A 107,511-nucleotide genomic window follows, 5' to 3' on the forward strand; every position below is an offset into this window, starting at 1 on the left:
CCGCGGCCGGTCCCAGGCCGAACGATCCAGCGGAGCCCGTGATCGGGAATCGCTCGACCCTGTTCTCCCCCGCGCCGGTGACGTAGGCGTAGAGATGGCCATCGTGCACTGCGATGCCGAGAAGGCCCCCTTCGCCGGCCGCGACGACACCGGGAACCGTAGCGACGTCACGAACAGACCCGTCCGGGCCGAACTCCCGGATCAGAGCGGTACCGCGCTCGCTCATGAACGCCGTCTCGCCGAGGAAGGCGATCGACCACGGCGCGTCGAGGCCCTGGATCAGCTGCCCGGTACGCGGGGCGGCGGACGCTTCGGACGGCACCGGCTGTGACGTCTCGGCGCGCGGCGTCGGGGACGCCGCCGTGGCCTTTGCTGTCGGCGTCACCTCCGCCGGGACCCCGCACCCGGCGAGGACGAGCATGCCGACGGCGGCCACGACAGCGCCGCTCCGGCGCCGCGGGACGATCGGTGGCGGCGGCATGGGTTCCTCCCGGCGGGTGGTCGAGCGCGATGTTCGTCGAGCGTACTCCGGCCGGGCCGCATGTCACACCACCGCTGTCGGGCCCTCCTCCGCGTCGTCGTCGTCGGGAGTCTGCCCCAGGCCGTAGTCCGGCCGCGCCGGCTGGCCGGGGTCGTCGGCCAGCTCGCCGCCCTCGCGTCCGCCGGCCGGTCGGCCGTGGTCGGCGTACTCCGCGCGCATGAACACGAGCGTCCACGGCCCAGCGGTGAACCGCGCACCGGTGCGCAGTGTCTGCGACCGCTCGCCGGGATGGGTTCCCGATGCCGCGGGGTTCGCTGTCATCTCTCCGTCGCCGAGCAGCGTGAGCACGTACTCGTCCCGCGGATCGTGCACGATGCGGGCGTGCACCGGGTCGGTCTGCTCCAGCGGCAGCTCGCAATCGGCGGCTGAGCCGACTCTGGTCACGTCATCGGTGAGGAAGAACTCGAAACGGTCCCCAGGCGCGGCGCCGACCCCCTCGGAGGCCGATACGAGCAGCCGCGGGTCTCCGGCGCCCCATTCGGCGTGGGTGGTGGGCACCTGGTCGGTACGAGCGTCGATGTCAGGCATGCTGTGGTCCTTTCCTCCGGGTGATCGGCGTGATGCGCGGATCGGCGGGACCGCGGTCGCACGCCGTGCCACGACACTCCTGTTCTCTTCCGGAGCCGACGCTAAGCCTCGGCGGCGAGTTGGGCACGGGGGTTCACGTCGAGCACGGAAAGGCGTATAGTCACGCCTCTCGGCCGGCCGCCCGCCGCTCGTGCAGGGCGGCGAGCGCGATACCCCCGGAGCTGTTCGCCGCGTGCGCGAGATCTCTGATCAATGCGGCGTCGAGCTCTGGGGGCTCTGTGCCCTCGAAGTCGAAACGGAGCGGGATGGCCGGGTGCAGCCAGATCGTCGACCGCCCGGCATCCGCATCCGTCCCGCGACGCCACGAGAGCGTGCAGCTCTCGTTGCGCCGCAGCTTGGTGACGATGACCGCCTTGAGGTGGGCCAGGAGGCGGTCCTCGATGTGGATGGCGCTGCCGGGTGATCCGTAGTGGATGGTACCCACTGCTGCTCCCTCCGATCGGGGCTGAGAAGACGGGGGAACCCTAACCCATTCATCTGAATGATTTGCGCGCCTGTCCCCGCCCGCGGGCGGCAGACTGAAAGCCGTGCGCACGCGGTGCGCCTGGCGGGCAGATCAGCGGGCAGAACAGAGCGCGAGGCGATACCCATGGGCAGACTCACCTACGACGGCGGGGTGCATGCCGACCTGGACGACCGCACGCTGGCGCACCTGCAGATGGTGATCGCCAACAAGCTGCGCCGCGGTGAGCCGTTCGCGTTCACCTGGCCCGACGACCCGGCCGTGGGTCATGGCCGCACGACGGTGTGGCTCCATCCCGGCAGCTCCCTGGTGTTCAAGTTCCACGGCAGCCGGCGACCGAAGCTCAATCGTGCCTGGCTCGAGGTCCTCAGCGGCCTCGCGAACAGCCCGCACGGCCTCCGCATCGCCCCAGAGCCGCACCACCTGATCGAAATGGAGACCGACGCAGACGGGATAGCGATCCCCTGACGGTCACGGCTCCGCACGCCTCCCGGGGTGCAGGGTCTCAGGACACGTCCTCCGCAGCGGAAGGCACCTCTGTCCAGGTCGGGTACTTGGCTGCGCGTCCGTCGCCCGATGACGTCCCCGTGACACGGCGCTTGATCCAGGGGCCGACGAACTGCCGGTAGTACGCGAACCCGGTCGCACCGGCGACGGCGGGGCCCGTGGGCGTCCACCACGTCGGGTCGGGATCGAGCCCGAGCGCCTCCAGAACACGCGCCGCGACCCGGTGGTGACCGGCTGCGTTCATGTGCAGACGATCCTCGGACCAGTACGACGGCTGGCTCAGTTCATGATCCGGCCAGTTCAGTGCACGAACCACATCGGGGCGGTCCTCGATCCGGCGCAGAACCGCCGCAGACAGCAGGTCGCCCCGCTTCTGGAACACGCTTCCCATCGGCAGCTGCGCACTGGGATTGGCGCCGGAGAGGAGGATCACCGTGACCCCCTGCTCATCGCATCGCCGCAGCACGCGACTGAACGCGTCTGCGATGTGCTCGACGTCGGCGCGCGGTCGCAGAATGTCGTTGCCGCCGCCGTTGAAGCTCAGGTGGGTCGGCTCCAGGGCGAGTGCGGCGTCGAGCTGCTGTTCGACGATCGGCCAGATGAGCCGCCCCCGGATGGCGAGGTTGGCGTACTCGACGCTGCCGCCGAGGGCGTTCGCCCATCCCTGCGCGGTCAGATCCGCCCAGCCGCGCACCCGCCCGTCAGGAAGCTCATCACCCACCCCCTCGGTGAATGAGTCCCCGATCGCCACGAAACGCACGCCTGCCATCGCTCCAGACTATGCCGGGCGGCCGGCCGGCGGCGCACACCGTCCTCAGCGGTAGATCATGCAGGTCTCGGTCCCGTGCGCGATGAGCCGGCCCGCATCGTCGACGATACGCCCCTCGGCCAGCGCCGTCGTCCTGCCGATGTGCAGCACCCGGCCGCTCGCTGTCAGGCGCACAGCAGCATCGGCGGACACGGCACGGACGTAGTTGAGCTTCATCTCCAGCGTCCCGTATCCGACACCGGCCTCCAGCAGAGAGTGCACGGCGCATCCCATCGCCGAGTCGAGCAGTGTCGCGTGGACTCCGCCGTGGACCGTGCCCAGCGGATTCGCGTGATCGGGACGCACCGAGATGCTGAAGACCACGTGTCCTTCCTCCACCGTCTCGAGTTCTGCGCCGAGGAGCACGCCGATGTTCGGGCGGATCTCGGGTCGCGCCTGGAAGAGACGAAGGAGCTCGAGGCCGTTCAGCGCGGCCAGGGCGTCGGCGGCGGGGGCGCTCATCGGAGTCCCTCGGGCAGCTGGGCAGCAGAAAGGGGCGTCCCCAGCAGCCGCAGCGCCTCGCCATAGAGACCGCTCTTGATCGCCCCGAGGGTGCCGGGGTCCTTGCCGCCGATGCCTGCGGCGAGCGCCCGGGCTGCGTCGGCCACGTCGTCGCCGGGGGCAGCCTCGTCGACGAGCTCATATCCGACCGCCTCCGCCGCGGTGAACCGCCGGCCAGACGTCATCGCAGCCGTGCGCGCGCGGGGTGTGAGCTTCGCGGCGAGCAGGGCATGCATGCCCTGCGTGAACGGCATCCCGAGATCGACCTCCGGGAGGCAGATGAACCCGCGATCCGCGCGCATCAGGCGGTAGTCGTGCGCGAGGGCGAGCATGGCCCCCGCCCCGAACGCATGGCCGGAGACCACCGCGATGGTCGGCACCGGCAGACGGAGGATTCTCGCCAGGAGCCGCTCCACCCGGGCGACGTACCCGGAGAATCCGCCCTCTCCGGCGGCGCCACCCGCGACGTCGAGACCGTTCGAGAAGAACTTCCCTGTTCCGACGGTGATCATCACGCCCTCTGGTCTGGACGCGACCTCGTCGAGGAGGGCCTCGACCGTGTCGAGCCAGTGGCCCGTGAAGCGGTTCTCATCGTCGTCCAGCTGCAGTGTCCAGATACCGTGTTCGCGCGTGAGCTGGGGCATCGGGGTCCCTTCCGAAGTAGACCAATCGTTCTACCGCGACCATAATGGTCCTGTCCCCCCGCCACAAGCGCCGCATGCTGAGGAGCAATCGATGGCCATCAAGAACAGGGTCGTGGAGTCGGCGATCGCGCTGCTCCGACGGCGCGGCGTCGCCGGAACCGGACTCGCCGCCGTCCTCGACACGAGCGGCGTCGCCCGGCGCTCGATCTACCTGAACTTCCCCGGGGGCAAGAACCAGCTGGTGGCGGAGGCCACCCGTGTCGCGGGTGATCACGTGAACGCACGAATGCAGCGCCACGAGGGAAACCCGGAGCATCTCATCGCCGCGCTCGCCCAGGAGTGGTCGGAAGAGCTCACGCGGACCGGATTCGAAGCCGGCTGCCCCGTCGTCGCCGCCACCCTGGGACGCGCCGTCGCGCCAGCCGCGAGCAGCGTCGCAGGCGACGTGTTCTGCTCGTGGATCGACACGCTGACGACCGCCTACATCCGCTCAGGAGATTCGGAGCCGGCGGCGCGGGCGCGGGCGACGACGGCGATCTGCGCGATCGAAGGGGCGATTATCGTTGCGCAGGCGACCGGGAGCACCGAGCCTCTGACGCGCGTCTCCGACAGCCTGACGGCGGACACGCGGGGTCCGAGCGCATAGCCGGGAGAGCCGGATCATTCTCCGCGGGAGAGGGAGCGCACCGCGTCGAGAACGTCTCCCCCGTGCCCGTCGGCATCATCGCCGGGGTCGACGACGCCGACGACCTCACCACCCCGGACCAGGAGCGTGATCCGTCGGTAGAGCACGTCGTCCTCGAAGCGGAAGGTCGGGAGACCCAGCGCGCGCCCGAGCACCCGGTCGACATCGCTCAGCAGCGGATACGGCAGGTGCAGCCGCTCCGCGACCTCGCGCTGATACGCGGCGTCCTGCGTGGAGCAGCCGATGACAGCCCAGCCCAGCGCCAGGAACTCCGCCCGCAGATCGCGGAAGGAGCACGCCTCAGCCGTGCAGCCCTTCGCCCCGGGGATGGCAGCCCACGCCGCGGAGTCCGCCCTGTTCGGGTCGCCGGTCTTCGGGTAGACGAAGATCACGGTGGGTTCGGCACCAACGTCGCCCAGCGCCATCGTGCCACCGCGGGTGGCGGGGAGCACCACGCGCGGCAATCGTCTCCCGAGCGGGCCGGCGGTGCTCACCGGGCGACGAACGACGCGGCGAGGAACGCCGACAGCTCATCGGTCGCGCTCAGCGGGAGCACCGCGGCGACGTACTGGTCCGGACGGACGACGACTACCACGCCGTCGCGGGACAGCTCGCGCTCGGCGAAGACGTCGACGTCGGTCCACGCGCTCGGCCCTGCGGCGTAGACCTTCTCCCAGTCGACGAGCCCGAACGGCCCTGTCTGCGGCCGGAAGACCGGCGGGACCCCGGGGAAGTCGACCTGCTCGAAGGGCTGCTGGAACACCGCCTTCACGTCGAAGATCGCGTCCACGTCCGCCCCCTCCGGGGTGTACCGCGCGATCTCATCGGCGCACCACCGGCCCCAGGCGTGCAGAGCGGATCCGTCTCGATCACCGAAGGCGTAGATCCGCCAGCGCCCGTCAGCGCGCGCATGGTGCCCCAGGTGGACCACGTTCCCGTCGCAGACCCGCACCACCTCGGCCGATGTGAAGCGCTTGCCCACCGGGAAGCCGCCCGCGAGGTGCTGGTGTGCCGTGCCGGCGACGATCATCGACGGGCCGTACTGGGTCATGAACCCCGAGGGGAACTCCGCGGTGCCCAGGTAATAGTTGGCCAGCTCGGCCGGATCGGAGATCTCCTCCGGCTTTCTGGCCATGAGACTCGACCACTCGCGATCGAAGTCGATGAGCTGCTGGGCCACCGGCTGACGCTCGGCGGAGTAGGTCGACAGCAGGGCGGCCGGGCTGCGCCCGGTGAGCACCGACCCGAGCTTCCAGCCGAGGTTGAAGCCGTCCTGCATCGACACGTTCATGCCCTGCCCGGCCTTCGCGCTGTGCGTGTGGCAGGCGTCACCCATGAGGAAAACCCGCGGGTCGTGGCTCTGGTCGACGTCGACGTCGTCGAACTTGTCCGTCACGCGATGACCCACCTCGTACACGCTGTGCCAGGCCACCTGCTTCACATCGAGTGTGTACGGGTGCAGGATCTCATTCGCGCGACGGATGATCTCCTCGACCGGCGTCTGGCGCACCCGGTGGTCGTCGTCCTCCGGAACCTCTCCCAGGTCCACGTACACCCGGCTGAGATATCCCCCTTCGCGAGGGATGTGCAGGATGTTCCCGGCCGCCGCGTTGATGGCGCACTTGATGCGCCAGTCGGGGAAGTCGGTGTTGACCAGCACGTCCATCACGCCCCACGCGTGCGCGGAGATGCCGCCGATGTGCTTGCGCCCGATCGCATCGCGCACCGCGGAGCGCGCGCCGTCGCCGCCGGCGACATACTTCGCACGGATGGTGCGCTCCTCCCCCGCGCGCTCCCCTGTCGTGTGACGAACACGCACCTCGACGGGATACGCGCCCTCCTCCTGCACGGTGAGCCCGAGGAACTCGACGCCGTAGTCCGGCGCGATCCGTCCGGGACCGTGTGCCGCCGCCTCGGCGAAGTAGTCCAGCACCCGCGCCTGGTTCACGATGAGGTGCGGGAACTCGCTGATCTTGTAGCCGTAGTCCTCGGTGCGGGCGGTGCGCACGATGCTGCCGAGGTTCTCCGGGTCGGGGCTCCAGAAGTTCATCCACCCGATGTTGTAGGCCTCGGCGATGATCCGCTCGGCGAACCCGAAGGCCTGGAACGTCTCGACGCTGCGCGGCTGGATCCCATCGGCCTGCCCCAGCACGAGCCGGCCGTCCCGGCGCTCGATGATCCGGGTCGTGACCGAGGGGAACTGCGAGAGCTGGGCGGCCAGGAGCATCCCCGCCGGGCCGGAGCCGACGATGAGCACGTCCATCTCGTCCGGCAGCTCGTCCGGCCGATCCAGCCCGGTGCCGGAAGCGGAGACGGAGCGCGGGTCGCCGGAGACGTAACCGTGGTGGTGGAACTGCATCGTCGTCGATCCTTTCCTCGGACTACTGTGTCGAGGCGTTGCGCTTCGGCGGATCATGTTCTATTTTAGAACACGCCGTTCTACTATTGAACAGATCGTATACGACGCGTTCATCGCGGCGCAAGAGTCGTCGAAGGGACCCCATGCCTGCCCCCGATCCCGCAGAGAAGCGTGCACCGGCATCGCAGACGCTCAGCCGCGGTATCCGCATCCTGGAGATTCTCGCCGACTCCCCCGACCCGCTCACGATCGACGACCTCGCCGGCCTCCTGGGCGTGCATCGGTCGATCGCATACCGCCTGCTGCGCACCCTGGAAGAGCACGGGCTCGTGGCCCGGGATGCCGCAGGGCGCGTGGAGCTCGGCGCTCGCATGGCGGCGCTGGCCGCCGGCGTCGCGCGCGATCTGCAGTCCGCCGCGCTGCCAGAGCTCACCGTGATCGCGAACGAGCTCGGCATGACGGCCTTCCTCGCCGTGCTCGACGGCGAGGAGTGCATCACCATCGCGAGCGTCGAGCCGCGCAACGCGATCGCCTCGGTCGCGCAGCGGCCCGGCGCGCGACACTCGATCCTGGTCGGCGCGCCGAGCAAGGCCATGCTGTCGACGCTCCCGCCCGCGGAGTGGCCGTCGGACGCCTCCGACGGCCTTCGCTCCGAGGTCGACGTCGCCCACGCACGCGGGTGGGCAGCGAGCCACGACGAGGTGATCCCCACCGTGCAGGCGGTGGCCGTGCCGCTCTCCCTGCGCGGCCGCCGCCCGGCGGCGATCGCTGTGGTCCATGTCTCTGGCGCCGACGAGGACGCCCCCATCGCCCACCGCCTGATGCGGTCTGCCGAGGCCATCCGCGAGGCGCTCGGCGGTTAGCGCTCCCCCCTGCGCCCCCGCTCAGTCCTCCGGCCGGGTGAGAACCGCCGCGGGGTCCTCCGAGCCGCGCCCGATGCGCCGGTAGTCGGCCGGGCGGGCCTTGCGCAGCCAGAATCCCCAGGCCACGCCGATGATCCCCGGTGCGACGAGGATCGCCGGCAACAGGAATGTCGCGGGCCCCGGCTCCGGCTGATCGAGCAGCACGTTGAAGTTGATCAGGATCAGCACCAGCACCGTGCCCAGCGCGGCACAGGCCACGACCGGGGCCACCACGCGAGCGAGGATCCCCACGCCGCGCGCGGCGCGGGCGAAGAAGCCGATGACGGCGACCGACACGATCGTCATGATGAGCACCAGCCCCAGCGCACCCGTGTTGGTCAGCCAGGAGAAGAGGGTCACGACGGGGAACAGCACGCCCAGCTCGGATCCCGCGCCCGCGACAGCGAAGGCCGCGACCACGACGACCGCCAGCGCCGTCTGCGTGAGCGAGCCCACCCACGGGGCTTCGTGCCCTGGCCGGACCGCGGACAGCGCACGCGGCAGCACGCGTTCCCGTCCGAGGGAGAACAGATAGCGCGCGACCGCATTGTGGAACGAGACGAGCGCCGCGAACAGGCTCGTGATGAACAGCAGCGACATGATGTCGACGAAGACGACCCCGAGCCGTTCCGCGACGAAGCCGAAGAACAGCGGCGGGCCGGCCTCATCGAGGGTGATCCCCCCGCCGGTGATCTTGTCCTGGCCGATCGCGAGGGCCAGCGCCCACGACGAGAGCGCGTAGAAGACGCCGATGATCACCACGGCGCTGAAGGTCGCCCGTGCCACCGTGCGGCGCGGGTCCTTGGCCTCCTCGCTGTAGATCGCCGCGGACTCGAACCCCATGAACGCGGCGATGCCGAACACGAGGACCGCGCCGATGCCCGGCGTGAGCAGGGCCGAGGGCAGGATGGGCTCCGCCGTGAACCCCTCCGCGGGGTTCGCGAACGCGACGACGTCGAACAGCAGCACCGCGGCGAACTCGAGCAGCACGATGATTCCGAGCACCTTCGCCGACAGGTCGACCCGGTTGACGCCCAACACCGCGACGATCGCGATGCACACCAGGACGGGCACCCACCAGGGCACGTCCCAGCCCGCCTTCTCGGCGAGGAACACCGACACCTGGAATCCGAACATCCCGTAGATGCCGATCTGCATGCAGTTGTACGCGACCAGGGCGACCAGAGAGACCCCGACCCCCGCCGGCCGCCCCAGGCCTCGGGCGGCATAGGAGTAGAACGCACCGGCGTTGGTGACGAACCGGCTCATCGCCGCATAGCCGATCGCGAACACCGCCAGCGCGAGCGCGAGCACGATGTACCCGATCGGCACGGCGGTGGAGCCGGTGACGGAGTAGGCGGTCGTCGCACCGCCGGCGATGACCGTGAGCGGCGCCGACGCCGCGATGATCATGACGGTGATGGCCGGGACGCCCAGCCGGCCGCCCGTGACGACGGGCAGGGAGCCGGTCGGTGACACTTCAGCGCTCATGGGAACTCCTGTGTTCGGTGAGTCCCCCGATCCTCCCTCAGCCAATGGCCGGTGCGTTGACCGATCCCGCACAGCACTCGTCCGATCCCGCACACCGCGCGACCGAGACGGCAGCCGGACGCCACAGCACGGCCCTTGTCGGATCCCGCACACCCCTTGTCCGGCAGGGCACGACCCGCGGAGCACCTAGGGTGCTGATATGACCACCCCGTCCGGACGCGACGCGCTCCTCCTCGCCACGATCAGAGTCGTCGCCGATCGCGGACTGCGTGATCTCACCTACCGAGCCGTCGCCGCCGAGGCCGGGGTCTCGCACGGGCTGGTGCGGCATCACTTCGGCTCACGGGATCAGCTGATCGCCGCCGCCCTGGAGTTCGCCGTCGAGGAGAGCCTGCGCGAGACGAACATGCGCGCCGTTCCCGCCGATGCGGTCGACGCGGCCAGCTTCGCCGCGGGCATCGAGTCGATCGCCCAGCGCAGCACGGAGATGCAGGCGTTCCAGTACGAGCTGCTGCTGGAGTCACGCCGGCGACCGGAGCTGCGCGCGCACGTCGAGCGCTATTACGAGGCCTACCGTCGGGCGACGCAAGAACGCCTTCGCGACCTCGGGGTCGACGATGACGAGCTGGTCGAGGCGATCTGGTTCACCCTCGACGGCATCGTTCTCAAGCAGCTCACCCTGGGCGACGGCGCCGACGTCGAGCGCGTCCTCGCGCGCATCCGGCGCCTGATCTCCGACGCCTCCGCATCCTGATCCACCGGATCCGGCGCGCCGGATCCGGTCCGTGTTCTGCCATTGACTATCCATCTGGATAGTCGTACGCTCGGGCCTCAGCGCAGCAGCGCAACAGAAGTCGAGGACCAAAGGCGGTTACCCATGGACGACAGGACAACTCCCCGCGTGACGATCGTCGGAGCGGGGTTCGCCGGGCTGGTCGCGGCGCGCGAGCTCGAGGCGAACGGCGTCGACGTCACCCTCTACGAGGCGCGCGACCGCATCGGCGGCCGCGCCTGGACGGAGGAACGCCTCGGCCACGCCCTGGAGATGGGGGCCACCTGGGTGCACTGGATGCAGCCGTTCATCTGGACCGAGATCACCCGATACGGGCAGGAGATCTATCCGAGCCCGGTCGCCGACGATGCCTACTGGCTCAGCGCCGGTGCGGTCCACCACGGCACCGAGGCCGAGCTGGACGCACGGCTCGAACGACCCCAGGCGCGCATCTTCGAGGGCTCGCGCGAGTTCTTCCCCTATCCGCACGATCCGCTGCACATCCTCGCGTCCGGCGACCAGGAGCTGATCGACCGCTTCCGCGCCGCCGACGGCGGGAGCGTCCTGGACGCCCTGCGGGACGGCGACTTCTCCCAGGAGGAGATCGACCTCGCAGACGCCTACTGGTCGGCCGGCTACAACGGCCGCACGGCGACCGCATCGCCGCTCATGGCGAAGCACTGGGCTTCGCTCAGCGACCACCGGCTGTCGCTGCTCGACGAGCAGACGCTGCGGTTCAAGCTCGCCAACGGCATGCGCGGAATCTACGAGGGCATCGCCGGCGACCTGCGCGCCCCGATCCACCTCAACACCGTGGTGACGGCGGTCGAGCACGACGACACCGGCGCCAGGGTCACCCTGGGCGACGGCACGGTGGTCAGCTCGGATGCGGTCATCGTCACCGCGCCCCTTGGGGCGCTGGGCAACATCACCTTCTCGCCGGAGCTCGATCCAGCGGCCCGCGGGGTGATCGACGCCGGCTTCAACTGCACGGGCTTCAAGATCTGGGTCAAGGTGCGCGGACACCACTCGCTCATCGCCTACGCGCCGTCGGGCAACCCCCTCGCCCTCGTCCGCAGCGAGTACTTCCTCGACGACGACACCACGATCCTCGTCGGGTTCGGCCCAGACCACACCCAGATCGACCTCCACGACCGTGCATCGGTCGAGGAGCTCCTGCACCGCTGGCGACCCGACCTCGAGGTCATCGAGACCACCGGTCACGACTGGGTGGCAGACCCCTGGTCCGGCCAGACCTGGGCGACCCCGCGCTCCGGGCAGTTCTTGGAGGGCTGGAGCCTGTTCGGCGACACCGGCACCCGGCTCCGTTTCGCGGGCGCCGACTGGGCACGGGGCTGGAACGGCGTCGTCGTCGACGGCGCGATCGAGACGGGCATCACCACGGCCCGCTCCCTCATCGACGAGTTCCGCCAGGGGTGACGTCGTGCCGGCGACCGCGACTCTCGCACGACCGAGCGATCTGGACTTCTCCGGCTTCTGCGCGGCCGTCAGCGACTCTTTCGTGCCGCTGCAGGTGCGTTCCGAGCGGCCTGGTCCGTTTCGCGGAAGCATCCGGCACGTCGCGGCGGACGACATCCAGGTGTCGGTCGTCGACGCGACAGAGCACGTCGTCGAGAGAACGCCGGCGCTGATCGCCCGCCGGCCTCGCCGGCACTTCAAGGTCGGCGTGCAGCTGGCCGGGCACGGGATCCTCATCCAGGGAGCCAACGAGACGCTGCTGAGCCCCGGCTCGGTGGCGATCTACGACACCGACCGTCCGTACTCGCTCGCCTTTGACGGACCATCCCGGTGCCTGGTGGTGATGTTCCCCGCTCACGCGGTGGATCTGCCCGTGGACGCGGTCGCGGAGCTGACGGCGACCGCGCTGGAGGGTTCCGCAGGCGTCGGGCACGTCGTGGTGCCTCACCTGCAGAACCTCTCCGGGAACCTGGAAGCGCTTGAGGGCGCACCCGGCCGGCGCCTCGCCCGTGCGACGGTCGAGATGATCGTGGCGCTGCTCTCCCAGGAGCTTGCGATCGGCCGCGTCCCGCTCAGTCCACGCCAACGTCTGTTCGGTGAGGTGGTGCGCTACATCGACGACCACCTCACCGACCCGGATCTGGACCCCGCACGCATCGCCGCGGCGCACTTCATCTCGCAGCGCCTGCTGCACGCCCTGTTCCACGACAACGACGCCACCGTGACGACCTGGGTGCGGCGTCGCCGACTCGAGGAATGCCGTGCCCGGTTGCGCGACCCGGCCTTCGCCGACCGGTCTGTCACGAGCATCGCACGCGCCTGGTGTTTCACCGATGCGGCCTACTTCAGCCGCGCGTACCGCGCGGAGTTCGGCTGCTCACCGAGCCAATCGCGCTCGCAGGAATGACCGGCATGCGAGCACCACGCCCCCGCACCGTGAACCGACACCCCACCAGGAGGACAGCCATGGAAACGTATCAGAGCCTGATCGCCGCGATCGCCCCGCAGGACGGACCCGTGCGGGAGGTGTTCGACCCTGCGACCGGCGAGCTGATCGCCACCGTCCCCGTGCACGACGAGCAGCGACTGCGGAACGCGGTCGACCGGGCCGCTGCTGCACAGCGCAGCTGGGCCGCCCTCCCCGACGAGGAGCGCTGCCGCGTCCTGAACCGCGTGGCCGATGCGATCGAGCGATCCGCGGAGGCCCTCGCGCAGGTTCTGTCGCGTGAGCAGGGCAAGCCGCTGAACGGCCCGAACGCCCGCTTCGAGGTGGGCGCGTGCGCCGCCTGGCTGCGCGCCACGGCCGCCACCGCGCTGCCCGCCGAGGTCGTCGTCGATGACGGCACGGACTACGCAGAGCTGCACTACCGTCCGGTCGGCCTGGTCGCCGCCATCACACCGTGGAACTGGCCCATGATGATCGCGGTGTGGCAGATCGCGCCCGCGCTGCGGATGGGCAACGCGGTGGTCTCCAAGCCCTCCGAGTACACCACGCTGTCCGGGCTGGCACTGGCCGCCGTGATGCAGCAGGAGCTGCCGGAGGGCGTGCTGGAGGTCGTCACGGGGAGCGGAGAGATGGGCGCCGCGATCGTCGCGGAGCCGGCCTTCGGAAAGATCATGTTCACCGGATCGACCGCGACCGGCAGCAAGATCATCGAAGGCTCCGCGGGGAACATCACCCGCCTGACCCTCGAGCTCGGCGGCAACGACCCCGGCATCGTGCTGCCCGACGTCGACCCCGCCGCGATCGCCCAGGATCTGTTCTGGGGCGCGTTCATCAACACCGGCCAGACGTGCGCCGCCCTCAAGCGTCTCTACGTGCACGATGACGTCTACGACGCCGTCGTCGAGGCCCTCGCCGAGGTCGCTGCCGCGATGCCGATGGGCGTCGGACTCGACGAGGACAACGTGCTGGGGCCGCTGCAGAACCGTATGCAGTTCGACGTGGTCGACCGGCTGGTCGAGGCCGCGAAGGCATCGGGGGCACGCATCGTGCTCGGCGGCGAGCCCGACCGCGACGCGCCGGGATTCTTCTACCCGACGACGCTCGTCGCCGACATCGACCCGGAGGCCGCCCTGGTCGTGGAGGAGCAGTTCGGTCCGGCGCTGCCCATCATCCGCTACAGCGACGTTGAGCAGGCGATCGAGATGGCCAATGCGCTGGACGTCGGCCTCGGCGCCTCCGTGTGGTCGGCGGACCGCGATCGCGCCCGCGAGATCGCGGCGCGGGTGCAGTCCGGCACCGTGTGGATCAACTCGCACGGTGGCGTGCACCCGTTCGTGCCGTTCGGCGGGGTGAAGAGGTCCGGCTACGGGCTGGAGTTCGGCGTGGAGGGCCTCAAGGCGGTCTCGGTGCCGCAGGTGATCAACGGCTGAGCATGCGCCAGCAGACGACGCAGGGGCCGGTCCGTCTGGACCGGCCCCTGCGGGAACAGCGACTATGCCTTGGCGAGGCCGTAGATCGGGCTCTTGGCCTGCTCTTCCTCGTGGTCGGGTCCGAGCGGGATGCCGCTGCGGTCGCGCAGCAGCAGGGTCGCGATCAGTCCGAGCATGGTCATGCCGGCGAGGTACCAGGTGACGCCGCTCGTGGACCCGGTGGCCTGGACGATCGCCTGCGCGATCGTCGGAGCGAAAGCGCCACCCAGGATGGCGCCGATCGCGTAGGAGATCGACACCCCGGAGAACCGGATGGATGCCGGGAACAGCTCCGAGTAGAGCGCCGCCTGGGGCCCGTAGGTGAAGCCGAGGCCCACGGTGAGCACGACGAGGCCGAGCGTGAGCAGGGCCAGGCTGCCGGTGTTGACGAGCGGGAACAGCAGGAAGACACCGCCGAGCTGGAAGATCCACCCCAGCAGATAGGTGTTCCGGCGGCCGATCTTGTCGGACAGCCATCCGGCGATCCAGGTGAAGATCAGCCAGGTCGCTCCGGAGATCGTCACGGCGCCGAGCACGTCGGCCGTCGCGAGTCCCACCGCGCCGTTGGGGTCGGTCGCGTAGCGCTGGACATAGCCGCCGGTGGTCATGTACCCGACCGCGTTGTTGCCGGCGAACACCAGGGCGGCGATCACCACCAGGAGAGCGTGCTTGCGGAACAGCTGCACGATCGGCATGCGGGTCTGCTCCTTGCGCTCGGCGAGCTCGGTGAACACCGGGCTCTCCTCGACGCGGCGGCGGACGTAGTAGCCGATCAGGATCAGCACCACGGAGAGCAGGAACGGGATGCGCCAGCCCCACGTCATGAACCACTCCTGACCGGGCAGTGCGACGAGCGCCATGACCGCCGACGCGAGGAGAAGACCCAGCGGCACGCCGATCTGCGGCGAAGCGCCGAACAGGCCGCGCTTGCTCTTGGGGGCGTGTTCGACGGCCATCAGCACGGCACCGCCCCATTCGCCTCCCGCGGAGATCCCCTGGAGCACCCGCAGCAGGATCAGCAGCACCGGAGCCGCCATGCCGATCGCGGCATAGGTGGGGAGCAGCCCGACCAGCGTGGTCGAGATACCCATCAGCATCAGCGTGAGCATCAGCACCAGGCGCCGGCCGTACTTGTCGCCCAGGTGACCGGCGAGGAAAGCACCGAGCGGACGGAACAGGAAGCTGATGCCGACGGTGATGAACGACAGGATCTGCGCGAAGCCCTCCCCCGCCGGAGCGAAGAACAGCGTGGCGAAGACCAGGCCAGCGGCCTGCGCGTAGATGAAGAAGTCGTACCACTCCACGGTGGTGCCGACGACGGTGGCGAAGACCACGCGGCGCCGATCCGTCCGTGCTGCGATCGTGCCGGTCGGCGTGAAGGCCTCCGGCGCTGGGGTTGTGTTCATCGTCGTTGACTCCCGGTCTGTGACGTCCTTGTCAGTGAGCACGAGGCGCTTGCCTCGCTGCGACAGATCATATACGATTTCAGATACGACGCAAGAGCGAGGGAGCTCATGAAGATTCAGCCGGAAGACACCGACGCCCGTTTCGCCGCCCTCCCCTGCCGGCCGGGCAAGATCATCGCCGTGCACCTCAGCTATGCATCCCGGGCGGAACAGCGCGGGCGCCGCCCCGCCGCACCGTCCTACTTCTTCAAGGCCTCCAGCTCGGTGGCCGCCTCCGGCGAGGCCATCGCCCGCCCGGACGGCACCGAACTGCTCGCCTTCGAGGGTGAGATCGCCCTCGTCATCGGCACACCGGCCCACCGCGTGCCTCTCGACCGCGCGTGGGAGCACGTCGGCTGGATCACAGCGTCCAACGACCTCGGGCTCTACGACCTGCGCGCCAACGACAAGGGCTCCAACGTCCGGTCCAAGAGCGGCGACGGCTTCACTCCCCTCGGTCCGGCCCTGATCGATGCCAGGACGGTCGATCCCGCCGCCCTGCGCGTGCGGTCCTGGGTCAACGGCGACCTCGTCCAGGACGACACCACCGCCGGACTGATCTTCCCGCTCGCGCAGTTCGTCGCCGACCTCTCACAGCACTTCACGCTGGAGCGCGGCGACATCATCCTCACCGGCACGCCAGCGGGCTCCTCGGTGATCGTGCCGGGCGACGTGGTCGAGATCGAAGTGGACTCCCCCGCGACCGGCGCGAGCAGCGGCCGGCTGGTGACCCCCGTGGTGGCGGCCGACGCCGGCGGATACGATCCGGCCATCGGCTCTCTGCCCGCCGTGGACGACACGCAGCGCACCGAGGCCTGGGGATCCAGAGATGCGGCGGGCCTGCCCGCCGAGACCGGCACCGGTGCGGGCGTGGACGACGCCCCTGCCCTCAGCCCCGAGCTGCGGGCCAAGCTCGAGCAGACCCCGGTCGCCGGGCTCTCGCAGCAGCTGCGCAAGCGGGGACTGAACAACGTCACCGTCGACGGCGTCCGGCCGCTCCACCCCGAGGCGAAGCTCGTCGGCGTCGCCACGACGCTGCGCTTCGTGCCGGGCCGGGAGGATCTGTTCGCCAGCCACGGCGGCGGATACAACGCACAGAAACGGGCGTTCGACGCGGTGCGCGCCGGAGAGGTCATCGTGATCGAGGCCCGCGGGGAGTCCGGCTCCGGCACGCTCGGTGACATCCTGGCCATCCGCGCCCACGCGCAGGGAGCCGCCGGCATCGTCACCGACGGCGGCGTGCGGGATGCCGACGCCGTGACGGCCGTCGGCATCCCGGTCTACACCGCCGGAGCGCACCCGGCCGTGCTCGGACGCAAGCACGTCCCGTGGGACGTCGACGTCGCCGTGGCCTGCGGCGGCACGACCGTGCTGCCGGGAGACGTGATCGTCGGCGACGCGGACGGTGTCATCGTGATCCCCCCGGCCCTGGCCGAGGAGGTCGCGGACGCGGCCCTGCGCCAGGAAGAGGAAGACGCGTGGATCGCCGCGCGCGTCGCAGAGGGCCACCCGGTCGACGGCCTGTTCCCCATGAACGCACAGTGGCGTGCCCGCTACGACGAATGGCAGGCGACACGGTGACCGAGACACGGACAGCGCAGACCTCCGCCGTGCCCGCGCGCACCACGAGCAAGTCGCAGCGCGCCTATCGCTGGATCAAGGAGCACATCGCCGCCGGGCAGTACACCCCCGGGTACCGGCTGGTGCTGAGCACGATCGCCGCAGACCTCGATATGAGCGTCGTGCCGGTACGCGAGGCGATCCGGCAGCTCGAGGCCGAAGGGCTGGTGACGTTCGAGCGCAACGTCGGCGCCCACGTCTCCATGGTCGATGACTCGCAGTACCGCTTCAGCATGCAGGCGCTGTCCCTGCTGGAAGGCGCCGCAACGGCGCTCGCTGCCCGCGCGCTGACGGTCGACGATCTGCGCCGCGCGCGCGACATCAACGCGCTCATGATCGAGACCCTCGACCACTTCGACCCGCGCGCCTTCACGTCGCTGAACCAGGAGTTCCACGGCATTCTGTTCGGCCGGTGCGCCAACCCGCGCATGCTCGAACTCGTCGAGGCGGAGTGGGCCAGGCTCGGCAATCTGCGCGAGTCCACCTTCAGCTTCGTGCCGGGGCGCGCGCAGGAGTCGGTGCAGGAGCACGAGAACATCGTGCTCCTCATCGAACGCGGCGCCCCGCTCGCCGAGATCGAGAAGGCCGCACGTCGTCACCGCGCCGCCACCCTCGACGCCTACATGATCCACGAGCACCCCGACGAGGTGCTCGGACTGCCCGCGTTCTGACCTACCGCTAAGGAGTCCGCATGCCCGACACCACCCCCGCCCTGGACAGCCGGCACGTCCCGGCTGATCTGCCGGACCGTATCCGCCACTACATCGACGGCGCGTTCGTCGACTCCGTCGACGGAGACACCTTCGACGTGATCGAACCCGTCTCCAACGAGGTGTACGTGCAGGCCGCCGCGGGCAAGAAGGCCGATATCGATCGCGCCGTCGCCGCAGCGCGGCGCGCCTTCACCGAGGGCCCCTGGCCCCGGATGCTGCCCCGCGAACGCTCTCGTGTCCTGCACCGCATCGCCGACATCGTCGAGTCGCGCGACCAGCGTCTGGCGGAGCTGGAGTCCTTCGACTCGGGCCTGCCGATCACGCAGGCCCTCGGTCAGGCTCGCCGGGCCGCCGAGAACTTCCGCTTCTTCGCCGACCTGATCGTGGCCCAGGCCGACGACACCTTCAAGGTTCCCGGCCGCCAGATCAACTACGTCAACCGCAAGCCGATCGGCGTCGCTGGCCTGATCACGCCGTGGAACACGCCCTTCATGCTCGAGTCGTGGAAGCTCGGCCCGGCCCTGGCCACCGGCAACACCGTCGTGCTCAAGCCCGCAGAGTTCACCCCGCTCTCGGCCTCACTGTGGGCCGGTATCTTCGAGGAGGCCGGGCTCCCCCGCGGCGTCTTCAACCTCGTCAACGGATTGGGCGAGGACGCCGGCGACGCCCTCGTGAAGCACCCCGACGTGCCGCTGATCTCCTTCACCGGCGAGAGCCGCACCGGGCAGATCATCTTCGGCAACGCCGCGCCGTACCTCAAGGGGCTCTCGATGGAGCTCGGGGGCAAGAGCCCGGCGATCGTGTTCGCCGACGCCGATCTGGAGCAGGCCGTCGACGCGACGATCTTCGGCGTGTTCTCGCTCAACGGCGAGCGCTGCACGGCGGGCAGCCGCATCCTGGTGCAGCGGGAGATCTACGACGAGTTCGTGGAGCGCTACGCGGCGCAGGCGCAGCGCGTCCGGGTGGGTTACCCGCACGACCCCGCGACCGAGGTGGGCGCGCTGGTTCACCCGGAGCACTTCGACAAGGTGATGAGCTACATCGAGATCGGCAAGAGCGAGGGCCGTCTCCTGGCCGGCGGCGGCCAGCCGGAGGGATTCGCGTTCGGCAACTTCGTCGCCCCGACCGTGTTCGCCGACGTCGCACCGGACGCGCGCATCTTCCAGGAGGAGATCTTCGGACCCGTGGTCGCGATCACGCCCTTCGACACCGACGAGGAGGCGCTCGCCCTGGCCAACAACACGCGCTACGGCCTGGCGGCCTATGTGTGGACGAACGACCTCAAGCGCGCGCACAACTTCGCCCAGTCGGTCGAGGCGGGGATGGTGTGGCTGAACTCCAACAACGTGCGCGACCTGCGCACGCCGTTCGGCGGTGTCAAGGCGTCCGGTCTCGGTCACGAGGGCGGCTACCGCTCGATCGACTTCTACACCGACCAGCAGGCCGTGCACATCACCCTCGGAGAGGTGCACAACCCGACCTTCGGCAAGGCCTAGCCGGGGTCCCGGCACGCCCCGGATCCCCGACAAGCACACACAAGCAAGGACGCTGACATGACCAATCTGCACGACCGCACCCTCACCTCCTCGGGCTTCTACGTCTCCCGCGAAGCCCCGATCCACACCGACAACCCGGTGCAGACGCCCGCGGCGCCCGCACCGGACATCCTGCGCTGCGCATACATGGAGCTGGTGGTGACCGACCTGAAGCGCTCACGCGACTTCTACGTCGACGTGCTCGGGCTCACCGTGACCGCCGAGGAGGACGGAGTGGTCTACCTCCGTTCGCTGGAGGAGTTCATCCACCACAACCTCGTCCTGCGCGAGGGCCCCGTCGCGGCCGTCGCGGCGTTCTCCTACCGGGTGCGCACGCCGGAGGACCTCGACCGCGCGGTGGCGTTCTACGAAGAGCTCGGCTGCGAGGTGCGCCGCAACCCGGAGGGCTTCACCGCGGGCATCGGCGACTCCGTCCGCGTGGTCGACCCGCTGGGTTTCCCGTACGAGTTCTTCCACGAGGTCGAGCACGTCGAGCGGCTCGCCTGGCGCTACGACCTGTACACCCCTGGTGCGCTGGTGCGCCTGGACCACTTCAACCAGGTGACGCCGGACGTGCCCCGCGCGACCAAGTTCATGCAGGACCTCGGCTTCCGGGTGACCGAGGACATCCAGGACGACGAGGGCACCGTCTACGCGGCCTGGATGCGCCGCAAGCCGACCGTGCACGACACGGCCATGACCGGCGGCGACGGACCGCGGATGCACCACGTGGCCTTCTCGACCCACGAGAAGCACAACATCCTGGCGATCTGCGACAAGCTCGGCGCCCTGCGCATGTCCGATCGCATCGAGCGCGGTCCCGGCCGCCACGGCGTGTCCAACGCGTTCTACCTCTACCTGCGCGACCCCGACGGACACCGCGTCGAGATCTACACGCAGGACTACTACACCGGCGATCCGGACAACCCGGTCGTCACGTGGGACGTGCACGACAACCAGCGCCGCGACTGGTGGGGCACGCCCGTCGTGCCCAGCTGGTACACCGAGGCCTCGCTCGTGCTCGACCTCGACGGCAACCCGCAGCCTGTCGTGGCGCGCACCGATGACTCCGAGATGGCCGTCACCATCGGCGCAGACGGGTTCAGCTACACCCGCACCGACGACGAGGAGATGCCGGAGTGGAAGCAGGGCGAGTACAAGCTCGGCCACCAGCTGTGACCGGTGTCCGGTCCGGGGCAGCCACGCGCCCTGGGCCGGACCCGCAGCCACCCGCACGGGTGGCAGGCTGACGACGTGGCAGACCCGCCGAAGCACCCAGGAGAGGAAGAGGATGCTGGATTCCGAGACGATCACCGCGATCGCCGATGAGCTCGCGCAGGCCGAGCGCACCCGCGGGGTGATCCCGCGCATCACGGCCCGCTACCCGGATGCCACCGTGGAGGACTCCTACGCGATCCAGGGCCGATGGCGCGACGCCCAGGTGCGGGCCGGACGCCGCCTGGTCGGACGCAAGATCGGCCTCACGTCGAAGGCGATGCAGCAGGCAACGGGCATCAGCGAACCGGACTACGGCGTGATGTTCGATGACACCGTCTGGGAGAACGGCGCCGTCATCCCCCATGACTCCTTCTCGAACGTGCGCATCGAGGTGGAGCTCGCGTTCGTGCTGAACCGGGCGCTCGAAGGCCCGGCGTGCTCGCTCTTCGACGTGCTGCGCGCGACCGAGTACGTCACACCGGCGCTGGAGATCCTGAACTCCCACATCGAGATGGAGGGTCGCACGATCGTCGACACGATCAGCGACAACGCCGCATACGGCGGCATGGTGCTGGGTGGCGTCCCGATGCGCCCCGACCAGATCGACCTGCGCTGGGTTTCCGCGCTGCTCTACCGCAATGAGACGATCGAGGAGACCGGTGTCGCGGCCGGGGTGCTCAATCACCCGGCGACCGGGGTCGCCTGGCTCGCGAACAAGATGCACCAGCACGGCGACCGGCTGGAAGCCGGTGAGATAATCCTCGCCGGGTCGTTCACGCGCCCGATGTGGGTCTCGCGCGGCGACGCCGTGCTGTGCGACTACGGACCGATGGGAACCATCACATGTCGATTCGTCTGATGCCGACGTTCCGGGCAGACCTGTCCGATGCCGAGCGTCCGCTGGCGGGCATGTGGGTGTGCTCCGGGTCTCCGCTGGTCGCCGAGATCTGCGCCGGTGCCGGCCTGGACTGGCTGCTCATCGACATGGAGCACTCGCCGAACGGCCTGGCTGCTGTGCTCATGCAGCTGCAGGCGGTCGCCGCCTATCCGGTGACACCGGTGGTGCGCGTGCCCGGCCATGACGCCGTCGCCATCAAGCAGGTGCTCGACCTCGGCGCCCAGAACCTCCTGGTGCCGATGGTGTCCACGGCCGACGAGGCGCGTGCCGCCGTCGCAGCGGTCCGGTATCCGCCGGGCGGGGTGCGCGGGGTGGGGTCGGCGCTGGCGCGCTCTGCGCGCTGGAATCGCGTGGACGACTACCTGACCGCGGCGGACGAGCATGTGAGCCTGTTCGTGCAGATCGAGACGGCCGCGGGAGTGGCTGCGGCCGCTGAGATCGCTGCGGTCGACGGTGTCGACGGCGTGTTCGTCGGCCCCAGCGACCTCGCCGCCTCGATGGGGCTCATCGGCCAGCAGACCCACCCGGATGTCGTCTCGGCCGTGCTGCGCGCCTTCTCCGCGGTGGGCGACGCCGGCAAGCCCGTGGGGGTCAACGCATTCGATCCAGGGGCGGCGCAGTCCTATCTCGACGCCGGGGCGTCCTTCGTCCTCGTCGGCGCGGACGTGGCACTGCTGGCCCGCGGGTCAGAGGCACTCGCGGATCGATGGGTGGGCGCCGAGGCCGCCGAGCGCACGTCGTACTGAACGGCAGCACGACACGAAACCCGCCGCGTCCCGTGATCGTATACGATCACTGGACGCGGCGGGTTTCGGTGCCCTAGACTCGTGCCGTCCGGCGGTGGAGACAACCCGCCGGTGCTCGAAAAATGGGCACGCAGCCGTCCCGGCACCGCACCAGCATGCGGAGCGGGGGTCCGGGCGCGCGAGACACATACGGCATCCGCTCCCCTGTCTCGAAAGGCTCACCCATGCCGACCGTCTCCGCGCACGTCGCTGCCACCCTCGCCCGCCACGTCGACCACGTCTTCGGCGTGATGGGCAACGGCAACGCCTACTTCCTCGACGCCCTCGAACGCGACACCCCGGCACGCTTCACCGCGGTGCGGCACGAGGCCGGCGGCGTCGTCGCCGCCGATGCGCACTACCGCGCATCCGGCCGGCTCGCCGCGGCTACAGCGACCTATGGCGCCGGCTTCACCAACACCCTCACCGCGCTGGCCGAGGCCGTCCAGGCACGCGTGCCGCTGGTGCTCGTCGTCGGAGACGAGCCGACGTCCGGACCGCGCCCCTGGGACGTCGACCAGATCGCGATGGCCGCCGCCGTGGGAGCCCGCACCTATACGGTCGGGCGCACCGACGCCGCGGCGACCACCGTGATCGCTGTGGAGCATGCGCTGACCTACCGGGTGCCGGCTGTGCTGGCCATCCCCTACGACGTCGCCACCCGGGAGGCGGGTCCCGTCCCCGCCGCGCCGGATCCGGTGCTGCCGGGCCCGGTCGACCCCTCCCCGTTCGCACGGGCGGCGATCGCGGACCTCGCACGACTGCTCGCCCACGCAGACCGCCCCGTCCTGATCGCCGGTCGCGGGGCCTGGATCGCGGATGCCGGGGCTGCGCTGGGCCGGCTCGCCGACGCAACAGGAGCCCTGACGGCGAGCACGGCGCTCGGACGCGGTATCTTCCCCCGCCCGGAGTACGACCTCGGCGTCACCGGCGGTTTCGGGGCAGACGGGGCGATGGCGGCGATCCGCGACGCCGACGTCGCGGTGGTCTTCGGCGCTTCGCTCAACCAGTTCACGATGCGCTTCGGAGAGCTGTTCGCTCCGGAGACGCGGGTGGTGCAGGTCGACACCGCCCCCGCGGCCACTCACCCGCATGTGGGCGGATACATCCGGGGCGACGCTGCCGTGGTCGCGGCAGCGCTGGTGGCAGAGCTCGACGCCCGCGGAGCGACCCCCTCTGGCTGGCGGGACCGCGTCGACCTCGCCGCGCTGCGCACCCGGGAGCCGGGTGAGACACGCTGCACGGACGGCCGACTGGACCCGCGTGCGGTCGCGGTGCGGATCGGCGAGCTGCTCCCCGATGACCGCGTGGTGGTCTCCGACGGCGGCCACTTCATCGGCTGGGCGAACATGTACTGGCCGGTGGCCTCGCCGGACCGGATGATCATGGTCGGCACCGCCTTCCAGTCCATCGGGCTCGGCTTCCCGTCGGTGCCCGGCGCCGCCCTGGCACGCCCGGCGTCGACGATCGTGCTGAGCACCGGCGACGGCGGAGGCCTGATGGCTCTCGCCGACCTGGAGTCGGCGGTGCGCGTGGCGGGCGGCCGCGGGCTGACCGTCGTCTGGAACGACGGGGCCTACGGCGCGGAGGTCAACCTGTACGGGCTCAAGGGGCTCGCGACCGGGCCGATGCTCATCCCCGATGTCGACTTCGCCGGTCTCGCCCGCTCGGTGGGAGCCGATGGGGTCGTGGTGCGAGATCTGGCCGACCTCGAGGCACTCGCGGACTGGGCGGCGCAGCCGGAGGATGAACGACCGTTCCTCCTGCTCGACTGCCGGATCTCGAGCTCGGTGATCGCGCCCTATCAGCAGGAGATCATCCGCGTGAACTCGTGACAGACCGCGGCGGCCGCCGCTCGGCGCTCAGCGGGTCGGCAGCCGGTACCGCCGGCCGTACTCGGCGGGCGGAAGTCCGTAGTGCGTCTTGAACGCCCGGCGGAACGCGGACACACTGCGGTAGCCGACACGGCCGGCGATGGCGCCCAGGCCCTGGTCCGCGCGCAGCAGCGCGGCGGCGACCTCCATCCTGCGCTGCCCGCGCCACTCGCGCAGCGTCATGCCGGTCTCCGCGAGGAACGCCCGTTCGATCGTCCGGCATGACACATGGTGCGCCGTCGCGAGCTCGGTCACCGAGCGGTCCTCCTCCGGGTGATCCCGCAGGAGGATCGCGATCGCGCGGGCGCTCTCCGAGACCGGCATCGGCAGGCCGGTCTCGGGCACGGTGCGCTCGTACAGCATGCGCAGCACCCGGCGTTCCACGTCGACCTCTGGTCGGATGATCGACGTCTGAGCCTGCTGCAGCGCCAGCAGAGCGGTGCGCAGCTCTGCGTCGACGGCGATCCAGGTGGGCGTGCGCAATGCACCCGGCGCGGGCGACGGCTCGAACAGCGCCGGGAGGATCACCGATTCGGCGTGGACCAGGAGGCTGTGTCGCACGCCGGCGGGTATCCACAGCGCATGCCCCGCGACAAGCCGGCCCGGCACGCCGTCGAGCACGCACTCCGATGTTCCGCGCGCTTGCCAGAGCAGCACGCCCCGGGTCGGGTGCGCGCGCTCCGGAACGGACACCGCGGGGATCCCCATCGCCGTATCGCCGGCGTTCCGTGTCTCGATGTTCGGCATCGACGCTCCCTCCGGGTTTTGCGGCGAACCGAAACCCTGTCGTATCGAGCGCCCAGGATGTCGCGATCTGCACCCCTTCTGAGGATACCCTCACCTAATCTCGGACGCTGGCGCCCGATGCCGGGCCCCGTCCGGGTCGCGCCCGGCGTTCACTCCGAAGGAATCCCCATGATCAGCAACACCCGAGCGCGCGCCGCATCCGTGAGCGCCATCGTGCTCGCCGGCGTCCTCGCCCTCACGTCCTGCGGCTCGAGCACACCGTCATCGGAGGCCACCCCGGCCTCCTCCGCTGCGACGACAGCCGACGGCACATCGGCGCTCGTCCCGGCCGCTGAGGAGAAGACGGCGTACCCGCTCACCCTCGACAGCCCCTGGGGCGAGACGGAGCTCATCGAGCGCCCGCTGCGGATCGCAGCGATCACCCCATCCCAGGACGACACGGAGATCCTGGCGGCACTCGGGGTGACACCCGTGATCGCGAGCGAATGGGCGACCGACGTCTGGGTCGAGAACGCGCTCACCACGCCCATCCCCGGGCGATTCAGCACCGGCGACAGCCAGTTCCCGATCGAGCAGATCGCCAAGGCAGACCCCGACCTGATCATCACCCTCGGGGCAGACCTCGGCGACGTCTACGACAAGCTCTCGTCGGTCGCACCCATTCTGAGCACCGCCCAGAAGGGCGGCAGCGAGGCGACCGTGGCCAACGACTGGGCTGCGAACATCCTGCGTATCGGCGAGGCACTGGACCTGCAGGACGCCGCGCAGCAGGTGCTCGACGACGAGGAGGCGTTCTTCTCCGACTTCCGCGCCGAGCACCCGGAGTTCACCGGGTTGACGACCGCCTACCTGGTCTACTACGGCCCGGAGGGCGGGCTGCAATACCACTCCTCACCGGACGGCCCCTCCACCGGCGTGTTCGAGCGGATGGGCTTCGCGCCCAACCCGAGCGCGGCGCAGTTCGCCTACCGCCAGGAGATCAGCGAGGAGCTCCTGTCCACGCTTCAGGCCGACGTGATCCTGTTCAGCGACAACTCCGACGGCAACTACGCGCAGATCACCGAGCAGCCACTGTTCCAGAAGCTGCCGGCCGTGCAGAACGACCGCCTGGTGCTGATCGACAACCGGGCGGCGGAGAACGAGTTCATCATCGACGGCGTGACCTACCCTGGCAACGTTCCGTGGGCGCTCGCGCGCAGCGGACCGCTCTCGGCGACCTGGGCCGCCGAGCAGATCGCCCCGGCCCTGTCGGCCGCGGCTCAGCACTGACGATGGCGGCGAGCCCGACAGCGCCGGTGTCCGCCCCGGCTGCACCCGCACCGGGGCTGTATACGCGACGCGCCGTCGGGCTCGCCGTGCTCGGCGCGTCGCTCGTGGCCGCCGTCGCGCTGAGCCTCTCGATCGGCGCGAACCCGCTCCCCCTCGACGACGTCTGGCGAGGGCTCATGCACCCGGACGGCTCGGAGGCGGCGATCATCGTCTGGACGAAACGCATCCCCCGGACCATCGTGGGCATCGCGGTGGGGATGGCCCTGGGGGTCGCCGGGGCGCTGATCCAGGCTCTGACACGCAATCCTCTCGCAGACCCCGGCATCCTCGGCGTGAACGCCGGAGCGGGCTTCGCGGTGACCATAGCGGTGGGCGTGTTCGGCCTGACCGGCATCACCGGGTACGTCTGGTTCTCGTTCCTCGGGGCCGCCGCCGCGACCGTCCTGGTCTATCTCATCGGGGCGGCGGGGCGCAGCCTCTCACCGGTCACGATGGTGCTCGCCGGCGTCGCGCTCGGAGCCGTGCTGCGCGGGATCGCGACGTTCGTGACGCTCCTGGACCCCGAGACCTTCCGCGCCGTGCACATCTGGGGCGCCGGATCGATCGCTCGCACCGGCCTCGACGACACCCTCGCCGTGCTGCCGTTCCTGATCGTCGGCCTCGCCCTCGCGCTCGCCCTCTCCGGATCGCTCAACGCGATGGCGCTGGGAGACGACCTGGCCATGTCGTTGGGCACCCGGGTGATCCGCACCCGCGTGCTCGGCCTCATCGCCGTGACACTGCTCGCGGGCGGTGCGACAGCGCTCACCGGAGGAATCGGCTTCATCGGTCTCATGGTGCCCCACATCGTCCGCTGGTTCGTCGGGCCGGATCAGCGCTGGATCCTCGCGTGCACGGCCGTCGCCGCACCGGTGCTGCTCCTCGTGGCCGATGTGGTCGGGCGCGTGATCGCCCGTCCCGGCGAGATGGAGGCCGGAATCGTCACAGCTGTCATCGGGGCGCCGGTCCTGATCGCGCTGGTGCGCCGACGCCGAGCGAGCGCCCTGTGAGCGCCCCCGGACTCGACTTCGGCTACCGCGCCTTCCAGGTGCGGAACCGCCTGCTGTCCGCCCGGATGGGCGGGCGTCTCGCTCTGGTCTCCGCAGGGCTGGGCGTGCTGGCGATCGCGATGGCCGCCGGCACCATCTTCCTCGGCGACTACCCGCTCACCGTCGGCGACGTGATCGATGCCCTTCTCGGGCGCGCCGATGACTTCACCCTGCGCGTCGTGCGGGAGTGGCGGATGCCGATCGTGGTCGCTGCGGTCGTGTTCGGCGCGCTCCTCGGCGTCGGCGGGGCGATCTTCCAGTCGCTCACACGCAACCCGCTCGGCTCACCCGACGTGATCGGCTTCGACGCCGGCTCCTACACTGCGGTCGTCGTGGCCATGCTCGTGATCGGATCTCAGCAGCACTGGCTGATCGCGCTGGCCGCGATCGCCGGGGGCCTGGCCACCGCGATCGCGGTGTATCTGCTCGCCTACCGCAACGGCGTTCAGGGGTTCCGGCTGATCATCGTCGGAATCGCTGTCTCGGCGATGCTCGGCTCGATCAACACGTACCTCATCACGCGCGCCGACATCGACGACGCGATGCAGGTGGGATTCTGGGGAGCGGGCTCCCTGGTGCGCGTCTCGTGGGCGAACCTGACCCCCGCGCTCATCCTGGCCGCGGTGATCGCCGTCTCCTGCGCCGTGCTCTCGCCCGCGCTGCGGGCCCTGGAACTCGGCGACGATGCGGCATCCACCCAGGGCGTCCGGGTCGGAGCGGCTCGGCTGGCGCTGCTGACCACCGGCGTCGCCACCACGGCGCTGGTGACCGCGGCGGCCGGTCCCATCGGCTTCGTCGCACTCGTCGCGCCGCAGCTGGCCAGGCGGGTCACGCGCACTCCGGGCGTGAGCGTGCTCTCCGCCGCTGCGATGGGCGCCGTGCTGCTCAGCGGCGCCCACCTGATCTCGCAGATCATCTCGGTGCTGTACCGACCGATCCCGGTCGGTCTGCTCACCATCTGCGTGGGCGGCATCTATCTCATCTGGCTCCTCATCCGCGAGGCGCGCATCCAGGCAGGAACAGGACGATGACCACACCCTCCTCCCCCCAGCGCTCGACGCCGCCCCGGCTCATCGTCCAGGACGCGACGATCGGCTACGAACGGCGCACCATCTCCACCGATCTCTCCCTCGACATCCCCGACGGCTCGTTCACCGCGATCATCGGCCCGAACGGGTGCGGGAAGTCGACGCTCCTGCGCGCGCTCGCCCGTGTGCTCACGCCGTCGGCGGGACGGATCGCCCTCGATGGCGCGGCTCTCGCGGACCTGCGACCCAAGGACCTCGCCCGGGAGCTCGGGCTGCTCCCGCAGAGCTCGATCGCCCCCGACGGCATCCGCGTCGCGGACCTCGTCTCGCGCGGGCGCAACCCGCACCAGTCGCTGTTCCAGCGCTGGCAGACGTCCGACGAGGACGCTGTACGCGACGCCCTGGCGGCGACACGGCTCACCGGGCTGTCCGGGAGCCTCGTCGACGAGCTCTCGGGCGGGCAACGCCAGCGCGTGTGGGTGGCGATGCTCCTGGCGCAGGAGACCCCGATCATGCTGCTGGACGAACCGACGACCTTCCTCGACATCGCCCACCAGTACGAGCTCATGGAGTTGCTGCGCGGTTTGAACGAGCAGGGCAAGACGATCGTCGCCGTGCTGCACGACCTCACCCAGGCCGCACGGTACGCCTCGCACCTGATCGTGATGAAGGACGGCGCGGTCGCGGCCGTCGGCCCTCCGGAAGACGTGCTCACGGCCGAGCGGATCGACGAGGTGTTCGGCCTCCGCTCCGTTGTCATTCCGGATCCGGTCACCGGCACGCCCCTCGTGCTGCCGCTGGACCCGCGCGCCGAGGCGGCGGGATGAGCAGGGCCGGCGCACCGCACGACGATGATCTGCCGTTCTGGCCCGACCGGCACGGCCGGCGTCATCGTGAGCGCCCGATCAGCGCCCACGCCGCGGAACCGCCGATGATCCGGGTGGCCGCCGCGCTGGAGCTGTCCTGGGGCGATGTCGCCGCGCGACCCGCCCTCGTCCGCGCCGCGCTCGCGCGCCCCAACCCCGCGATCGAACCGGACCGGATGGATCCGACCATGGCGGTGTGGACGTGGGTGGTCGACGCGCCGGACGCGACGGCGGTGCTGCTGTGGACCAACCCCGTGTTCGACCACGCGCACCCGGCGACCGCCGAGCTGCGACACCTGGACGGATCCGATCTGTGGACGATCGCCCTCCGTCTGCCGGCCGCGCTGCGGATGTCCTACCGTGTCGGCATCTGGCGGGGTGCGCAGACGCCGCCGTGGCGGTGTGCGACGGGACGGCGGGACGTGCTGCTCGCGGCTCGCGCCGCGAGCGATGCCGATCCGCGAGGCTCAGAGTGGTTCGTCGATTCTCGTGGCGAGCGCTCCTCCGTCGGTGCGGGGCCGGACGCTCCCCCGCAGCCCTGGCCCCGGCCGACAGCGACCCAGGCTGCGGCCGCTGCGGTCCGCACGACCGTGCTCGCGCTGCCGGGCGGGCAGCCGGCGTGGGTGTTCGCCCCGCGCGATCCGCGAGGATCGACACCGCTGCTGGTGCTGTTCGACGGCCGGGTGTGGGTCGAGATGGGCCTGCCGGCGATCTTGGAGGCCGCGATCGATGCCGGGGTTCTCCCGCCTGTCCATCTCGCGATGCTCGACCTGGCCGATGGAGAGCGACGCTGGGATTGCCTCGGGGTACCCGGCGGGCAGGTGGATGTGCTGCTCGATGATCTCCTGCCGCGGGTCCGAGCGCAGTGGCCGGTCATCCGCACCGGGGATGGCACGATCGTCTCCGGACAGAGTCTCGGCGGGATCGCCTCACTGTGGGCGCTGGCGCTCGGCGCGGGAGAGGTGGGGCATGTGATCGCGCAGTCGCCCTCGCTGTGGCGCTTCGACATCGCGGAGGCACTGCTGCGTGCTCCGGAGTGGGGGTCGATCACGCTCCAGGCGGGCACGTTCGAGGACGACATGCTCGACGATGCGCGGCGTCTCCGCGCCCAGCTCGCGGCCGATCCGCGCTGCGGTGGGCGCCGGGTGGCCCTCCACGCCTTCGCGGCGGGCCACGATTGGGCCGTGTGGCGCGCCAACCTCGTGAACGCGCTCGCCGCGCTGACCCTCAGCCGAGAAACTCCCGCAGCGTCGCGTTGAACGGAGCGGGCTCGGTGAGGAACCCGGCGTGCACCGGCATCGTCGCGAAGCGTGCATGCGGGAGGTGGGCGCTCACCCAGCGGCGAGCGTCGTCGGCCCACTCCTCCTTCGCGAAGAACAGCAACGGCCGACCGGACCGGTCCCACGCGATCGCGGTCTCGGACAGGTCGGTTCCCAGCCCCTCTGCGCCGGTGATGATCGCGATGTGCTCGGGCGTGCGGGCGCCATCGGCGATGAGGCGCGCGGTCGCCGCGTCTGCGCCGGCGTGGTCCGGATCCACGCCGAGGGCGTCCGCGGCGATGAACGCGAGGAAGCCGCGCGGATCGGTCGACAGGAACTGCAGGTAGGCGGGCAGCCCCTCGTGGCTGAGCGCCGCTTCGCCCCACTCGTTCTGGTCGTCCGGGTCGAACGGCACCCGCGGCGGCTCGTCGATGAGGATGACGCGGGAGACGCGTTCGTCCTCGTCGTGCTGACGAAGGTAGGAGAGCACGTCGAGGACCCCGAACGACCATCCGGCGAGGGTGAGGTCGTGCAGATCGAGAGCGTCGATCACGGCGGCGAGGTCGCGGCCGCGCTGCGGATAGTTGTTGCCGGTGAGCGGCTTGCTGGATTCCCCGTGTCCGCGCGGGTCGATGGCGATGACCTCGTAGCTGTCGGAGAGCTCTGCGAACTGGTGCACGAAGACCTCGCCGGAGAAGCTCCAGCCGGGCACGAACAGCACCGGTGCGCCCGATCCCGCGCGCAACACACGTAGTTCGACCCCATCGGCAACGGGTACGAGCTGCGACGAGACGGATTCGGGCAACGGGGGAAAATCAGCGCTCATGTCCGAAGCATATTCAGAACTCCACCCCCTGCCTAGGGACATGCCTCGGGATCCGAGCGGGCGCTGGCAGCTCACCCGGCATGCCCTCGCCGCCCGTGGCGAAGAGGCGGTCCTCAGAACGGCGGGCTGGCAGCCGGGCGGGTGCGCGCGCACGGCAGGTGCCGCACGAGTTCCCTGACGGCGGTCTGTCCAATAACAGTGTGGGGGTCCGGTGGTTTTCAATGAGTGGTTCTCACGAACTATCCGGCGAAGGTGATCGCGAACGCGTTGAGAGCGGGCTTCCACCTGATCGTCCAGGGGCCCGGCCGTTGCCGGTGGGGTCAAGCGACCGGGTTACGAGCCAGAGGCACTTCGACGCGGCAGCCTCGTTACGGAAGTTTCCGCGGGTACGGACAGCGCGCGGATACCGGCATTGATCGACGCGATCGCTTTGGTCGTGCAGATCACCTTTCGGATCTCGATGTCGTACTCGAGGAACGGCAAAAACTCTGCCAACGCGTTCTCCCACAACGGCACGATCGCTGGATACCTGCCACCCCATCCCGCCGCGAACTCGACGAACCGGTCCTTCGCGGCGGCTTCCGGCGGCACTGTGTAGACAGGACGCAAGGACTTCACCATCGCGTCGGGGGGCTGCCTGCCCGCGTAACGGAAGCTGTTGCGGATCCGGTGCACGACGCACTGCTGCACGACTGTCCGCTCCCACGTGGTGTTGATCGCCTCCGGGGAGCCCCTGCAGTCCGTCGCAGACCGCGATGAGTACGTCCTCGACACCACGGTTCTTCAGCTCGGTGAACACCTGCAACCGGAATCGTGCGCCCTCCGCGCCGTGGCCGACCTAAATCCCGAGGATGTCGCGTTCCCCGTTCACGGTCACGCCCATCACGACACGGAACGGGGTGTTGCGGACTTGACCGTCGCGGACCTTCACAACGATCGCGTCGACGAAGATCACCCGGTAGATCGCGTCCAGCGGCCGCGAGAACCACTCCGCGAGCTCACCGGCGACCTTCTCCGTGCTCAGACTGACGGTGTCTTTGGTGACCTTCGCGCGATACACCTCGTCGAAATGCGCGACGCATCTCACCGGTCCTCAGCCCGCGAGCGGTCAACGACAGCACGATCTGATCGATCCCGTCCCGACGGCGCTTGCACTTCGGGACAATCACCGGTTCGAACGACCCGTCACGATCCCGCGGAACCTCGATCTCGACCGGTTCGATCTCGGTGAGCACGGTCTTCGTCCGCGTCCCGTTTCGCATGTTCGCCGCCGCCGGCGTTCCACCCTGCTCGTGACCGAGGTGCTCGGTCGACTCGACGTTCAACGCCGTCTCGAGAACGCTCTTCGTGAGCTGGTTTAACAGTCCTCCCGGCCGACCACGCTCGCCCCCTGCTCCGTCGCCTGCGCGACCAACCGCTCCGCGAGGGTCTTCTGATCACTGATCTTCCCGGTCACGGGATCGATCATCGCGTCTTCCCACAGCTCGGTCGTGTCAGCCACAGCCGTCTCCTTTCGCATCAGGCCGAACCCCACACACCCTTATTCAGACAGCCGGTAGGGTGGCGGCGAAGAGCGTGCGGAATCGATAGTCGTCGAAAGTCGCGCGAGAATGTGATATTTGACGATCCTCACCTTTTCCTCGATTGAGCGCGATGTCCCCCATTTGACCTACAGACAGCGGCTCACTTTGTCCTCTAGCCTGACACTTGTCGGTCGCGATTGGTGTGACCGAACAGCAGCTAAAGAGCAAGAACAATCGGAGGAGTAGTCGATGAATAGGTTCATGAAGCGGTTGTCCGGCGCCGGCGCGGGCGCGGTACTGGTGCTCGCGTTCACCATGCCGCTCGCCGGAGCAACAACCGCCAATACTGGAACGTGCACGACCTACGGTGTCAATAGTGGCAACATGTCCCCTCGGTGCATGGGCGGATCTATCACCTTCAGCTGGAAGTGCTCGTCTGACCTCTTCGGCGGGACCAACTACAAAACCTTGACCTACCCCACGACCTACTTCAGCACTCAGACGTTCAGGGCGTGCGACATCGGAAACCCGCGAGAGATCACGCACACTTGATTGTTCGCGGCGCCTTAGACGCTATTAAGGTGGCGTCCTTCTTAGCACTGGGGCCTCGATTCGCGTAAACGTGGGTTACCAGCCGCGTGGCGTGGTTGGACTATCCACGGTCGAATGGAGGCCCCAGTGATTTCCTATCGTACGAATATTGGTCTGGACGTGCACACGAGGAGTGTGAGCGCTGACGCGGTCCATGAGCGCACTGGTAACGCGTTTCAGCAGCCCTTCGGTGCCGATCCTGGCCGTGTGGTCGAGCGGGTTCGGTCGCCCGAGTGGTGCACGAGGACGGCCCGACCGGGTACACGCTCGCACGCGGATTCTCCGCTGCGTGGATCGAGGGTCTGATCGCGCTTCCCTCGAAGCTCCAGCGTTTCTCGGCGACCGGGTGAACACCGGTCATAGAGATACTCTGCAGCTGGCCAGGTTGCTGCGCCTGGACGGGATCGTTACGGTTCGTATCCCCACGATCGAGAAGGAAGCAGCACGCGACCTACTGCGGGTACGTGAGGACTATCGTGTGGATCTGATGAGTGCGCGACACCGGCGCTCGAAATCTCGGCTCCGCCACGGGCACCTCTAGGAACAGGGATGAGCGTGGACTGCAACCCACGATTCCTGGCTGCGCGCGATCGCACTCCCCAATCAGCGCGCCCATGCCGCGTTCGAGCCCGCTTATGAGACGGTCGCGCAGATCGCGGCCCGCAGAGACCGGCTGGACGCGCGGATCGTGCAGATCGCCCGAGGTTCGACCTTCACGCCGGTGGTGGATCGGTTGGCCTGCCTGCGCGGGGTCTCGGACCTGACCGGGCTTGATCTCGCGGTCGAGATCGGCGGCTGGCACCGATTTACCGGAGCCTCGATCGGAGAGCTTCTCGGGCTGGCCCCTTCGGGGTACTCGTCCGGGCAGTCGCGTTCGCAGAGCGAGATCACCAAGACCGGAATCAAGCATGCGCGCAGACTCCTGATTGAAGCGGCCGGGCATCATCGCCGCGACTACGACCCTGCAGGGCCGGTGCCTCTACGGGGCGGATGGGAACGCGCGAGCCAGTAGGCGCGTCTGCGCGGGCAGGCTGGAAACGAACGCCTACCCCGTCAATGATCTCGGTTCATCGCAAGACGGAAGAGAAACACCGTCGCGAATGCACGATCTCCCCTGTTCGCTCATCGATCGCCGCCGCGACCGTGCTGCGAGCGTGCACATCCAGACCGACACTCGTACGCTCTGTAGTCTCTGGGGCCTCCCTCATATACGTGACTCGGCGAGCCGGAAGCTCCCGGCTCGCAACCCAGGGTCTATGCGATCGGGAGCCTCAACAGAGATCGCGGACACACGCCCTAGCCGAGCCGTGCCTGGCGCCGGACCACCATCGGGGTGCCGGTGACGGGATCGGGTGTTACCACCGCGTCGATGCCGAAGACGTCGCCTACGCGGTCTGCCGTGATGAGCTCGGACGGAGTTCCGGTGGCGACCACGCACCCCTCTTTCATGAGCACGAGGTTGTCCGCGTACCGTGCCGCTTGATTGAGGTCGTGCAGCACCGCGATGACGGTCTTGCCCTGCACGTTGAGATCCCGCAGCAGGTCGAGCAGCTCGTACTGGTGTGCGATGTCGAGGAAGGTCGTCGGTTCGTCGAGCAGCATCACCGGGGTCTGCTGGGCGAGCAGAAGCGCGACCCAGACGCGCTGCCGCTGCCCGCCGGAGAGCTGATCCACGTAGCGCTCAGCGAGGTCGGTGGTGTTCGTCGCGGCGAGAGCCTCGCGCGTGGCGGTGTCGTCGGCGGACGTCCAGCGCTGCAGTGCGGAGTGGTGGGGATACCTGCCACGGGAGACCAGGTCGGCGACGCGCATCCCCTCGGGAGCGATGGCGTCCTGCGGCAGGAGTCCCATCCTGCGGGCGAGCTCCTTGGAGCCGTACTCGCTGAGCGCGCGGCCGTCGAACAGCACGTCACCGGATTCGGGTTGCAGCACGCGGGCGAGGGTACGCAGCACCGTGGACTTGCCCGAGGCGTTCGGCCCGAGGATCACGGTGAACGACCCCGCCGGCAGCGCCAGATCGACGCCGTCGACGACGACCCTGCCGTCGTAGGCGACGACGAGTCCACGGGCTTCGAGTGCCGGGTGCGGCGTGGTCATTGTTCCTCCGGGTGTTCGAATCGCCCGAATGGTCCCGTATCCCGGTGGGAGGGAACCATTCGAGCGATCCGAAGGGGGTCAGCCGAGCAGGTCCTCGACCTGGTCGATCACCAGGTTCGCACCGATCACGCCGATGCCCACCATCCAGGTGTCGTCCTCCACCTCGAAAGCCTTGCCGCCGGCGGGGCCGGGCTGGGCGCCCCACAGTCCGGTGATCCGCTCCTGCGTGGTCGCGGTGGGGTCTCCGCCGGGGCTCATGTAGAACACGACATCGCCGTCGATCTGCTCGTAGAGCTCGGGGCTGAGCTCCATCATCGAGTACTCGTTCCAGTCGCGGTCTGCGCCGAGATCGAAGCCCATGTCGGTGAGCAGCGAGCCCGAGAACGTGCCGGGCCCGTACAGGCGGAAGTTGTCCGCGCGGAAGCGCACGATCGACGCGGTGGTGCCCTTGGCCTCGACCGCAGAGCCGACCTCGGCCGCACGGTCCTCGACGCCCTTGATGAGGTCGTCCATCTTGTCGCTCTGGTTCACCGCGGCGGCGGTCAGCACAGCCTGCTCGGTCCAGTTGGTCCCGGTGTCCTCCGAGAAGACGGTGGGCGCGATGGCCGACAGCTCCTCGTAGAGCGCCTCGTGCCGCACCTTCGAACCGATGATCAGGTCGGGGGCGAGGTTCGCGATCGCGTCGACGTCGGGCTCGGCGATGAAGCCGATCGACTCGGTGCCCTCGAGGTCATCGGCGAGGTAGGCGGGGAAGCCGCGTCCTGCCCCGATCTCCGGTGCGCCGACCGGAGTGATTTCCAGGGCGACCAGTGCGTCCATCTGCGGGGAGTCGAGAACGACGATCCGCTCGGGGACCGACTCGAACTCCGTCTCGCCCATCGCGTGCTCCACGGTATAGCTCGTGTCCGCGGCGGGAGCGGATTCCTCCGCTGCGGGCGTGCTCGAGCATCCGGTGGCGATCAGGGCGATCGCGGCCAGAGAGGCGACAGCGGTGGCGAGTGGACGGAAGCGCGTTCGATGAGGTCTGTTCACGTTCCACAACCCTAGCGATATTTGGTTAGGCTACCCAAATATGAATCCCGAACCCGCCGTCGTCGCGCGCCGGCGCGGCACGCTCGCGGCATCCCGCTTCCCGGCGTGGTTCGGTGGCACCCTGGTCGTGGCCCTGCTGGCGATCTCGTTGGCGTTGAGTCTCGCCGTCGGCGCGCGGTTCGTGCCCGTCGACGAGGTCGTGCGCGCCCTGTTCGGCGCGGGTGACCAGAACGTCCTGAACATCGTCGGCGAACTGCGGGTGACCCGCACCATCAATGCGGTCATCTGCGGCGTCGCGCTCGGCGCTGCCGGCGTCCTGATGCAGGCGCTCACCCGCAACCCGATCGCGGATCCGGGGATGCTGGGGGTCAGCGCCGGCGCCTCGTTCGGTGTCGTCGCCGGGATGAGCCTGCTGGGTGCCCTCGGCGTCGGGAGCACGATCTGGCTCGCGCTCGCCGGAGCGGCGCTCGCATCCGCGGTGATCTTCTGGTTCTCGGGCACCCGGTTCGCCTCGGGTTCGCCCGTGCGACTGATCCTGGCGGGGGTCGCGTTCTCGGCCATCCTGGCCGGTGCCTCCCAGGCGATCGTGCTGACCAATGAGACGGTGCTCGATGCGTTCCGGTTCTGGCGAGTCGGCTCCCTCACCGCCCGCCCCGTGGAAGAGGCGCTGCCGCTGGTCGCCTTCATCGTGGTCGGGGTGGTCCTCGCCCTGCTGCTCGGGCCCGCTCTGAACCTGATGGCACTCGGTGACGACAGCGCGATCGCCCTCGGGGTGAAGCCCGGTGTCGTGCGCGCGCTCGTGCTCGTCGCCGTCACATTGCTCTGCGGCACGGCGACCGCGATCGCCGGTCCTATCGCGTTCGTCGGTCTCGTCATCCCGCATCTGCTCCGTCGTCTCGTGGGGCCAGACCTTCGCATCGTGCTGCCGCTGTCGCTGCTCGCGGCCCCGGCGATGCTGCTTCTGGCCGACACCCTCGGCCGCGTGATCGGCGGAGGCGGCGAGGTGCAGGTCGGCATCGTCACGGCCCTGATCGGCGGTCCCCTGCTCATCGCCTTCGTGGTCGGCAAGCGGACGGCGGGGATCTCATGAGCCTGCGCACCGTCGCGCTGACGTCCGACGACCGCGTTCTCCGCGGAGAGCGCTGGTCGTTCCGGTTCAGCCATCGCACGGCCCTCGTGTGCGGCATCCTCTCCAGCGCTCTGCTGGTGCTGCTGGTCGCCGCGCTCATGATCGGGGAGTACGTCGTCACCCCGGCCGCATTGATCGAGACGCTGCTCGGACGCCCGCCGGAGAGACTCGACGGCTTCTTCGTGCTCGGACGCCGCCTGCCGCGAAGCCTCGTCGCGATCGTCGTCGGTGCGAGCCTGGCCGTCGCCGGGGCAGTGTTCCAGAGCCTGACCCGCAACCCGCTCGCGAGCCCCGACGTGATCGGCATCAGCAGTGGCGCCTCGGTCGGCGCGGTGGTCGTGATGCTCGTGCTCGGCGGATCCCTGGCGCAGGCCGCGCTCGGAGCGGTCATCGGTTCCCTCGTCATCGCGGGCGTGATCGTGCTGTTCACCGCGCGTTCCGGGCTCCACGGCGTGCAGTTGATCCTCACCGGTGTCGCGTTGTCGGCCACCGCCATGGCCGTGGTCGACTATGTGCTGACCCAGGTGTTCGTCGCGAGCGCGACCACGGCGCAGACCTGGCTGATCGGCTCGCTGCAGGGCCGCGGATGGGGTGACCTGCTTCCGGCATTGATCGCGTTGCTCCTGATCATCCCGCTCCTCGTCTGGGCGGCACCGGCTGCGCAGATGATGGCACTCGGCGACAGTGTCTCGACTGCGCTGGGCGTGCGTACCGTGCGTGCACGATGGGTCCTGCTCGCCGCCGCCACGCTGCTCGTGGCGGTCGCCGTCGCCACGGCCGGGCCGATCTCGTTCGTCGCGCTGATCGCCCCGCACATCGCCCGGCGTCTGACGGGTGCGACGAGCTTCCTCGCCTCGGGGCTCGTGGGGGCGCTGCTGCTGCTCACCAGCGACCTGCTCGCGCAGAACATCTTCCCGGCGCCGATCCCGGTCGGAGTCGTCACCATCACCGTGGGCGGCGCATTCTTCCTGTGGCTGCTCTGGAGAGAGGGGGCTCGGCGTGGCTGAGCACAGCATCCATCGCGTCCGTCCGCCCCAGCGCCCTCGCCGTTCCGGAGCTCGCGTCTTCGCCGCCCGCGTCACGGCTGTGCGCGATCTCACCCCGCACATGCGGAGACTCACCATCTCCGCGACGGAGTTCGCCGACTACGCGCCCGCGGGGCCGGACGAGTATCTCGGCCTGCTGCTGCCCCGCGACGAGAGCGTTCCGCTCGTGCTGCCCGCGAACGACGGGACGGAGAACATCCGCGCGGCTGTCGCGGACATCCCCGTCGAGGAGCGGCCGGATCTGCGCTGGTACACACTGCGCAACCACCGCCCCGACCGTCGCGAGATCGACATCGACTTCGTCGTGCACGGTGACGAGGGCCCGGGGACTCGATTCGCCGGCCGAGCACGGGTGGGCTCGGTTCTCGGCATCCGCGAGTGCACGGCGCTGTATGCGCCCCTGCCCGAGACGCGCGCGCGGGTGATCATCGGGGACGAGTCTTCCCTGCCCGCGATCGCGCGCATCCTCGAGGCGACGGAGGCCCCGGAGACCCACGTCTTCATCGAGATCGCGGATGCGGCGGAGAGACAGGATCTCGCGGGCCCTGTCACCTGGGTCGAGCGCCGGGGTGAGTTGCCCGGTGCCCGACTGCAGGAGGCGGTGCGGGCCGCTGAGCTTCCCGAGGTGATCGACTACGCGTGGGTGTGCGGAGAGCGACTCGCGGTGCAGGAACTACGCCGTCACCTGGTCGCCCGTGGCGTCTCGAAAGACCGCATCACGTTCTCGGGATACTGGCGGGTCGGCGAAGCACGGGGCTGATCCGCGATCAGGCTCTGGTCCGTGACCAGATGATACGCACGCTCCGGCGCGGCCGACCTCTGCGTGATCCGTCATACCCACGCGAGCCTCCACCCTGCGCACGCGCCCTGCCGGTGAAACGCAGACACGGCTTGTGAAAGGCCTCCGCGCGTGTCGTCGAGGACCTCCGCGGACGGCAACGTGAATCGCGCTGGGTTTCGTTCCGTTCTTCAAGCAGGGATGGAACCGATGAATCAGAAGTCCCCGCCCGAGATGCGCGAGCGTGCACTGCGGGTGCTCGACGAGGTCAAGCCCGAGCACCAGAACCTCATGGTCGTCGGCGGAACGTCGCGGAGACGCGCGACCGTCGTCACGCGCGCCCTCTGGGAGCCGACGAAAGCGTCGATGACTCCGGCGGAGGTGATTCTTGTGATCATGGGCGTGCCCCTGAACAGCCAGATCAGGGCACGAGATCCGCCCCATCCCGGGGATCTGTCCACTCGCCCTTCATGCAGACGTGAGCCCGCCGACGGGGCCTCGTGGTCACCCCTCGCACACATTCCATCATCATCTCGATACAAGCAACGGCCGGATCTACGTCGCCGCGGACCCCAGCGGCACCACCAGGGGCGTCCCGGCCGCCGGATCGGGAACCACCATGCACTCGAGCCCGAAGACCTCGCGCACGAGCTCGACCGTGACGATGTCGCGCGGCGCGCCCTCGGTCACGACGCGGCCGTCCTTCATCGCGATCAGGTGGGTCGCGTAGCGGGCAGCGTGGTTGAGGTCGTGCAGCACGGCGACGAGCGTGCGCCCCGAGCAGTGCAGCCGCCGGAACAGCTCCAGGAGCTCGATCTGATGGGCGATGTCGAGGAAGGTCGTCGGCTCGTCGAGCAGCAGGATCGGCGTCTCCTGAGCCAGCGCCATTGCCACCCACACGCGCTGGCGCTGCCCGCCCGACAGCTCGTCGACCAGGCGCGTCGACAGCTCGGTGGTGCCCGTGGCGGCGAGCGCGGCCGCCACGGCCCGCGCGTCATCCGCCGACCACTGCCGGATGATGCCCTGGTGCGGGTATCGCCCGCGCGAAACGAGGTCGGCCACGACGATGCCGTCGGGCGCGAGCGAGGTCTGCGGCAGCAGGCCGACCTCGCGCGCGAAGGCCTTCGCCGGCATCGACTGGATCGCGCGGCCGTCGAGCACGACCGTGCCCGACACCGGGCGCAGCAGGCGGGCGAGGCCGCGCAGGAGCGTCGACTTGCCGCACGCGTTGGGGCCGACGATCACCGTGAACGAGCCGTCGGGGATCTCGACGTCCAGCCGTTCGGAGATGACGCGGTGGTCGTATCCGATCGTCACGTCGTCGGCGTGCAAGCGGGATGCTGCGGCGGGCATGAGGGGTGCGCCTTCCTGTCGTGTCATCGGCGTCTGGTCTCCCGGACGAGAAGCCAGACGAAGTAGAACCCGCCGACCGAGACCGTGATGATGCCGACCGGCAGCTGCAGCGGGGCGAACAGGCGCTGGGCGATGAAGTCGCTCATGACGAGCAGCAGCGCGCCCATCGCGCCGGCGGCGACCACGCCGACGCCGGCCGACCGCGTGAGACGCCGGGCGATCTGGGGCGCCACGAGCGCGATGAACGCGATGGGACCGGCGGACGCCGTCACGAGCGCGATGAGGGCGATGCCCGTGACGATCGCCACCAGTCGGGCGCTCGTCAGATGCGCGCCGAGGGAGCCGGCCGCGTCGTCGCCGAGCTCGAGCACGCGCAGCGCGGGCGACAGCGCCAGGGCGGGGACGAGAAGCACGGCCAGCACGATCAGCACCGGCACCAGGGTGTCGGCCGTGAGCCCGTTGAGCGAGCCGCTGCCCCACACCGCGGCGGTGAGCTGCTGCTCGGGCGTCGCCTTGAGCATCAGATAGGTGTTGAGCGCGCCGAGCATGGCCGAGACACCGATCCCGACGATGATCAGCCGGAACCCCTGCACCCCGCGTCGGTACGCGAGGACGAACACCACGAACGCGGTGACGACGCCGCCCACGAGGGCCCCCGCGGCCACGGCCAGGTATCCCCCGCCCGTCACGAGCATCACGACCAGCGCGCCGGTGTACGAGCCGGACGAGAAGCCGATGATGTCGGGCGAGCCGAGCGGATTGCGCGTGAGCGACTGGAAGACCGCCCCGCTCATGCCCAGGGCGATGCCGAACAGCGCGGCGAGCAGCGCCCGCGGCATCCGCCACTCCCGCACGACCAGCACCGTGCCGTCGTCGGCGGTGCCGAGGAGCCCGCCCACGACATCGCCGAGCGGGATGTCGTAGGTTCCGGTCGAGATCGACACCACGATCCCGGCCGCCGTCAGCGCCATGACCGCGAGCGTGACGAGCACGCCGCGCAGCGACACGTTCCACGACCAGCGGGCGCGCCGGGCGGACAGCATCCGATGACCGAAGTCGACCTCGACGGGACCCGCGGCGCGCGCGCTCACAGCGAGCTCACCTTCTTGCGCCGGGCAAGCGCCACGAGCACCGGGGCGCCGACGAAGGCCGTGATGATGCCCACCTCGAGCTCCTGGGGCGCGAGCAGCAGGCGGCCGAGCACGTCGGACGCCAGGAGCAGCAGCGCGGCGCCGACCGCGGAGAACGGGATGATCCAGCGCTGATCGGGACCGGTGAACCAGCGCACCACGTGCGGGACCATGAGCCCGACGAAGCCGATCGGCCCGGTGGCCGCCGTCGCGGCCCCCGCGAGGAGGGTGACCGCGATGATCACGAGGATGCGCGTGCGTATGACGTTCGCGCCCAGCGAGCGGGCCACGTCGTCGCCGAGGGAGATCGCGTTGAGCGGCCGCCCGGAGACGAGACCGATGAGCAGGCCGATCGCGATCGGCAGAGCCACGGTCGCCACGGTCGCCCAGCCGCGGCCGGCGAGCGAGCCGGCGCTCCACCGCAGCAGATCCTCGAAGCGGTCGGGGTTGAGCATCGTGATGCCCGAGGTGATGCCGCCGAGGAGCGCCCCCAGGGCCACGCCGACGAGCGTGAGGCGCACCGGGGTCGCGCCGATCGAGCCCAGCGATCCGAGGGCGTAGACCAGCAGGGTCACCACGATCGCCCCGCCGAACGCGAACCAGAGGTACTGCGACAACGCCGTCATCCCGAAGAACGCCACCCCGATGACGACGGCGAAGCTCGCCCCCGCGCCGACGCCGAGGATGCCGGTGTCGGCCAGCGGGTTGCGGGTGAGCGCCTGGATCAGCGCCCCGGCGACGCCGAGCGCGCCTCCCACCACGAGGGCCAGCACCGCGCGCGGCAGCCGCATCTCGTGGACGATGTAGGAGGTCTCGCCGCCGTCGGGGTGCCAGAGCGCCCGCCAGACCTCCGCGAAGCCGATGCCGCGCGCGCCGACCCACAGGCTCACCAGGAAAACCGCGACCAGCAGCACCACGGCGACGAGCAGGAACAGCGCGCGCGTGGCGACCACGCGCGACGGCTGCTTCTGCCCGGTCGCGGCGACCGTGGGCGCGACGGTGTCGTTCAACGGCATCGGGTCAGGTCTCCGGCATCCTGTGCATCGGCCCGCACGTCGGCAGGGACCTCAGCCCCGGGCGTCGAGCGCGGCGCGGACCTGCGCGAGCAGCGCCTCGAGATCGTCGAGGTTCTGGAGCGCCCACCCGTACGAGCCGGTCGGCGCCATCGGGATGTAGTCGAAGACGAGGCCGTTCTCGACGGCGGGCAGGTTCTGCCAGATCGTGTTCTTCTCCAGCGACTCCCCCACCTCGTCGTTGGGAGCCAGGGCGAGGATCACGTCGGCGTTCGAGAGGCGGTCGAGGCTCTCGTAGGAGAACCAGTTCGGGAATCTCGCCTCGTTCACCTCGTCGTCCTGCTGCTCCCGGAAGGTCGCGCCGAGGTCGCGGAGGATCGGCGTCGAGAAGTGCGTGTCCGCGTACGTGCCCCACTCCTCCGCGAACGGCACGAACACCGTGAACGCCTGACTGTCGAGCACGTCGGCGTACTCCGCCGCGATCGCGTCGCGGCGCTGGTCGTAGGCCTCGGCCAGCGGCTGGAGCTCGGCCTCCTTGCCGAGGATCTCCGCAAGCTCGACAGCGCGCGTGCGCCAGCTCTCCCCGTCGCGCGCCTCGAAGGTGAGGATCGGGGCGAGCTTCTCCAGCTCCGCCCGCAGCGGATCGTCGAGGGGCAGGAAGTCGCTGGTGGCGAGGATGAGATCGGGCTTGGCCTGGGCGACCGCTTCGAGATTGAGCTCGTAGTACTCGCCGATCGACTGGGCTCCTCCCTCAGCCACGGCCGACTGGTACTCCTCGGGGATCGCAGCCCCCTCGGTGAAGTAGCTGTTGACCACGCCCACCGGCTCGATGCCGAGGTCGATCAGCGCCGCGGGGGTGTAGAAGTCGACCGAGACGATGCGCTCGATGGTGTCGGGGAGCTCGACCGGGCCGAACGCGCTCTCGTGGACGCGGGGCCCGGCGGGGGCGGCGGCGCCCGCGTCGGCGTCGCCGCCCGCGTCGGGCGCGCTGCACGCGGCGAGGGAGAGCGCGAGGACGGAGGCGGTCAGGATGCCGGCGAGGCGGCGCATCCTGCTGGTCGAGGGCGCGGAGGTGAGCGGGGACATGGGACTCCTGTGATCGCAGCGGATGCCGGGCGCAGCACCGCGAAGGCTCGGTAAGGGTTGCCTGACCTAAGCTAGTCAAGAGGGCATGCCGCCGGAGGAACCAGTTGTACCGGTTTCGGTACTCAGGAGTCCGCCCCGCCACCCCTGCCCTGTCGCGCGTACTCCGCGGGAGTCTGCCCCGTGAGTGCCCGGAAGTGGTCGATGAAGGTGCTGGGATTGCGGTAACCGATCGTGCGGGAAACAGACACGATCGAGCGTCCGTGACCGAGCTCCTGGATCGCGAGCTGGAGCCGCGCGAGGATCCGCCACTGCGTGAGCGTGATACCGGTCTCCGCCTCGAACTGCCGCGCCAGCGTGCGCGCGTGCACGCCGCACTCGTACGCCCAGCCGGCCGTGGTGCGGTCGTCGGCGGGATCGGCGAGGATCGCGCTGGCCACCATGTGCAGATGTGGGCTGTGCGGCATCCGCAGCTCGAAGGACTCGTGCGGCGCGGGCACCAGCAGGTCGAGGATCACGCGCTGCAGTCGCAGCCGGGCGCTCTCGTCGGCCAGGGCGCCCTCCAGGTTGTGCTCGAGGAGCACGCGGAGCGGCTCGGTCATCGCGACCCCGGTCACCGTGCGCGGCATCGCCGGGAGGTTGGCCGCGGCCACGGTGAAGTAGGTCGCCCGCACGCGCGCCCCGCGCTCGGCCGACGCGGTGTGCGGAACGCCGGCGGGGATCCACACGGCCAGCGCCGGCGGAATCGCCCACGTGCGGTTCTCGGCCTCGAGCCGCGCCATTCCCTCGAGCGACCACAGCAGCTCGTGCTCGGGATGCACGTCGTCTGGCCAGGTCTGCGGCTCGTCGACGTCGTAGACGAGCGTCGTGAGCAGGTAGCCGGGCGGGACGCGCTCACCGGCCATCGCGCGCCGCCTCTCCCGTGGGGCGCCGGTGATCGAGGGCGCACCGGTGATCGAGGGCACGCCATATCCGGAAGGGGGGCCGCGCAGTCACCCGACCAGGGTACCGAGCCCCCGGCATCCGCTCACCCGGCTCGCATGGCCTCCGCCATCACCATCACCTCGAGCATCGGAACCACCGTGACGAGGTAGATGAGCGCCAGGAAGATCGCGTATGTCAGGGCGAAGCCGATCGCGGCGAGGAGATTGCCGCGCTCCGCGAAGTGCGCCCGCACCTTGCGGAGAAAGGACAGCGGATGCCGGACATCCCAGCTGTTGAGCCGCAGATAGCGGCCGAGATACATCCCGACGCCGAGCAACAGCATCACCATGCCGACCGCGGTGAGAACGAGCGGCCGCAACAGGCTCGCCACCGTGTCGTCGTAGATCGCGGTCGCCGCCAGCAACTGGACGAAGAACACGTTGAGCACGGTGTTGACCACGCCCGACATCGCCAGGGAGATCACGAGGATGATGTCGTACCAGAGGGGCACGGGGTCGTCCTCGTTGCGGTGCGACTGATTGAGCTCTGTGATGAGATAGCTCGCGTTCGGAAGCATGAGAAGCCACAGGATCCCCGCGATGCCGATCACCACGAACCCGATGGGGAGAGAGAAGCCCAGCAGCGCAGGGCTCGCGAGCATCACGCCGATGACGATCAGGATCGGCACGACCGACAGCCAGATGTTCCAGAGCATCGGCCGGTACAGCCGGGTGCCGTACACCCAGGAGCGCAGCAGGACCAGGAGCGTCGCGTAGACGTTGAGCGCTATCGCGCCGAGGAAGAGGCTGTGCACGGTTCAGGCCACGAGGCGGGAACGCAGCGCAGCGAGCTCGCCTTCGGAGAGGCCCCCTGCCGCGAGGTAGCCAGCCGTGTTGCCGTACTGCTCGTCGATCCACCCCAGGGCCTCCCCCATCGCGTCGGCAGGGGTGCGCATGACGAGGTCTTCCAGCTCCGGGGTGACCGGCAGTCCGAGCGAGGTGATCATGCCCATCATCCGCTCGGCCCAGGCTCCGGCGAGGTTCGCTTCGGAGGCCACGTAGTCTGCGACGATCGCGTCGCGCTCTGCGCCGACGGCGTCGAGCACGAGCGCGGTGGCGACACCGGTGCGGTCCTTGCCCGCCGTGCAGTGCACAAGCACGGCCGTCGGCTCGGTGTCATCCGAGGCGGAGACGAGACGCGCGACGCGCGCGAAGGCCGCTGCGCCGGCCGTCAGCATCGAGACATAGAGCTGTCCGAGCGTCGGGAGCGCGGCGAGCGCCACCGCGATACGCTCCGGGCTCGGTCGGTCTCCGCCGATCAGCTCCCCCGCCATGTCCGCCACCGAACCCGCGAGGATCGAGAGATCGACGGTCCGGAACGGACGCGTGTTCGGCAGCCGATCCGGCGCCATCTGCCGCTCGGCCGGGGTACGGAAGTCCACCACGACACCGATCGGGCTGTCGGCCAGTGCCTGGAGCCCGCGCTCGGTGATCGGGGCGAGAGCGTCGGAGCGGAACAGCACGCCTGGCCGGGTCTGCCCGCCCCCTCTGATCAGGGTGCCGCCGGTGTCCCGGAAGTTGACCAGACCATCGATCTCGACTGCTGTGGGCGGCATGATCACGAGGGTAGCAATCATGCCTGTTCCCGCGCCCCGAATCCCTGGCCGGGTCGGCAGGACCGGAGCCCCGCAGGCCCCCGAGCGTCTCAGCCGGCGGTCCGGTGCGCTCCGGCAGGTGCGTCATCACCGAGCCGCGCCACCTCCGACGCCCACAGCCGATGCGCGAGATCTCCCGCCGCGGAGGAAACGGGCATCCCCAGCGACTCGTGGGTCTGCGCGATGAAGCGCACCGCAGCGACCGGAACCCCCGCCGCAGCCAGCGCCCGCGCGTAGGCCTCTCCGTCGCCCCGAAGCGGGTCGAGCTCCGCGGTGAAGATGACCGCGGGCGGCAGGTCCGCGTGCGACGAAGCGAGCAACGGCGAGGCGTAGGGGTCGCGGGCGTTGCGGCGGGCACGGCCGACGTACTGCCTCACGAGCATACGACCCACCTTCGCCAGGATCGTGTGCGGCACGCCACGCCCCATCCCGCCGGCGTCGGCATGGCCGATCGTGAGGTCCAGCGCCGGGTTCTCCAGGATCTGCATCCGGATCGGACGCCGCGCGCGATCGCGGTTCATCAGGGTCACCGCCGCTGCGAGGTTGCCCCCGGAGGACGCACCGCCGACCGCGATGCGTTCGGAGGAGCCGCCCAGGTCGGTCGCGTGAGCGCACACCCACTCGAACGCCGCCCAGCACTGCTCCGGCTGCACGGGGAAGCGCTGTTCTGGCGCATGGGCGTAGTCCGGCGCGACGATGATCACGCCGGCGTCCTGGGCGCGCCGGCGCAGCCGGGCGTCCCACGCGATCCAGTCGATGCCGCCGAGCGTGAAGCCGCCGCCGTAGTAATAGACGAGCACGGGGAGCCCGGCGCCGACCGCCGTCTGCTCCGCTCCCGGCCAGTAGACGCGCACGCGCACATCGGGAGCGCCGGAGACGGGAACGACGTGGTCGGCGGTCGCCGTCGCGGGCGGACGAACGCCGAGGGCCTGCTGGATCCGGTCGTCGTTCTGCTGGGCGATCCGGCGCCGGCCCGCAGCGGCTTTGGGCTCACGGGCCTTCAGAGGAGCCGTGGTCCGCTCGAAAGCGGTGACGGCGGGGTCGACGCGCGGCTGCCGCCAGCGCCCACGCGAACGGCTCACGAGGCCTCCCGCCCTCGTCGAAGCAACAGCACGCCCGCCGTGAGCTGCCAGAGGACGAAGGTGTACACGGCACCTCTCTCCCACACGCCGTCCGGCAGCACGACGTGCATGGTCAGCAGGATCGCGCTCACGAATCCCAGCGCTCCGAGGATCGGCCCCACCCGGCGCAGGACGGTCGTCCCGGCGATGCCGGAGAGAGCGCGGCCGGATGCGATCGCCGCGAGGTTTCCGCCACCGATCGCGCAGACCGCCCCCAGGGCGTGGATCGCGATCAATCCGTTCTCGACGTTGGTCGGCGAGCCCGGCACCAGACCCACGAACACGATGCCCACCGCATGCACGATGCCCGCGGCGAGGAGCACCCGCCGCGCCGCGCCGCGCCGCAGGTGCGGTGCCAGCACGATCAGGCCGAGGAGGAACAGCAGCCCGGTGCCGATGAAGCCCGCATTCATCACCTGCGGGATCTCGGATGCCAGCACGCGTCCGTCCATATCGGTATGCTCGGCCACACCGAGGTCGCTGATGTAGAAGGCGGCGTAGGAGTAGCCGTGGAATGCTCCGGCCGTCACCGCCTCGCACAGCAGATACCACAGCGGTGCGATCACCCACAGCATGCCGGTGATGTATCGCGCCCCTGTGGTGCTCACGCCCACCGGCGCATCCGATCCTGTCATCACGCTGTCTCGCGTCATCGCACTCCCTTGATCTTCAACACCGATATGCCGGCCAATACCGCCATCACGAAGGCTGCAACGTAGAGCGCGACGAAATTCTGCCCGGTCGGCGAGCCGATGTGCGTGAGCACGTAACCGAAGACCGGCACGACGATACCGGGGAGCAGATATGCGAGCGCGACGATGCCGAGGTCCTTCCCTGCTTCGGTGACCGACGGCAGGCACTCGGTCATGAGCGCGACGTCTGCCGAGATGTACGCACCCTGCCCCGCTCCCACGAGCGCGATCCCGACGAGGAAGATCGGGATGCCGGGCGTCGCGACGGCGATGAGCAGTCCGGCGGCGCTGAGAAGCGCGCCGAAGACCACGCTCGGCTTGCGTCTTCCTGTGCGGTCGGAGATCACGCCGAAGAGGAAAGCGAACCCGAGATTGCAGACCGTGAACACCAGCGTCGCCTGGGTCTGCACCGCGGCGATCGAGGCCGCGTCATCGATCGCGAAGCGTCCCGCGATCGTGAGGTAGAGGTAGCTCGTGACCGTGACGATCGACGCCGTCATGAGAAAACGGCAGACCCACGCCCACGCGAAATCCGGATAGCGCCGCGGGCTCAGCCAGAACGTGCTGATGAGAGCGCGCAGATCGAACGGCTCCGGGGCGTCGGTGCGATGCAGATCGCGCAGCGTCAGGAACAGCGTCAAGGACAGCAAGACGGCGATGACGCCCGGCACGAGGAACATCGCCGCCTGGCCAGCCGACGCCAGTTGACCGGTGACCGTCGTGCCCAGGAGGATGCCCACGGTCGCCGCCGCACCGGTGACCGCAGACATGATCGCCCGGATGCGACGACGGATCTGGTCGGCGAACAGGCTGTGCTGCGCCATCGCGACAGCTCCCCAGCCGATGTAGTTGAGTACGACGCCGATCCACAGCCACCCCGGCGACGGCGCGACAGCGAGGGCGAGGTAGCCGAGCAGAGCGATGATCGATCCCAGCAGGATCCACGGCCGGCGTAGGCCGAACCGCGACCGGGAGCGATCGCTGAGACGACCGAAGATGGGCGTTACCACCAGCGTCGCGAAGCCGCCGATGGTGAGGATCGTGCTGAGGTTGGCGGAGGCCGTCGCCGGGTCCCATTCTCTGAGCAGCTGCGGCACGGCGACGGCCGTGACGCCTTGCGCGACGCCGGTCGCGCCCCACGCGAGCGCGAAGCACACCCAGAAGGCCCGGCTCTGCCGTTCCCCCGGCACCGTCTCGGCGACGGCGAGGGCGCCGGTCTTGGTGAGGTCTACCGGGGTCTCCCCGCTGGGCTCTGGCGGTGCGGCGACATCTTCGTGCGGGGACATGAGACTCCTCATCGAGTCGGTTGAACGGATTTGGCTGGTGCGACCGGGTGATCGCTGTTGCGAGCGGGGGGCGTCAACCGTCCGCTGCGGGCGACGCCGCCGAGCCATCGAGCACTGGGCTTGGGGTGGCGGGCGAAGGTCTCCCGATCCCACGCGATGAGACCGAAGGTGGGACGGTTGCTGCCCCACTCATAGTTGTCCAGCGCGGACCAGTGCAGGTAGCCGCGCACATCGACGCCGTCTTCCATCGCCTCGTGCAGGGCCGTGAGGGCGCCGATCGTGTAGTCGACACGCCGGGCGTCGTCGGCGGTGGCGATGCCGTTCTCGGTGACCAGCACGGGGCGGCCGCTGATCGCTGCGGCATGACGAACAGCGATGCCCAGCGCCTGCGGGAAGTACTCCCATCCCATCTGCGTCGTCTCCACGCCCGCTGCCACCGGCACCGGGCCGTCAGCGCCGATGAAGGTACGCAGATACGCCTGGACCCCGACGAAGTCGTCGTCGCGGGACACCTCGAGGAACTGGTCCTCCCGCGGGTAGCGATACGCCAGCATGTGCTCTTCGGCTCCGGGCACGGCGTGGTAGGCCTGCGCGGCGATCGACCAGCCGACGGCCGCGCGAGTCTCGGCGTGCAGGATGCCGACCGCCGCCCGGTGCGCGGCGATGATGCCGGCGGTGGCGTAGGGATCCGGTGCGGGCAGGGAGGGCAGCGCGGCGCCGGTGCGCGGGTCGTCCGGAGCCCCGGCGAGGAGATTGGGCTCGTTGATGGTGCAGATCCACGGCACATCGGTGAGGATCGGCGCGAGGAAGCGCACATAGGCGGCGAACCGCTCGGCTGCGTCCTCCGCCGCCCACCCGCCGCGCTGCGCGAACCACAACGGGTTGGTGAAGTGGTGCAGCGTGACCACCGGGACGAGACCGTTGTCGCGGCAGGCGGCGATCACCCGCGCATAGTGGTCCCGCATCGCGCGGGAGAACGCGCCGGGCGCCGGCTCGATCCGCGCCCACTCGATGCTGAAGCGGTAGCTGCCGAACCCCAGCGAGGCGAGCAGCGCGATGTCCTCGGGGTAGCGGTGGAAGCCGTCGGCGGCATCGCCGCTGCGGTCAGGCACATCCCGCGGTGTGGCGTTCTCGCGCGCCCACCAGTTCGAGCCGACGTTGTTCCCCTCGATCTGGTGCGCAGAGGTCGCTGCGCCCCACAGGAATCCGTCCGGGAATCGCCGGACGTCACGCGGCTCGGAAGGTGCCGCAGACCGATCCTCTGTCGCCCGGACCACACTGTCTCTGTCGTTCATCACTTCGCGAGTGTACGCGCGTACATAATGGGATACAAGCCCGGGTTCCTCCCGCAGGCGAGCCTCGGCGACAACGCGCATCCGGAACAGCGAACCCGTGATCGCCCCGACGCACCGGGCTCAGACCGGGCGTTCCCACGCTCTAACATGAGACGACCGAGAGAGAGGGTGACCATATGGCCGCACACCGCCCCTCTGTCTACGACGTCGCCGCGGCGGCGGGCGTCTCGACCGCGTCGATCTCCCGGTACTTCCGCGCGCCGGACAAGCTCAGCGAACAGACCCGCGCGCGGATCGAACACGCGGTCAGCGAGCTCGGCTACCTGCCGAGCGGCCTTGCGCGGGGTCTCGCAGAACGCCGGTCCGGCAGCATCGGGCTCTACTCGTTCAGTGGGCACGAACCGGACGAGTGGGAGCGCACCCCGCCCTCACGCAGCGCTGGGCGGGTGGTCGAGGTGCGCGAGAACAACGATCAGCCGCGGCTGTATCCGCTCTACGCCGACGAGGTCCTGCACGGCGTCGAGCTCGAGTGCACGCTGCGACGGCTGCCGCTGGCCGTGGGATGGCAAAGCGGCGCGGAGCGGGGCGTCGACCTCGACGACATCGCCCGCCGCAGCGACGGGCTGATCGTGCTGCCCGCCACGATCGACGACAATCATCTCGCGCTGTTGTGCCGTCGCATGCCGCTCGTGCTCGTCTCCCAGCCCGCGCCCGCCGGAGTCGAGGCATCGTCGGTGCGCGTCGACGACTTCGGCGGGATGCGCGCCGTCACCACGCATCTGATCGAGGCGCACGGCGCCCGGCAGCTCGCCTATGCCGGCCCGGTCAGAGGCGCGGAGCACGAGGATCGGTTCGCTGGGTTTGCGCGCGCTCTGCGGGAGCACGATCTGCCGGTGCCAGACGCTCCGCTGGTCGACACCGGCTCCCGGGCCGGCACCCGGGACGCGCTGGAGAACGCCGGGGACACGCTTCCCGGGCTCGCCGCTGGCCTGCCGGACGCGATCGTGTGCTCAAGCGATCAGACCGCCCTCGGGGTGCTCGCCGCGCTGCGCACTCACGACATCGACGTTCCCGGGCGCGTGGCCGTGACGGGCTTCGACGGCATCGACGCCGGCCGCCTCGCCACCCCGACGCTGACGACGGTGCGCCAGCCGATGGACGAGCTCGGCCGCGAAGCCGTCGGCCTGCTCACCGAGGCGCTGGAGAACGGCTCTCCCCCGCGCGACGTGGTGCTCCCGGTGTCGCTCGTGCTGCGCCGCAGCTGCGGGTGCAGCTGAGCACACCCTGCGCCGGCAGGCCGGGTCAGACCTGGTAGCCGTCGAGGCCGCGACCGACCAGAACCGGCTCGCGCCAGAAGAACGAGAACGCCGCCGCCTCCGGGTCGAGCACGAGGTATCCGGTGTGGGGACCCTCGATCATGCGCATCTCCGCCACGAAAGAACCCTTCGAGCTCCATCCGCCACGCACGGCGAAGGGCACCGCGGGGGCCGCTGCCGAGCTCCCCGGCACGGAGACGTCGCCACGCGACCAAGTGTCATCGCCCACGCGCAGCCGAACAACTCCCTGCTCGAACCCCAGGAGCAGGTCGTCTCCGTCGAGGCGCACCTCGGCGAGCTCCGGCAGATCGACGCCCCCCAGGCCTCCGAACCGCACGTCCGGAACCTGCGGGTCCGCGGGCGCGCGATGGAAGACGAGATCGGAGACATCGCGCGACGCCGCCGGGGCCAGCTCGCCGTCGTCCCGGCCGACTTCCTGCTGCACCGCGACAGCGTGCGCCCCCCAGGCGGCGGCGTGTGCGGCCGCTTCCGCCCAGCCTGCGGGCGCTTCCTCACCCCGCAGACCCGTGACCACTCCGGCGAGCAGTCCCAATGCCGCCTTCCCCTGCACGGCCGCGAGCGGCGCGAGCCCGGCGGTGGGAACGGGCACGGAGGATGCGGCGAGCCGGTTCGCCAGAGCGGCGTCCGCCCCGGCGCGGTAGTCGGCCGCTTCCGCGTGCGATTCGTCGCCGACGCGGTTCTGCAGCACGGGGAGCAGATGGGTCCAGATCGCGTCGAGCAGCGTCTGGCCGAGCGACGTGGATGCGGTGATCGCCACGACCGCGTTCGCGCCGGGAAGCACGAGGCAGACCTGGGAGAAGGCGCCGCCGGCATGGTAGCCGTGATCGCCGATCCAGAACTGGTAGCCATACCCGAGGGAGCTGTCTCGGTCGACGGGCTGGCCGGGCGGGAAGCGATGCGCGGCGTCGTTGGGCATCCGCGTCGTGGTCGCCGCATCGATCCAGGCGGCAGGGATCAGCTGTTCGCCGTTCCACGCGCCGCGCTGCAGCAGCAGCTGGCCGAACGCCGCGATGCTCTCGGTCCGCAGATACAGACCTGTGAACCCGGGGTTGCTGTCGCCGCCCGCCCACTTGGCCTCCGCCGCACCGAGCGCGTCGAGCAGGCGCGGGCGGAGGTAGTCGATCAGCGACGAGCCGGAGACCTTCTCCACGATCTTGGCGACGGCGAAGGTCGCGAGCTGGTCATAGGTGAAGACTTCTCCCGCTGGGCGCTCTGGCACGTACGCGGCGAGCTGACGTCGCAGACCTGCATCGTCGACTGCCACGTCCTGGCTGGGATCCAGCACCGGATCGAACAGGTGGCCCACCGACATGCGCAGGGCGTCGGCGATGGTCGCGTCGCCGTATCCGGCGGCCTCGGGCAGATGATCGGCGAGCCGGTCGGTCATGCGCAGCAAGCCCTCCCCCTCCGCGATTCCCGCCGCGGCGGACGTGAAGCTCTTGCTCAGCGAGTAGAGCAGATGCGGAGTCTCGTTGTCGTACGGACGCCACCACGACTCCGCGATCACCGAGCCGTCGACCACGATCATCAGGCTGTGCAGCTCGATGCCGGCAGCCTCGATCGCGTCGAGGAAGTCCTCGACGCCGCGGGCGTCCACGCCCCTGTCACGGGGAGCGAGCCGGGGAAGGATCTGCGGAAGCGACGTCGACATGTCGCGATCATAGCCCCGATGTATGCGCGTACTTCCCGTTGCGGAGAATTTGTTTCCCGCGCGTCGCGTCGCGGTGTCCGGGGGTTCGTGCGCTGTTCACCGGGCGGCGTGATCGCTATGTTGGTCTCATCGCCACCGGCCGCCCCCACCCCGAGGACGACGCCATGTCCGCCGTTCCCCGGCTCTTCCCCGCACTCCCGCCCCGCACGCTCCTGATGGCGGTGGGTGTCGTCGGCATCGCGTCCGTCGTACTCGGCGCCGTGTTCTGGCAGGCGGGAGCAGCGGTCGCCTCGGCGGAGTACCTCGCGATGGTGCTGCTGATCTCCTCGGTGCGGGCACCGCACGCGACAGAGCGTCTCATCGCCGGAGGTTGGGCGGTCGCGGTCGCCCTGCTCGGGTTCTTCCTCGGCGGTATCGGCCTGTGGGCCACGCTGCTCGGGCTCGCGGCCGTGTGCGTCGCCCAGGCGCTCCTCCAGACCGGGGAACGGGCCACGATCACCCGGTCTCCGGTCAACTTCGTGGTGTTCGCCGGCCTCGCCCAAGGGGACACCCAGTTCTGGCAGGTGGCCGCGGGCTCGATCATCGGCGCCGGGGTGATGCTCGCGCTGGGCGCGGCCCTACCCAAGCACCATGCGCCGCAGACGACCACGCGCCCCCTCTCCGAGCGGCTCGGGCACGGAGCCGTGCTCACCCTGGGCGCCGGGGTGATCGTCATCGGCGCGGATCTGTTCGCGCTCCCCTTCGCGGACTGGGCATTGCTGTCCTTCTGCGTCATCATCGCGGTCGGCCCCGGTGATCGCTTCGGTCGCGCGCGCGACCGCGTCGTCGGGACGATCATCGGCGCACTGGCAGGCGCCCTGCTCTCCCTGTTGCCGATGCCGTTTCCGGTGATCGCCGGAGTCGTGTTCACGGTGCTGTGCGTCGCCTATCAGCTCGCCGGGGAGTACACCCTGTTCGTGACATTCCTGACGCCCGCCGTGCTCCTGCTCGGCAGCGCGGAGGGTCCGACTACCGCGGTCGCCTCCGGCCGCATCGCGGCCGTGGCCGTCGCTGCGATCATCGCCGTGCTCCTCAGCCGGCTGTCGCAGGCGGTGGGCGATCGCTTCACGTCGGCTCGCTCGGCAGGCTCCGGCTGAGCCCGCACGGGCCCCGGGATCGATCCGCTCGGGGCGAGATCGACGACCGCTCCGGCAGCCTCAGCGCTGCGCGGCGGCGAGGAGCGCGAGGGCGTCGAGATGCTGACGGAAGGCGTGTCGGCCCGATGCGGTGAGAGCCACCCAGACTCGACTGCGCCCACCACGGGCCGCACGCCGCTGAGTCACGTAGCCCGCGTCTACGAGCGTGCTCACCTGCTTGCTCAGCGCCGAGTCGGTGGTCTGCAGGAGGTCGCGGAGGGTGCCGAACTCCTCTTCGGTCACCGGGTCGAGAAGCGCGCAGATCCGCAGCCGCGGGATCGGGTGGATGACGGTGTCGAGTGCCGGAAGCGCCCGACGCTCACCGTCTGGCATCACTCACCTGACGCGCCCAGGAACGATCCATCATCCGGCCGAGCGTCATGACGATCACGAACAGGACGACCGCCGAGACCAGAGGCAGCCACCACCAGCCCTGTGCAGCAAAAACAGCCCGGCTCCCCCCGCCGATGATGCCGGCCAGAACCGCGAACCCGACGAGTTGGAGACTCATCCGTCCCGAGAGCCGGATCTTTCTGACGGCGGTCGGCTGCTTCCACGCTGCCACGAGCAGGATCACGAGAATCAACACACCGGGCGCGGCGAACTGGACCAGAGCGGGCAATCCCGCCAGGTATGGGATGAGTGCGAAGACCGCCAGGAAGAGACCGAGCATGACCCAGTACCGCCGAGGCCGCTGCAGTCTCTCCGCGTTGACTTCTCGCACCGCCGCCAGGGCCTCGAGCGCCTCGCGTGCCGTGGGATCATCATTTTCCATATAGGAAACTCTAGTCGCGACTTTCCGGAAAGGAAAGACGCCGGGCACCGCGCCGAGCGCTCGGCGGGCAACCCTCCCCACAGACCCCGCCCTGCGACACCTCCGCCTCGCTGAGACGGGGCCGCGCCGCCCACAGGCAGGCCGCGTTCACGTCCGCCCGCCGACCCGACAGACCGGTCATCGACGACCGCGAATCGACGTCGTGGCGGAAGATCCTTGTGCAGGCCAGCGTCCCCCACACATGGCGGGGCCCGTCACACGACGCGGCGATATCCGTGCCGACCAGGCACGGCGTCGACCCCGCCGCGGTGGCCACGATCCTCGGTCACAACGACCCTGGATTCACGATGGGGACCGCCGCCCACGGCTTCGACGACAGAGCGTGGGGCACGATCTCTCTGGTCATAAGCTGCAGTAGCCCCAGAGGCACCTTCCAGGGCAAAGCAAAACCCCCGCCTGAGCGGGGGTTTTTGTCTTGCTGGGGTACCTGGACTCGAACCAAGAACAACTGAAGGGTCCGGAGTCCGTTGTGCCTGAGCGCCGATCGGGCGAAAAACCGCGTGTTTCTGCGGTTCTCATGGCATCAGCTTACCGGTTGGTACCGGCCGATGCCAGCCAATCTGGTGACCTCGGAAGGGGTTTCTGGTGATCAAAGTGGTGACCGAGGCACTCATGATTCGGGTGGCCTCGAAGCCTCCCGCTCCGAGGCCACCGAGACGCCAACATGGGTGCTCGGCGGTCAGTGCTCGTTCGGATCAATCGCCAGCCGCAACTTTGGCTTGAGGTCGCTTCCCGCCTCGATCACCTCGTTGATCTGATGCTCAGTGAGACGACTCGCGACGGCGAGATCCGTGCTATCGATTCCAGCGTCCTTCAAAAGAGAGGCAGCCCGACCAAGGAGTGACGGAGACTCAGGCAGGCCGAGTGGGCCAGGCTCTGGGAGGCCTTGCACCGCGAGTTGTTTGCTCGCGTTCCGGTAGGTGTAGTCCCCCCACACCTCTAGGTCGTGAGCTCGGTAGATGAGTGCCTTCAGGCTGATACCCCACTTGGCCTTCAGTTTCAGAAGGGCTTCCCAGTCCACTCTGGTCGGTAGCTCGGGTATGAGCTCAGCACTCGGAGCGAGGAACTCGGCGGCGAAGCGGTGTGCTTGATTCTCGATGATCTTGGAACCCGGTTCAACCTCGTGGTGCATAACGAGGTGCCCCAGCTCATGGGCAGCGTCGAATCGACTGCGAGCCTTGTCATGCTTTGAAGGCGAGAGGAGAACTAGGGGCCGGGAGCCGACATCGGTTGAAAAAGCATCCACCTTTCGATCGATGTCTTGAGGCAGGCGAAGGACGACTATGCCGTGGGCTTCCATCAGCCGTACGACGTTCGGTACCGGTCCTGCCTGCAACCCGAGTTTTGCGCGAGCTTGAGCGGCGAGTTCGGCTATACGTTCGCGACTGGGTTCGTCCTCAACCGGGTCGATGATCTCCGTGACTGGAGGAAAGTCGACGTACTGCTCGAACACGTCCACGACAGCGAGGGCTATCTCGGCGAAGGCGAGGGCCTGGTCTCGCGCGATCGCTGGCGTGGCTCTGAGCGAGCGGAAGTGAGCACTGCTCGCTGGGACTTGCTCTATCGCTCGGCCGCGTTGGAAGAAGCCAGTTGGGACCCCCAGCGCGAGAGCAAGCTCGGCGACAACAGTGTTGGTCGGCCGTGAGGTTCCTCGTTCGAACTGTGTGATTGCTGCTGCCGAGACAGTTGTCTTTGCAGCGAGGGTGGTTCGTTGTAGTCGCCTGAGGCGTCGAGCTAGAGAGAGTCGCCGCCCGTCGAAGTCAACGGATGTCCCGGTGGTACGACGTCGTCGGGCGCGTTCCGTCGGGTCTACTTCCTCTGTCACAGCGAGTTTCCTTCTATCTTCCGGACCTTCAGTGAGATGTTCGGAACCGGTTCTGGCTGATCCGCAAAGCCAATGTTCTCAGTCGAAGCGTCCGCGTCCTCGAACTTCGTTGTGCGCGATGCAGGTTCGTCCCACCAGAGGGGCGCAACCGCGAGCCAGCGATCCGGAGTAGTGGTCGGAAGGCCAAGCCATCCCGCAGTGAGCTCGGACTCGTACTCAGCGCCCCATACAAGGAACGCGTCCCTGCAGCCCCGGACGCTCTCGGAAGCATCGATTTGTTCCATCTCGAACAACGGCGACATCTCGGGTCTGCGGATGGGTGGCGAGTACGCCCCGTGGTTGCGGGCCGCCGCGGCTAGACGGGATTCGCTGTCCCTCCAGTCAAAGCTGGACACGAAGTCGGGCTTACGCGCAGCGAGGTGCGGGGTCTTGACCAAGCGAATATCAAAGGCGCCCACGCGCAAGACGGTGGCCGCAAAGTCCCTGGTTGCGGAAACCCCAGCACGTCGTAGCCCGCTATCCCTGTTCACTGTCGTATACAGGCGATTGGCGAGATTTCTGCTCGAGACGGTGCTCAACGTGAAAGCGTCGTCGAAGAGTTCCTCCGGCTCGTGACGTGCACGGTTCGCACTCCAGACCTCCTTGACGGCCTCCTGCACGAGAACGTCGAGGCTCACATCGGCTACAGCCCGCTTTATCTCCTCGAGGCGCTCTGCACCGTGCGGATCCCATGACATCATGCAACCAGTAAAGCAGACGCACGCGCAACCCTGTCATGCGACGCGCCATACAAGCAACAAGCTACTTCCGTTGTGATAAACTTAAGTAGAAGGTCAAGATCTACGTTGCGCTAGCCAGGCTCTCCTGTCATCCTGATCTCGAACCAACTGCCAGATGAGCTCTACAGATCAGGAGAACGACATGAGCAAGAAGCATCCGCCCAACGCGGGCAAGCCCTGGACCTCGGCCCAAGACGCGCAACTGCGACGAGAGGCCAAAGGCAACACACCGACCCGCGTGATCGGCCTGCACATGGGAAGGAGCGAGGATGCCGTCCGGAGCCGCGCAAGCGACATCGGTGTCTCACTCAAGCCGACCAACCAGAGCCCGTACGGCACCCGAAAGTAGTCCTCAGTGAACGGCTTCGGAACAAGGTTGATGGCGAACTACACGCCATCAACCTTCGGGGACACTGTCATACGTGACTTTCAGGCACGTCGCGAAGGGCGAAACCTCAGCGAACTCTACGCGTCGGCCGCACCCGAAGCCAAGGCGCTGGGCCACCCTGCCTTCGAAGACCTTGCAGTAGGAGAACGTCGCACCGTTCCTCTGGCAGTCGCGTTCCTCGATCTCACCGACTTCACTGGCCGCACCTTCTGGGACGAAGAAACCCAAGTCGTGGATCTTGCGCACGCCGTGCTGACGGGCTTCATCGAAGTAGTCCTTGCTTACGGCGGTTATCCGCTCGGACTCCGGGGAGACGGCCTATTCGCAGGATTCGGTCCGGGAAACTCACAAGTCGACGCCACTATGGCTCTCGGAGCCTGCGCGTTCGCCCTTGGAGCAGTGGAGAGTGAAGTGAACCCGCGGCTCGAGTACCGCAGTATCCATCGGGTGCAGGCGAGAGCGGGTCTTGACTACGGTCGAATCACCTTCGTGCGGACGGGCAGCTCGGGTCACAGCGAAGTGAACCCTCTTGGGTTTGCTGCAAACTTCGCTGCGAAGTGCGAGAAGAAGGCGAACTCCTGGGAGATCGTCGTGGGCGAAGGACTGACAAGCCAGCTTCCGGGGGCGACCTCATTCGTCGAGCACAGTGACTCTCCGAAGACATACCAGCGCGACTATGAACGCAAGAAGTACCACTTCTATGACTACCACTGGCGGCAGGCTCTTGCGTATCTAGACGATGTGGCACTGCAGCTCAGCGGAAACCCGACATCGTCCATCGTGATCAGATAAGGCAGGCGTCATGAGCATCGCTGCACTTCTTCATCATCACGGAGTCGACGTTCCTCGATACGTCACCGTGAATGGGCAGATCGTCTTCGACAATGTACAAGCGTCGCCCTCCGGCTACGTTCACAGTTCCCTCGGGTTCGTCACCCCGGTCCAGAAGCACGCGTTCCACGGCGGCGAGGAAGCCCCTGACAATGCTGTGAATGACGCGCCCTGGTGGACAGATAGCGCACGTCTACAGCATCACATCAGCGCCATGGAGCAGTCGTTCCCTGGCTTCACCTACCTGCCCGCTTCAGACGGCCTCGGTCCCTGCTGGGGCGGTGAACTCAACACGGGGCGCGGCAAGTTCAAAGTGCTGATCATGACCCGGCAGGATGAAGGCCTCCCCAGAGTCGCGGTCGTGGGGCCCAAGCTCGGCATCGCCGCAGGTCGATCTTGGGTGCCTTCACCTCACCTTTACTTGAACGGGAATCTGTGCGTCGCCGACGAAGACGACTGGGACCCTCATGAACACACTGTCGCCACGGTTACTGCTTGGGCGGCGCATTGGCTCGCTGCCTACACAGAGTGGCGCATCACGAGGCGTTGGCCAATCGAAGGAGCGCAGGCTCTTGTGGCCTAAGCGACGACCCGAGGCCGGTCCAACAGACGGGAGCAGTCAAGCTCTCGACCAGATCGCGAACTGGGTACGATTTGCAGACACCAAAGCGACCGTCCTCATTGCAGGTTTGGGCGTCGCAATGACGATGCTGGTAAGCAACTCCAGCACGATCATGAAGGCGGCGCAGCAGTCATGGATCACTGGACTCTACGTGGGGGGCCCAGCCACCTTGACGCTCCTCACGTTCATGTGGACATTGTTCTGGCTGATGAAAGCAATCGGCCCTCAACGCAAGGTTGGCTATCTGCAACCCAACAGATTCTCGTGGCCTTCCCTTGCCCGTGCGTCAGTCACCGACTTGCACGAGCACCTCTCTACCTCCTCAGCCGCGGATGACGCCTGGCAGCAGATCCTCGACCTTTCTAAGCTCGCTGAGCGAAAATTCGCCGCATGCGAGAAAGCCGTCTACGGATTCGGCGCACTTATTCTCCTCGGCTTCTCTTGTGTCGCGATCGCGATGATCATCATCGTTTAGATTCCTTCCGAAGTCTGCCAAGCAGAAAGCGGCTGACCCCAACCACCAGTCCTACGCCGTCACGAGTTGCATCAGCTCGGTGTAGTCGGTGACCACGTCATACGTGACGTCCTGTCCGTTCTTTTCGCTGAGGGACGCGAAGAACTTGCGGGCGCACTCGATCTTCGCGTCCTCGACGCCCTTGAGCTGGAGTGTTGACAGCGAGCCCTTCGTTTCGGCGACGAAGTAGACATGCTTCACGCTGCCCTCGGTGAACGCGATGGCCCAGTCGGGGTTGTAGTCGCCAACAGGCGTGGGGATGAAGAACCCTCGCGGGAGCTTCGCGTAGACGGCGACCTCGTGGCTGGTGTCGAGTTCGGTGACGAACTCGCGCTCGATCTTGGAGTCGGTGACCACGTAGTCGTAGACGTGCTTCTTGAGCTTCGACCCAGCCTTCGAGAAGTCCTGAGCCGTCTGGTTCTCGGTGAAGATCGCGGAGTCGAATCGGTCTTCGAGTGCGTCGTAGGCGAGGTGCTCGACGATGACCGTGGCCTTCTGCTCGTTGATGAGTCGGGCGGCCTCGGTGATGAACTGCTCGGGGTTGAGGCGGAACTTGGCGAACGTTCCTGGAGTGACGCCGCGGAGGATCGCCGCGACCGTGCGACGGGTGAGCTGGGTCTTCTCGGTGATCTCGCCGAGCAGGTCGTACTTCACCTGTGAGCCGGCGCTCACGGTCTCGGTGTGCGTCTGCGTGGTCTGCACTGCGAAGCCGGAGCCGCCGGTCAGGTCGTCCGCTTCCAGCTGCTCGCGCTGCTGCCCGGCTTGCACCACGTATTGAAGCGCGGCGACGTTGAGGTGCTTGTCGAGGTGCTCGGTCGCCTTGCGAATCAGTTCGCCCGAGTCGAATTCGACCTGGTAGACGGCGCGGTGGTTGATCCGGCCCCACAGAGCCTGGAACTCCTTGCGCGCGAAGTTGGCTTCGTTCAACGGAATCTTCTTCGGCTTGCGGTCATCGGTGGGCACCGGCAGGTCAAGGTAGAGGACGTCGATCAGGGGCCACACGAAGTCGATGACGGGCTTGAGCGCGTCGGAGGTTGGCGCAGCCAGTGTGCCATCCTCCTTGGCCTGCTTGTAAGCATCGGAGATGGTGTCGTCGTCGTTCACGTAGTCGTTCTTGACGAGGTACTTGTAGAGCGCCTGGGCGACGGCCTCCTCGATGACCGACTCGCCAGAGAGAGTCTGGATGGTCTTGCCGACGAAGAACTTGACGCTGGCCTTGCGTGGCCGCGCAGCCAGCGACTCGGAGATTTCACGCTGAAGGCCGGTCACGAAGTCGGTGTAGGACTCGTCGGTGACGACGGTCAGCTCGTTGATGTCGTGCACCGTGACGGGGTTGTCCATCCGTTCGCCGTGCTGGTCGACGGCCAGCCGCAGGCCACGCCCGATCTCCTGGCGCCGGGAGACCGTGTTGTCGCTCTTCTTGAGCATCCCCATGACGAACACGTTGGGGTTGTCCCAGCCCTCGCGCAGTGCCGAGTGGGAGAAGATGAACCGGACGGGTTCGGTGAACGACAGCAGGCGTTCCTTGTCTTTGAGGATCAGGTCGTACGCGTCGGTGTCGGTGGACTGGCCCTTGTCGTCGCCACGGCCGGAGACCTTGCCGTCGATCTGGTGCTTGGTCTTCTTGTCGATGGAGAAGTAGCCCTCGTGGACCCGACGCACGTCGTCACGGCGCAGGTAGGCCTGGTACTCCTCGGTCGCCGCATCGATGGCGAGTTCGCCGAGCACCTCGTCGCGGATCGCGGCGTACTCCTCTTCGAAGATGCGGGCGTAGTCGCCGAGGGTGTCCTCGCGGTTGTAGTCGCGGTACTTGGCGACCTCGTCGATGAAGAACAGCGAGAGCACCTTGACGCCCTGGCTGAAAAGTTCGCGCTCCTTGTCCAGATGTGCACGGACGACCTCGCGAATCTGGATGCGCCGCTTGGTCTCCTCGGTGACATCCCGGTCGGCGAGCTGCCCTGCCACGACCACGTCACCGTTGCTCAGCTCAATCACGTCGCGGTTGGCGTCCACCTCGGTGATGAACAGTCCCTTGTATGCCTCGATCCCGTTCGAGACGTCGTGGAGGTTCGCGCCCATGTCGAGACGTTTGACCTGTCGCTTGATGCCCGATGCGGTCTGCACCTCAAGCTCGACCCGCGCCCGAGGCTTGGCGCCCTTGGCGATCTCGATTGCGTCCAGGTATAGGTAGGCAGCCGATCCAGCGAGTCCCTTTACGGTGATGCCGCGCACGGCGATCTTCTTCACCAGCTTCTGGTTGTAGGCGTCCAGTGCGTCGAGCCGGTGCACCTTCGTGTGATCGACCTTGTGTGTGGCGGAGTAGCGAAGCAGCATCAGGGCGTTGAACCGCGACAGTGCTTCGAGCGACTTGGGTGCTCCGATCTTCTGGGGCTCGTCGATGATCACGATCGGGCGGTTGGCGCTGATCACGTCGATCGGGCGGCGGGACTGGAAGTCGTCCAGCTCGTCGTAGATGCGGCGGTTGTCTTTGCCGGTGGCGTTGAACGCCTGGATGTTGATGATCATCACCTGCACGCCGGCGTCCGAGCTGAAGCGCTCCAGTTCGTGGAGCTGGGAGGAGTTGTAGATGAACGAGCGAGGCTTGGTGCCATAGAGCTGCTGGAAGTGCTCGGCGGTCACGTCGAACGACTTCTTCACGCCCTCACGGATCGCGACCGAGGGCACCACGATGATGTACTTCGACCAGCCGTACCGCTTGTGGAGCTCCATGATCGTCTTGATGTAGACGTAGGTCTTGCCGGTACCGGTCTCCATCTCGACATCGAGGTTCGGAGCGCCCGGGGCGGCCTTGCTGTCGATCAGCTTGGTAGACAGTGGCAGGTTCCGTGACCGTTGCACCGCATGCACGTTCTCCAGCAGCCGCGCGCCGGACAGGGCGATCTCGGCGTTGCGGAGGCCGGCGTCTGGGCGCTCCTCGGTCTCGAACAGCGCCGGAGCGGTGGCAGGGCGGACCTTGCCGGGGTCGATCCGGTAGGAGATACCGTCGTGCTTCGGCTGCCCGGCGAAGGCCTCGACGACAGCATCGACGGCATCGGTCTGGTACTGCTGGACCTTGAACTGGAGCTTCATCGGGTGTCTTTCTTTCTGCAATCAGCGCTGTTCGTCGTCGCTGCTAGAAGGTTGCGGACGGCGTAGATGCCTGTATTCACACTGATCCCGCCCCTCCAGCACCACTGCTGTCGTCGTCATCCTTCTTGCGCGGGGGCTCGGACTGCGCGCCTTCGTCGCCTGCGTAAGAAAGCTCCCATCGTGGCTTCGTACGCGTGCCGCGGTTCACGATGACGCCCTGGCGTCGCAGCTTCGTCAGCAGGTTCGTGATCTTGGTTGCCTTCTGCTGCTCGGTGAGCGCCTCGCTGAGCGCCGGTCGGAGCAAGGCCTCCACGTCGCCACGGTCTGCGTGTCCCTGCGCGCGGAGGAAGTCAGTCAGCAGGGCTGCGTAGTGCGCGTCCGCCTGAGGCCGGGTGCGGATGTAGTCGGCCATCGCCCCGGTCGCCGCTGCGACGCGAGGAGTGATCCGGCGGTGAGGCTTGCGGCCCTCGATCAGACCGACTCTGCGCAGATGGCGGGCAGCCTTCTCACTGATGTCGAGTCCCTTCTGCACCCGATCCAGCGCAAGCACGTCTTCGAGCGGAAGATCGGTTCGGACCATGAGCAGCTGAGAGTAGGACTCATCGATCACCGCGCCCGGGATGGTGAGCTTCACCTCGCCAGGGGTGCTGAGGTCGTAGTCCGGCAGCGGCAAGAAGCGACGGACCTGGTCCCGCACCATCCGGTGGATCCCGTAGCCCATCTGGTCGATGAGGTTCAACTCCGTCATCGCCTCCACGAGGAACGGGTTGCGGTACTGCCGTGGGGTGCGCTCGTCCAGGGCGTAGTCATCGGGTGCGCCGTCGAAGAACTCGCCCACGCTCTCGAACACGATGCGGTCGGCATGCTCGGTAACGATGATCCGAGAGTTTCGCGTGTAGTCCTGGTGCGCGATGCAGTTGTAGAGCGCTTCGAGCAGGCTGCGTTCGTCGTACTTGCTGATCTCTCGATAGATCAACTCATCTGGCGGCAGGAGCCGGAGCTGCACGTTGCGGATGCGCTTCGCGAGCGCGGTCGTGTTCAGCAGGAACGGCAGACGGAAGTGCTCGTTCGCCCGCTGCTCACCAACGAGCTTCCAGGTCATCTGAGCCGGGTGCGGGCTCAGCAGGTGCGTGGAGGTGTCGGCGCCGAGCAGAAGGAGCGCGGCTCGCGTGATCTGACCGTCGCGGGTCAACCTCGCCTTGGCCAAGAACGTCGCGTCATCCCATGAGTCGATGTCAGCGGCAGGGATACGAGAGGCGTAGCGCTCGGTGAACCCCTGTCGTGCGCGTGCGATCGCAGCTGGATCGAGGTGAGCGAGCGTGGCGTCAGGAACCACCACCGCTGTCCAGTCCGCGCTGATGGTCTGCCGCCGAATCTCATCCAACTTGTCGAGCGAGAGCGGCACCAGGCTCTCGCCGGCGCGAGCTCGGTAGTCACCCTTCCACGAGATTGGGATGCCGCGGGGCGCCGCTGGCACCTCAAGAAGGACCACACGCTTGCCCGAGTGCGTGACCTCGTAGACCTCTCGCACGGTCAGGCCTTGGTCGATGGACTGATGGATGTGGTGCTTCAAGGTCTGACGCTGCTGCACATCGATGAGATGCGTTGTGCCCACGACCTGCCGAGCGTTCGAGACCCCGAAGACGAGCCACCCCGAGGCGAGTCCGCGTAGGTTCGCCTCGTTGCTCAGTGCCGAGATGTACTCACCTGTCTTGTCCGCAGAGAACTGCCGCGCAGCCTCCTTGAACTCGACAACCTCGTTCTCCCAACCGGCCAACAGCCGGTCGAGGAGCTCGGTGAGTTCGTCGTTCGTCAGGGTCATGTAGTTCCTCAGATAGTCCTTACCTCAGTCGCGGGCGACACCTCACGGAACACCTGCTCGGCGTTGATACGTGCAGCGTCTGTGGCGAAGCCTGAATCCAGGAAGACAGCCCGTAGAGGCTGCCGCCTCGCGACCTCGCTGATGATGGTCGGATTGATGTCCCCGGAGAAGCAGGCGACGAGGGCTCCCTCGGCCACCGAAAGGATTTCACGGCCGTCAACTTGTTCGACGACGACGGGTTCGCTCAGGTCCAAAGCCCAGTCGATCAGCACTTGGAACAGCAGGTCGTACGCGTCACGATCCGATCGGACGCTGTTGATCGCTCCGGACAGCATGTCCTGCGAGAGGCCGTCGGGGACCGCCAGAGTGTCGACCAAGTTCGAGCTGTCAACTCGCAGCACGCGGAAGCCGCTATCCACCAGCAGGTCACTCGCAAAACGCTCGTGAGCGAGGCGCATTCGCTGCTTGGTGATCTCAGCAACTGTCGCCGGACGCCCGAGGTGCGTGAGGTGCCGGATCGCATTCGTGGTGATCTGCTTCGCCGCCCCCTTGGCCGTGTTGAGAGACTCGTTCAAGTCCTCGGCGACCTGGATTCCGATGAAACGGCATGACATCGACTCAGCGCCGTTGAGTTCGAGAACGGCCTGCATCGCCGATCCGGAACCCGCGAACATGTCGAGCACAATGTCGTCGCCAGACACGCCGACTGCGCGATAGACGTCCCGGAGCAGGAACTCGTCCTTGGGGTTCGTGAAGACCTTCTCGCCGAACAACGTCGCGAGCCGTTTCGAGGCCGCGCGGCCATCGACGTAACGGATGCTCGTGAGGTTCTGATACTCGGTGTTCGCAAGGTAGGTCTTGTTCTTCGGCACCCCGGTGTGGTCGTTCCCGAAGTGGACTCGGTTCTCCGCGATGCGGCGAAGCATCTCGTCTTTCGGGTAGCGCCAACCGGAAGCCGGCATCTTCACAACTTCGCCGGTCACGGGATGTGCTACGTCGTAGACGTACTGACCGTCGTTTGGGCCGGAGATGTCGGACGCGAAGTAGATTCCACGTTCGTCCATCCAGTCGTAATGCTTGCTTCCGGCGACTGGATCACTCGCCTGGAAGGTCTTGTACCAGGCCTTGGCCTCCGCATTGATAGCTGCCCAGTCGTCGCCATGCTTCCTCCGGAACCCGTCGAAGGCTGCATATATCTTGTCGAGTCCCTCCTTCTTCTCAACCCAGTCACCGGCGTTGGCCTGCCGGTTCTTCACGAAGAAGACGATGTACTCATGCTGAATTGAGACGTACGCCTGGTCGTTCTTGCTGCTGTTCTTCAGCACGATCTCTCCGACGTACGACGCATCGCCGAGCACCTCCTCGCCCAGGCGGACGAGACTGGCGTGCTCGTTCTCGTCGATAGAGACGACAAGCACGCCATCGTCGGTCAGTAGGTTCCTGGCCAGCTTGAGTCGCGGGTACATCATGCTCAGCCAGTCAGAGTGGAAGCGACCGTTCGCTTCGGTGTTCGCAACCAGGCGCTCGCCGCTCTCCAGGCTCTGACCTGAGCGGGCGAGGTACTCGGCGCTCGACTCGGCGAAGTCATCGTCGTAGACGAAATCGTTTCCCGTGTTGTACGGCGGGTCGATGTAGATCAGCTTGACCTTGCCGAGGTACGACTCCTGAAGCAGCTTGAGCGCCTCCAGGTTGTCGCCCTCGATGAAGAGATTCTTCGTTGTGTCGAAGTCCACCGACTCCTCACGCACCGGACGCAGCGTCTTGGCGATCGGCGTGTTGGCGGCGAAGGCTGCGGCACGCTTGCCGGGCCAGTCGAGCCGGTACCGCTCCTCTGGCCCTTCCACGATGTGGTCGCTGAGTTCCTGACGGAGCAAGTCGAAGTCAATCGCGGTGATCACGTTGCCCTCCGGGTCGCGGGACTCGGTGATGACTTGCGGGAACAGATCGGCGATCCGCTCGATGTTGCGAGCGGTGAGGTCGGGCGTATGTAGGGTGCGCTTCTCCATCACGCACCACCGACCAGCGAGCGACGGTCATATGGTCTTGACCTCAGTGTGTGGCGAGCGTTCACTGAACACCTGCCCGACGTTGATGCGCTCCGCGTCGTCCGCGAAGTCTTCGTCGAGGAACACGACGCGAAGCGGCTGACGTTCCGCGATGGCTGCGGCAGCCCGAGAGAGAGAGAGAGAGAGAGAGAGAGAGAGGAATCGCGCGCCTCACGCGGACGTGTGCACAGGATCAACGCACCCTCCTCAACGTCGTACACCTCGAAGCCATCGATGGTCTCCTTCTTGGTCCGCATCGTGAGTTCCATGCCCCAGTCGAGAAGAACCTGAAACAACAGGTCTTCACCCGTGCGGTCGGGTTTCACGCTGCTGACAGCGCCGATCAGAGCGGTCTGCACAAGATCGTCAGCTGCGGTTGCCGTATCTGCCAGGTTCGTTGTGTCAACACGGAGTGCTCTGAAGCCAACGTCGACCGTGCCTTCGAGCATGCCGGCTTCACTCTTGAGTGTGACGCCGGCGCGACGGATGCGCTCCTTGGAGAGCGCGGCGATGGTCGCAAATCCCGCCGAGGCTGCTTCTGACTTTTCGTCAGTCTGCTCATCGAGTTGGATCATGATGAAGCGACGTGTCCCGCCATCTCCAAGGTTGGCATCAAGAACCGCGTGTGCCATTGACGAGCTTCCGGCAAAGAAGTCGAGCACGGTTCCGTTGGTGCCGCAGGCGATATCTATGATGCGCTTCATGAACTCGGGCGACTTGGGAAAGTCCATGACGGCACTGCCAAATAGTTTCTTGACAGACTTGCGACCATAGTCGTTGGAGAACTCGGGGTCGAGCCAGACCGACTTGGCCAGCGTTTTCGCAACCTCACCGTCTGTGCCGTGGAGGTAATCCTTCCGGAACACCCGCCAATCGTCGCCACTACGTTCGGCGAGTAGAAGTGCCTCTTCGGCGGCCACCTTCTCTCGGCTCCAGGTCCAGCACGTCTGCGTGCCGTCAGGTGCGTCCGGCATGACTTGGACAGAAAACTCGTCACTGCCGACGGCCGAGACTCTGCCGGAGGAAGGAGAGATGAAGAGCGGGTAGTACAGGTTCGGACGCGTGCTTGGGTTGAATGCTTGATTCCGATTTCTTAGCCCTAGAAGACGGTATGGACCGCTTTCGTCCACGCGGTTGTACTCATCCGCCATGCGACCGTCCTTCTCGACACCGGTGATGGCATCGCTCAGGGGATCGCGCACGAAAACGAGGAGGGACTCGTGCGTCTTCGCTATGAACCTGTCAAGGTGTCGTCCACGCGGGTTCACCTGGATAGTGAGTTGAGCGATGAAGCTTCGGGGACCAAACACCTCTTCCGCGAGTTTCCGAAGGTTCGCGCTCTCGTTGTCATCGATCGACATGACGAGTACCCCGTCGGCCGCCAGGAGGTTTCGCGCCAACTTGAGGCGCGGGTACATCATGCTCAGCCAGTCAGAGTGGAATCGACCGTTGGACTCGGTGTTAGCCGTTAGCCTTGCGCCTGAGTCGCCCACCTGACCGGATCGGACCAGGTACTCCTCAACGGACTCGGCAAAATCGTCGTTGTAGACGAAGTCGTTCCCGGTGTTGTAGGGCGGGTCGATGTAGATCAGCTTGACCTTGCCGAGATACGACTCCTGGAGCAGCTTGAGTGCGTCGAGGTTGTCGCCTTCGATGAAGAGGTTCTTCGTGGTGTCGAAGTCCACCGACTCCTCGCGAACGGGACGGAGGGTCTTCGCGATCGGCGCGTTCGCTGTGAAGGCTGCGGCACGCTTGCCGGGCCAGTCGAGCCGGTACCGTTCCTGCGGACCCTCGACGATGTGGTCGCTGAGTTCCTGACGCAGGAGGTCGAAGTCGACAGCTTGCACTGGGTTGCCGTCGGCGTCGAAGTTCTCGGTGACGACGCTGGGGAACAGCGTGGCGATCTTGTCGATGTTGGCCTGCGTGAGGTCGGGTGATGTCATGCGTAGTCTCTCCACGGGTTACCTCTGCTGTTCCAGTTCGTGTTGCTTCGTCTTGAGCGCGCGGCGGAGCTCGACCTTGCGGTTGAGCTGTGGCTCGGTACGGAGCTTGCGCTCCAAGGACGCGACCTCGCGTTCGAGCTTGCGCACCGTGGCCAGTCTGTCGGCGACGTCTGACATCTCCTCGCCCGGGCGCGCTGTGATCGGGGTCAGCGGCTGCAGGAGCGCGGCGTAGAGCGCAGGCAAGGTGATCGCCGTCGGCAGGGCCTGCCGCGTGGTGTCCTCTGGCTGCCAACCAGTCGAGTAGTAGGCGCTGAGTTTCGGCGTTCCCGCCCCGAGTTGCTTGTGCGCCGCAGCAATCCGCACCTCGGGCTGTTCGCGGTGACGCGCGATCTCGAAGATGATCGGGAACGGGATGGCCTTGTCGATGGCGCCCAGGACACCCTCGCTGACGTAATCGGTCTTGGCGTCGATCGTGAAGACCTGTATCTCGGGCACCGCCGACGTGCCAGGGAGGTTGATCGTGGTTTCGGCGAGTTTGTAGGCCCAGGTGATGCGTTGGACTTCGTTGATGAACTTCTCGCGCACTGCGGTGCTGACGGTGCCGTGCTCGTAGAACTTCTCTTTGGGCACGCGTCTGCCGAACTTTGCTGCCTCTGGCCAGCGGTAGAGGATGTCAGTCATCAGCACCGCCCTCGGTGGGGTCTACGACAGCGATGAACGCGGTCAGCTCGAAGTCGTCGAGGCCGGCGATGGTTTGGGTGAGGGCGGTGGTGCTCCCGCCGGTGAAGAGGCTGTCGATGTCGCGTTCCTCGGTGACATCGATCATGGAGTGGATCGCATCGGTGAGCAGCGCCGAGTACTTGCCCATCTGCGCACCCTCGCCGGTCGCGGCATTGAACACGCCGACGACTTCGGTGACCGGCTCTTCGTAGGGTCGGCAGCCGACGCGCAGCAGGTCGAGGAGGTGCTTGGCTTCGGTGTGATTCGCGATGACCTCGCCCTGGTCGTCGAGATAGACGAGGTAGTGCGGGTGGAGGCGGTTGCCTCGGTTGATGTGTTCGTCTGCGGTGAGGTTTCGTAGGGCGAAGATGACGCCGGGTCGCAGTCCCTTTGCGGGGTCGGCTGGGATCACGGCGTGGAGGCCCCGGGGGGCGGTGTCGAGGTCGCCGTGTTCCTTGATGTAGCCGAGCAGGTCCATACGGAAGTCGTTGAGCCCGAGATCAGTGATCGAGACACCGGTGCGGACGTCTTCGAGCTCGATCACTTCGTCTTGGAGCTTGCGGAGCTGCTCCTTGCGGAAGGCGGCGTCGGAGTCTTCGAGGGTGAGGACGTTGTCGTCGGCGGTGCTGGCGAGGTCGGCGATGACCATGCGGTTCTCGACGCGCTCCTTGAGGTTGATGTACTCGTCGAGGGAGATGTCGGGCCAGAAGTTCACGAGCTGAATCTGGCTGTTGGTGGAGCCGATGCGGTCGATGCGCCCGAAGCGCTGGATGATGCGTACCGGGTTCCAGTGGATGTCGTAGTTGATCAGGTAGTCGCAGTCCTGGAGGTTCTGGCCCTCGCTGATCACGTCGGTGCCGATCAGCACATCCAGCTCGCGGGTCTCGCGCGGCATCGTGAGATGGCGCTGCTTGGAGCGAGGCGAGAATAGCGACATGACCTGCTGGAAGTCGAAGCCCGTGCCGAGGGTCGTCTTCGCACCGTGGCTGCCACCGGTGATCACGGCCGTGTCCAGCCCGGCGGCGGCGAGCGTGGGAGCAAGTTCGCGGTAGAGGTAGTCGGCGGTGTCTGCGAAGGCGGAGAACACGAGCACCTTGCGGTTGCCGTCGTTGATCGGGTGCCGGGCCTTGCCCTCGATGAGTTGCTTGAGTCTGCGGAGCTTGAGGTCGTGGTCGGGGGTGACCTTCCGCATCTCGTCGAGGAGCTCGCGCAGGGTCTCGCGGTCGTTCCACAGGTCGCGCTGCCAGGACTCGATGTCGAGGTCGTCGAGGTCGATCTTGATCTTCTCGCCGAAGGACAGCGCCTCGATGTTCGCGTCGTCTTCGTCATCGACATCGAAGTCGAGCCCTGCGAGCTCGGGGCTCAGGTCGGCGAGGTTGCCCGCGTGGTTGCTGATACGCCCGAGCGTGTGGGTGACGGAGCCTTCGATCTTCGCCAGAGTGAGGCGGAAGGCATCGACCGAGCTTTCCAGACGCTTGAGCAGGTTGACGGTCATGAGCTTCTTCAAGCCCTGCTCACGCCCTGCCTGTCCGAGATTGGATCGGGCACTGCCGGCGGTGACGTTGTACAGGTCTTCGTACTTGGAGCGTCGGCTCGGGAACACGTAGGCGAGCGGGGTGTAGACGGCGAGGGTCAGTGCCTGGAGCTGCTCGAAGATGTCGTTGAAGCCGGGCACGTCCGGGAGGTCCGTGAGCGGCTCGCGGATGGAGAGCGGCGGGCGTCGTTCCGGGAAGGCGCCGATCTCGGTGGTGTCGTAGAACGCGTGGATGTGTTTGCGCGAGCGGGCGATGGTGACCGAATCGAGCAACTCGAAGAAGTCGAAGTCGAGCATCTGGAGGATGCGGTCAGTGGTGCGGTGCTCAGGGTCCAGCTTGGACCACTCGTTGAACACGCGTTGCGCGTCGGAGAACACCTTCTCGACCGTCGTGGACAGGTTCAGGTGTTGGGCGAGGTTCTCCGACTCGCCCTCGTAGGCGAGCTGGAGCTGGTTCTTGAGGTCATTGAACCGGTTGTTCACCGGGGTGGCCGAGAGCATCAGCACCTTGGTCTTCACGCCCTCGCGGATGACCTGGCGCATGAGGCGCTGGTAGCGCGACTCCTTCTCCTCGGCATAGTCGGCGTTGCGGAAGTTGTGGGACTCGTCGATCACGACGAGGTCGTAGTTGCCCCAGTTGATCCGATCCAGCCGCAGGCCGAGCGACTCACCCTTCATGCGGGAGAGATCGGTATGTGCGAGCACGTCGTAGTTGAACCGGTCGGAGGCGAAGATGTTGGTCGTGAGATTGGCGTTGTAGTTTGTCCAGTTCTCCGCGAGCTTCTTCGGGCAGAGCACCAGCACGGACTTGTTGCGCAGTTCGTAGTACTTGATGACGGCGAGTGCGGTGAACGTCTTGCCGAGGCCCACGGAGTCGGCGAGGATGCAGCCGTTGTAGGTCTCCAACTTGTTGATGATGCCGGTGGCCGCGTCGCGCTGGAAGTTGTAGAGACTCTGCCAGATCTTCGTCTCCTGATACCCGGTGCGGTCGTTCGGCAGCACGTCCTCGTTGATGTCGTCGAGGAACTCTGCGAAGAGGCTGTAGAGGATCAGGAAGTAGATTCGTGCCGGGGAGTTCTCGGTGTACACGCTGGCGATGTGGTCGTGGACGGCCTGGGTGACATCGCTGACCTGTTCGGGGTTGTTCCAAATCTGGTCGAACAGCTGCATGTACTGCTCGGTCATCGGGGCCTCGTCGAGCCGGTTCACGAAGCTCGACACGGCGTTGCCGCGTTCGTAGCCGAGGTCGGCCGTCGTGAACCCCTGGAGCTGGGTGTAGGCGGCCTTGTCATCGATGACCGCGAACTGCTGCATCGGGTTGCCCGTGGCGGTTGAGCGGAAGGTGACCTTGCGGCGAACCCAGTCAGCGCACTCTCGTGCGATCGCGCGCTGGGTGAGCTTGTTGCGCAGTCTGATCTCGAAGTCGGACCCCGCGAGGCTTGACTCGGCCTGCCCGCCGGGGATGAAGAACTCGCGGCGCTCCTTGCGGAGCTTGTCCGTCACGTTCTCGGTTACGAACGATGGCGACGTGAAGATGAACTCCAACTCGCTGACCTTCTCAAGCTCCTTGCGGAGTGCTTCGAACGCGAAGATCGAGAACGTCGATGCTGCGATGCGCACCTTCGAGCCCGGCACGATCACGGCCTTGAGATCGTCGCCTAACAGGTCGCTGACATTGTTGATGATCCGCACGCGACTACCCGGCATCCTCGTCGTGAGTCGAGGCCGATGCTCCGCCTCGTCGCACCCAGTCGTCGATCTCGCTGGCTTGGAACTTCCAGAGGCGTCCGACCTTGTGGGCGGGCATGGCCTTCTCGGCGATCCAGGTGTAGACGGTGTCTTTGGTGATCCCGAGGTGGGCGGCGATGTCGTCTGCGGACAGCCACGGCTCAGACATCAGGTCTCCATTCAGGTGGTAGCCGGGTTTCACCGGGTTACTCCGATCCTACCGGGCGGCAAGCCCTTCAGCATAGGCTTCAGACGGCGCACGCCTCGGTGTCGTCCGGTCTGTAACTTTTGCGCCGATAATGCTCCTTGCATCGATGATTGCCGATCGTGTGTGGGAAAAACGCTGGCTGGAATCTCAGCAGCTTTCCGTCGCCGACGGTCGTTCCGGCGCTGCGGACACTCGCCTGCGGGCACGCGGGCACAGCTGCCGCTGTGTCGCGACGGAAGATGAGGTCTGCCCGTGTGTTCCCAGACGGAGGCGTCATCGCGGCACGTCGCCGGGAACGGGGCAGCGGAGCGCCTTTCTCGGTGGGGGCGACCTGTCTCACGTGTCGCTCCCCCGCCAGCGGCTACGCCTCAGCGATGTCGAGGGCCTCGAGGTATGCGTGGACAAGCCCGGCGGCGTGAAGCGCGTGGCGGGAGCGCCGGTTGAGAACTTCGCGGCGTTCGGTGATGGCGGCGGTCAGGGCTTCTGTTGATCCGGCCCCGTTGAGGGCAGCAATTGCCGGGCGAATGCGGTCGAAGAGATATCCGCCCTGTCGGAGCAGATGGACGACTCGCGCGGCCTGAACCTGCGGTTCGTTGTACTCCCGATATCCGTGAGCACCGTCGCGCATGGCGCGGAGGAGGCCTGCTGCCTCCCAGACGCGCAATGCGGAGGTTCGCACGCCGAGCATCTCCGCGAGTTCGCCGATGCTCACGCGAGCCGTCGCATTCTGCACGCGAGGTTGCTCGCGTCCGATCATCTGTAGCGCGAGTGCAAGGTCATCGAGTTCCTCCCGCTGAGCATGTAGGGCTGTGTGCGCTGCATCTACTTCTGCAACCCCGGTTGCAATGTCTCCCGCAGTGATCGCGACCATGATGCTGCGCGCAGTGGGTGCACCATGTACGCGGGTGAGTGTTCGGTAGGCATGGAGCGCACTCAGGTGGGTCGGACCGTATCTGCGGTAGCCGCTCGCAGTGCGCTCGGCTGCCGGGAGCACGTTCTGTGCTTCGAGATTCCGAACCGTCTGCGGTGTGACCTGCGCGGCGCGGGCAAGATCGACGGGACGCATACCACCTCCATCCCCTCGCACCTCACGAACGCCACAGAGCTGCTCATGCCAAGTTTATAGAAGCACTTCAATGTCACAGTTGAAAGAAACAAGTTTCGCGTACGAAAGGACAACGCCATGCGGTTCCATCTTGAGATCGACCTCAGCGCACTCCCTCAACCCCACGATGCCGAACTGGGGAGGATCCTGCGGTACTGGGCCGGAAACCTCAGCCACTATGACCTCTCGGTCGAGACGAGCGAATCGATCCGCGACTCCGCCTACGAAGAAGTCGGCTCCTGGCGGGTAACGGCATAAGAAGCCCGCAATGGCGAAGCTGAACATTCTCAGGATGCGCACATGAAGAAAATGGCGCGCCCGCACCGAATCTTGAACCTAGCGGGGGTGCCGATTCGGCACACCCGCTCCCTGTTCCGCCGAAGGCCATAATTTGAGCCTTTTACGGTGGTGCCGAATCGACACCACCGCCACCTCTCTTAGAAAAATCGTGGATCTGGGCGGTCTGAACCGGTGGCAGTTCCAGCACTTTAGCTCCGTTCTCGTGGAACGTCAACCACAAGTTCTCGACGCCGTGATCGCTTCCGAGCGCCTTTGAAAGACGCGCGGGCGCGACAAGCCGCAGCACGATCACGGCGCTCCATTCCTCCTTTCCGAGAGTGCTCCTCCACTCAATAGGTATGCAGCCCATCCCACATTCAAGAAGATGCCCTGTTCCACTGCCGATGTAGCACGCAGATCTCCCGAACAGCCCTGGCTGAACTCGATGCAACGCAGCGGTGGTTGTCGGACGTCAGAGCTACCCTCAACACCATGAACGAGGAGCGATTCGAGCACTGGTGCGAGGCGTGCGGCACGACCGCAATGCTGACCTCCGAGGACGCCTTCGAAGCGGGGTGGGATTTTCCGCCACGGATGGGCGCGTGGGGTGTGGTGTCCCCACGTACCTGCGGTGATTGCGGCATCGAGCAGACACTCTGGTGGGCGCTCACCATCGAGAAGAAGAGCATCGACGACTGCACGCCGCATCAGCGGCAAGTACTCGCACGAATACTCAACTAGGTACCCGATTAGGGCAGCAGGTCGATCATCTGCGGTCGAGCCTTCATCGCGTGAATCACCAGCTCATTGCCGCTGTCAAAGACGAGAACGACCGTCTCTAAGAGTCGTCCGCGAGTGTCGAAACCGAGCCGCAACTGCCGTGCCGGGCTGTTCTCATCGAGATCCTCGATCCATACCGCCCATGTCGCTGCTTGAATCGCGTCTTCTCGGAGAACGCCGTGCTTCAGCGCCGAATCGTGAACGTTCACGATGCCGACAGATGAAGCGCTTCGCGAATGACTTCTGAGCGTGACTTGCCCTCACGTTCAGCGCGCTCGTCGATCGCGGCGATCTCTTCAAGGGTGAGCCGGAGCGCGACTACCTGAGACGGCTCGGCCCCGCGACCTGGGCGGCCGCGGCCGCGCTTCTTCAATGCCGCAACATCATAGCCAGCCTCGGCTTCGGCGGCCCAGGCGTCGATCTGATCTTCGGTGACGGGAACCCCGTTGATCGTCTCGCGCTCGCTCATGCCATTATTGTATAACGAAAATGCTACATGGGCGAGAGAACCCCTCCGCATAGTCAACTCCCCAGAATCTCGTCAAGCACGTCGACGGTGATCGGGTCGACTTCTTCCGCGCTGACGACGTAGCTGGTTCTCGTGATCTGCTCGTTCGCGTGACCGAGGAGGCGGGATGCGAGGGTGAGGCCCGCCGCGCGCTCGACGAGTGTTGCGGTCGTGCGGCGGTAGATGTGCGTGGAGTACTGATCGACCTCCACGCCGAGTTCTTCGAGGTCTTCGCGGTTGTCGTCGATGAAGGACCGCAGGAGGCGTTCGTAGTTGCTGACGCTGATCGGATTACCGTTCTTCGTAGCGAAGAGCAACGTCTCCTTCCCCCTTCCCGCAAGCGCGAGGCGACGCCGCACCGCGCCCGCCGACAGGGCAGGGAGCGCCACACGGCGGCGCTGCCTCGTGCGCTTGGGCGAGTTCTTCCGATGGATGCCTTGCTCCTTGGTTTGCACAATCGTGCCGCCGATCAGCACCGTCGGCGGCGAAGTTGTCATGTCTACATCGCATCGCCGCAGCCCAATGCACTCTCCGACGCGCGCGGAGGTGCCGATCATGATGTCCATGCCGTCGATGAGCGCCCGATAGTCGGGTCGCGGTCCGTTCCCTGGCTTCACGCGCCACTGTTGCATGAGTTCGCGAATCCCGGCGATCTGCTTGGGCGTGAGGATCGAGGTCTTCTTCTCTGGCAACGGCAACCGCTGCACATCCCGCACCGGGTTGAACGGGATCGCATCATCCCGCACGGCATATCCGCAGATCTGCCCGAGCACGGCGCGTGCACGGCGAGCGGCAGAGACGCCGCGGCCCAGCATGATTGCCTGGATGATCCGATCGCACCGGCCCACCGTCAACGCATCCAAGGTGATTCCGCCGCACTGCGGCAGCAACACACAGCGCACGATTCCCGAATACGACTCGTACGTCGAGAATGTCAGAGACCCGGCGACCGCTCGCGCTCTCACCTGTTCCAGCCAGGACACAGAGGCTTCGGCGATCGTGTTCGCACCCGTGAGTCCGAGGAACGATGAGGTGCTGAGCGCTTCGACCTTGCGGCGCAGATCGATCCGTGCCGCTTCCTCGGTTGTGGCGACGGCGACGATCTGATGGAGCACACCGGCGTCATCCCTCGCTCTCGCGCGAGCCCGAACCTTGCCTTTCGCAAGCTTCGTGATCTGGATCTTGCCGACCTCTCCGGCGCGGATGCGGGGCCTACCCATGGCGTCGCTCCTTCAGCCAGGCGAGTAGTTCCGCATGCTCGTAGCGGACGTGCCGACCGAGCTTCACCCAGGGTGGGCCGGATCGCGTGAGCCGCCAATCCTCGACCGTGCGGACGGGCACACGGAGGAGTTCGGCGACCTCACGCTGGGTGAGGAAGACGGGGGCGAGGGGCGGCAGGAGGTCCATACCGGGCAGGTACGTCTCCCAGCGGGAGCGTCCGGTAGCACCCGGCACTCCCCCGCTGAGATGCCCGAGAACAGGGGCGACGGGAGGGTTTCTGGTGACCAAAGTGGTAAAACTGCCCCAAAAGGGCAGAGTTACGGAGTGGACTAATGGGCTATTCTGCCGCGGAATCTCGCCATTTTTGTGGCTGGGGTACCTGGACTCGAACCAAGAACAACTGAACCAGAATCAGCCGTGTTGCCAATTACACCATACCCCAAGGGTTTTCGACCGAAGTCGTACCGAGGGTCAAGCATAGCCCGGATCACCGGAAGGGGCAAAACCAGCGGCGGGACGCCAACCCTCGGGCGTGTTCTGCGGCCGCGCGACGACGGCAGAGGCCGCCGAACACTGCCTGGCCCCGCCGAACACTGCCTGGCCCGGCCGAACCCTGCCGGACCGGGCCGAGCATCACTCCCCCGGCGCGACCACGACGCGCGAGCCGGGGTCAGCGAACGACGCCACCCGCCGGCCGCACCGCAACGGGCTCGGCATCGAGCGCGAGCCCCACCCGGTCGCCATGAGCCAGCCGAATACGGGACGGATGCTGCGCCCACACCAGCTCGTCGGCGGATGTGCGCACGAGAGTCCTGCGCATGCTGCCGAGGAACGTCGTCTCCTCGACCACGCCGTCGATCAACGCAGCCGAAGCGCCCACAGAACCGCCGCCCACCGAAGCGGCACCCGCGTCGCGCGCGCCGGGCACGCTCTCGGAGGTGTCGGTGACGATCCGCACGTTCTCCGGACGCACCATCACGTCCACGGGTCCGTCCGCGGGCGTCTGCAGCGGCAACGTCGCACCCCAGACGTCGACGACCGTCCCCGTCGCGACACCGCGCACGATACTCGACAGGCCGACGAACGCTGCAACGTTCGGGGTCGCCGGGCGCTGATAGAGCTCCTCCGGCGTCCCGATCTGCTCGATGCGCCCCCCGTTCATCACCGCAACCCGATCGGAGACGCTGAGCGCCTCCTCCTGGTCGTGCGTCACGAACACGGTCGTGATGCCCAGGCGCAACTGGATCCGCCGGATCTCGTCGCGCAGTTGCACGCGCACCTTCGCGTCGAGCGCCGAGAGCGGCTCGTCCAGGAGCAGCACGCGCGGCTCGGTCACCAGAGCGCGCGCCAGCGCCACACGCTGCTGCTGACCGCCGGAGAGCTGGTGCGGGAACTTGTCCGCCTGCTCGGCCAGGCCCACGAGCGCCAGGGCGTCTGCTGCCCGGCGTGCGGCGTCGGCCTTGCCGACCTTGCGTCGACGCAAGCCGAAGGCCGTGTTGTCAACCACCCGCAGGTGCGGGAACAGCGAATACGACTGGAACACCATCCCGATGTCCCGTTTGTTGGTCGGAACCCGAGAGACATCGGCACCGCCCACGACGACGGTGCCCTCATCCGCCGCCTCCAGCCCCGCGAGCACACGCAACAGGGTGGTCTTGCCGCACCCGGACGGCCCCAGGAGAGAGACGAACTCTCCGGGAGCGATGTCGAGGTCGACCCCGTGCAGCACGCGATTGCCTCCGTAGCTCTTGACGATGCCGCCGAGCTGCACCGGTGTCCCGGAGCCCGCTTCGGCGAGCAGCACGTTGTCCTTCGTCGGAGGAAGGAGAGGCTGGGTGGTCATGGATGAGCCTTTCGGGTGCCGCGCGCCAGACGGCCGATCACGAGCAAGAGAACGAAGACGAACAGCAGGGCGAGCAGAGTGAAGATCGCGGGCGCATATGCGTCCTGCTTCTGCACCACCACCATCGCGGTCTGGAAGACCTGACGGTTCAGGAGGGACGCGATCGTGAACTCCCCGAGGACAACCGCGATCGAGATCAGCGACGCCGCGATCAGACCGGGCCGGAGGTTCGGTGCGAGCACGCGCACCACAACGGTCCCCCAGCTCGCCCCGAGCGAGCGGGCGGCCTCGGTCAGCGTGCGCATGTCGACCGCATCGATCGATGCCTGGATGGACCGGTAGGCGAACGGCAGAACGATGATGCCGTATGCGAACGCGAGCGTCCACGCCCCGGTGCCGAAGGTACGCCCCACCTGCAGGTAGATCGGGGCGAGGCCGACGACGAGAACGATCGCCGGGATCGTCAACGGCAGCAGCACCACGAACTCGAAGATCGGACGGAGTCTCGGGAAACGCAGGTTCACCAGGATCATCGTCGGCGCCAGCAGGAAAAGCACGATGAGCACCGTCACGAGCGCGAGGATCAACGAGTTTCCCAGGCCGGTCCAGATGGGGGCGAGCACGCGCCCCTTCTCCGGGTCGACGAGTGCCGCCCAGCGGTCTGCGGTGAAGCCTCCCGCGCTGTCCCGCAGCGTATACAGCAAGGTCGCCGCGAGCGGGATGAGGAAGAAGAGACCGACGACGACGCCGATGACCGTGCGGGTGAACGCCGAGGGTGCGATACGGTTCATGACTGCCACCGCGCCGCCCGGCGCTGCACGAGCGAGTACAGCGCCATCACGATCCCGACGACCACGATCATGCCGAGGGCAAGCGCACCCGCCAGGTTCTCCCGGCCGAGGACGGTCTCGCTCGTGAGCGAGGCTCGGATCTGCAGCGGAACGATCTGCGACCCCTGGCTCGCCAGCGCAGCAGCGGTGGCATAAGAGGAGAACGCGTTCGCGAAGAGCAGCAGCAGGCTCGCCAGGAATGCCGGCGCCAGCACCGGGATGCCGATGCGCATCCAGAAGCTCGCGCGCGTTCCGCCGAGGGTGAGGTTCGCCTCCGCCCACTGCGGCTTCAACGCCGACAGGGCCGGCATGAACGTGATGACCATCAGCGGCACCTGGAAGTAGATGTACGGGAGGATCAGCCCGGGAAGCTCGTAGAGCCAGTTGCCGTTGGCGAAGATGTCGATCCCGAACACATCCTGCAGGAGCACGCGCACGAATCCCTGCATCCCGATGGTCGCGATGAAGACGAATGCGAGCATGACGCCGCCGAACTGGGCCAGGACACCGGAGGCGGCATCCACGACCGTCCGCACGGCGCCCTGCGCCGGCAGCCCCAGGAGGGCGTAGCAGACGAGAACGCCGACCACGGCGCCGACGACCGCGGTCAGCAACGACAACCACGTCGAGTTCACGAAGGTCTGGATCACGACCGGGTCGCCGAGCGCGGAGAGGTTGTTCCACGTGAACGCGCCGTCACGGTCGAACAGCCCCGTGCCGATCGCGAGAATCGTCGGCAGGGCGAGGAACAGCAGGACGTAGGCGGTGAACGGGACGAGCCCGAGCACCGCCCCGACCGAAGCCCCGTACCGGGCCGGAACGGAACGCCCCGGCCCGGTCGGAGCGCTGTGAGACGCAGAGGTCACTGGACCGCCGCAGCCCACTTCTCGCCGAGCAGCTCGCCGGCGGCGGCGCTCTGCGCCTCGGTCGGCACCACGGTGTCTTCCGGTGCCTCGGGAAGCGCCGCGGCAAACTCCGCGTCGATGGTCCCCGCGTCGATCATGGCCTCCATACGGGCCGGACGAGCGCCGCCCTTGAGGAACAGGTTCTGCACCTCGTCGCTGTAGAGGAACTCCTGCCACAGACGTGCCGCAGCGGGGTGCGGCGCGTGCTTGTAGATCGCCTGGTTGTAGTACGCGGCGTAACCGGTGCCGTCGAACACGACGACCTTCCAGTCCTTGTTGTCCGCCGTGTGCGCTGCGTTGAGGTAGTCCCAGTCGAACACCACGGGCGTCTCGCCGCTCGCGACCGTCGCGGTGGTCACGTCGACCTTCAGCAGGTTGCCCGCCTTCTGCAGGTCAGCGAAGAAATCGATGCCGGGCTGGTAGTCGTCCAGGGTTCCGCCGTTCTGCACCGTCGCGAGGCCGACGGCGCCGAAGGCTGCGCCGGCCTGGGTCGGGTCTCCGTTGAGCGCGACGGCGCCCTTGTAGTCGCCGGTGAGGAGATCGGTGATCTCAGCGGGCTCCGGGTACTTCGACGAGTCGTAGCCGACCGACATGTACCCGCCGTAGTCACCGACGAACAGGCCGGTCGGCTCCTTCAGGGCGTCGGGGATGTCGTCCCAGGTCTGCACCTGGTACGGGGCGAACTGGTCGGTGTTCTGCAGGGCGACGGTGAGGCCGAGATCGAACACGTCGGGAGCGGTGTCGAGGCCCTCGTTGGTCTTCGCGGCCTGGATCTCCTCGGCGCTGGAGACGTCGGGAGACTGCTCGACGATCTCGATCTCCGGGTAGCGCTCGGCGAACAGATCCAGGATCTCGCCGTAGTTCGCCCAGTCGCGCGGGAGGGCGATGACGTTCAGGGCGCCCTCGGCCTTGGCCGCGGCCTCCAGGTCTTCAAAGGTGCCGAAATCGGCGAGCGAGGTGGCGGTCGACGCGGCGGCGTCGTTCGCCTGCGGGGACGAACAAGCGGAGAGCAGCAGCGCGGCGGAGGCCGCGAGAGCGATGCCGGCGCCGAGGCGCGCACGACGGGAAGCGGATGCCATGGGTTTCCTCTCGGTGTCCGGCACCCCGGAAGGGCACCGGGTTTCGGGTACCCGGTGACGCTATGAGGCGAGGGTAGCCGCCAACCCACGCCGTCATGAACGAGAGGTGTCCGGCACCGAGAGGACGCATCCGCGCTGCGTCACGGCGAGCTCAGCCGAGGTGCGCGACCAGACCCTCCAGGCGGCGCAGCGTCTCGTCCTTGCCGAGCAGCTCCATCGACTCGAACAGCGGCGGCGAGACACGTCGTCCGGTCAGAGCGACGCGCGCAGGGCCATACGCCACACGCGGCTTGAGCTCGAGCCGCTCCACAAGTGCCTCCGAGAGCGCTGCCTGCACGGCATCTGTACCGAAATCATCGAGCGGCGCCAGTGCGTCGATGCTCGCGCGCAGCACCTCGGCGGCGTTGGCGGGCAGCCCCTTGAGCGCATCGGCCTCGTAGGAGACGGTGTCGGTGAAGAGGAAGCCCAGCATGCCCGGCGCCTCCCCGAGCAGCTGCAAGCGCTCCTGCACGAGCGGGGCGGCGCGGAACGCGAGCACGATCTGCTCGTGCGTCGGCTCCGCGTCGCCGAAGACTCCTGCCGCCGCCAGGTAAGGCAGGATGCGCTCGGCGAAGTCCTTGCCGTCCAGCAGGCGGATATGGTCGCCGTTGATCGACTCGGCCTTCTTCTGGTCGAACCGGGCGGGGTTCGGATTGACGTCGGCGATGTCGAAGGCCGCGATGAACTCGTCGAGCGAGAAGACGTCGCGATCGGGCGCGAGGGACCACCCCAGCAGCGCCAGGTAGTTCAGCAGACCCTCGCGGATGAAACCGCGCTCCCGGTGCAGGAACAGGTCGGCCTGCGGGTCACGCTTGGAGAGCTTCTTGTTGCCGGTCTCGCCGAGCACGAGCGGCATGTGCCCGAAACGCGGCACGAAGTCTGTCACCCCCGCTCCGATGAGGGCGTCGTACAGCGCGAGCTGACGAGCGGTCGAGGGCATGAGGTCTTCGCCGCGCAGCACATGGGTGACGCGCATGAGGGCGTCGTCGACCGGGTTCACGAAGGTGTAGAGCGGGACGCCGTTCGGTCGCACCAGGACGTAGTCGGGGAAGGACCCGGCCGGGAAGGTGACCTCGCCGCGGATGAGGTCGACATAGGTCAGGTCCTCGTCCGGCACCCGCAGACGCAGAGCGGGCTGGCGCCCTTCGGCGCGGAAAGCGGCTCGCTGCTCGTCTGTGAGGTCCCGATCATAGTTGTCGTAGCCGAGCTGCTTGGCGCGACCGTTTGCCTCATTGCGCGCGTCGATCTCTTCGGCCGTCGAATAGCTCTCGTAGACGGCACCGCTCGCGACGAGCTTCTCGAGCACCTCGCGGTACACGTCGTGACGCTCGGACTGCCGGTAGGGGGCGTGCGGACCGCCCACCTCGACGCCCTCGTCCCAGTCGATCTCGAGCCACCGCAGCGCCTCCAGCAGCTGCTCGAAGCTCGTCTCGCTGTCGCGTGCGGCGTCGGTGTCCTCGATGCGGAAGATCAGCTTGCCGCCGTTGTGCCGGGCATAGGCCCAGTTGAACAGCGCCGTGCGGATGAGCCCCACGTGCGGAAGACCGGTCGGCGAGGGGCAGAAGCGCACGCGGACGTCGGAGCCGGTCGCGGTCGTGGTGCGGGGATCGGGAGTAGCCATAGGATCACCAGTCTAGTTCTGGCGCATGGCGCCGGTGGATGCCGCGCTTCGCGCTGCCGGCGAAGAGGGGCACCGGGCATCCGGGCGTGGTGTGAGATCCGGGGCCGGGCGCCGATGGGCTGCGACTCACGCCACGCGGGTGCTGCGGGACAGGGGCGCAAGCGCCACCACAGCCAGCACGAGGACGAGGGCGGCGACGCCCAGCCCGGCGTACCCGAACGAGGAGAGCACGACGCCCGCGAGCGCCGCGCACACCGCCCCGGTCACGCTCATCAGCGAGTCGCTGAGGCCCTGCCGCTTCGGACGCTGCGCCACCGTCGACGCCTCGGTCAGCAGCGATGCTCCGGCCACGGTCGATGCGCTCCATCCCAGCCCGAGCAGCACGAGAGCGATCATGACGCCGGTGGTGCTCTCCCCCGCGGCGATGACCAGCACCATGGCGACGACGTAGACGCCCTGTCCGAGAAGGACGACGGGCATCCGTCCCCAGCGGTCCGACAGGATGCCGAACACCGGTGAGAGCCCGTACATGCCGGCGACATGGGCCGCGATCGTCACGCCCACCAGCAGGGTGACGTCGGTGCTGACAGCCGCGCCGTGCCCCGCATGTCCCGCATGGACCATGTGCATCAGGTGAACCGGCGTCATCGCCATGACCGCCACCATCACCGCGTGGGAGGCCGAGACGACGAAGATCGCATAGCGCGCCACCACCGGCCGGTCGTGGTCAGCGCCCAGCGCGCTGGCACCCGCTGACCGTGCGGCCACCCGCTGCGCCGTGAGGAGCGGATCCGGGCGGAGCGCCACCAGATACAGCAGAAGGGCGGCGGTCTGCGTGGTCAACGAGAACAGGTAGGCCCCGGTGAGCGGCGGCATCCCGAGCGCCTGCCCGAGCACCTCCCCCGGCGTGACCATCAGGGGCCCGGCGACGCCGCCGATCGTGGTGGCCCACACCACGATCGACAGATCCCGCCCCCGGCGCTCCGGCGCCGCCAGATCGGTCGCGGCGAAGCGCGACTGCAGGTTGCCCGCGTTGCCCGCGCCGATCAGCACGATGCCGGCGAGCAGGAGCGGGAAACTCCGCACGGCCGCCGCGGTGATCACGATCAGGATGCCGCCGAGAGCGAGAGCGTTGCCGAGGGTGAGCGAGAGTCGCCGGCCGAAGCGCGCTGCGTAGCGCGCGAGCGGGATCGCCGCGATCGCCGCACCGAGCGTCACGAACGCCGTCGCGAGGCCGGAGAGCGCGTCGTCGCCCGAGATCTCCGCTGCCAGCAGGGCGCCGAGTGAGATCGTGGCGCCGAACCCGATGCCGCCGAGCACCTGGCCGAGGGCGAGCACCCGCACGGTGCGCCGCTGGATGCGTTCGACCGCGGACGGCGCGAGCGGATCAGCGGCGACCGGCGCCGCTGACGTCACGACAAGCGGTCCGCGTCGCGGACCGCGTTGCGCAGCGTGCCGATCCCCGACACCTCGACCTCGATGACATCCCCGGCGGTGAAGGGGCCGATGCCCGCCGGCGTGCCGGTGAGGATCACGTCGCCCGGCAGCAGGGTGAAGGCCGCAGAGGCGTAGGCGATGATGTCCGCGACGGAGTGGATCATGTCGGTCAGCGGCGCCTCCTGGCGCACCTCGCCGTTGAGTCGCGTGGTGATGGTGGCCGCGCTGGGGTCGAACTCGGTCTCGATCACCGGGCCGAGCGGGCAGAAGGTGTCGAAGCCCTTTGCGCGGCTCCATTGGCCGTCGCTACGCTGCAGGTCCCGCGCGGTCACGTCGTTCGCGACGGTGTAGCCGAACACATGGTCGGCAGCCCGCTCCGGCACGACGTTCTTGGCGATCTTGCCGATCACGACCGCGAGCTCGCCCTCGTAGTCTGTGCGCTCCGACTGCGGAGGGCGCACGATCGTGTCATCCGGACCGATCACCGCGGTGTTGGGCTTGAGGAACAGCAGCGGCTCGGCCGGCGCCTCCCCGCCCATCTCAGCAGCGTGGTCGTGATAGTTCTTCCCGACGCAGACCACCTTCGATCGCGGGATCACCGGCGCCAGCAGGACGGCGTCGGCGAGCGGCACCCGCTCCCCCGTCGTCTCATAGCCGGCGAACATCGGGTCTCCGGCGAGCACCACCAGCTCGTCGTCGTCCAGGATGCCGAACCCGATGGTCTGCCCATGACTGAACCGTGCGATCTTCACCCGCTCAGCCTAGCCCGGAAGACACCGGCCGGTCCTTCCGGGCCCCGGCATCGCGAGCCGGGTCCCGGAAGGTCTGCTCAGCCGTCGAGGCGGGTCAGCCAGCCGTGCCGGTCTTCGCGGCGACCGTACTGGATGTCGGTGAGCTCCTCGCGCAGCGACAGCGCAAGCTCCCCGATCGGCTGCTCGTCCTCGAACTCCGCGGCCTTGAGCCGGCCGATCGGGGTGACGACCGCAGCCGTGCCGCACGCGAACGCCTCGACGATGTCGCCGGACGCCACCCCGTCACGCCACTCCTGAAGCGAAACGGCGCGCCGCTCGACGCGGTGGCCGCGATCCTCGGCGAGCTGCAGCAGCGAATCGCGCGTGATCCCCTCCAGGATGCTCTCGGACTGCGGAGTGAGGATCGAGCCGTCCTTGCGCACGAACAGGACGTTCATGCCACCGAGCTCCTCGACGTTGCCGTCCTGGTCGAGGAAGACCACCTGGTCGCATCCCTGGGCGTAGGCCTCGGATTGTGGCAGGAGGCTCGCGGCGTAGTTTCCGCCCGTCTTGGCCGCGCCCGTTCCGCCCTTGCCTGCGCGGGCGTAGTGCTCGCTCAGCCAGATGTTGACCGGCTTCACACCGCCGGAGAAGTACGCGCCCGCGGGCGACGCGATCAGGTAGTACGCCGCCTTCTTCGCCGGACGCACGCCGAGGAACGCCTCCTTGGCGAACATGAACGGCCGCAGATACAGGCTCTGGTCGTCGCCGGACGGCACCCATTCGCCATCGACCGCGATGAGCTCGCGGATGGACTGGATGAAGTGCTCGACCGGCAGCTCCGGCAGGGCCATCCGCCGAGCGCTGGCCTGCAGGCGAGCGCCGTTGCGCTCCGGCCGGAAGGTGTGGATCGATCCGTCGGCGTGGCGGTAGGCCTTGATGCCCTCGAAGATCTCCTGGCCGTAGTGCAGCACGGATGCCGCGGGGTCCAGCGAGATCGGGCCGTACGGCTGCACCCGGGGGCGATGCCAGCCCCCCTTCTCCGACCAGCAGATGTCGACCATGTGGTCGGTGAAGTGCTGTCCGAAGCCGGGGTCGGCGAGGATCTCCGCGCGACGCTCCGCCGATACCGGCATGAGGTTGCGGGTCACATCGAAAGTGAGGTCGTCGGTCATGCTGTTCTTTCCGTTCTCGCGCGTCCGAAACGGTGCGCGGTGGCCTTCGTGATTCAGAGCCGGTCGGCGATCGCGGTGCCGATCTCGGCGGTGCTGCGAGCCGTCTCGCCGCGTTCGGCGATATCGGCTTCCACGGCCGCCGTCACCCGAGCCGCCTCATCGGCGAGACCGAGGTGCTGCAGCAGGAGCGCCACGGAGAGGATGGCCGCGGTGGGGTCAGCCTTCTGCTGTCCGGCGATGTCGGGGGCGGATCCGTGCACGGGCTCGAACATCGACGGGGCGGTGCCATCCGGATTGATGTTCCCGGACGCTGCGAGGCCGATGCCGCCGGTGACGGCGCCGGCCAGGTCGGTGAGGATGTCGCCGAAGAGGTTGTCGGTGACGATGACGTCGAAACGCGAGGGGTTCGTGACCAGGAAGATCGTTGCGGCATCGACGTGCAGGTAGTCTACGGCGACATCCGGGTGCTCCTGGGCGACCGCGTCGACGACACGCTTCCAGATGCCCCCGGCATGCACGAGCACATTGGTCTTGTGCACGAGCGTGAGCTTCTGGCGGCGGCGCTCGGCGAGATCGAACGCGTATCGCACCACGCGCTCGACACCGTACGCGGTGTTCACCGATGTCTCGTTGGCGACCTCCTGCGGGGTTCCGCGGCGGATCGAGCCGCCGTTGCCCACGTAGGGCCCCTCTGTGCCCTCACGCACCACGACGAAGTCGACGTCGCCCGGTGCGGCGAGCGGCCCCGGCACGCCGGGGTACAGCCGCGACGGCCGCAGGTTCACATAGTGGTCGAGCTCGAAGCGCAGCTTCAGCAGAAGACCGCGTTCGATGTTGGCGTCCCGCAGCCGCGGGTCGCCTGGCACACCGCCCACGGCACCCAGCAGGATCGCATCCTGCGCGCGGATGGCGTCCAGGTCCGCGTCGGTCAGCGTGTCACCGGTGGCGAGATAGCGGTCAGCCCCGAGGGAGAACTCGGTGCGCTCCCACCGCACGTCGCTGTCTGCGGTGACGCGGTTGAGGACCTTCTCGGCCTCCGCGACGACCTCCGGTCCGATGCCGTCACCGGGGATGACGGCGAGCTTGACGACACGCGACATGACTCTCCTCTGATACTCGGGATTGTGCTCCCAGCGTAGTGCTGCGCTGGCCGGGAGGAAGACGCCGAGGGGCTCCCGAGACGTGAGTCCGGAAGCCCCTCGGCGTGAAGACGCGACGGGAGACGCGCGGTCAGGCCTCGGTGATCTGGATCTGCGAGAACACGACAGCGTCGATCTCGTCGCGCACGGCGTCGAGAATCTCGTCGGAAGCCGGCGAGTCCAGGGTCAGCACCGACAGCGCCTTGTCGCCGTCGGAGCTGCGGGCGATCTGCATGCCCGCGATGTTGATGCCGGCCTCGCCGAACTTCTGCCCGTACACGGCCACGATGCCCGGACGGTCGTTGTAGACCATGACGATGTGGTTGCTCTCGATCGGCAGCTCGAGGGCGTAGTCGTTGATGCCGACGAGCTTCTCGATCTGCTTGGTGCCGGTGAGCGTGCCGGAGACAGCGAGCTGGGTGCCGTCCGACAGCGCGCCGCGCAGGGTGATGACGTTGCGGTACTCCTCGGACTGGTCGTCGACGAGCAGACGCGATTCCACGCCACGCTGCTCGGCGAGCAGCGGTGCGTTGACGTAGGAGACCTTCTCGCTGACGATGTTCGTGAACACGCCCTTGAGGGCAGCCAGCTTGTAGACGTTCACGTCGTAGGCGTTGAGCTCGCCGTGCACCTCGACGTCGAGGCTGGTCAGCGGGGACTGCGCGATCGCCGAGAAGATCTGTCCGAGCTTCTCGACCAGCGGGATGCCGGGGCGCACATACGGATCGATCACGCCGCCCGCGACGTTGACGGCGTCCGGGACGAGCTCGCCGTCGAGAGCCAGGCGCACCGAGCGGGCCACCGAGATGCCGGCCTTCTCCTGCGCCTCCTCGGTGCTCGCGCCCAGGTGCGGGGTGACGACCACGTTGGGCTGCGAGGTCAGCGCGTGCGCCGCGGTGCCCTCCGCCGGGGGCTCCGCAGTGAAGACGTCGAGGCCGGCACCGGCGATCTGACCGCTCTGCAGCGCCTCCAGCAGTGCGTCCTCGTCGATCAGGCCGCCGCGGGCGACGTTGACCACGTAGGCGGTGTCCTTCATGGCCGCGAGCTGCTCTGCACCGATCATGCCGGTCGTCTCCGGCGTCTTGGGCATGTGGATGGTGAGGAAGTCCGCCTCCGCCACCAGCTCGTCCAGCGAGACCAGCTGGACGCCCAGCTGCTGGGCGCGCGCGCTGGTCACGTAGGGGTCGTAGGCGATGAGCTTGGTGTCGAAGGCCGCCAGCCGTGCGGCGACGAGCGCGCCGATCCGGCCGAGGCCCACGATGCCGACGGTCTTCTCGAACAGCTCGGAGCCGGTGAACGAGCTGCGCTTCCACGCGCCGCCGGACAGCGATGCGTGCGCAGCCGGGATCCGGCGCGCGAGGCTCAGGATGTGGCCGACGGTGAGCTCGGCGGCCGAGACGATGTTCGAGGTCGGCGCGTTGACCACCATGACACCGGCGGCGGTGGCCGCCTTGATGTCGACGTTGTCGAGGCCGACGCCCGCGCGGGCGACCACCTTCAGCTTGGGGGCGTGGCCGAGGGCCTCGGCATCGATCTTGGTCGCGGAGCGGACCAGAACAGCATCCGCGTCGGCGAGCGCGTCGAAGAGAGCAGGACGATCTGTTCCATCCACCTGCCGGATCTCGAAGTCGGGCCCGAGGGCGTCGACCGTAGCGGGCGAGAGGACTTCGGCGAGCAGCACGATGGGCTTGGGCACGGTGGCTCCTTCGGGAGGCAGCAGACGGTGATTGCCGACGCGCCGCACACCGTCGGGGGCGCGATCTTGCGGCCACTCTACCGGAGCGGCGGACGGCGGCTTGACGGGGTGCCCTCCCGAGACGCGAAAAGACGCGCTCTCGGAGCGCGCGCCACCGCCCGCGGGCGTCGCCGCGTCGTCAGCTGACGACGCGGATCGCGTTGAGGGTCGTGAACGCCACCACGTCGATCCAGAACACCGCCACGACGCCGAGCCCGGCCAGCAGCACCAGAGCCGCGACGAGGAACGAGCGCTCGCGCGTGATCTGCACGGCGATCCCGAACGTCAGCATGGGGATCGCGATGGCCAGCAGCATCATCACCCAGCCGTAGAGGCCGAGCCCGAGCGGACCGGTGGCGAGCGCGACGAGCGTGGTGATCGCGCTCCACACCGCGTACGCGTAGAAGAGGCCGGTGACGCCCCACAGCAGCGCGAGCGTCCAGCGCGGGGCGGCACGGTCGAGAAGCCGTTCTGCGACGCTCACAGGCCCCACACCCCCATCATCACGAACGGCCACGGCACGAGCAGCACGACCCCCGCCAGGAGGGCGACGACCCGCACCCACGTCTTCGCCCTGCGGGTGAGGACCCAGGTCGCGCCGAACCACAGCAGCGGCGAGAGCGCAGCGACCCAGCGGGCTGCCGCGAACATCGCGTCGGACACCAGGGACACTCCGGTGCCCTGCAGACGGAAACCGATCACGACCCAGCCGATCGCGTACAGCAGGTAGATACCGCCGATGATGCCGTACCCCACCAGAGCGGCCGTGCCGATCGGGGCCTGCTCGCTGTCGGGGGCTGCGGCGCGCTCGGGATCAGCCGCGACGGTCTGCACGCGGTCGCTCCCCTTGCCCACGGCATGCCAGCCGGCGGGAAGGGTCGTCGCGGATTGCTGCTCATCGTCGCCGTCCCAGCGCAGGGCGTCGTCATCACGGTCCTCTGCCACGACCCCAGCGTAGCGCCCGGCGGCATCGGCACGCGGATGCCGCCGGGCGGTCGCGGACCCCCGCCGCAAAGCGTGTTCCCAGTAGGATCAAGCGAGCTCCGAGGGGAAGGAAACACCAGTGGCAGAGGAAAGCACGAAGAGACCCGCGACGCCGGCGGCCGGCACGGACGGCGCAGAGCCGCCCGCCGGATGGCAGCCGACTCCGGCGGCGAAGGCCAAGGCGACCCGCTTCCGCTGGATCGCTGCGGTGCTGTGGGCCGTCGCGATCGCGGGCGAGGCCGTCGGCATCTTCTGGCTCCTGCGCCAGCGTGAGGTCGTCGGCGAAGAGGGCCTGGTGCGCGACACCGCGACCGGCCTGCTCGTCGAGGAGGGCGTGCAGACCACGTTCCCGCAGTGGGCGTTCATCAGCCTGCTCGTGCTGCTGGTGGTGATCGCGGCGCTGTCGATCACCGGCTCCATGCTGTGGAAGAAGGCCAACCGCCTCGACCCGGCGAGGAAGTCGGAGTCCTTCCGCTTCTTCGTGCAGAACCAGCTCGGCGCGATCATCGCGATCATCGCGTTCTTGCCGCTCATCATCCTGGTCTTCCTGAACAAGGACATGGACAAGGGCCAGAAGACCACCGCCGGCGTCATCGGCATCGTCCTCGCCCTCGTCGCCGCGGTGCTCGGAGCCGACTTCAGCCCGCCGTCGGTCGAGAAGTACAACGCAGACCAGTCTGCGGTGATCCAGCTGCTGGGCAGCGACGAGGTCGTCTGGGTCGACGGCGGCAAGGTTTACCACGTGTGCGACCAGGTTTCCGACATCCAGACCGGCAGCGACAAGCGCACCGGGACGACCGCGCAGGCCATCGAGGCCGGCAAGAGCCGCCTCACCCTGAAGTTCGCCTCAGAACTGCGAGCGTGCGGACTGACCGTGCCCGAGAACGCGGCCGACATCGAGGACGCCCTGCGCGCGATCCAGGCGGGGCAGACCGACACACTCCTGCCGTCGCCGGTGTGGGCTGACCCCTCCGACGCTCCGATCCAGATCCGCGACGCGGTTCCGGCGAGCTGATCCAGCTCTTCGGATGAAGGAAGGCCCCGGCGAACACGCCGGGGCCTTCCTTCGTCAGGGGGGAATCAGCGTGCGGCCGAGCCCTCCACGTAGTCCTCGTCCTGCTGCTTCCAGGCGAACAGCGAGCGAAGCTCCTTGCCCGTCGCCTCGATCGCGTGACCCTGCTCCTTCTCACGGAGTGCGAGGAACTCGGCGGCCCCGTTGTTCTGGTCCTCGATGAAGCGCGTCGCGAAGGCGCCGGACTGGATGTCGGCGAGGATCGCCTTCATCGACTCCTTGACCTCGTCGGTCACCACGCGCGGGCCGGAGACGTAGTCGCCGTACTCCGCGGTGTCGGAGACCGACCAGCGCTGCTTGGCGATGCCGCCCTCCCACATGAGGTCGACGATGAGCTTGAGCTCGTGCAGCACCTCGAAGTAGGCGATCTGCGGCTGGTAGCCCGCCTCGACGAGGGTCTCGAAGCCCGCCTGCACGAGGTGGCTCACACCGCCGCACAGCACCGCCTGCTCACCGAAGAGGTCGGTCTCGGTCTCCTCGGTGAAGGTCGTCTTGATGACGCCGGCACGGGTCCCGCCGATGGCCTTGGCGTAGGACAGCGCGGTGGCCCATGCCGAGCCCGACGCGTCGCGCTCGACCGCGATGATGTCGGGGATGCCGCGACCGGCGACGTACTCGCGGCGCACGGTGTGGCCGGGGGCCTTCGGCGCGACGAGGATCACGTCGACGCCCTCCGGCGCGTCGATGTAGCCGAACCGGATGTTGAAGCCGTGCGCGAACGCGAGGGTCTTGCCCGGGGTCAGCTTGTCCTTGATCGACTCGGCGTAGATCGAGCGCTGGTGCTGGTCCGGCGCCAGGATCATGATGAGGTCGGCCCACTCCGCCGCGTCGGCGACGTTCTTGACCGGGAAGCCGGCCTCCTCCGCCTTCGCGATCGACTTCGAACCGTCCTTGAGGGCGATGGCGACCTCGACACCCGAGTCGCGCAGGTTCATCGCGTGGGCATGCCCCTGCGAGCCGTAGCCGACGATGGCCACCTTCTTGCCCTGGATGACCGACAGGTCAGCGTCGTCGTCGTAGTAGATCTCAGCCACTTTGTGTTTCTCCTTGATCGTGGTTCATGTGCGGGCCCCTGGGGGCCCCGGTTCAGGTCGTGCGCGGTCAGCCGCGCAGAACACGCTCGGTGATGCTCTTGCCGCCGCGGCCGATGGCGACCAGGCCGGACTGGGACAGCTCCTTGATGCCGAAGGGCTCCAGAGCCCTGAGCAGGGCTTCCACCTTGCCCTTGTCGCCGGTCACCTCGACGACGAGCGCGTCGGTGGCGTAGTCGACGACGGAGGCCCGGAAGAGGCTCACGACCTCGAGCACGTTGGAACGGCTGGCGTTGTCGGCACGCACCTTGATCAGCATGTGGTGACGCTGCACCGATGCCGCAGGGTCCAGCTCGACGATCTTGATGACGTTGACGAGCTTGTTCAGCTGCTTGGTCACCTGCTCCAGCGGCAGGTCCTCGACGTCGACGACGACCGTGATGCGGGACAGACCCGGCACCTCGGTGACGCCCACCGCGAGCGACTCGATGTTGAAGCCGCGACGGGCGAAGAGGCCGGCGACCCTGGTCAGCAGACCGGGGGTGTTCTCCACCAGAAGGCTCAGCACGTGGGTGGACATGGCTCAGACCTCCTGATCGAACGCCGGAGCGTGGTCGCGCGCGTACTGGACATAACTGTTGCTGACCCCCTGGGGCACCATCGGCCACACCATCGCATCGGCGCTCACCACGAAATCAATGACCACCGGCCGATCGTTCGTCTCGAGGGCGAGCGCGATCGCGGCGTCGACCTCTTCCTCCTTCTCCACCCGGATGGCGAGACAGCCGTACGCCTCCGCGAGCTTGAGGAAGTCCGGGATCCGCACCGTGCCGTGGCCGGTGTTGAGGCTGGTGTTCGAGTGACGCCCGCCGAGGAACAGCGTCTGCCACTGGCGCACCATGCCCAGGGAGGAGTTGTTGATGATCGCGACCTTGATCGGGATGCCCTCGATCGAGCAGGTGGCCAGCTCCTGGTTGGTCATCTGGAAACAGCCGTCCCCATCGATCGCCCACACCACGCGGTCCGGCTCGGCGACCTTCGCGCCCATCGCGGCGGGCACGGAGTAGCCCATCGTGCCGGCGCCGCCGGAGTTGAGCCAGGAGTTGGGGCGCTCGTACTTGATGAACTGCGCCGCCCACATCTGATGCTGTCCGACACCGGCGGCGTAGGTCGCCTCCGGCCCCGTGAGCTCGCCGATGCGGGAGATCACGTACTGCGGGCTGAGCAGGCCGTCTTCGGTGGGCGTGTAGCCGAGGGGGAACTCCTCGCGGAGCCCGTTCAGGCGGGTCCACCAGTCGGTCAGATCCGGGCGAGCTGCGCCGACGGTGCTGCGGAACGCGACATCGAGGTCGACGAGCACCTCGCGCACGTCGCCCACGATCGGTACGTCCGCGGTGCGGATCTTGGAGATCTCCGCCGGGTCGATGTCGACATGGATGACCTTGGCGTCGGGCGCGAAGTCCTCGGCCTTCCCGGTCACGCGGTCGTCGAAGCGAGCGCCGAGCGCGACGATCAGATCCGATTCCTGCAGCGCGAGCACCGCCGGCACCGTCCCGTGCATGCCGGGCATCCCCATGTGCTGCTGGTGCGAATCCGGGAAAGCACCGCGCGCCATCAGGGTGGTCACCACCGGAGCGCCGGTCGCTTCGGCGAAGGTCCGCAGCTCCTCAGAGGCCTTCGCGCGGATGACCCCGCCGCCGACGTAGAGAACCGGCCGGCTCGCCTCGGCGATCAGCTGCGCCGCCGCCTGGATCTGCTTGCCGTGCGCCTTGGTGACAGGACGATAGCCGGGCAGCTCCACCTTGGGCGGCCAGATGAAGGGCGCCTCGGCGACCTGGGCGTCCTTCGTGATGTCCACCAGGACGGGGCCGGGACGACCGGTGCCGGCGATCTCGAAGGCCGCCGCGATCGCCGCGGGGATCTCCTCGGCGCTCTTGACGAGGAAGGAATGCTTGGTGATCGGCATCGTGATGCCCACGATGTCGGCCTCCTGGAAGGCGTCCGTGCCCATCAGGTGCGAGAAGACCTGGCCGGTGATGGCGACCATCGGGACCGAGTCCATATAGGCGTCCGCGATCGCCGTGACGAGGTTGGTCGCCCCCGGCCCGGACGTCGCGATCGCGACGCCGATCTTGCCGGTGGCCGACGCGTAGCCCTCGGCGGCGTGGCCGGCGCCCTGCTCGTGGCGGACGAGGATGTGGCGCACCACCTCGTCGTCGAGCAGCGGGTCGTAGACCGGCATGATCGCACCGCCGGGGATGCCGAAGACGTCCGTGACGCCGAGGAGTCCGAGCGAGCGGACGACGGCCTCGGCCCCGGAGATCACGGGAGCGGTGGACGGACGGGCCGGCGGGCGAGGCACAGCCACGGATTCAGCATTCATTGCGCAGGATCCTTGTGATCGAGATGGGCGAATGGCAGGCGGCGGGCTTCGAGAGTCCGCCGGAGAGCAGGTGCCTACCCGGTGGTCGCGCCCTCCGCAGCGGAGCGCACGAGACGGGAGTATTTGGCAAGAACGCCACGGGTATAGCGCGGGGGAAGAGGCTCCCAGCCCTCACGGCGGGAGGCCAGCTCGGCCTCGTCGACGAGTAGGTCGAGAGAGCGAGCCGCGATATCGACCCGAATCAGATCACCATCGCGCACGAAAGCGACAGGACCAGCGTCCACCGCCTCGGGTGCTATGTGGCCGATGCACAGGCCGGTTGTGCCGCCGGAGAATCGACCGTCCGTCAAGAGTAGTACATCTTTTCCGAGCCCAGCGCCCTTGATGGCCGCCGTGATGGCGAGCATCTCGCGCATGCCGGGACCGCCCTTGGGCCCTTCGTACCGGATCACCACGACGTCGCCGGCGTTGATCAGCCCCTCTTCCAGGGCGTCCATCGCCGCGCGCTCACGCTCGAACACGCGGGCCGGGCCCTCGAACACAGCCGCGTCGAAGCCGGCGGTCTTCACCACGGCGCCCTCTGGCGCCAGTGAACCGTGCAGGATCGTCAGGCCGCCGGTCGCGTGGATCGGGTTGTCGAACGTGTGGATGACCTCGCCGTCGAGCGGGTCGGGGTTGAGGTCGCGCAGGTTCTCGGCGAGCGTCTTGCCGGTCACGGTGAGCGCGTCACCGTGCAGCAGGCCCTCGTCGAGCATCGCCTTCATGATCACGGGGATGCCGCCGTGGCGGTCGACGTCGTTCATGACGTACTTGCCGAACGGCTTGAGGTCGCCGACGTGCGGAACCTTCTCGCCGATCCGGTTGAAGTCATGGAGGGACAGCTCCACCTGGGCCTCGCGCGCGATCGCCAGCAGGTGCAGCACGACGTTCGTGGACCCGCCGAGGGCCATCGCGAGGGCGATGGCGTTCTCGAAGGCCTCGATGGTGAGGATGTCGGAGGTCGTGATCCCCTGACGCAGGAGGTTCACGACGGCTTCACCGGAGCGGTGCGCGAACTGATCCCGGCGGCGATCGGCCGACGGCGGCGCCGCGGAGCCGGGGAGCGACAGGCCGAGAGCCTCGGCCACGGAAGCCATCGTGTTGGCGGTGTACATGCCGCCGCAGGCGCCCTCGCCGGGAGCGAAGGCGCACTCGATGCGCTTGAGGTCCTCTTCGCTCATCCGGCCGGAGACGCACGCGCCGACGCCCTCGAAGGAGTCGATGATCGTGATGTCCTTCTCGGTGCCGTCCGAGAGCTTCACCCAGCCCGGGGCGATCGATCCGGCATAGAGGAAGACGCTGGAGAGGTTCAGGCGCGCGCTGGCCATGAGCATGCCGGGGATCGACTTGTCACAGCCCGCGAGCAGCACCGTGCCGTCGAGGCGCTCGGCCATCACGACGGTCTCGACGGAGTCGGCGATGACCTCGCGCGAGACGAGGGAGAAGTGCATGCCCTCGTGGCCCATCGAGATGCCGTCCGAGACGGAGATCGTGCCGAACTGCAGCGGGTAGCCGCCACCGGCGTGCACACCCTCCTTCGCCCCCTGCGCCAGCCGGTCGAGGCTCAGGTTGCAGGGCGTGATCTCATTCCAGCTCGACGCGATGCCGACCTGGGGCTTGTCCCAGTCGTCGTCACCCATGCCGACGGCTCGAAGCATGCCTCGCGAGGTCGTCGCCTCGATGCCGTCGGTGACGACACGGCTGCGGGGCTTGATATCGACGGGTGAGGAGGGATCACGTGGGGCCATGCCATGAGTCTATTGCTCACGGCCCCGCGCTCGCGCGCGGCCCGGCGGGCATCGCACCGGAGCAGGCGAACAGCGTCAGGACAGGCGAATCCCCCAGGAAACAGCCTGTTCCGGTGCTGTCCGCCTGTTCTCGTGCAGCTGGCTTGCGGCGCCCTCAGCGCGCGGCGCGCAGATCGGCGACCGCGGTGAGCAGCCGCGCGACGTCCTCCGGCCCCGCCGCGCGCAGCACCGCCGCAGACTCCGCCGGCCCGACCCGCACGCCGACGTCGTCGACGCCGAGGCTGCGGATCGCCTCCTCGTCCGTCACGTCGTCGCCCGCGAACAGGACGCCCGTCGGGGCGTACCGCGCGCGCAGCGCCGCGACACCGGCGTCCTTGCCCTCGGCGCGGAAGATGAACTCCAGGATGTTCTTACCCGGCCGACGGTGCCACCCGGGTGCACGTTCGGAAACGACGCGGTCGACCTCGGCGAAGGCCTCGGCCTCGACGGCGGGGTCGGCGAGCCGCCCGTGGATGCCGAACCCGAACGACTTCGGCTCGAAGGCGACGCCCGGATGCCGCGCCACGATCTCCTCGGCGGTCGTGCGGAGCTCCGCCTGCAGCGCGCTCTCCTCCGCGGTCGCGGCGACGGTGACCTCCCCCTCATCGGGGAACCAGCGCTCGACGCCGTGCGACCCGACCAACGGCACCGGAGAGTCGTCATCGTGCTCTGCGATGAGACGGAGATCGGGCAGGCTGCGTCCGGAGACATAGGCGACGATCGTGTCGGGCAGCGCACTGAGGCGAGCAATGGCCTCTTTCGACGCGGGGAGCGCCCGAACCGACATCGGCGCGTCGGCGAGCGGAGCGAGTGTGCCGTCGAAGTCGAGCGCCACGAGCAGGCGCGGCGTCAGCGCGATCGCGACGAGAGCGGGATCCTCCGCACTCCATGCCCTGGTCATGCCGTCTCCTCCCGTCGGCGGCGCGCCGCTTCGAGCTCGCCGAGGAACGCCTGGGCCCACGCCTCCACGTCGTTCTCGAGCACGCGTCGCCGGAGCGATCGCATCCTCTTGCCCTGCTCCCCCGGCGTCATCTCGACCGCTATCATGATGGCCTCCTTGAGGCCCTCGATGTCGTGGGGGTTGACCAGCACGGCGCTGCGCAGCTCATCGGCCGCACCGGCGAACTCGCTCAGCACGAGGACGCCGCGGTTGTCGCCCCGGGTGGCCACATACTCCTTCGCCACGAGGTTCATGCCGTCCCGCAGCGCCGTGACCAGCATCACGTCGGCTGCGAGGTAGAGGGCGACCATCTCCTCCCGGGGGAAACCCTGGTGCAGGTAGCGGATGGCGGAGTGGCTCACCGTGTCGTGATCGCCGTTGATGCGGCTGACCGCGAGCTCGATCTCATCACGCAGGTGCACATACGCGTCCACGCGCTCGCGGCTCGGGCTGGCGACCTGGATGAGCGAGATGTCCTCGTCCGGCAAGCGGTGCTCGTCGAGCAGCTCTCCGTAGGCCTTGATGCGGTGGCGGATGCCCTTGGTGTAGTCGAGGCGGTCGACGCCGAGCAGGATCTTCTTCGGGTTCCCCAGGCTGCGGCGGATCTCCGCGGCGCGCTCGCGGACGTCCTCACGCGCGGCGAGCTCCTGATAGGGAACGGTGTCGATCGAGATCGGCACCGCCCGGACGGTGACCGATCGAGCCGGCACGTCTTCGGTCGCCGGAATGCTCACGGACTGCGCCTTGGTCTCCAAGCGCAGCCGCCGCCGGACGGCCTCGAGGAAGTTCGTCGCGTCATATCCGCGCTGGAAGCCGATCACATCCGCGCCGAGCAGTCCGCGCAGCACCGCATCCCGCCAGGGCAGCTGGGAGAAGAGGCCACGGGGCGGGAACGGGATGTGGTGGAAGTAGCCGATCACCACGTCAGGTCGCAGCTCACGCACCATCTGCGGCACGAGCTGGAGCTGATAGTCGTGCACCCACACCGTGCCGCCCGGAGACACCACGGCCGCGGCTGCTGCGGCGAAGCGCCGGTTGACGCGGACGTACGCATCCCACCATTCCCGGTGGTACTGCGGCTGGGCGATCACGTCGTGGTAGAGCGGCCAGATCGTGTCGTTCGAGAAGCCCTCGTAGTACTCGGCGACCTCTTCGGCAGAAAGAGTCACGGGCACGAGGCGGAGTCCGTCGAGCTCGAAGGGGGCCAGCTCCAGATCCGGAGCGCCCGCCCAGCCCACCCAGGCGCCGTCGACGGCGTGCATCACCGGCTCGAGGGCCGCGACGAGTCCGCCGGGAGACGTGCGCCAGTCCTCCCCGCCGTCCTCGGAGACGATACGGTCGACCGGCAGCCGATTGGCGACGACGACGAAATCGGCGGTTGCCGACGATGAGCTCGGGGATGCCATGGGATCTCCTCTGGTCCGCGGACACCTCCAGGCTATCGGCCGCCCGCCGAAGCGGGTCGTTCTCCAACTGAGGCAGATCCCAACTCAGGCAGATCAGCGCCGATCCGCCGAGAACCCCGGCTTCCGACGCGCCGACGGCGATCGTGCCTGAGTTCGGTGAGTCAGGGTGAGTCAGACGGTCGCCACCGACGACCGGGCACGGTCGCCCAGCAGGAGATTCACCAGCGATGCCAGCAGGATCACCACGGCCGCCACGAGCGGCACGTATGCCGACGCGTGCGCATCGTAGGCGTCGGCGATCCCGCCTGTGATGGCCGCACCGGCGGACTGACCGACGACGAGCGCAGAACTGAACATCGTCATCGCCGCCGCCGAGCGTCCCGCCGGGCTGCGCTCCGCGCCGAGGCTGAACTGGGTGACCAGGATCGGCCCGACCCCGATCCCCATCACCGCGAGCACACCGATCATCCCGGCAGTGGATTCGACCATCGGCAGCATGACCACACCGGAGACCAGCACGGCGGCGAAGACGGTCCACCGCGCGCCGAAGCGGAAGGCGGCGGGCAGCCAGGAGACCGAGATCGCCAGGATCGCCGACCCGATGCCCATGACCCCGTAGAACAGGCCCGCCCGCTCCGGGGCGCCGGACTCGGTCATGAACGCGGTGAGGGAGGTGAGTGTCCCGCCGAAGACGCCGCCGATCCCGAGGAAGCCCACCACGAGGACGAGCACGCGCGGAGCGAACAGCTCCCCCACGGCCGACGACGGCCGGCCATCGGCGCCGCGCGCCGTCGAGAGCACCCGTCCGGTCGGGTGAAGGGCGAATCCGCTGACGAAAACCAGCGTGAGCACGGCGCCGAGCACGAGCGGCGCCGCCGGAGCGATCGCCGCCGCGAGCACACCGACGAGGAAGGGGCCGAACACGAACACGACCTCATCGGCGACCGACTCGTATGACATCGTCTTCGTCATCGTGCGTGCACGCCCTGGCCCGCCCATCCGCTCGGTGATCTGCATCACCAGGCGGGACCGCGACATGGGGGCGACCTGCGGTGCGGTGGCGCCGATGAGCACGGCAGATGCCAGCACCACCCCGTCCGGGACATCGGCATACGCGGCGAGGACGAACCCGATCAGGGCCAGCGCGTTCAGCGGCGCCAGCACGAGCAGCACCCTGCGCTGCCCGAACCGGTCGGCCGTGCCCCCCAGAAGCGGTCCGAAGCACGCCGTACCGATCCCGACCGCGGCGGAGGTGAGCCCGCCGAGGCTGATCGAGCCGCGCGCGGAGACCGCGACGGTGAGGACGCCGACGATCATCATCGCGAACGGCAGGCGCGCCAGGAACGCGATGATGAAGTAGGGAAGGCCCACCATCCCCAGCAGGGTGGTGGGCGCGGCAGAGGTCGTGCGATACGTGGAGGTCATGGGTGCGCTCTTCGACGGGGACATGTGAAGTGCCGCCGTTGCCGTCGAGCGACGGCCGGTAGATGCACGGACCGCGGGGTGCGGTCGCAGGCATCCTACCGGTGCGGGCCGAGAGCAAGCCGGGTGGCGGCTCCCGGCCTGATCCATCCGCACCGGACCAGTCCGCATCGCACCGGACGGCGATGTGTGTGCGTCGCCGGCTACGACGAGTAGCGTGGAGGCATGAAGTATCTCTTCGGCAGTGGTCTGTTCGCAGCGCTCACCAGCGGGTACTCTCTCCTGCGCAGCTCGCGCGCCGAGCCGCTGACATGGCGGGTGCTGTTGATCTGGGTGAGCTGGGGCGTCACGATGGCGCTTGCGGTCGGCGCGGTGGTCGACATGAACCGGGCCGATCGCGAAGGGCGTCAGCGCGCCCAGGCCCGTCTCATGGAGGAGGCGGAGAGCACCCGCCGCGGGCGCCGCTGACGACGACCGCGGCTCAGCGCGTCAGGATCAGGGCCTCGCCCTGACCGCCTCCGCCGCACAGCCCCACCGCGGCGGTGCCGGCTCCGCGTCTGGCTAGCTCATGGGCGGCGTGCACCACCAGACGTGCGCCGCTCGCTCCGATGGGGTGGCCGATCGCGATCCCGCCGCCGTGCACGTTGACGATATCCTCCGAGAGCCCGAGCTCCTGCGCCGACCGGGCCACCACGGCGCCGAAGGCCTCGTTGATCTCAACGAGATCCAGGTCGTCGGCTGCGATCCCCTGCTTCTCCAGAGCTCGCTCCACGGCCCGGGCCGGCTGTGCCTGCAACGCATTGTCCGGGCCCGCGGTCTGTCCGCTCGCGCCGAGCGTCGCCAAGACCGTCCATCCCTGCGCGCCGGCGTTCGCGCGCGTGGTCAGCACCACCGCTGCCGCGCCGTCGGAGAGCTGCGATGAGTTGCCAGCCGTGATGGTCCCGTCCGCCGCGAACGCGGGACGCAGCCCGGCCAGCGACTCGATCGTCGTCTCCGGGCGCACCCCTTCGTCCGTGGTGAGCACGACGGGGTCGCCCTTGCGCTGCGGCACCTCGACCGGCACGATCTCCGCGTCGAAGAGTCCGTCGCGCTGCGCCTCGGCGGCCCGGCGGTGCGAGTGCGCCGCAACGGCGTCCTGCACCTCGCGGGTCATGCCGAAGCGCGGGTTCTGCCGCTCGGTCGAGGCTCCCATGCTCTCAGCGTCATACGCGTCGGTCAGACCGTCATAGGCCATATGATCGAGCACCTCGACAGACCCGTAGGTCCAGCCGTCCCGTGAGCCCATCAGGAGGTGCGGTGCGCGGGTCATGGATTCCATGCCGCCGGCCACCACGGTCACGGCGTCGCCGCTGCGGATCATCCGTGCCGCGTCGATGATGGCCGTCAGGCCGGAAAGACACACTTTGTTGACGGAGTTCGCCGGTACGTCCCAGCCCAGTCCCGCCCCGATCGCCGCCTGACGCGCGGGGTTCTGACCGGAGCCGGCCGGGAGCACCTGCCCCAGCACGACGGCATCGACCGCATCCGCGGCGATCCCCCCCTGGTCCAGCGCTCCCCGGATGGCGAGACTGCCCAGCTGCGGTGCGGTGAACGGCGCCAGCTGACCCTTCAGACGCCCCTGGGGCGTGCGGGCCGCAGCAACGATGACGACGTCGTGATCCCTCATGCCGCGAGCCTATCCGGGTTCGGCGCTCTGGCCGTTCGCGTCCGCTCTCGAATCACCGTCGCAACGCCTGCCCGCGGGCTGGGCACCGGACAACGTCTTATACATACCTCGTGATATATACTTTAGGTATGGAAAAGGCTGAAGCGCTTCTCGCGATCGTGATCGCCGGCCCTGCGCTGGCACGCATTGCGGCTCAGGAGGCCGGGGACGAGACCCCGGCTGCGCACTGGCGGGCCCTCGCGATCCTCGATCGAGAGGGGCCGCTCCGCGTCGGCGAGCTCTCCCGCGCAGCACGCACGACGCAACCGGGCATGACGCGCGTCGCCGGGCAGCTGGAGGCCGACGGCCTGGTCCAGCGCACCGACGATCCCGCCGACTCGCGGGCCACCGTCGTCGCGATCACTCCCGCCGGGAGCGACGCGATCGACGCGTGGCGCCGACGCGTCTCGGCCGCGCTCCTGCCCCGCTTCGCCGACCTCGACGACGCCGAGTGGGCGGCCCTCGCCGACGCCGCCCGTATCCTCGCCGCCCACACCGCCCCTGGAAGGACATCTCTGTGAACTCCGCACCCCGCGGCCTCTCGCTCCGCGACCAGCCGCCGCAGGTCTGGGCGATCGCCTTCGCCTGCGTCGTCGCCTTCATGGGCATCGGCCTGGTCGACCCGATCCTGCCCTCGATCGCGGAGTCCCTGGAGGCGACCCCCGTCGAGACCGAGCTGCTGTTCACCAGCTACCTCCTCGTCACGGGGCTGGCGATGCTCGTCACCAGCTGGATCTCCAGTCGCATCGGGGCGAAGCGGACGCTGCTGATCGGCCTCGCCCTGATCGTCCTCTTCGCCCTGGCGAGCGCCCTCAGCCCCACGGTCGACTGGCTCATCGCGTTCCGCGGCGGCTGGGGCCTGGGCAACGCCCTGTTCATCTCGACCGCGCTGGCCTCCATCGTCGGAGCCGCAGCGGGCGGCAGTGCCGCAGCCGTCATCCTCTACGAAGCCGCCCTCGGTCTGGGTATCGCGATCGGACCGCTCATCGGCGGCCTGCTCGGCCGGATCTCCTGGCAAGGGCCCTTCTTCGGCGTCGCGACGCTCATGGCGATCGCGTTCATCGCCGTCGCGGCGTTCCTCCGCGGCCCGGTGGAGAAGAGGGAGCCGATCCCGCTTTCCGCGCCGTTCGCGGCGCTCCGGATGCCTCCCCTCGCAGTGCTCGCCGTGGCCGCCCTGTTCTACAACCTCGGCTTCTTCATCCTGCTCGCGTTCTCACCGTTCCCGCTCGGCTTCGACGCGATGGGCATCGGCCTGACGTTCTTCGGCTGGGGGCTCGCCCTCGCCTTCACCAGTGTGGTGCTCGCACCGATCCTGCTCCGCCGGTTCCGGCACACCTCGGTTCTGCTCACCATGTTCGCCCTCCTGGCGGTCGACCTCGTCGCCGCCGGGCTGCTCGCCACGCACCCGGGCGGCCTCGTGGTCACCATCGTCGCCGGAGGCCTGGTTCTGGGCATCATCAACACGGTGCTCACCGAAGCCGTCATGGAGGCCACCGAGGTGCCCCGCCCTGTCGCGTCCTCGGCCTACTCGGCGGTCCGCTTCATGGGCGGCGCGATCGCCCCGCCGCTCGCCGCGGGACTGTGGCACGCGTTCAACGCGTCTGTGCCGTACTACGTCGCGGCGGCATCGATCCTGGTCGCCCTCGGGATCGTCGCGTTCGGCCGCACGCATCTCGCCCGGGTCGACCGCGTCGAGGCAGACGCCATCGAAGATGCCGAGGCCGTCCTGGTCGGCGACGCCGGCTGAGGCCGTCCGGATCCGGTCGTCACCGCACGAACGCCGGCAGCCATGACGCCACGAAGCCGGCCAGCCCGACCGAGGTGAGGACCGCGCCGAGGGCGAACAGGCCGCGCCGCGCGCGGGGCTCGCTGCCCAGGCGCACCAGCCGGGGGTCGCGTGCGCTGACCCACCCGGGGTGCCACGCGCCGCCGCCGATGCGCTCCCGTGCCTTCACAGGTCGCTCGTGGAAGTCGCCGCGCACGAACCAGCGCGCGAGTCGCACGCCGTCGCGCTCCACCAGAGCCACCTCGATCGGCATCCAGCGCCCGTGCGCGAGCCACATCACCTCGGCGGCGAGCAGAACCGGCACACCGACGCCGAGCCCGACCCAGGAGATCGCTTCCCCGGCGGCGGCGAGAATGTCCAGCGGGCTGACCACGGTCACGGCACCCGTACGCCTCGCGCGCGCTGATCAGCGCTGCGCACCGCCCAGAGCGCGATGGCCGTCGTGGTCGCGACGTTGAGCGAGTCGACACCGTGCTCCATCGGGATCACCACGGTACGGTCCGATCCCGCCAGGGCAGCATCCGACAGCCCATCGCCTTCTGAGCCGAGGAGCAGGGCGACCCGGTCGGGCACATCGTCGGTGAACGCCGCAAGGTCTTCCGCGTCGTCCCGCAGCGCCAGCGCCACCCGCACGAATCCTTCCCGCGCCAACACCGCTCCCGCTTCCGGCCACGCGGGCAGCCGCGCCCACGGCACCTGCAGCACGGCGCCCATGCTCACGCGCACCGCGCGCCGGTAGAGCGGGTCGGCGCAGGCCGGGCTCAGCAGCACCGCGTCGGCCCCGAGAGCGGCGACAGAGCGAAAGATCGCACCGATGTTGGTGTGGTCGGTGAGATCTTCGAGAACCACCACGCGGCGCGAGGCACGCAGGAGGCCTACAGGGTCCCGCGGATCAGGGCGGTTCATCGATGCGAGAGCGCCACGATGCATCGGAAAGCCCGTGAGCGCCTCGATCTGCTCCGGCGCGCCGACGTAGACCGGAACATCGGGGTGCGCGTCCAGCAGCGGAGCCAACGGAGCCACCCGCTCCGCGAGCAGCAGGAGCGAACGCGGACGATGTCCCGCCTGCAAAGCCCGCTCGATCACCTTCGAGGACTCGGCGAGGTAGAGACCCTCCGCGGGCTCCCGCACGCGCCGCAGCGCGGAGTCGGTGAGCCGGGTGTAGTCGGCCAGCTCCGGGGCGGCGAGATCGTCGATCGGGATGACCCTCATGCGCCACCCTCACTGCGGAGGGGGACAGACGTCGACGGCGCGGCGATCACTCGACGAGTGTAGCGACACGATGCCCCGTGGCGACCGTGCCGATGTCGTCACGGGGCGCCGGACATGACGCGACCCGTTGCGTCCACGCCGCGGACGGTCCAGTATTGCCGCAATCACGTGCGCTGCGAGTGACGGGGGGTACGGCATGACACACGCGCCGGAGCGCCGTCTCGCGGCCACCGTCGGCACCACGCGACCGCGACTTCCCCTGCGCACATCATCAGTGATCATCGTGTCCGCCGTCGCTGTTGCCGGACTCGTGATCGGAGTCGCGCTCGCGAGCACCCCGTGGCCGAACGACAGCGTCGCACAACCGAGCCCGGCCTCCGAAGCCGACATCGATCGGCTCGAGAACGCTTTGGCCCAGCAGGGCGGCCAGGGAGACACCCAATGGATCGACCGAACGCTCCGCGAGACGCTTCCGAACGTCACAGTCTCGTGGAACGGCGACCCCGCGGAGCGGATCTACGGGGCGACCGTGGAAGGTCGGGTGCAGGACGTCCGTCCGGGAGTCAGCCACCGCGACAGCGTGCGAGATGACGACACCATCGAACGGAAGGATCTTGCATTCGACGACCCCGCCGCGAACTGGCGCAGCGTCCTGCTCACCATCGAGGTGGGAAACGACTTCGACCCGTCGGGTGAGCTCCCTGCGGAGATCGACGTCGTGCTCTGGCTGGACGGCCGTACCGACCCCGAGGTGGTCATCACCGGGCTCCGGGGCCAGCGGATCTTCGCCGTGCTCGAGAACCCCGGCCGCCTCGATCCCCCGAGCTCCTATCCGGTGGCCCGCAACGGTGCTCTGTTCGGCGTGGTCCGTGCGGACGACTCGGTGTCGCTTCCCGCACTCGCCGACGACGAGCAGGCGTATCTGGACGGGCTCACCACCCTGTCGGCGATCGAGTCGGCCGCCCAAGAGCCCCCGCTCGTGCTTCCCCTCACGATGACGGACGGGTACTGGGAGCGATCGGACGAGGACCGCACCGTCGAACGATGAGCACTTCCCTGGGCGGAGCGGGATCGCAGGTGCGAAAAAGCCCCGGAGAATGGCGAGATTCTCCGGGGCTGTTCCGTGCACCCCCTGGGACTCGAACCCAGAACCCACTGGTCCACGGTGGGCCATACCTAGGCATACCTGGGGCTACTTTC

100 protein-coding genes, 1 tRNA gene and 1 pseudogene (1 of these 102 running past the window's edge) are annotated in these 107,511 nt (G+C 68.1%); 36 read left to right on the top strand and 66 right to left on the bottom strand.

Features of this window, described 5'->3' with window-relative positions; genetic code table 11:
- The 3 genes from AC3RXY_RS06330 to AC3RXY_RS06340 all read right to left on the bottom strand — a co-directional run.
- On the bottom strand, positions 1-481 hold the 5' portion of the coding sequence (locus AC3RXY_RS06330; protein WP_491510047.1) for a PQQ-dependent sugar dehydrogenase. The gene continues 659 nt to the left of window position 1, outside the view; the window shows 481 of its 1,140 coding nt (coding positions 1-481); it begins with the start codon at positions 479-481; its stop codon lies beyond the left edge, outside the window.
- 63 nt (positions 482-544) lie between these two features.
- The gene (locus AC3RXY_RS06335; RefSeq protein ID WP_491510048.1) at positions 545-1,069 is read right to left on the bottom strand and encodes an FHA domain-containing protein; all 525 of its coding nucleotides are present in this window, start codon (positions 1,067-1,069) and stop codon (positions 545-547) included.
- A gap of 160 nt (positions 1,070-1,229) precedes the next feature.
- A complete protein-coding gene (locus AC3RXY_RS06340) occupies positions 1,230-1,553 on the bottom strand; it encodes a DUF7882 family protein (RefSeq protein WP_491510049.1) in 324 nt (107 codons plus the stop codon).
- A 165-nt stretch (positions 1,554-1,718) separates the two neighbouring features.
- Here AC3RXY_RS06340 and AC3RXY_RS06345 point away from each other — a divergent pair, with 165 nt between their 5' ends.
- Positions 1,719-2,060 (top strand): DUF7882 family protein, encoded by a 342-nt coding sequence (locus AC3RXY_RS06345; RefSeq protein ID WP_491510050.1) that lies wholly within the window; start codon positions 1,719-1,721, stop codon positions 2,058-2,060.
- Between the two features lie 37 nt (positions 2,061-2,097).
- Here AC3RXY_RS06345 and AC3RXY_RS06350 read toward each other — a convergent pair whose 3' ends face one another.
- From AC3RXY_RS06350 to AC3RXY_RS06360, 3 genes are read right to left on the bottom strand one after another with little or no spacing between them, the layout of a single operon-like run.
- On the bottom strand, positions 2,098-2,868 hold the full coding sequence (locus tag AC3RXY_RS06350; protein ID WP_491510051.1) for an SGNH/GDSL hydrolase family protein: 771 nt from the start codon (positions 2,866-2,868) through the stop codon (positions 2,098-2,100).
- Positions 2,869-2,913: 45 nt separating this feature from the next.
- Positions 2,914-3,369 (bottom strand): PaaI family thioesterase, encoded by a 456-nt coding sequence (locus AC3RXY_RS06355; protein WP_491510052.1) that lies wholly within the window; start codon positions 3,367-3,369, stop codon positions 2,914-2,916.
- On the bottom strand, positions 3,366-4,052 hold the full coding sequence (locus AC3RXY_RS06360; protein ID WP_491510053.1) for an enoyl-CoA hydratase-related protein: 687 nt from the start codon (positions 4,050-4,052) through the stop codon (positions 3,366-3,368). Before AC3RXY_RS06360 ends, AC3RXY_RS06355 begins: the two co-directional genes overlap by 4 nt.
- 91 nt (positions 4,053-4,143) lie before the next feature.
- Here AC3RXY_RS06360 and AC3RXY_RS06365 point away from each other — a divergent pair, with 91 nt between their 5' ends.
- On the top strand, positions 4,144-4,698 hold the full coding sequence (locus AC3RXY_RS06365) for a TetR/AcrR family transcriptional regulator (protein WP_491510054.1): 555 nt from the start codon (positions 4,144-4,146) through the stop codon (positions 4,696-4,698).
- A 14-nt stretch (positions 4,699-4,712) separates the two neighbouring features.
- On the opposite strand, the gene AC3RXY_RS06370 is transcribed toward AC3RXY_RS06365, so the two are convergent.
- Positions 4,713-5,231 (bottom strand): peroxiredoxin, encoded by a 519-nt coding sequence (locus AC3RXY_RS06370; protein WP_491510055.1) that lies wholly within the window; start codon positions 5,229-5,231, stop codon positions 4,713-4,715.
- Positions 5,228-7,096: an FAD-dependent monooxygenase gene (locus AC3RXY_RS06375; protein ID WP_491510056.1), complete on the bottom strand. Its 1,869-nt coding sequence runs from the start codon at positions 7,094-7,096 to the stop codon at positions 5,228-5,230. The genes AC3RXY_RS06370 and AC3RXY_RS06375 overlap by 4 nt, the downstream gene beginning before the upstream one ends.
- A gap of 143 nt (positions 7,097-7,239) precedes the next feature.
- Between AC3RXY_RS06375 and AC3RXY_RS06380 the strand changes: the two genes are divergently transcribed.
- A complete protein-coding gene (locus AC3RXY_RS06380) occupies positions 7,240-7,959 on the top strand; it encodes an IclR family transcriptional regulator (RefSeq protein ID WP_491510057.1) in 720 nt (239 codons plus the stop codon).
- A 21-nt stretch (positions 7,960-7,980) separates the two neighbouring features.
- Here AC3RXY_RS06380 and AC3RXY_RS06385 read toward each other — a convergent pair whose 3' ends face one another.
- Positions 7,981-9,489: an APC family permease gene (locus AC3RXY_RS06385; protein ID WP_491510058.1), complete on the bottom strand. Its 1,509-nt coding sequence runs from the start codon at positions 9,487-9,489 to the stop codon at positions 7,981-7,983.
- A gap of 199 nt (positions 9,490-9,688) precedes the next feature.
- On the opposite strand from AC3RXY_RS06385, the gene AC3RXY_RS06390 reads away from it, so the two are divergent.
- The 4 genes from AC3RXY_RS06390 (at position 9,689) to AC3RXY_RS06405 (ending at position 14,116) form a co-directional block, all read left to right on the top strand.
- Complete coding sequence (locus tag AC3RXY_RS06390) at positions 9,689-10,243, top strand: TetR/AcrR family transcriptional regulator (RefSeq protein WP_491510059.1); 555 nt, start codon at positions 9,689-9,691, stop codon at positions 10,241-10,243.
- A 123-nt stretch (positions 10,244-10,366) separates the two neighbouring features.
- Positions 10,367-11,701: an NAD(P)/FAD-dependent oxidoreductase gene (locus AC3RXY_RS06395; protein WP_491510060.1), complete on the top strand. Its 1,335-nt coding sequence runs from the start codon at positions 10,367-10,369 to the stop codon at positions 11,699-11,701.
- 4 nt (positions 11,702-11,705) lie between these two features.
- The gene (locus AC3RXY_RS06400; protein ID WP_491510061.1) at positions 11,706-12,647 is read left to right on the top strand and encodes an AraC-like ligand-binding domain-containing protein; all 942 of its coding nucleotides are present in this window, start codon (positions 11,706-11,708) and stop codon (positions 12,645-12,647) included.
- Positions 12,648-12,706: 59 nt separating this feature from the next.
- Positions 12,707-14,116 carry an aldehyde dehydrogenase family protein gene (locus AC3RXY_RS06405; RefSeq protein WP_491510062.1) on the top strand — a complete coding sequence of 470 codons (1,410 nt, stop codon included), beginning with the start codon at positions 12,707-12,709 and terminating at the stop codon, positions 14,114-14,116.
- Between the two features lie 62 nt (positions 14,117-14,178).
- On the opposite strand, the gene AC3RXY_RS06410 is transcribed toward AC3RXY_RS06405, so the two are convergent.
- Positions 14,179-15,561, bottom strand: coding sequence for an MFS transporter (locus AC3RXY_RS06410; protein ID WP_491510063.1), 1,383 nt, complete (start codon positions 15,559-15,561; stop codon positions 14,179-14,181).
- 108 nt (positions 15,562-15,669) lie between these two features.
- Between AC3RXY_RS06410 and AC3RXY_RS06415 the strand changes: the two genes are divergently transcribed.
- The 7 genes from AC3RXY_RS06415 (at position 15,670) to AC3RXY_RS06445 (ending at position 24,204) form a co-directional block, all read left to right on the top strand.
- The gene (locus AC3RXY_RS06415) at positions 15,670-17,181 is read left to right on the top strand and encodes a fumarylacetoacetate hydrolase family protein (RefSeq protein ID WP_491510064.1); all 1,512 of its coding nucleotides are present in this window, start codon (positions 15,670-15,672) and stop codon (positions 17,179-17,181) included.
- Complete coding sequence (locus tag AC3RXY_RS06420; protein WP_491510065.1) at positions 17,178-17,891, top strand: GntR family transcriptional regulator; 714 nt, start codon at positions 17,178-17,180, stop codon at positions 17,889-17,891. Before AC3RXY_RS06415 ends, AC3RXY_RS06420 begins: the two co-directional genes overlap by 4 nt.
- Positions 17,892-17,911: 20 nt before the next feature.
- On the top strand, positions 17,912-19,429 hold the full coding sequence (gene hpaE, locus AC3RXY_RS06425) for a 5-carboxymethyl-2-hydroxymuconate semialdehyde dehydrogenase (RefSeq protein WP_491510066.1): 1,518 nt from the start codon (positions 17,912-17,914) through the stop codon (positions 19,427-19,429).
- Positions 19,430-19,486: 57 nt separating this feature from the next.
- The gene (hpaD, locus tag AC3RXY_RS06430; RefSeq protein ID WP_491510067.1) at positions 19,487-20,647 is read left to right on the top strand and encodes a 3,4-dihydroxyphenylacetate 2,3-dioxygenase; all 1,161 of its coding nucleotides are present in this window, start codon (positions 19,487-19,489) and stop codon (positions 20,645-20,647) included.
- A gap of 112 nt (positions 20,648-20,759) precedes the next feature.
- Complete coding sequence (hpaH, locus tag AC3RXY_RS06435; protein ID WP_491510068.1) at positions 20,760-21,545, top strand: 2-oxo-hept-4-ene-1,7-dioate hydratase; 786 nt, start codon at positions 20,760-20,762, stop codon at positions 21,543-21,545.
- Positions 21,530-22,330 carry an aldolase/citrate lyase family protein gene (locus AC3RXY_RS06440; RefSeq protein WP_491510069.1) on the top strand — a complete coding sequence of 267 codons (801 nt, stop codon included), beginning with the start codon at positions 21,530-21,532 and terminating at the stop codon, positions 22,328-22,330. Before hpaH ends, AC3RXY_RS06440 begins: the two co-directional genes overlap by 16 nt.
- A 224-nt stretch (positions 22,331-22,554) precedes the next feature.
- A complete protein-coding gene (locus tag AC3RXY_RS06445) occupies positions 22,555-24,204 on the top strand; it encodes a thiamine pyrophosphate-binding protein (protein WP_491510070.1) in 1,650 nt (549 codons plus the stop codon).
- Positions 24,205-24,231: 27 nt separating this feature from the next.
- Here AC3RXY_RS06445 and AC3RXY_RS06450 read toward each other — a convergent pair whose 3' ends face one another.
- Entirely contained in the window at positions 24,232-24,990 is a 759-nt protein-coding gene (locus tag AC3RXY_RS06450) for a helix-turn-helix domain-containing protein (RefSeq protein WP_491510071.1), read from the bottom strand.
- A gap of 168 nt (positions 24,991-25,158) precedes the next feature.
- Between AC3RXY_RS06450 and AC3RXY_RS06455 the strand changes: the two genes are divergently transcribed.
- From AC3RXY_RS06455 to AC3RXY_RS06475, 5 genes are read left to right on the top strand one after another with little or no spacing between them, the layout of a single operon-like run.
- Positions 25,159-26,259, top strand: a complete 1,101-nt coding sequence (locus AC3RXY_RS06455) for an ABC transporter substrate-binding protein (RefSeq protein WP_491510072.1) — start codon at positions 25,159-25,161, stop codon at positions 26,257-26,259.
- A 2-nt stretch (positions 26,260-26,261) separates the two neighbouring features.
- On the top strand, positions 26,262-27,308 hold the full coding sequence (locus tag AC3RXY_RS06460; protein WP_491510073.1) for a FecCD family ABC transporter permease: 1,047 nt from the start codon (positions 26,262-26,264) through the stop codon (positions 27,306-27,308).
- Entirely contained in the window at positions 27,305-28,378 is a 1,074-nt protein-coding gene (locus AC3RXY_RS06465) for a FecCD family ABC transporter permease (RefSeq protein WP_491510074.1), read from the top strand. Before AC3RXY_RS06460 ends, AC3RXY_RS06465 begins: the two co-directional genes overlap by 4 nt.
- Complete coding sequence (locus AC3RXY_RS06470) at positions 28,375-29,202, top strand: ABC transporter ATP-binding protein (protein ID WP_491510075.1); 828 nt, start codon at positions 28,375-28,377, stop codon at positions 29,200-29,202. The genes AC3RXY_RS06465 and AC3RXY_RS06470 overlap by 4 nt, the downstream gene beginning before the upstream one ends.
- Positions 29,199-30,500 carry an enterochelin esterase domain-containing protein gene (locus tag AC3RXY_RS06475; protein WP_491510076.1) on the top strand — a complete coding sequence of 434 codons (1,302 nt, stop codon included), beginning with the start codon at positions 29,199-29,201 and terminating at the stop codon, positions 30,498-30,500. The genes AC3RXY_RS06470 and AC3RXY_RS06475 overlap by 4 nt, the downstream gene beginning before the upstream one ends.
- Here the strand turns inward: AC3RXY_RS06475 and AC3RXY_RS06480 are convergent.
- The gene (locus AC3RXY_RS06480) at positions 30,469-31,326 is read right to left on the bottom strand and encodes an alpha/beta fold hydrolase (RefSeq protein ID WP_491510077.1); all 858 of its coding nucleotides are present in this window, start codon (positions 31,324-31,326) and stop codon (positions 30,469-30,471) included. The genes AC3RXY_RS06475 and AC3RXY_RS06480 overlap by 32 nt on opposite strands.
- Before the next feature lie 239 nt (positions 31,327-31,565).
- Positions 31,566-32,794, bottom strand: a pseudogene (locus tag AC3RXY_RS06485) (IS256 family transposase).
- Between the two features lie 1,334 nt (positions 32,795-34,128).
- Here AC3RXY_RS06485 and AC3RXY_RS06490 point away from each other — a divergent pair.
- Positions 34,129-34,452, top strand: a complete 324-nt coding sequence (locus tag AC3RXY_RS06490) for a transposase (RefSeq protein ID WP_491510078.1) — start codon at positions 34,129-34,131, stop codon at positions 34,450-34,452.
- Positions 34,453-34,736: 284 nt separating this feature from the next.
- Here AC3RXY_RS06490 and AC3RXY_RS06495 read toward each other — a convergent pair whose 3' ends face one another.
- Positions 34,737-35,534 (bottom strand): ABC transporter ATP-binding protein, encoded by a 798-nt coding sequence (locus tag AC3RXY_RS06495; RefSeq protein ID WP_491510079.1) that lies wholly within the window; start codon positions 35,532-35,534, stop codon positions 34,737-34,739.
- A gap of 78 nt (positions 35,535-35,612) precedes the next feature.
- A complete protein-coding gene (locus AC3RXY_RS06500) occupies positions 35,613-36,566 on the bottom strand; it encodes an ABC transporter substrate-binding protein (protein WP_491510080.1) in 954 nt (317 codons plus the stop codon).
- A gap of 40 nt (positions 36,567-36,606) precedes the next feature.
- Between AC3RXY_RS06500 and AC3RXY_RS06505 the strand changes: the two genes are divergently transcribed.
- Genes AC3RXY_RS06505 through AC3RXY_RS06515 form a run of 3 tightly spaced genes read left to right on the top strand, consistent with a single transcriptional unit; the run spans position 36,607 to position 39,501 of the window.
- Positions 36,607-37,656 (top strand): FecCD family ABC transporter permease, encoded by a 1,050-nt coding sequence (locus AC3RXY_RS06505; RefSeq protein WP_491510081.1) that lies wholly within the window; start codon positions 36,607-36,609, stop codon positions 37,654-37,656.
- Positions 37,653-38,702, top strand: coding sequence for a FecCD family ABC transporter permease (locus AC3RXY_RS06510; RefSeq protein ID WP_491510082.1), 1,050 nt, complete (start codon positions 37,653-37,655; stop codon positions 38,700-38,702). The genes AC3RXY_RS06505 and AC3RXY_RS06510 overlap by 4 nt, the downstream gene beginning before the upstream one ends.
- On the top strand, positions 38,695-39,501 hold the full coding sequence (locus AC3RXY_RS06515) for a siderophore-interacting protein (protein WP_491510083.1): 807 nt from the start codon (positions 38,695-38,697) through the stop codon (positions 39,499-39,501). Before AC3RXY_RS06510 ends, AC3RXY_RS06515 begins: the two co-directional genes overlap by 8 nt.
- 573 nt (positions 39,502-40,074) lie before the next feature.
- Here AC3RXY_RS06515 and AC3RXY_RS06520 read toward each other — a convergent pair.
- From AC3RXY_RS06520 to AC3RXY_RS06570, 11 genes are all read right to left on the bottom strand, one after another.
- Entirely contained in the window at positions 40,075-40,872 is a 798-nt protein-coding gene (locus tag AC3RXY_RS06520; RefSeq protein WP_491510085.1) for an ABC transporter ATP-binding protein, read from the bottom strand.
- A gap of 23 nt (positions 40,873-40,895) precedes the next feature.
- Positions 40,896-41,963 (bottom strand): FecCD family ABC transporter permease, encoded by a 1,068-nt coding sequence (locus AC3RXY_RS06525; protein ID WP_491510086.1) that lies wholly within the window; start codon positions 41,961-41,963, stop codon positions 40,896-40,898.
- Positions 41,960-43,018, bottom strand: a complete 1,059-nt coding sequence (locus AC3RXY_RS06530; RefSeq protein ID WP_491510087.1) for a FecCD family ABC transporter permease — start codon at positions 43,016-43,018, stop codon at positions 41,960-41,962. The genes AC3RXY_RS06525 and AC3RXY_RS06530 overlap by 4 nt, the downstream gene beginning before the upstream one ends.
- Before the next feature lie 51 nt (positions 43,019-43,069).
- Positions 43,070-44,101: an ABC transporter substrate-binding protein gene (locus tag AC3RXY_RS06535; RefSeq protein WP_491510088.1), complete on the bottom strand. Its 1,032-nt coding sequence runs from the start codon at positions 44,099-44,101 to the stop codon at positions 43,070-43,072.
- A gap of 122 nt (positions 44,102-44,223) precedes the next feature.
- Positions 44,224-45,003 carry a helix-turn-helix domain-containing protein gene (locus AC3RXY_RS06540; RefSeq protein ID WP_498224495.1) on the bottom strand — a complete coding sequence of 260 codons (780 nt, stop codon included), beginning with the start codon at positions 45,001-45,003 and terminating at the stop codon, positions 44,224-44,226.
- 122 nt (positions 45,004-45,125) lie between these two features.
- Positions 45,126-45,836, bottom strand: a complete 711-nt coding sequence (locus AC3RXY_RS06545; protein WP_491510090.1) for a DUF1361 domain-containing protein — start codon at positions 45,834-45,836, stop codon at positions 45,126-45,128.
- A gap of 3 nt (positions 45,837-45,839) precedes the next feature.
- On the bottom strand, positions 45,840-46,637 hold the full coding sequence (locus tag AC3RXY_RS06550; protein WP_491510091.1) for a tyrosine-protein phosphatase: 798 nt from the start codon (positions 46,635-46,637) through the stop codon (positions 45,840-45,842).
- 89 nt (positions 46,638-46,726) lie between these two features.
- Positions 46,727-47,758, bottom strand: coding sequence for an alpha/beta hydrolase (locus AC3RXY_RS06555; protein ID WP_491510092.1), 1,032 nt, complete (start codon positions 47,756-47,758; stop codon positions 46,727-46,729).
- The gene (locus AC3RXY_RS06560) at positions 47,755-48,450 is read right to left on the bottom strand and encodes a DUF998 domain-containing protein (RefSeq protein WP_491510093.1); all 696 of its coding nucleotides are present in this window, start codon (positions 48,448-48,450) and stop codon (positions 47,755-47,757) included. The genes AC3RXY_RS06555 and AC3RXY_RS06560 overlap by 4 nt, the downstream gene beginning before the upstream one ends.
- On the bottom strand, positions 48,447-49,775 hold the full coding sequence (locus AC3RXY_RS06565) for an MFS transporter (protein WP_491510094.1): 1,329 nt from the start codon (positions 49,773-49,775) through the stop codon (positions 48,447-48,449). The genes AC3RXY_RS06560 and AC3RXY_RS06565 overlap by 4 nt, the downstream gene beginning before the upstream one ends.
- 8 nt (positions 49,776-49,783) lie before the next feature.
- A complete protein-coding gene (locus AC3RXY_RS06570; RefSeq protein ID WP_491510152.1) occupies positions 49,784-51,070 on the bottom strand; it encodes a glycoside hydrolase family 1 protein in 1,287 nt (428 codons plus the stop codon).
- A 176-nt stretch (positions 51,071-51,246) separates the two neighbouring features.
- Between AC3RXY_RS06570 and AC3RXY_RS06575 the strand changes: the two genes are divergently transcribed.
- On the top strand, positions 51,247-52,347 hold the full coding sequence (locus AC3RXY_RS06575) for a LacI family DNA-binding transcriptional regulator (protein WP_491510095.1): 1,101 nt from the start codon (positions 51,247-51,249) through the stop codon (positions 52,345-52,347).
- 25 nt (positions 52,348-52,372) lie between these two features.
- Here the strand turns inward: AC3RXY_RS06575 and AC3RXY_RS06580 are convergent, their stop codons facing one another.
- Positions 52,373-54,058 (bottom strand): serine hydrolase domain-containing protein, encoded by a 1,686-nt coding sequence (locus tag AC3RXY_RS06580; RefSeq protein ID WP_491510096.1) that lies wholly within the window; start codon positions 54,056-54,058, stop codon positions 52,373-52,375.
- Between the two features lie 164 nt (positions 54,059-54,222).
- On the opposite strand from AC3RXY_RS06580, the gene AC3RXY_RS06585 reads away from it, so the two are divergent.
- Positions 54,223-55,194, top strand: a complete 972-nt coding sequence (locus AC3RXY_RS06585; RefSeq protein WP_491510097.1) for an FUSC family protein — start codon at positions 54,223-54,225, stop codon at positions 55,192-55,194.
- Between the two features lie 60 nt (positions 55,195-55,254).
- Here the strand turns inward: AC3RXY_RS06585 and AC3RXY_RS06590 are convergent, their stop codons facing one another.
- The 4 genes from AC3RXY_RS06590 to AC3RXY_RS06605 form a co-directional block, all read right to left on the bottom strand.
- Complete coding sequence (locus AC3RXY_RS06590) at positions 55,255-55,566, bottom strand: transcriptional regulator (RefSeq protein WP_491510098.1); 312 nt, start codon at positions 55,564-55,566, stop codon at positions 55,255-55,257.
- Positions 55,553-56,008: a hypothetical protein gene (locus AC3RXY_RS06595; protein WP_491510099.1), complete on the bottom strand. Its 456-nt coding sequence runs from the start codon at positions 56,006-56,008 to the stop codon at positions 55,553-55,555. The genes AC3RXY_RS06590 and AC3RXY_RS06595 overlap by 14 nt, the downstream gene beginning before the upstream one ends.
- Before the next feature lie 739 nt (positions 56,009-56,747).
- Positions 56,748-57,893 (bottom strand): helix-turn-helix domain-containing protein, encoded by a 1,146-nt coding sequence (locus AC3RXY_RS06600; RefSeq protein WP_200115166.1) that lies wholly within the window; start codon positions 57,891-57,893, stop codon positions 56,748-56,750.
- Complete coding sequence (locus AC3RXY_RS06605; protein ID WP_491510100.1) at positions 57,890-58,633, bottom strand: hypothetical protein; 744 nt, start codon at positions 58,631-58,633, stop codon at positions 57,890-57,892. Before AC3RXY_RS06605 ends, AC3RXY_RS06600 begins: the two co-directional genes overlap by 4 nt.
- Positions 58,634-58,814: 181 nt before the next feature.
- Between AC3RXY_RS06605 and AC3RXY_RS06610 the strand changes: the two genes are divergently transcribed.
- From AC3RXY_RS06610 to AC3RXY_RS06625, 4 genes are read left to right on the top strand one after another with little or no spacing between them, the layout of a single operon-like run.
- Complete coding sequence (locus AC3RXY_RS06610) at positions 58,815-59,021, top strand: hypothetical protein (protein WP_491510101.1); 207 nt, start codon at positions 58,815-58,817, stop codon at positions 59,019-59,021.
- A gap of 30 nt (positions 59,022-59,051) precedes the next feature.
- Positions 59,052-59,852 carry an adenylate/guanylate cyclase domain-containing protein gene (locus AC3RXY_RS06615; RefSeq protein WP_491510102.1) on the top strand — a complete coding sequence of 267 codons (801 nt, stop codon included), beginning with the start codon at positions 59,052-59,054 and terminating at the stop codon, positions 59,850-59,852.
- Between the two features lie 10 nt (positions 59,853-59,862).
- Positions 59,863-60,474 (top strand): type II CBASS E2 protein, encoded by a 612-nt coding sequence (locus AC3RXY_RS06620; protein ID WP_491510103.1) that lies wholly within the window; start codon positions 59,863-59,865, stop codon positions 60,472-60,474.
- Entirely contained in the window at positions 60,359-60,988 is a 630-nt protein-coding gene (locus AC3RXY_RS06625; RefSeq protein WP_491510104.1) for a Pycsar system effector family protein, read from the top strand. The genes AC3RXY_RS06620 and AC3RXY_RS06625 overlap by 116 nt, the downstream gene beginning before the upstream one ends.
- Before the next feature lie 51 nt (positions 60,989-61,039).
- On the opposite strand, the gene AC3RXY_RS06630 is transcribed toward AC3RXY_RS06625, so the two are convergent.
- The 8 genes from AC3RXY_RS06630 to AC3RXY_RS06665 all read right to left on the bottom strand — a co-directional run bounded on the left by AC3RXY_RS06630 (position 61,040) and on the right by AC3RXY_RS06665 (position 75,183).
- Positions 61,040-64,117: a type III restriction-modification system endonuclease gene (locus AC3RXY_RS06630; protein WP_491510105.1), complete on the bottom strand. Its 3,078-nt coding sequence runs from the start codon at positions 64,115-64,117 to the stop codon at positions 61,040-61,042.
- A 76-nt stretch (positions 64,118-64,193) separates the two neighbouring features.
- Positions 64,194-65,939 carry an RNA/DNA-binding domain-containing protein gene (locus tag AC3RXY_RS06635; protein WP_491510106.1) on the bottom strand — a complete coding sequence of 582 codons (1,746 nt, stop codon included), beginning with the start codon at positions 65,937-65,939 and terminating at the stop codon, positions 64,194-64,196.
- Positions 65,940-65,947: 8 nt separating this feature from the next.
- The gene (locus tag AC3RXY_RS06640) at positions 65,948-67,945 is read right to left on the bottom strand and encodes a site-specific DNA-methyltransferase (protein ID WP_491510107.1); all 1,998 of its coding nucleotides are present in this window, start codon (positions 67,943-67,945) and stop codon (positions 65,948-65,950) included.
- Positions 67,945-69,927 carry a site-specific DNA-methyltransferase gene (locus AC3RXY_RS06645; protein ID WP_491510108.1) on the bottom strand — a complete coding sequence of 661 codons (1,983 nt, stop codon included), beginning with the start codon at positions 69,925-69,927 and terminating at the stop codon, positions 67,945-67,947. Before AC3RXY_RS06645 ends, AC3RXY_RS06640 begins: the two co-directional genes overlap by 1 nt.
- An 18-nt stretch (positions 69,928-69,945) precedes the next feature.
- Positions 69,946-70,608, bottom strand: coding sequence for a DUF4391 domain-containing protein (locus AC3RXY_RS06650; RefSeq protein WP_200115157.1), 663 nt, complete (start codon positions 70,606-70,608; stop codon positions 69,946-69,948).
- Positions 70,601-73,888 (bottom strand): helicase-related protein, encoded by a 3,288-nt coding sequence (locus AC3RXY_RS06655; protein ID WP_491510109.1) that lies wholly within the window; start codon positions 73,886-73,888, stop codon positions 70,601-70,603. Before AC3RXY_RS06655 ends, AC3RXY_RS06650 begins: the two co-directional genes overlap by 8 nt.
- Positions 73,878-74,078 carry a helix-turn-helix domain-containing protein gene (locus tag AC3RXY_RS06660; RefSeq protein ID WP_200115156.1) on the bottom strand — a complete coding sequence of 67 codons (201 nt, stop codon included), beginning with the start codon at positions 74,076-74,078 and terminating at the stop codon, positions 73,878-73,880. The genes AC3RXY_RS06655 and AC3RXY_RS06660 overlap by 11 nt, the downstream gene beginning before the upstream one ends.
- 400 nt (positions 74,079-74,478) lie before the next feature.
- Entirely contained in the window at positions 74,479-75,183 is a 705-nt protein-coding gene (locus AC3RXY_RS06665; protein ID WP_491510110.1) for a MerR family transcriptional regulator, read from the bottom strand.
- A gap of 117 nt (positions 75,184-75,300) precedes the next feature.
- On the opposite strand from AC3RXY_RS06665, the gene AC3RXY_RS06670 reads away from it, so the two are divergent.
- Positions 75,301-75,480, top strand: a complete 180-nt coding sequence (locus AC3RXY_RS06670) for a hypothetical protein (protein WP_200115154.1) — start codon at positions 75,301-75,303, stop codon at positions 75,478-75,480.
- 513 nt (positions 75,481-75,993) lie between these two features.
- A complete protein-coding gene (locus AC3RXY_RS06675; RefSeq protein ID WP_491510112.1) occupies positions 75,994-76,242 on the top strand; it encodes a hypothetical protein in 249 nt (82 codons plus the stop codon).
- A gap of 8 nt (positions 76,243-76,250) precedes the next feature.
- On the opposite strand, the gene AC3RXY_RS06680 is transcribed toward AC3RXY_RS06675, so the two are convergent.
- From AC3RXY_RS06680 to AC3RXY_RS06760, 17 genes are all read right to left on the bottom strand, one after another.
- Positions 76,251-76,490, bottom strand: coding sequence for a toxin (locus tag AC3RXY_RS06680; protein WP_130110946.1), 240 nt, complete (start codon positions 76,488-76,490; stop codon positions 76,251-76,253).
- Positions 76,487-76,750, bottom strand: coding sequence for a ribbon-helix-helix domain-containing protein (locus AC3RXY_RS06685; protein WP_491510113.1), 264 nt, complete (start codon positions 76,748-76,750; stop codon positions 76,487-76,489). The genes AC3RXY_RS06680 and AC3RXY_RS06685 overlap by 4 nt, the downstream gene beginning before the upstream one ends.
- Before the next feature lie 53 nt (positions 76,751-76,803).
- Positions 76,804-77,682 (bottom strand): tyrosine-type recombinase/integrase, encoded by an 879-nt coding sequence (locus tag AC3RXY_RS06690; RefSeq protein ID WP_498224506.1) that lies wholly within the window; start codon positions 77,680-77,682, stop codon positions 76,804-76,806.
- A gap of 319 nt (positions 77,683-78,001) precedes the next feature.
- Positions 78,002-78,196, bottom strand: a complete 195-nt coding sequence (locus AC3RXY_RS06695) for a helix-turn-helix domain-containing protein (protein ID WP_491510115.1) — start codon at positions 78,194-78,196, stop codon at positions 78,002-78,004.
- Positions 78,197-78,377: 181 nt separating this feature from the next.
- Positions 78,378-78,452 (bottom strand) — tRNA-Gln (locus AC3RXY_RS06700).
- Positions 78,453-78,680: 228 nt separating this feature from the next.
- On the bottom strand, positions 78,681-79,853 hold the full coding sequence (locus tag AC3RXY_RS06705; protein WP_491510116.1) for an ABC transporter ATP-binding protein: 1,173 nt from the start codon (positions 79,851-79,853) through the stop codon (positions 78,681-78,683).
- Positions 79,850-80,644, bottom strand: coding sequence for an ABC transporter permease (locus tag AC3RXY_RS06710; RefSeq protein WP_491510117.1), 795 nt, complete (start codon positions 80,642-80,644; stop codon positions 79,850-79,852). Before AC3RXY_RS06710 ends, AC3RXY_RS06705 begins: the two co-directional genes overlap by 4 nt.
- Positions 80,641-81,567, bottom strand: coding sequence for an ABC transporter permease (locus AC3RXY_RS06715; RefSeq protein ID WP_498224509.1), 927 nt, complete (start codon positions 81,565-81,567; stop codon positions 80,641-80,643). The genes AC3RXY_RS06710 and AC3RXY_RS06715 overlap by 4 nt, the downstream gene beginning before the upstream one ends.
- Positions 81,546-82,667: an ABC transporter substrate-binding protein gene (locus tag AC3RXY_RS06720; RefSeq protein WP_491510119.1), complete on the bottom strand. Its 1,122-nt coding sequence runs from the start codon at positions 82,665-82,667 to the stop codon at positions 81,546-81,548. Before AC3RXY_RS06720 ends, AC3RXY_RS06715 begins: the two co-directional genes overlap by 22 nt.
- Before the next feature lie 151 nt (positions 82,668-82,818).
- On the bottom strand, positions 82,819-84,327 hold the full coding sequence (gene gltX, locus AC3RXY_RS06725; RefSeq protein WP_491510120.1) for a glutamate--tRNA ligase: 1,509 nt from the start codon (positions 84,325-84,327) through the stop codon (positions 82,819-82,821).
- A gap of 126 nt (positions 84,328-84,453) precedes the next feature.
- Complete coding sequence (locus AC3RXY_RS06730; protein ID WP_491510121.1) at positions 84,454-85,743, bottom strand: MFS transporter; 1,290 nt, start codon at positions 85,741-85,743, stop codon at positions 84,454-84,456.
- Positions 85,740-86,516, bottom strand: a complete 777-nt coding sequence (locus AC3RXY_RS06735; RefSeq protein WP_491510122.1) for a fumarylacetoacetate hydrolase family protein — start codon at positions 86,514-86,516, stop codon at positions 85,740-85,742. Before AC3RXY_RS06735 ends, AC3RXY_RS06730 begins: the two co-directional genes overlap by 4 nt.
- 77 nt (positions 86,517-86,593) lie before the next feature.
- Entirely contained in the window at positions 86,594-87,670 is a 1,077-nt protein-coding gene (locus AC3RXY_RS06740) for a branched-chain amino acid aminotransferase (RefSeq protein WP_491510123.1), read from the bottom strand.
- Between the two features lie 53 nt (positions 87,671-87,723).
- Positions 87,724-88,770, bottom strand: a complete 1,047-nt coding sequence (locus AC3RXY_RS06745; RefSeq protein WP_491510124.1) for a 3-isopropylmalate dehydrogenase — start codon at positions 88,768-88,770, stop codon at positions 87,724-87,726.
- A 130-nt stretch (positions 88,771-88,900) separates the two neighbouring features.
- The gene (serA, locus tag AC3RXY_RS06750; protein WP_491510125.1) at positions 88,901-90,505 is read right to left on the bottom strand and encodes a phosphoglycerate dehydrogenase; all 1,605 of its coding nucleotides are present in this window, start codon (positions 90,503-90,505) and stop codon (positions 88,901-88,903) included.
- 178 nt (positions 90,506-90,683) lie between these two features.
- The gene (locus tag AC3RXY_RS06755) at positions 90,684-91,028 is read right to left on the bottom strand and encodes a bacitracin resistance protein (protein ID WP_491510126.1); all 345 of its coding nucleotides are present in this window, start codon (positions 91,026-91,028) and stop codon (positions 90,684-90,686) included.
- On the bottom strand, positions 91,025-91,489 hold the full coding sequence (locus AC3RXY_RS06760; RefSeq protein ID WP_491510127.1) for a hypothetical protein: 465 nt from the start codon (positions 91,487-91,489) through the stop codon (positions 91,025-91,027). Before AC3RXY_RS06760 ends, AC3RXY_RS06755 begins: the two co-directional genes overlap by 4 nt.
- A 118-nt stretch (positions 91,490-91,607) precedes the next feature.
- Here AC3RXY_RS06760 and AC3RXY_RS06765 point away from each other — a divergent pair, with 118 nt between their 5' ends.
- Positions 91,608-92,543, top strand: coding sequence for a hypothetical protein (locus AC3RXY_RS06765; protein WP_491510128.1), 936 nt, complete (start codon positions 91,608-91,610; stop codon positions 92,541-92,543).
- 65 nt (positions 92,544-92,608) lie between these two features.
- Here AC3RXY_RS06765 and ilvC read toward each other — a convergent pair whose 3' ends face one another.
- The 7 genes from ilvC to AC3RXY_RS06800 form a co-directional block, all read right to left on the bottom strand.
- Positions 92,609-93,634, bottom strand: a complete 1,026-nt coding sequence (ilvC, locus tag AC3RXY_RS06770; protein WP_491510129.1) for a ketol-acid reductoisomerase — start codon at positions 93,632-93,634, stop codon at positions 92,609-92,611.
- Positions 93,635-93,701: 67 nt separating this feature from the next.
- Positions 93,702-94,211, bottom strand: a complete 510-nt coding sequence (gene ilvN, locus AC3RXY_RS06775) for an acetolactate synthase small subunit (protein WP_491510130.1) — start codon at positions 94,209-94,211, stop codon at positions 93,702-93,704.
- Between the two features lie 3 nt (positions 94,212-94,214).
- Entirely contained in the window at positions 94,215-96,014 is a 1,800-nt protein-coding gene (locus tag AC3RXY_RS06780) for an acetolactate synthase large subunit (protein WP_491510131.1), read from the bottom strand.
- 74 nt (positions 96,015-96,088) lie between these two features.
- The gene (gene ilvD / locus AC3RXY_RS06785) at positions 96,089-97,801 is read right to left on the bottom strand and encodes a dihydroxy-acid dehydratase (RefSeq protein WP_491510132.1); all 1,713 of its coding nucleotides are present in this window, start codon (positions 97,799-97,801) and stop codon (positions 96,089-96,091) included.
- 154 nt (positions 97,802-97,955) lie between these two features.
- Positions 97,956-98,741 (bottom strand): trehalose-phosphatase, encoded by a 786-nt coding sequence (gene otsB, locus AC3RXY_RS06790; protein ID WP_491510133.1) that lies wholly within the window; start codon positions 98,739-98,741, stop codon positions 97,956-97,958.
- Positions 98,738-100,186: an alpha,alpha-trehalose-phosphate synthase (UDP-forming) gene (locus AC3RXY_RS06795; protein WP_491510134.1), complete on the bottom strand. Its 1,449-nt coding sequence runs from the start codon at positions 100,184-100,186 to the stop codon at positions 98,738-98,740. Before AC3RXY_RS06795 ends, otsB begins: the two co-directional genes overlap by 4 nt.
- Before the next feature lie 171 nt (positions 100,187-100,357).
- Positions 100,358-101,611 carry an MFS transporter gene (locus AC3RXY_RS06800; protein WP_491510135.1) on the bottom strand — a complete coding sequence of 418 codons (1,254 nt, stop codon included), beginning with the start codon at positions 101,609-101,611 and terminating at the stop codon, positions 100,358-100,360.
- Positions 101,612-101,833: 222 nt separating this feature from the next.
- On the opposite strand from AC3RXY_RS06800, the gene AC3RXY_RS06805 reads away from it, so the two are divergent.
- Positions 101,834-102,076 (top strand): hypothetical protein, encoded by a 243-nt coding sequence (locus AC3RXY_RS06805; protein WP_491510136.1) that lies wholly within the window; start codon positions 101,834-101,836, stop codon positions 102,074-102,076.
- A gap of 13 nt (positions 102,077-102,089) precedes the next feature.
- Here the strand turns inward: AC3RXY_RS06805 and AC3RXY_RS06810 are convergent, their stop codons facing one another.
- The gene (locus tag AC3RXY_RS06810) at positions 102,090-103,274 is read right to left on the bottom strand and encodes an acetyl-CoA C-acetyltransferase (protein WP_491510137.1); all 1,185 of its coding nucleotides are present in this window, start codon (positions 103,272-103,274) and stop codon (positions 102,090-102,092) included.
- Positions 103,275-103,402: 128 nt separating this feature from the next.
- Here AC3RXY_RS06810 and AC3RXY_RS06815 point away from each other — a divergent pair, with 128 nt between their 5' ends.
- A complete protein-coding gene (locus AC3RXY_RS06815; protein ID WP_491510138.1) occupies positions 103,403-103,834 on the top strand; it encodes a MarR family winged helix-turn-helix transcriptional regulator in 432 nt (143 codons plus the stop codon).
- Positions 103,831-105,060 carry an MFS transporter gene (locus tag AC3RXY_RS06820; protein ID WP_491510139.1) on the top strand — a complete coding sequence of 410 codons (1,230 nt, stop codon included), beginning with the start codon at positions 103,831-103,833 and terminating at the stop codon, positions 105,058-105,060. Before AC3RXY_RS06815 ends, AC3RXY_RS06820 begins: the two co-directional genes overlap by 4 nt.
- A 19-nt stretch (positions 105,061-105,079) precedes the next feature.
- Here the strand turns inward: AC3RXY_RS06820 and AC3RXY_RS06825 are convergent, their stop codons facing one another.
- Together AC3RXY_RS06825 and AC3RXY_RS06830 are read right to left on the bottom strand one after the other, a co-directional pair.
- Entirely contained in the window at positions 105,080-105,478 is a 399-nt protein-coding gene (locus AC3RXY_RS06825) for a hypothetical protein (protein ID WP_491510140.1), read from the bottom strand.
- Positions 105,475-106,311: a TrmH family RNA methyltransferase gene (locus AC3RXY_RS06830; protein ID WP_491510141.1), complete on the bottom strand. Its 837-nt coding sequence runs from the start codon at positions 106,309-106,311 to the stop codon at positions 105,475-105,477. The genes AC3RXY_RS06825 and AC3RXY_RS06830 overlap by 4 nt, the downstream gene beginning before the upstream one ends.
- 196 nt (positions 106,312-106,507) lie before the next feature.
- Between AC3RXY_RS06830 and AC3RXY_RS06835 the strand changes: the two genes are divergently transcribed.
- The gene (locus AC3RXY_RS06835; protein WP_491510142.1) at positions 106,508-107,359 is read left to right on the top strand and encodes a hypothetical protein; all 852 of its coding nucleotides are present in this window, start codon (positions 106,508-106,510) and stop codon (positions 107,357-107,359) included.
- Positions 107,360-107,511 lie beyond the last annotated feature (152 nt).

The sequence above is a fragment of the Microbacterium longlingense genome, from assembly GCF_058349825.2.

Bases quoted from the DNA above. Each gene is read 5' to 3' on its own strand.
- AC3RXY_RS06335 (WP_491510048.1), bottom strand. From the start codon at position 1,069: ATGCCTGACATCGACGCTCGTACCGACCAGGTGCCCACCACCCACGCC.
- AC3RXY_RS06345 (WP_491510050.1), top strand. From the start codon at position 1,719: ATGGGCAGACTCACCTACGACGGCGGGGTGCATGCCGACCTGGACGAC.
- AC3RXY_RS06350 (WP_491510051.1), bottom strand. From the start codon at position 2,868: ATGGCAGGCGTGCGTTTCGTGGCGATCGGGGACTCATTCACCGAGGGG.
- AC3RXY_RS06355 (WP_491510052.1), bottom strand. From the start codon at position 3,369: ATGAGCGCCCCCGCCGCCGACGCCCTGGCCGCGCTGAACGGCCTCGAG.
- AC3RXY_RS06360 (WP_491510053.1), bottom strand. From the start codon at position 4,052: ATGCCCCAGCTCACGCGCGAACACGGTATCTGGACACTGCAGCTGGAC.
- AC3RXY_RS06365 (WP_491510054.1), top strand. From the start codon at position 4,144: ATGGCCATCAAGAACAGGGTCGTGGAGTCGGCGATCGCGCTGCTCCGA.
- AC3RXY_RS06375 (WP_491510056.1), bottom strand. From the start codon at position 7,096: ATGCAGTTCCACCACCACGGTTACGTCTCCGGCGACCCGCGCTCCGTC.
- AC3RXY_RS06380 (WP_491510057.1), top strand. From the start codon at position 7,240: ATGCCTGCCCCCGATCCCGCAGAGAAGCGTGCACCGGCATCGCAGACG.
- AC3RXY_RS06385 (WP_491510058.1), bottom strand. From the start codon at position 9,489: ATGAGCGCTGAAGTGTCACCGACCGGCTCCCTGCCCGTCGTCACGGGC.
- AC3RXY_RS06390 (WP_491510059.1), top strand. From the start codon at position 9,689: ATGACCACCCCGTCCGGACGCGACGCGCTCCTCCTCGCCACGATCAGA.
- AC3RXY_RS06395 (WP_491510060.1), top strand. From the start codon at position 10,367: ATGGACGACAGGACAACTCCCCGCGTGACGATCGTCGGAGCGGGGTTC.
- AC3RXY_RS06405 (WP_491510062.1), top strand. From the start codon at position 12,707: ATGGAAACGTATCAGAGCCTGATCGCCGCGATCGCCCCGCAGGACGGA.
- AC3RXY_RS06410 (WP_491510063.1), bottom strand. From the start codon at position 15,561: ATGAACACAACCCCAGCGCCGGAGGCCTTCACGCCGACCGGCACGATC.
- AC3RXY_RS06415 (WP_491510064.1), top strand. From the start codon at position 15,670: ATGAAGATTCAGCCGGAAGACACCGACGCCCGTTTCGCCGCCCTCCCC.
- hpaE (WP_491510066.1), top strand. From the start codon at position 17,912: ATGCCCGACACCACCCCCGCCCTGGACAGCCGGCACGTCCCGGCTGAT.
- hpaD (WP_491510067.1), top strand. From the start codon at position 19,487: ATGACCAATCTGCACGACCGCACCCTCACCTCCTCGGGCTTCTACGTC.
- hpaH (WP_491510068.1), top strand. From the start codon at position 20,760: ATGCTGGATTCCGAGACGATCACCGCGATCGCCGATGAGCTCGCGCAG.
- AC3RXY_RS06440 (WP_491510069.1), top strand. From the start codon at position 21,530: ATGTCGATTCGTCTGATGCCGACGTTCCGGGCAGACCTGTCCGATGCC.
- AC3RXY_RS06445 (WP_491510070.1), top strand. From the start codon at position 22,555: ATGCCGACCGTCTCCGCGCACGTCGCTGCCACCCTCGCCCGCCACGTC.
- AC3RXY_RS06450 (WP_491510071.1), bottom strand. From the start codon at position 24,990: ATGCCGAACATCGAGACACGGAACGCCGGCGATACGGCGATGGGGATC.
- AC3RXY_RS06455 (WP_491510072.1), top strand. From the start codon at position 25,159: ATGATCAGCAACACCCGAGCGCGCGCCGCATCCGTGAGCGCCATCGTG.
- AC3RXY_RS06460 (WP_491510073.1), top strand. From the start codon at position 26,262: ATGGCGGCGAGCCCGACAGCGCCGGTGTCCGCCCCGGCTGCACCCGCA.
- AC3RXY_RS06470 (WP_491510075.1), top strand. From the start codon at position 28,375: ATGACCACACCCTCCTCCCCCCAGCGCTCGACGCCGCCCCGGCTCATC.
- AC3RXY_RS06475 (WP_491510076.1), top strand. From the start codon at position 29,199: ATGAGCAGGGCCGGCGCACCGCACGACGATGATCTGCCGTTCTGGCCC.
- AC3RXY_RS06480 (WP_491510077.1), bottom strand. From the start codon at position 31,326: ATGAGCGCTGATTTTCCCCCGTTGCCCGAATCCGTCTCGTCGCAGCTC.
- AC3RXY_RS06495 (WP_491510079.1), bottom strand. From the start codon at position 35,534: ATGACCACGCCGCACCCGGCACTCGAAGCCCGTGGACTCGTCGTCGCC.
- AC3RXY_RS06505 (WP_491510081.1), top strand. From the start codon at position 36,607: ATGAATCCCGAACCCGCCGTCGTCGCGCGCCGGCGCGGCACGCTCGCG.
- AC3RXY_RS06510 (WP_491510082.1), top strand. From the start codon at position 37,653: ATGAGCCTGCGCACCGTCGCGCTGACGTCCGACGACCGCGTTCTCCGC.
- AC3RXY_RS06520 (WP_491510085.1), bottom strand. From the start codon at position 40,872: ATGCCCGCCGCAGCATCCCGCTTGCACGCCGACGACGTGACGATCGGA.
- AC3RXY_RS06530 (WP_491510087.1), bottom strand. From the start codon at position 43,018: ATGCCGTTGAACGACACCGTCGCGCCCACGGTCGCCGCGACCGGGCAG.
- AC3RXY_RS06535 (WP_491510088.1), bottom strand. From the start codon at position 44,101: ATGTCCCCGCTCACCTCCGCGCCCTCGACCAGCAGGATGCGCCGCCTC.
- AC3RXY_RS06540 (WP_498224495.1), bottom strand. From the start codon at position 45,003: ATGGCCGGTGAGCGCGTCCCGCCCGGCTACCTGCTCACGACGCTCGTC.
- AC3RXY_RS06550 (WP_491510091.1), bottom strand. From the start codon at position 46,637: ATGCCGCCCACAGCAGTCGAGATCGATGGTCTGGTCAACTTCCGGGAC.
- AC3RXY_RS06560 (WP_491510093.1), bottom strand. From the start codon at position 48,450: ATGACGCGAGACAGCGTGATGACAGGATCGGATGCGCCGGTGGGCGTG.
- AC3RXY_RS06565 (WP_491510094.1), bottom strand. From the start codon at position 49,775: ATGTCCCCGCACGAAGATGTCGCCGCACCGCCAGAGCCCAGCGGGGAG.
- AC3RXY_RS06570 (WP_491510152.1), bottom strand. From the start codon at position 51,070: ATGAACGACAGAGACAGTGTGGTCCGGGCGACAGAGGATCGGTCTGCG.
- AC3RXY_RS06575 (WP_491510095.1), top strand. From the start codon at position 51,247: ATGGCCGCACACCGCCCCTCTGTCTACGACGTCGCCGCGGCGGCGGGC.
- AC3RXY_RS06580 (WP_491510096.1), bottom strand. From the start codon at position 54,058: ATGTCGACGTCGCTTCCGCAGATCCTTCCCCGGCTCGCTCCCCGTGAC.
- AC3RXY_RS06585 (WP_491510097.1), top strand. From the start codon at position 54,223: ATGTCCGCCGTTCCCCGGCTCTTCCCCGCACTCCCGCCCCGCACGCTC.
- AC3RXY_RS06590 (WP_491510098.1), bottom strand. From the start codon at position 55,566: ATGCCAGACGGTGAGCGTCGGGCGCTTCCGGCACTCGACACCGTCATC.
- AC3RXY_RS06595 (WP_491510099.1), bottom strand. From the start codon at position 56,008: ATGGAAAATGATGATCCCACGGCACGCGAGGCGCTCGAGGCCCTGGCG.
- AC3RXY_RS06605 (WP_491510100.1), bottom strand. From the start codon at position 58,633: ATGATGTCATGGGATCCGCACGGTGCAGAGCGCCTCGAGGAGATAAAG.
- AC3RXY_RS06610 (WP_491510101.1), top strand. From the start codon at position 58,815: ATGAGCAAGAAGCATCCGCCCAACGCGGGCAAGCCCTGGACCTCGGCC.
- AC3RXY_RS06615 (WP_491510102.1), top strand. From the start codon at position 59,052: ATGGCGAACTACACGCCATCAACCTTCGGGGACACTGTCATACGTGAC.
- AC3RXY_RS06620 (WP_491510103.1), top strand. From the start codon at position 59,863: ATGAGCATCGCTGCACTTCTTCATCATCACGGAGTCGACGTTCCTCGA.
- AC3RXY_RS06625 (WP_491510104.1), top strand. From the start codon at position 60,359: ATGAACACACTGTCGCCACGGTTACTGCTTGGGCGGCGCATTGGCTCG.
- AC3RXY_RS06630 (WP_491510105.1), bottom strand. From the start codon at position 64,117: ATGAAGCTCCAGTTCAAGGTCCAGCAGTACCAGACCGATGCCGTCGAT.
- AC3RXY_RS06635 (WP_491510106.1), bottom strand. From the start codon at position 65,939: ATGACCCTGACGAACGACGAACTCACCGAGCTCCTCGACCGGCTGTTG.
- AC3RXY_RS06640 (WP_491510107.1), bottom strand. From the start codon at position 67,945: ATGGAGAAGCGCACCCTACATACGCCCGACCTCACCGCTCGCAACATC.
- AC3RXY_RS06645 (WP_491510108.1), bottom strand. From the start codon at position 69,927: ATGACATCACCCGACCTCACGCAGGCCAACATCGACAAGATCGCCACG.
- AC3RXY_RS06650 (WP_200115157.1), bottom strand. From the start codon at position 70,608: ATGACTGACATCCTCTACCGCTGGCCAGAGGCAGCAAAGTTCGGCAGA.
- AC3RXY_RS06655 (WP_491510109.1), bottom strand. From the start codon at position 73,888: ATGCCGGGTAGTCGCGTGCGGATCATCAACAATGTCAGCGACCTGTTA.
- AC3RXY_RS06660 (WP_200115156.1), bottom strand. From the start codon at position 74,078: ATGTCTGAGCCGTGGCTGTCCGCAGACGACATCGCCGCCCACCTCGGG.
- AC3RXY_RS06665 (WP_491510110.1), bottom strand. From the start codon at position 75,183: ATGCGTCCCGTCGATCTTGCCCGCGCCGCGCAGGTCACACCGCAGACG.
- AC3RXY_RS06670 (WP_200115154.1), top strand. From the start codon at position 75,301: ATGCGGTTCCATCTTGAGATCGACCTCAGCGCACTCCCTCAACCCCAC.
- AC3RXY_RS06675 (WP_491510112.1), top strand. From the start codon at position 75,994: ATGAACGAGGAGCGATTCGAGCACTGGTGCGAGGCGTGCGGCACGACC.
- AC3RXY_RS06685 (WP_491510113.1), bottom strand. From the start codon at position 76,750: ATGAGCGAGCGCGAGACGATCAACGGGGTTCCCGTCACCGAAGATCAG.
- AC3RXY_RS06695 (WP_491510115.1), bottom strand. From the start codon at position 78,196: ATGGACCTCCTGCCGCCCCTCGCCCCCGTCTTCCTCACCCAGCGTGAG.
- AC3RXY_RS06705 (WP_491510116.1), bottom strand. From the start codon at position 79,853: ATGACCACCCAGCCTCTCCTTCCTCCGACGAAGGACAACGTGCTGCTC.
- AC3RXY_RS06710 (WP_491510117.1), bottom strand. From the start codon at position 80,644: ATGAACCGTATCGCACCCTCGGCGTTCACCCGCACGGTCATCGGCGTC.
- AC3RXY_RS06720 (WP_491510119.1), bottom strand. From the start codon at position 82,667: ATGGCATCCGCTTCCCGTCGTGCGCGCCTCGGCGCCGGCATCGCTCTC.
- gltX (WP_491510120.1), bottom strand. From the start codon at position 84,327: ATGGCTACTCCCGATCCCCGCACCACGACCGCGACCGGCTCCGACGTC.
- AC3RXY_RS06740 (WP_491510123.1), bottom strand. From the start codon at position 87,670: ATGACCGACGACCTCACTTTCGATGTGACCCGCAACCTCATGCCGGTA.
- AC3RXY_RS06745 (WP_491510124.1), bottom strand. From the start codon at position 88,770: ATGTCGCGTGTCGTCAAGCTCGCCGTCATCCCCGGTGACGGCATCGGA.
- ilvN (WP_491510130.1), bottom strand. From the start codon at position 94,211: ATGTCCACCCACGTGCTGAGCCTTCTGGTGGAGAACACCCCCGGTCTG.
- AC3RXY_RS06780 (WP_491510131.1), bottom strand. From the start codon at position 96,014: ATGAATGCTGAATCCGTGGCTGTGCCTCGCCCGCCGGCCCGTCCGTCC.
- ilvD (WP_491510132.1), bottom strand. From the start codon at position 97,801: ATGGCCCCACGTGATCCCTCCTCACCCGTCGATATCAAGCCCCGCAGC.
- otsB (WP_491510133.1), bottom strand. From the start codon at position 98,741: ATGACCAGGGCATGGAGTGCGGAGGATCCCGCTCTCGTCGCGATCGCG.
- AC3RXY_RS06795 (WP_491510134.1), bottom strand. From the start codon at position 100,186: ATGGCATCCCCGAGCTCATCGTCGGCAACCGCCGATTTCGTCGTCGTC.
- AC3RXY_RS06800 (WP_491510135.1), bottom strand. From the start codon at position 101,611: ATGACCTCCACGTATCGCACGACCTCTGCCGCGCCCACCACCCTGCTG.
- AC3RXY_RS06805 (WP_491510136.1), top strand. From the start codon at position 101,834: ATGAAGTATCTCTTCGGCAGTGGTCTGTTCGCAGCGCTCACCAGCGGG.
- AC3RXY_RS06810 (WP_491510137.1), bottom strand. From the start codon at position 103,274: ATGAGGGATCACGACGTCGTCATCGTTGCTGCGGCCCGCACGCCCCAG.
- AC3RXY_RS06815 (WP_491510138.1), top strand. From the start codon at position 103,403: ATGGAAAAGGCTGAAGCGCTTCTCGCGATCGTGATCGCCGGCCCTGCG.
- AC3RXY_RS06830 (WP_491510141.1), bottom strand. From the start codon at position 106,311: ATGAGGGTCATCCCGATCGACGATCTCGCCGCCCCGGAGCTGGCCGAC.
- AC3RXY_RS06835 (WP_491510142.1), top strand. From the start codon at position 106,508: ATGACACACGCGCCGGAGCGCCGTCTCGCGGCCACCGTCGGCACCACG.